This window comes from Psychrobacter immobilis, from assembly GCF_904846225.1.
Taxonomy (GTDB): domain Bacteria; phylum Pseudomonadota; class Gammaproteobacteria; order Pseudomonadales; family Moraxellaceae; genus Psychrobacter; species Psychrobacter immobilis_F.
Genome location: NZ_CAJGZJ010000010.1, coordinates 1 through 97,042, shown reverse-complemented (window position 1 = coordinate 97,042; position 97,042 = coordinate 1). Strand labels below are relative to the sequence as shown.

General features: G+C 43.0%; 86 protein-coding genes and 2 tRNA genes. 46 read left to right on the top strand and 42 right to left on the bottom strand.

Translation table 11 applies throughout. The features are described 5' to 3' along the window. On the top strand, nt 1-1,194 hold a 1,194-nt coding region (locus JMX48_RS08635), incomplete at its 5' end, for an autotransporter outer membrane beta-barrel domain-containing protein (protein ID WP_201536717.1). Between the two features lie 99 nt (nt 1,195-1,293). Here JMX48_RS08635 and JMX48_RS08630 read toward each other — a convergent pair. Next, the gene (locus JMX48_RS08630; protein ID WP_201536715.1) at nt 1,294-2,184 is read right to left on the bottom strand and encodes a fructose bisphosphate aldolase; all 891 of its coding nucleotides are present in this window, start codon (nt 2,182-2,184) and stop codon (nt 1,294-1,296) included. Nucleotides 2,185-2,337: 153 nt separating this feature from the next. After that, nucleotides 2,338-3,186 (bottom strand): EamA/RhaT family transporter, encoded by an 849-nt coding sequence (locus JMX48_RS08625; protein ID WP_201536713.1) that lies wholly within the window; start codon nt 3,184-3,186, stop codon nt 2,338-2,340. 394 nt (nt 3,187-3,580) lie between these two features. Here JMX48_RS08625 and JMX48_RS08620 point away from each other — a divergent pair, with 394 nt between their 5' ends. Together JMX48_RS08620 and JMX48_RS08615 are read left to right on the top strand one after the other, a co-directional pair. After that, on the top strand, nt 3,581-5,497 hold the full coding sequence (locus JMX48_RS08620) for an ABC transporter ATP-binding protein (protein WP_201536727.1): 1,917 nt from the start codon (nt 3,581-3,583) through the stop codon (nt 5,495-5,497). A 27-nt stretch (nt 5,498-5,524) separates the two neighbouring features. Continuing rightward, the gene (locus JMX48_RS08615) at nt 5,525-6,142 is read left to right on the top strand and encodes an alpha-ketoglutarate-dependent dioxygenase AlkB family protein (protein WP_201536711.1); all 618 of its coding nucleotides are present in this window, start codon (nt 5,525-5,527) and stop codon (nt 6,140-6,142) included. Here JMX48_RS08615 and JMX48_RS08610 read toward each other — a convergent pair. The 3 genes from JMX48_RS08610 to JMX48_RS08600 form a co-directional block, all read right to left on the bottom strand. Continuing rightward, nucleotides 6,139-7,143: an NADP-dependent oxidoreductase gene (locus JMX48_RS08610; RefSeq protein WP_201536709.1), complete on the bottom strand. Its 1,005-nt coding sequence runs from the start codon at nt 7,141-7,143 to the stop codon at nt 6,139-6,141. The two genes, JMX48_RS08615 and JMX48_RS08610, sit on opposite strands and share 4 nt — an antisense overlap. Before the next feature lie 121 nt (nt 7,144-7,264). After that, the gene (locus tag JMX48_RS08605) at nt 7,265-8,020 is read right to left on the bottom strand and encodes an endonuclease/exonuclease/phosphatase family protein (protein ID WP_413786355.1); all 756 of its coding nucleotides are present in this window, start codon (nt 8,018-8,020) and stop codon (nt 7,265-7,267) included. 207 nt (nt 8,021-8,227) lie between these two features. Next, the gene (locus JMX48_RS08600; protein WP_201536704.1) at nt 8,228-9,340 is read right to left on the bottom strand and encodes a hypothetical protein; all 1,113 of its coding nucleotides are present in this window, start codon (nt 9,338-9,340) and stop codon (nt 8,228-8,230) included. Between the two features lie 637 nt (nt 9,341-9,977). Between JMX48_RS08600 and JMX48_RS08595 the strand changes: the two genes are divergently transcribed. The 4 genes from JMX48_RS08595 to JMX48_RS08580 all read left to right on the top strand — a co-directional run bounded on the left by JMX48_RS08595 (nt 9,978) and on the right by JMX48_RS08580 (nt 13,700). Next, on the top strand, nt 9,978-12,167 hold the full coding sequence (locus tag JMX48_RS08595; RefSeq protein WP_201536702.1) for a M3 family metallopeptidase: 2,190 nt from the start codon (nt 9,978-9,980) through the stop codon (nt 12,165-12,167). Next, complete coding sequence (locus JMX48_RS08590) at nt 12,168-12,425, top strand: YheV family putative metal-binding protein (protein ID WP_201536700.1); 258 nt, start codon at nt 12,168-12,170, stop codon at nt 12,423-12,425. Between the two features lie 142 nt (nt 12,426-12,567). Further along, nucleotides 12,568-13,107, top strand: a complete 540-nt coding sequence (locus JMX48_RS08585) for a hypothetical protein (RefSeq protein WP_201536698.1) — start codon at nt 12,568-12,570, stop codon at nt 13,105-13,107. A gap of 29 nt (nt 13,108-13,136) precedes the next feature. Beyond that, nucleotides 13,137-13,700 (top strand): hypothetical protein, encoded by a 564-nt coding sequence (locus JMX48_RS08580; protein WP_201536696.1) that lies wholly within the window; start codon nt 13,137-13,139, stop codon nt 13,698-13,700. 271 nt (nt 13,701-13,971) lie between these two features. On the opposite strand, the gene pnp is transcribed toward JMX48_RS08580, so the two are convergent. The 14 genes from pnp to tpiA form a co-directional block, all read right to left on the bottom strand. After that, entirely contained in the window at nt 13,972-16,074 is a 2,103-nt protein-coding gene (gene pnp, locus JMX48_RS08575; RefSeq protein WP_201536693.1) for a polyribonucleotide nucleotidyltransferase, read from the bottom strand. A gap of 706 nt (nt 16,075-16,780) precedes the next feature. Then, nucleotides 16,781-17,047, bottom strand: coding sequence for a 30S ribosomal protein S15 (rpsO, locus tag JMX48_RS08570; RefSeq protein WP_025652581.1), 267 nt, complete (start codon nt 17,045-17,047; stop codon nt 16,781-16,783). A gap of 341 nt (nt 17,048-17,388) precedes the next feature. Continuing rightward, nucleotides 17,389-17,556, bottom strand: a complete 168-nt coding sequence (locus JMX48_RS08565; protein ID WP_201536691.1) for a hypothetical protein — start codon at nt 17,554-17,556, stop codon at nt 17,389-17,391. Between the two features lie 49 nt (nt 17,557-17,605). Further along, nucleotides 17,606-17,767, bottom strand: a complete 162-nt coding sequence (locus JMX48_RS08560; protein ID WP_201536688.1) for a hypothetical protein — start codon at nt 17,765-17,767, stop codon at nt 17,606-17,608. A gap of 56 nt (nt 17,768-17,823) precedes the next feature. Next, nucleotides 17,824-18,348 (bottom strand): type 1 glutamine amidotransferase domain-containing protein, encoded by a 525-nt coding sequence (locus tag JMX48_RS08555; RefSeq protein WP_201536685.1) that lies wholly within the window; start codon nt 18,346-18,348, stop codon nt 17,824-17,826. A 369-nt stretch (nt 18,349-18,717) separates the two neighbouring features. Then, entirely contained in the window at nt 18,718-19,794 is a 1,077-nt protein-coding gene (gene truB, locus JMX48_RS08550) for a tRNA pseudouridine(55) synthase TruB (RefSeq protein WP_201536682.1), read from the bottom strand. 9 nt (nt 19,795-19,803) lie between these two features. After that, nucleotides 19,804-20,193, bottom strand: a complete 390-nt coding sequence (locus tag JMX48_RS08545) for a ribosome-binding factor A (RefSeq protein WP_201536679.1) — start codon at nt 20,191-20,193, stop codon at nt 19,804-19,806. Nucleotides 20,194-20,396: 203 nt separating this feature from the next. Next, a complete protein-coding gene (gene infB / locus JMX48_RS08540) occupies nt 20,397-23,126 on the bottom strand; it encodes a translation initiation factor IF-2 (RefSeq protein WP_201536676.1) in 2,730 nt (909 codons plus the stop codon). Between the two features lie 161 nt (nt 23,127-23,287). Further along, complete coding sequence (gene nusA / locus JMX48_RS08535; protein ID WP_201536673.1) at nt 23,288-24,772, bottom strand: transcription termination factor NusA; 1,485 nt, start codon at nt 24,770-24,772, stop codon at nt 23,288-23,290. 150 nt (nt 24,773-24,922) lie between these two features. Next, on the bottom strand, nt 24,923-25,423 hold the full coding sequence (gene rimP, locus JMX48_RS08530) for a ribosome maturation factor RimP (RefSeq protein WP_201536670.1): 501 nt from the start codon (nt 25,421-25,423) through the stop codon (nt 24,923-24,925). Nucleotides 25,424-25,877: 454 nt separating this feature from the next. Beyond that, a tRNA-Met gene (locus JMX48_RS08525) sits at nt 25,878-25,954 on the bottom strand. A gap of 124 nt (nt 25,955-26,078) precedes the next feature. Further along, nucleotides 26,079-26,162 (bottom strand) — tRNA-Leu (locus JMX48_RS08520). 141 nt (nt 26,163-26,303) lie between these two features. Further along, entirely contained in the window at nt 26,304-26,612 is a 309-nt protein-coding gene (gene secG, locus JMX48_RS08515) for a preprotein translocase subunit SecG (protein ID WP_201536667.1), read from the bottom strand. A gap of 215 nt (nt 26,613-26,827) precedes the next feature. Next, nucleotides 26,828-27,640, bottom strand: a complete 813-nt coding sequence (tpiA, locus tag JMX48_RS08510; RefSeq protein ID WP_201536665.1) for a triose-phosphate isomerase — start codon at nt 27,638-27,640, stop codon at nt 26,828-26,830. 457 nt (nt 27,641-28,097) lie between these two features. On the opposite strand from tpiA, the gene pilB reads away from it, so the two are divergent. From pilB to coaE, 4 genes are all read left to right on the top strand, one after another. After that, nucleotides 28,098-29,807: a type IV-A pilus assembly ATPase PilB gene (gene pilB / locus JMX48_RS08505; RefSeq protein WP_201536663.1), complete on the top strand. Its 1,710-nt coding sequence runs from the start codon at nt 28,098-28,100 to the stop codon at nt 29,805-29,807. Between the two features lie 210 nt (nt 29,808-30,017). Then, complete coding sequence (locus tag JMX48_RS08500; protein ID WP_201536661.1) at nt 30,018-31,241, top strand: type II secretion system F family protein; 1,224 nt, start codon at nt 30,018-30,020, stop codon at nt 31,239-31,241. Between the two features lie 7 nt (nt 31,242-31,248). Next, on the top strand, nt 31,249-32,148 hold the full coding sequence (locus JMX48_RS08495; protein WP_201536660.1) for a prepilin peptidase: 900 nt from the start codon (nt 31,249-31,251) through the stop codon (nt 32,146-32,148). A gap of 134 nt (nt 32,149-32,282) precedes the next feature. After that, nucleotides 32,283-32,975: a dephospho-CoA kinase gene (gene coaE / locus JMX48_RS08490; RefSeq protein WP_201536658.1), complete on the top strand. Its 693-nt coding sequence runs from the start codon at nt 32,283-32,285 to the stop codon at nt 32,973-32,975. Here coaE and rlmB read toward each other — a convergent pair. Both rlmB and JMX48_RS08480 read right to left on the bottom strand, forming a co-directional pair. Further along, nucleotides 32,938-33,708: a 23S rRNA (guanosine(2251)-2'-O)-methyltransferase RlmB gene (rlmB, locus tag JMX48_RS08485; protein ID WP_201536656.1), complete on the bottom strand. Its 771-nt coding sequence runs from the start codon at nt 33,706-33,708 to the stop codon at nt 32,938-32,940. The two genes, coaE and rlmB, sit on opposite strands and share 38 nt — an antisense overlap. A gap of 244 nt (nt 33,709-33,952) precedes the next feature. Then, nucleotides 33,953-34,288 carry a pyrimidine/purine nucleoside phosphorylase gene (locus JMX48_RS08480; RefSeq protein ID WP_192523406.1) on the bottom strand — a complete coding sequence of 112 codons (336 nt, stop codon included), beginning with the start codon at nt 34,286-34,288 and terminating at the stop codon, nt 33,953-33,955. 845 nt (nt 34,289-35,133) lie between these two features. On the opposite strand from JMX48_RS08480, the gene recN reads away from it, so the two are divergent. The 6 genes from recN (at nt 35,134) to xerD (ending at nt 40,237) form a co-directional block, all read left to right on the top strand. Next, nucleotides 35,134-36,813: a DNA repair protein RecN gene (gene recN, locus JMX48_RS08475; RefSeq protein WP_201536653.1), complete on the top strand. Its 1,680-nt coding sequence runs from the start codon at nt 35,134-35,136 to the stop codon at nt 36,811-36,813. A gap of 266 nt (nt 36,814-37,079) precedes the next feature. Then, nucleotides 37,080-37,643 (top strand): YqgE/AlgH family protein, encoded by a 564-nt coding sequence (locus JMX48_RS08470; RefSeq protein ID WP_201536650.1) that lies wholly within the window; start codon nt 37,080-37,082, stop codon nt 37,641-37,643. A gap of 50 nt (nt 37,644-37,693) precedes the next feature. Next, nucleotides 37,694-38,224, top strand: a complete 531-nt coding sequence (gene ruvX / locus JMX48_RS08465) for a Holliday junction resolvase RuvX (RefSeq protein WP_201536647.1) — start codon at nt 37,694-37,696, stop codon at nt 38,222-38,224. Nucleotides 38,225-38,332: 108 nt separating this feature from the next. Then, on the top strand, nt 38,333-38,803 hold the full coding sequence (locus JMX48_RS08460; RefSeq protein WP_201536644.1) for a hypothetical protein: 471 nt from the start codon (nt 38,333-38,335) through the stop codon (nt 38,801-38,803). A 97-nt stretch (nt 38,804-38,900) separates the two neighbouring features. Next, on the top strand, nt 38,901-39,227 hold the full coding sequence (tusA, locus tag JMX48_RS08455) for a sulfurtransferase TusA (RefSeq protein WP_201536641.1): 327 nt from the start codon (nt 38,901-38,903) through the stop codon (nt 39,225-39,227). A 71-nt stretch (nt 39,228-39,298) separates the two neighbouring features. After that, nucleotides 39,299-40,237 (top strand): site-specific tyrosine recombinase XerD, encoded by a 939-nt coding sequence (gene xerD, locus JMX48_RS08450; protein WP_201536638.1) that lies wholly within the window; start codon nt 39,299-39,301, stop codon nt 40,235-40,237. Nucleotides 40,238-40,242: 5 nt separating this feature from the next. On the opposite strand, the gene JMX48_RS08445 is transcribed toward xerD, so the two are convergent. After that, the gene (locus tag JMX48_RS08445) at nt 40,243-41,493 is read right to left on the bottom strand and encodes an ImmA/IrrE family metallo-endopeptidase (protein WP_201536635.1); all 1,251 of its coding nucleotides are present in this window, start codon (nt 41,491-41,493) and stop codon (nt 40,243-40,245) included. A gap of 169 nt (nt 41,494-41,662) precedes the next feature. Here JMX48_RS08445 and JMX48_RS08440 point away from each other — a divergent pair, with 169 nt between their 5' ends. Further along, nucleotides 41,663-42,271: a class I SAM-dependent methyltransferase gene (locus JMX48_RS08440; RefSeq protein ID WP_201536632.1), complete on the top strand. Its 609-nt coding sequence runs from the start codon at nt 41,663-41,665 to the stop codon at nt 42,269-42,271. A 94-nt stretch (nt 42,272-42,365) separates the two neighbouring features. Here the strand turns inward: JMX48_RS08440 and lptG are convergent, their stop codons facing one another. Beyond that, nucleotides 42,366-43,574, bottom strand: a complete 1,209-nt coding sequence (lptG, locus tag JMX48_RS08435; RefSeq protein WP_201536629.1) for an LPS export ABC transporter permease LptG — start codon at nt 43,572-43,574, stop codon at nt 42,366-42,368. Next, nucleotides 43,574-44,830, bottom strand: coding sequence for an LPS export ABC transporter permease LptF (locus JMX48_RS08430; RefSeq protein ID WP_201536626.1), 1,257 nt, complete (start codon nt 44,828-44,830; stop codon nt 43,574-43,576). The genes lptG and JMX48_RS08430 overlap by 1 nt, the downstream gene beginning before the upstream one ends. Before the next feature lie 564 nt (nt 44,831-45,394). Between JMX48_RS08430 and JMX48_RS08425 the strand changes: the two genes are divergently transcribed. The 5 genes from JMX48_RS08425 (at nt 45,395) to JMX48_RS08405 (ending at nt 51,646) form a co-directional block, all read left to right on the top strand. Next, the gene (locus tag JMX48_RS08425) at nt 45,395-46,012 is read left to right on the top strand and encodes a cysteine hydrolase family protein (protein WP_201536623.1); all 618 of its coding nucleotides are present in this window, start codon (nt 45,395-45,397) and stop codon (nt 46,010-46,012) included. A gap of 256 nt (nt 46,013-46,268) precedes the next feature. Beyond that, nucleotides 46,269-47,927 carry a leucyl aminopeptidase gene (locus tag JMX48_RS08420; RefSeq protein WP_201536620.1) on the top strand — a complete coding sequence of 553 codons (1,659 nt, stop codon included), beginning with the start codon at nt 46,269-46,271 and terminating at the stop codon, nt 47,925-47,927. 54 nt (nt 47,928-47,981) lie between these two features. Further along, entirely contained in the window at nt 47,982-48,452 is a 471-nt protein-coding gene (locus tag JMX48_RS08415; RefSeq protein WP_201536617.1) for a DNA polymerase III subunit chi, read from the top strand. Nucleotides 48,453-48,661: 209 nt separating this feature from the next. After that, nucleotides 48,662-49,864 carry a serine/threonine transporter SstT gene (gene sstT, locus JMX48_RS08410; RefSeq protein ID WP_201536614.1) on the top strand — a complete coding sequence of 401 codons (1,203 nt, stop codon included), beginning with the start codon at nt 48,662-48,664 and terminating at the stop codon, nt 49,862-49,864. Between the two features lie 594 nt (nt 49,865-50,458). Next, nucleotides 50,459-51,646, top strand: coding sequence for an MFS transporter (locus JMX48_RS08405; RefSeq protein ID WP_201536612.1), 1,188 nt, complete (start codon nt 50,459-50,461; stop codon nt 51,644-51,646). Between the two features lie 275 nt (nt 51,647-51,921). On the opposite strand, the gene JMX48_RS08400 is transcribed toward JMX48_RS08405, so the two are convergent. The 4 genes from JMX48_RS08400 to JMX48_RS08385 form a co-directional block, all read right to left on the bottom strand. Continuing rightward, the gene (locus JMX48_RS08400) at nt 51,922-52,242 is read right to left on the bottom strand and encodes a chaperone modulator CbpM (protein ID WP_201536610.1); all 321 of its coding nucleotides are present in this window, start codon (nt 52,240-52,242) and stop codon (nt 51,922-51,924) included. Between the two features lie 114 nt (nt 52,243-52,356). Continuing rightward, nucleotides 52,357-53,376, bottom strand: a complete 1,020-nt coding sequence (locus JMX48_RS08395) for a DnaJ C-terminal domain-containing protein (RefSeq protein ID WP_201536607.1) — start codon at nt 53,374-53,376, stop codon at nt 52,357-52,359. Nucleotides 53,377-53,665: 289 nt separating this feature from the next. Then, entirely contained in the window at nt 53,666-53,959 is a 294-nt protein-coding gene (locus tag JMX48_RS08390; protein ID WP_201536605.1) for a Bor family protein, read from the bottom strand. Nucleotides 53,960-53,971: 12 nt separating this feature from the next. Next, complete coding sequence (locus tag JMX48_RS08385) at nt 53,972-54,271, bottom strand: Bor family protein (protein WP_201536603.1); 300 nt, start codon at nt 54,269-54,271, stop codon at nt 53,972-53,974. 497 nt (nt 54,272-54,768) lie between these two features. Between JMX48_RS08385 and JMX48_RS08380 the strand changes: the two genes are divergently transcribed. Continuing rightward, nucleotides 54,769-55,131: a septal ring lytic transglycosylase RlpA family protein gene (locus JMX48_RS08380; RefSeq protein WP_201536601.1), complete on the top strand. Its 363-nt coding sequence runs from the start codon at nt 54,769-54,771 to the stop codon at nt 55,129-55,131. Between the two features lie 103 nt (nt 55,132-55,234). On the opposite strand, the gene JMX48_RS08375 is transcribed toward JMX48_RS08380, so the two are convergent. Continuing rightward, nucleotides 55,235-57,256, bottom strand: coding sequence for an ABC-F family ATP-binding cassette domain-containing protein (locus tag JMX48_RS08375; RefSeq protein WP_201536599.1), 2,022 nt, complete (start codon nt 57,254-57,256; stop codon nt 55,235-55,237). A gap of 460 nt (nt 57,257-57,716) precedes the next feature. Here JMX48_RS08375 and erpA point away from each other — a divergent pair, with 460 nt between their 5' ends. The 8 genes from erpA (at nt 57,717) to JMX48_RS08335 (ending at nt 66,694) form a co-directional block, all read left to right on the top strand. Next, on the top strand, nt 57,717-58,097 hold the full coding sequence (gene erpA / locus JMX48_RS08370) for an iron-sulfur cluster insertion protein ErpA (protein WP_227687955.1): 381 nt from the start codon (nt 57,717-57,719) through the stop codon (nt 58,095-58,097). Between the two features lie 356 nt (nt 58,098-58,453). Continuing rightward, nucleotides 58,454-60,028, top strand: coding sequence for a glutamate--cysteine ligase (gene gshA / locus JMX48_RS08365; RefSeq protein ID WP_201536596.1), 1,575 nt, complete (start codon nt 58,454-58,456; stop codon nt 60,026-60,028). A gap of 56 nt (nt 60,029-60,084) precedes the next feature. Further along, nucleotides 60,085-60,612 (top strand): disulfide bond formation protein B, encoded by a 528-nt coding sequence (locus tag JMX48_RS08360; RefSeq protein WP_201536593.1) that lies wholly within the window; start codon nt 60,085-60,087, stop codon nt 60,610-60,612. A gap of 490 nt (nt 60,613-61,102) precedes the next feature. Further along, entirely contained in the window at nt 61,103-61,741 is a 639-nt protein-coding gene (locus JMX48_RS08355) for a copper resistance protein NlpE N-terminal domain-containing protein (protein WP_201536590.1), read from the top strand. Nucleotides 61,742-62,237: 496 nt separating this feature from the next. Next, nucleotides 62,238-63,746, top strand: coding sequence for a UDP-N-acetylmuramate:L-alanyl-gamma-D-glutamyl-meso-diaminopimelate ligase (gene mpl / locus JMX48_RS08350; protein ID WP_201536587.1), 1,509 nt, complete (start codon nt 62,238-62,240; stop codon nt 63,744-63,746). 563 nt (nt 63,747-64,309) lie between these two features. Continuing rightward, on the top strand, nt 64,310-64,564 hold the full coding sequence (locus tag JMX48_RS08345; RefSeq protein WP_201536584.1) for a GlsB/YeaQ/YmgE family stress response membrane protein: 255 nt from the start codon (nt 64,310-64,312) through the stop codon (nt 64,562-64,564). Nucleotides 64,565-64,766: 202 nt separating this feature from the next. Continuing rightward, nucleotides 64,767-65,321, top strand: a complete 555-nt coding sequence (gene def / locus JMX48_RS08340; protein WP_201536582.1) for a peptide deformylase — start codon at nt 64,767-64,769, stop codon at nt 65,319-65,321. A 197-nt stretch (nt 65,322-65,518) separates the two neighbouring features. After that, on the top strand, nt 65,519-66,694 hold the full coding sequence (locus tag JMX48_RS08335) for a type III PLP-dependent enzyme (protein WP_201536725.1): 1,176 nt from the start codon (nt 65,519-65,521) through the stop codon (nt 66,692-66,694). A gap of 105 nt (nt 66,695-66,799) precedes the next feature. Here JMX48_RS08335 and JMX48_RS08330 read toward each other — a convergent pair whose 3' ends face one another. The 3 genes from JMX48_RS08330 to dnaJ all read right to left on the bottom strand — a co-directional run bounded on the left by JMX48_RS08330 (nt 66,800) and on the right by dnaJ (nt 70,130). Next, complete coding sequence (locus JMX48_RS08330; protein WP_201536579.1) at nt 66,800-67,726, bottom strand: hypothetical protein; 927 nt, start codon at nt 67,724-67,726, stop codon at nt 66,800-66,802. A 49-nt stretch (nt 67,727-67,775) separates the two neighbouring features. Continuing rightward, nucleotides 67,776-68,630: a 4-hydroxy-tetrahydrodipicolinate reductase gene (gene dapB, locus JMX48_RS08325; protein WP_201536576.1), complete on the bottom strand. Its 855-nt coding sequence runs from the start codon at nt 68,628-68,630 to the stop codon at nt 67,776-67,778. A gap of 363 nt (nt 68,631-68,993) precedes the next feature. Beyond that, nucleotides 68,994-70,130: a molecular chaperone DnaJ gene (dnaJ, locus tag JMX48_RS08320; protein WP_201536573.1), complete on the bottom strand. Its 1,137-nt coding sequence runs from the start codon at nt 70,128-70,130 to the stop codon at nt 68,994-68,996. A 441-nt stretch (nt 70,131-70,571) separates the two neighbouring features. Between dnaJ and JMX48_RS08315 the strand changes: the two genes are divergently transcribed. Continuing rightward, nucleotides 70,572-71,222, top strand: coding sequence for a DUF2939 domain-containing protein (locus tag JMX48_RS08315; RefSeq protein ID WP_201536570.1), 651 nt, complete (start codon nt 70,572-70,574; stop codon nt 71,220-71,222). Between the two features lie 332 nt (nt 71,223-71,554). On the opposite strand, the gene JMX48_RS08310 is transcribed toward JMX48_RS08315, so the two are convergent. Then, the gene (locus tag JMX48_RS08310) at nt 71,555-72,628 is read right to left on the bottom strand and encodes a disulfide isomerase DsbC N-terminal domain-containing protein (RefSeq protein ID WP_201536567.1); all 1,074 of its coding nucleotides are present in this window, start codon (nt 72,626-72,628) and stop codon (nt 71,555-71,557) included. A gap of 429 nt (nt 72,629-73,057) precedes the next feature. Next, on the bottom strand, nt 73,058-73,762 hold the full coding sequence (locus tag JMX48_RS08305) for a pseudouridine synthase (protein ID WP_201536564.1): 705 nt from the start codon (nt 73,760-73,762) through the stop codon (nt 73,058-73,060). A gap of 197 nt (nt 73,763-73,959) precedes the next feature. Here JMX48_RS08305 and JMX48_RS08300 point away from each other — a divergent pair, with 197 nt between their 5' ends. The 6 genes from JMX48_RS08300 to JMX48_RS08275 all read left to right on the top strand — a co-directional run bounded on the left by JMX48_RS08300 (nt 73,960) and on the right by JMX48_RS08275 (nt 79,163). After that, the gene (locus JMX48_RS08300; RefSeq protein WP_201536561.1) at nt 73,960-74,556 is read left to right on the top strand and encodes a YigZ family protein; all 597 of its coding nucleotides are present in this window, start codon (nt 73,960-73,962) and stop codon (nt 74,554-74,556) included. Nucleotides 74,557-74,674: 118 nt separating this feature from the next. Beyond that, nucleotides 74,675-75,733: a YheT family hydrolase gene (locus JMX48_RS08295; protein ID WP_201536558.1), complete on the top strand. Its 1,059-nt coding sequence runs from the start codon at nt 74,675-74,677 to the stop codon at nt 75,731-75,733. A 43-nt stretch (nt 75,734-75,776) separates the two neighbouring features. Continuing rightward, a complete protein-coding gene (locus JMX48_RS08290) occupies nt 75,777-76,319 on the top strand; it encodes an acyl-CoA thioesterase (RefSeq protein ID WP_201536555.1) in 543 nt (180 codons plus the stop codon). A 168-nt stretch (nt 76,320-76,487) separates the two neighbouring features. After that, nucleotides 76,488-76,835 (top strand): hypothetical protein, encoded by a 348-nt coding sequence (locus JMX48_RS08285; protein WP_201536552.1) that lies wholly within the window; start codon nt 76,488-76,490, stop codon nt 76,833-76,835. A gap of 14 nt (nt 76,836-76,849) precedes the next feature. After that, complete coding sequence (locus JMX48_RS08280; protein ID WP_201536550.1) at nt 76,850-77,944, top strand: hypothetical protein; 1,095 nt, start codon at nt 76,850-76,852, stop codon at nt 77,942-77,944. A 178-nt stretch (nt 77,945-78,122) separates the two neighbouring features. Further along, a complete protein-coding gene (locus tag JMX48_RS08275) occupies nt 78,123-79,163 on the top strand; it encodes an NAD(P)H-dependent flavin oxidoreductase (RefSeq protein WP_201536547.1) in 1,041 nt (346 codons plus the stop codon). A gap of 4 nt (nt 79,164-79,167) precedes the next feature. Here JMX48_RS08275 and JMX48_RS08270 read toward each other — a convergent pair whose 3' ends face one another. Next, nucleotides 79,168-80,118 carry an alpha/beta hydrolase gene (locus tag JMX48_RS08270; RefSeq protein ID WP_201536544.1) on the bottom strand — a complete coding sequence of 317 codons (951 nt, stop codon included), beginning with the start codon at nt 80,116-80,118 and terminating at the stop codon, nt 79,168-79,170. A 398-nt stretch (nt 80,119-80,516) separates the two neighbouring features. Between JMX48_RS08270 and JMX48_RS08265 the strand changes: the two genes are divergently transcribed. Continuing rightward, nucleotides 80,517-82,079 carry an MATE family efflux transporter gene (locus JMX48_RS08265; RefSeq protein WP_201536541.1) on the top strand — a complete coding sequence of 521 codons (1,563 nt, stop codon included), beginning with the start codon at nt 80,517-80,519 and terminating at the stop codon, nt 82,077-82,079. A 379-nt stretch (nt 82,080-82,458) separates the two neighbouring features. On the opposite strand, the gene JMX48_RS08260 is transcribed toward JMX48_RS08265, so the two are convergent. Next, on the bottom strand, nt 82,459-83,208 hold the full coding sequence (locus JMX48_RS08260; protein WP_320158145.1) for an aspartate/glutamate racemase family protein: 750 nt from the start codon (nt 83,206-83,208) through the stop codon (nt 82,459-82,461). Nucleotides 83,209-83,653: 445 nt separating this feature from the next. Between JMX48_RS08260 and JMX48_RS08255 the strand changes: the two genes are divergently transcribed. Then, nucleotides 83,654-83,908, top strand: coding sequence for a DUF2798 domain-containing protein (locus JMX48_RS08255; RefSeq protein ID WP_201536538.1), 255 nt, complete (start codon nt 83,654-83,656; stop codon nt 83,906-83,908). A 160-nt stretch (nt 83,909-84,068) separates the two neighbouring features. Here the strand turns inward: JMX48_RS08255 and oppF are convergent, their stop codons facing one another. The 5 genes from oppF to JMX48_RS08230 all read right to left on the bottom strand — a co-directional run bounded on the left by oppF (nt 84,069) and on the right by JMX48_RS08230 (nt 89,917). Continuing rightward, entirely contained in the window at nt 84,069-85,091 is a 1,023-nt protein-coding gene (gene oppF, locus JMX48_RS08250; protein WP_201536535.1) for a murein tripeptide/oligopeptide ABC transporter ATP binding protein OppF, read from the bottom strand. A gap of 3 nt (nt 85,092-85,094) precedes the next feature. After that, nucleotides 85,095-86,120 carry an oligopeptide ABC transporter ATP-binding protein OppD gene (gene oppD, locus JMX48_RS08245; protein WP_201536721.1) on the bottom strand — a complete coding sequence of 342 codons (1,026 nt, stop codon included), beginning with the start codon at nt 86,118-86,120 and terminating at the stop codon, nt 85,095-85,097. Between the two features lie 57 nt (nt 86,121-86,177). After that, nucleotides 86,178-87,083 carry an oligopeptide ABC transporter permease OppC gene (oppC, locus tag JMX48_RS08240; protein WP_201536532.1) on the bottom strand — a complete coding sequence of 302 codons (906 nt, stop codon included), beginning with the start codon at nt 87,081-87,083 and terminating at the stop codon, nt 86,178-86,180. An 82-nt stretch (nt 87,084-87,165) separates the two neighbouring features. Continuing rightward, nucleotides 87,166-88,086: an oligopeptide ABC transporter permease OppB gene (gene oppB / locus JMX48_RS08235; protein ID WP_201536529.1), complete on the bottom strand. Its 921-nt coding sequence runs from the start codon at nt 88,084-88,086 to the stop codon at nt 87,166-87,168. 157 nt (nt 88,087-88,243) lie between these two features. Beyond that, nucleotides 88,244-89,917 (bottom strand): ABC transporter substrate-binding protein, encoded by a 1,674-nt coding sequence (locus JMX48_RS08230; RefSeq protein WP_265088775.1) that lies wholly within the window; start codon nt 89,915-89,917, stop codon nt 88,244-88,246. Between the two features lie 874 nt (nt 89,918-90,791). On the opposite strand from JMX48_RS08230, the gene JMX48_RS08225 reads away from it, so the two are divergent. From JMX48_RS08225 to JMX48_RS08205, 5 genes are all read left to right on the top strand, one after another. After that, on the top strand, nt 90,792-91,958 hold the full coding sequence (locus JMX48_RS08225; protein WP_201536526.1) for a DUF2157 domain-containing protein: 1,167 nt from the start codon (nt 90,792-90,794) through the stop codon (nt 91,956-91,958). Beyond that, nucleotides 91,948-93,129, top strand: a complete 1,182-nt coding sequence (locus tag JMX48_RS08220) for a DUF4401 domain-containing protein (protein WP_201536524.1) — start codon at nt 91,948-91,950, stop codon at nt 93,127-93,129. Before JMX48_RS08225 ends, JMX48_RS08220 begins: the two co-directional genes overlap by 11 nt. Beyond that, nucleotides 93,126-93,740 (top strand): GDYXXLXY domain-containing protein, encoded by a 615-nt coding sequence (locus JMX48_RS08215; RefSeq protein WP_201536521.1) that lies wholly within the window; start codon nt 93,126-93,128, stop codon nt 93,738-93,740. Before JMX48_RS08220 ends, JMX48_RS08215 begins: the two co-directional genes overlap by 4 nt. 218 nt (nt 93,741-93,958) lie before the next feature. After that, complete coding sequence (locus JMX48_RS08210) at nt 93,959-94,936, top strand: zinc-binding dehydrogenase (protein WP_201536518.1); 978 nt, start codon at nt 93,959-93,961, stop codon at nt 94,934-94,936. A 300-nt stretch (nt 94,937-95,236) separates the two neighbouring features. Further along, entirely contained in the window at nt 95,237-96,241 is a 1,005-nt protein-coding gene (locus JMX48_RS08205) for a YhdH/YhfP family quinone oxidoreductase (protein ID WP_201536515.1), read from the top strand. Between the two features lie 79 nt (nt 96,242-96,320). Here the strand turns inward: JMX48_RS08205 and JMX48_RS08200 are convergent, their stop codons facing one another. After that, on the bottom strand, nt 96,321-96,923 hold the full coding sequence (locus JMX48_RS08200; protein ID WP_201536512.1) for a hypothetical protein: 603 nt from the start codon (nt 96,921-96,923) through the stop codon (nt 96,321-96,323). Nucleotides 96,924-97,042: the final 119 nt, after the last annotated feature.

Here is a 97,042-nt window from a genome sequence, read left to right as displayed (position 1 = left end):
CCAACGCCAACGCCAACGCCAACGCCAACGCCAACGCCAACGCCAACGCCAACGCCAACGCCAACGCCAACGCCAACGCCAACGGATGATTACACAGTCTTCGTAGATGCTGTCAATAGCCAATTTAACCGAAATGATTTAGGTATTGCTTATGCCCTAGACAACGCCATCCAAGACCGGCTAGCAAATGGTAGTAATAAATTGGCAGATAGCCTAATCAGCGATACCACTAACTTTACTCAAGCGCAGCTCTCTGGCGCAGCGAACGAACTGCAACCCTTGTTCATGGGTGCAACCAACCGTATTATTACAGATACCAACTATGCAGCGAGTGAGGCCATTTCTGAGCATCGTCCAACTACAACAGAGCGAAATGTTTGGGCAAAACTTATCGGTAATACAGGCAGTCATGATGCAGAAAACGGCGTTACAGGCTATGAAGCGGACAGCTATGGCGCTATTGTTGGCCTAGATACGCCGATAAACAGCGACCTTAACTTAGGCGTAGCGGTATCTTATATTGATACTGATGCCGATACTGATGGCAGCCGCCTCGATCATAAATTGACTGCCAAAAACTGGCAAGTCTTGGGTTACGGCAATTATGCGGCGAGTGATGCCACGGACGTGAATTTCCATGTTGGTGCTGGTAGAAGCTCAGTCAAAGGCGAGCGAAAATTATCTATCTTAACGGATGCTATAGCTCGTTCTGACTACGACGTTGATACCTTGCAAGCCGGTTTGGGTGTTGGTCATCGTATTGGTAACGAGCAACGCCATGTGACACCTTTTGCACAAGTAAGTTACGCTCAAGCAGAGAGCGATAGCTATCGTGAAACAGGTGCGGGCGTTTATAATTTAGCTGTCGATGAAAACAAATACGAATCTATGCGCTGGACAGCAGGTCTAAAAATGTCACAGAATCTTACGCCGCAATTTGCTATTACAGGACAATTAGCAGCTGCTATTGAAAATGGCGATCAACGATCCGACGTTACCGCAAGCTTTATTGGTATGCCTGATAATGACTTCACGACTATTGGCCAAGAGGTCGGACGCGAAATTGGTATCGCAGGTATTGGCGTCAGCTATATGCCCACTGCTAAGACCACTCTATCCGCAGGCTATCGCGGTGAATGGCGCGAGAACTATGATGATCAAGGCGCTAGTATTTCGCTTCAAATCACCTTCTAATAGTTAATCTGCTCATAAACAAAAAAGCTTGAACTCAGTTATTCTGGGTTCAAGCTTTTTTTTGAGTACTGCTTTTACTTTTATTTAAAATCAATCAAACTAAACTTTCGACGCCTCATAAATCTCTTGGATAGAGGTATCAATAGTAGCAGCAAATTCTTCATCGCTTTGTTGCTTACTCAAGCCTTCTGTAAAGGCACGTGAGAAGCTGGCAATCATACCGGGGTTTTGCTTCAGCTTAGCGCATGCATCACTACGGCTATAACCACCTGATAAAGCAACTACTTTGAGTACTTTTGGATGGTCAATCAGTTCTTGATAAAACCCTGCTTCTTCAGGCAACGTCAGTTTCAACATGACTTGCTGATCATCACTTAAACGCTCAAGATTACGCAAGAGATTGGTTTTGAGTATTAGCTCTGACTCATGCTTTTTATCACTATTGATATCGACTTCTGGCTCGACTATTGGCATCAAACCTTTTGAGATAATTTGTTTTGCGACATCAAACTGCTGCTGTACGACCAGCTCAATACCATCGACGTTTGGCTCATAAATCACAGAGCGCATTTTGGTGCCAAATACTGGATAGTTCTTTGCTTTATCCAATAGCGCATCTAAATCAGGCATCGGACGCATGACTTGCACGCCGCTCATATGCTCCGCCAAACCCTTATCCACTTTTAAGAACGGAACGATATTTTTTTCTTCCCATAGATAATTCGCCGTTGGCTTACCATCGACTTCACGCTCCATGGTGTCTTCAAATAAAATCGCCCCAAGCACACGCTCGTTATCGAAAGTATCGCACGTAATGATACGGGCACGCATTTCGTGCACTACGTCAAACATAGACTCATCACTGTCATAATCATCACTACTCACCCCATAAGTTTCCAACGCTTTTGGCGTGCTGCCACCGCTTTGGTCGAGTGCCGCAATGAATCCTAATCCATTTTTTACACGTTTTAATTGTTTTTCGTATTCCATTGACGTTATATCCCATCTAAATTAATAATATTTGATTGCGCCTAACCTTACCATATGACGGCCTGCGTGCCTATATAGAATAAGTGAACAAAACATATGATATGGTCACTCTTAAATGAAAATGTCCATAGCATCAGGCGCTATTAGGCGCTATTAGGCAAGAAACAACACCCCTACACAGCAAATAGCTAGCAATAAACCTATGATATTAATGCGGTTAAGCGTCTCTTTAAACACGCCGACACCAATCAGTGTAGCGACAGCGATGACACCGACATTCATACCAGTAAAGACGATACTAGGTGACTCGGACAATACTTGATGCGCACGCACATACGCATAAATATTTCCCACGTTAAGCGCTCCTAATAATAATCCCGCTACGAGGGCGTTTCCTTGCCAGCGTACGCGAGTGACCAGCAGGTAAATAAATAACAATAATCCTGCCAAGCCAAAACTGACAAATAACGTGAGCGGAAAGGCCGTACCCTGCTTGGCAACTTGCTTAAATAAGATATCGATAAAGCCATATCCTGCCCACACACCAAATAACCAAAGCGGTGTACGTTTGGCTTTTTCGCTAATATCAGCATGCTGTGGACGATAAACCAAAGCGCCTAGTGCCAAAAATCCTAATAATAATCCGAAGATACGTGTACCCGTTAACACTTCACCAAACAATAGGAAAGCGGCCACGATTGGAATAATTAACGACAGGCGTTGTGCTGCATCGGTTGCCACCATACCGACCGCCTCAATGGTGCGTCCAAGAATGATAAACACGGCTGGCAGCAATATACCAAGAGCGATAATAATACCCCACGCGCCGCCAAGCGTATTGATCGCACTGACATCAGGCTTTAATAAAAGCCATGTCAACAGAAAAGCCACTGGATAACCAGCGACGATAGTCTGGCGAATATCTATATTTTTTTGACGTAATATTTTTAAGAGCACTGAGACGGCGACACTACAAAGCACCGCTATCGTTAAATACATCATTCGCTGCTACCTTTTAAAATCGAAATTTTTGCGTGATTACTATATGACCGCTAAGAATAAGTCGTGACGTAAATTCACTTAGATTTTATATACGTTAATGATTATAAAAATAAAACCAAGACCACCAAACAGATTAAAACCATAGAATGTAACAAAATATTTCTTATACAGCAATTTATTTATGACTATTTTTTATCCGTATTGTGCTAAGTAATGATATCTATCGACACCTTGTGATTGGCAAATTACAATTAGCATGCAAGGCTATTACGAAGTTTTGCTAAAATGGTCTGCCTGTTTATTAACATACCTATTATCCACCGATATAAAAGCTCAAGATAACGCTTGTAAGCGTTTTTCTTGGCGTATTGCTATTGATGTTCTACTATTGCCTATGAATGCTCTATTTCGTTTTTTTGAAAATCGCCTACCCGCCTTTCCTAGCACTCCTATGCCGCTGCCTTCACCTAATGATGGCATGCTGAAATTTATGTGGGCGTGTACCCAAGGTCTGCGCGGCTGGTTACTTTTATTTATGATTTTATCCGCTGGTATTGGTATCTATGAAGCCATGCTATTTGCTTGGGTGGGTAATATCGTCGATTGGCTCGGTACTTATACTCCGCAAGCCTTTTGGACCGAAAAGGGCGATATGTTACTGCTGATGCTAGCAGTCATGATACTAAGTCCATTTTGGATTGCGTTGTCATCGTTTGTTCATTTTCAAACTTTGCAAGGCGTATTTCCAATGCAAATGCGCTGGCGTTTTCATCAGCGTATGCTTGGGCAGTCAATGCAGTTTTATCAGGATGAGTTTTCGGGGCGCGTCTCAGCAAAAGTGATGCAAACCGCGCTGGCAGTGCGTGATACCGTCATGACGGTCACCGACATGTTTATGTATGTCGCCGTCTATTTTATCACCTCAGGTGTCATTTTATTCAATCTAGACAGTCTATTATTGATCCCATTTATCATTTGGCTCGTCTTGGTCGCGTTAACTATTTGGTATTTTATTCCCAAACTCAAACAAACCGCCGTTGTACAAGCTGATGCTCGTGCGTTAATGACGGGGCGCATTACGGATGCTTATGCCAATATTATGACGGTCAAGCTCTTCAGCCATTCACGCCGTGAGCTGGGATATGCGCAAAATGCCATGGGGCAATTTTTAGGAACCGTCCATGCGCAAATGCGCTGGGTTAGCTTTTTAGAAGTATCGACCCATCTTATTAGTATCATTTTGGTCAGTAGTACGGCTGCTATTGGTTTATATTTATGGCAACAAGGCGCCGTTGGTGTCGGCGCAATTGCTGCTGCGACCGCGATGGCCCTGCGTCTGAACGGTTTGACTCACTGGATTATGTGGCAAACTGCCAGTCTTTTTGAAAGTATCGGTACTGTACAAGACGGTATGCGCACCCTATCCGCACCGCAAGCCATCTTAGATCAATCAAATGCGCCACGCATCGAAGTCACTGACGGGCGTATTGTTTTTGACCATGTTGATTTTAGTTATGAAGGCAAAGACAGTGGCGACATCGAGGGGGAACACCTTGATGAAATCAATACGATGCAAAGCGCCCTCGTAGCCTCAAACAATAAGCTGCTAGATAACTTTTATTTGGACATAAAAGCGGGTGAAAAAATCGGTCTAGTTGGCCGTTCAGGGGCAGGAAAATCAACCTTAGTAAATCTACTGCTGCGATTTTTTGATGTCGATACGGGCAAGATTTTTATTGATGGGCAAGCGATTGATGAGGTGACTCAAGACTCCTTACGACAGCAGATTGGGATGGTAACCCAAGACACTTCATTGCTACACCGTACTATCCGCGAAAACATCGCTTACGGTCGTCCTGATGCTACCGATGAAGATATTGTCATTGCCGCCAAGCAAGCGCAAGCATGGGAATTCATCAAGGATTTATATGATGATAAAGGCCATCATGGACTTGATACCCAAGTGGGTGAACGCGGGGTCAAACTATCTGGTGGTCAGCGTCAACGTATCGCCATCTCACGTGTCATGCTAAAAAACGCGCCGATTCTATTATTAGATGAAGCGACCAGCGCCTTGGATTCTGAGATTGAGTTTGCCATTACTGAAAGCCTAAATGACATTATGACAGGCAAAACAGTCATTGCCATCGCCCATCGTCTGTCTACTATCGCCGCACTTGATAGACTGGTGGTTATGGATAAAGGTCGTATTATCGAACAAGGCAGCCATGATGAACTACTCGAATTAAATGGCGTTTATGCTCGGTTATGGCATCGCCAAAGTGGTGGCTTCTTGGGTGAAGACAGTTAAAATAATGATTAAAAAAATACTCAAGCGATGACTGATCTTTTTGCGCCCGAACCAACCGACAATGTGCTGCCCTATGATGGCAACGTCAATGATTTGGGTATTGTCATTGATAAGTCTAATGCTCTTTATGAAACCCTTTTAAACGAGTTACCGTGGCAGGCTGACGTCGTAACGTTGTTTGGTAAAACGCATGTCACGACTCGCCAAATCGTCTGGATGGGTGAGGAAGATGCTAACTACCATTATTCTGGGCATGCGCGTCAAGCCATTCCATGGTCAGATACCGTGTTTCACGTGAAACGATTGGTCGAAAAATCACTAATTGATATCGATATTAAGGTGGATTTTAATTCGTGTCTCCTTAATTACTATCCGTCTGGGTCAGATGGCATGGGCTATCATGCTGACGACGAAAAGGAGCTGGGTTATCAGCCAATTATCGCGTCTTTATCACTGGGTGCCACACGAAAATTTGTCTTGAAGCATAAAAAAACTCAAGATAAAGTCGAGCTTCATCTTGAGTCTGGTCAGCTAGTCGTCATGCATGGCGATACACAAAACTTTTGGAAGCATACGATCACCAAAACCAAATCTGTCTCAGATGGACGCATTAGCCTGACGTTTCGAAAAATACTGACGGTTTAGCGAGCTTCTAAAACAATCTTACCGAAAGCATCGCCTTTTTGTAGTTCATGATGAGCAGCAACGACTTCTGACAACGGATATGTCTGTTGAATCTGCAAGGTCAGCTCACCATCTGCCACCAGCTGTAGAACTCGCGCCATGTCTTCGCCACTACGTTGCGCTTTATAACCCGCTACCTCTAAGCTTTTTTGCTTGCCCGCTTCTTTGAGCTTATCGACCCAAATAGTCGGTAGCACATTCACGCGTCCGCCAGACTTGAGTACACTCAACGCACGCACGCCTGCCTCATCACCGACCAGATCTAAAAGCACATCGGCTTGCAAATCAGGAAATTCTGTCTCTTTGGTATAATCAATCCAACCAGTCAACTTGCTCGTATCTATCAATTCATCAAGCTTGGCATACTTCTCAGGTGAGCAAATAACCGTGACTTTAATGTCATCTTCTGCCATCTTTTTCATCAATAATTGAATCAATAGATGACCAACACCGCCCGCTGGTGCATTCATCACCACATGCTCGCCTGCCTTGATATCGGCAAATTCTATAAACTGTATCGCCGTCTGTCCAATGCAAGGCAACGCACCTGCCTGCTCTAAGCTAACGGACTCTGGCACGTTTGCCAGCAGCTTGGCATCGACTGCTACATATTCAGCATAGCAGCCACCATTAAAGGTAAGCGCTGCAACTTTATCACCGACCGCAAACTGCTTGCTATTACTGCTGATAACTTCCCCTGAAACATCAAAGCCTAAAATCGTTGGCTCATTATTCACAAATTTCGCTTGTCGAATCATCTCTGCACCCCAGCCTTTGCCTTGGCGCGTTTTATAGTCGACTGGGTTAATGCCCGCATAAGCAACTTTTACCAAGACTTGATCGTCCTGCAACTCAGGAATATCAACCCCATCTTGATATTTCATGACATCGGGTTCGCCAAATTCGCGAATAAGAACGGAATGTTGGGTCGTTGGTATTTGATTATTAGAAAGAGTAGACATGGTTATATATCCTTATATTTATTCATTTATTTTTGTGTGCCATTTTTTAATTGACACCTTATGGTATCAAACTTCTATGATGCGTTTGTGGCGGATTATTTTATAGCGAATTAAGACGCCATTATAAAGGGACAATCTCCGCACTGATTGGCAGATGATCGGACAATGATGACCAAGGTTTTCCCGTGTGTACCCAAGCGTCTTTCACCCTTAAGTTGCGTACATAAATACGGTCTAAACTGAGTACAGGCAACTTGGCTGGAAACGTTGGTAATAGCTTGCCATGACAGTGCCTAAATGCCTCGGTCATACCCAAGCTGGTCGCAAGCTTATCGCAAGACATTTTCTTCCAATCATTAAAATCACCTGCCAAGATCAATGGTTGATCGTGATCAATCTCATTGCGCACATAGTTGGCGATGGCCTCATATTGCTTGACACGATCACGTTCCAATAGATTCAGATGAGCGCACAGTACGACAACAGGTCTCTCCCAACCAAGAGGCTGCACCTCACAATGTAAGACACCACGCTGCTCAAGCTTGTTAACGGTGATATTAACGTTATGTTTTGGATCTAAAGGGAAGCGGCTGAGTACTGCATTGCCATGATGACCGTTTTCATATTCTGAGTTTTTGCCGTAGCTATTTTGCAGCTGTAGATACTCACCAAACCACTCGTGCTGTGACTGGTCGGGATATTCGTTATATTGCATGTTGCGCTTGAGGTTTTGACCTTGCACTTCTTGCAGACACAGCACATCAGAGCCAATAATTTCAAGGGCTTTAGCGATACCCTGTATTTTGACTTGGCGATTCATCGGCGACATGCCTTTATGAATGTTATAGCTGGTTAGGACAAAAGAGGTTGTAGTCATCATTTTATTAATCATACACTCAGTATCTATAGGATAAGAATTGATATAGCTGGTTTATCAAAATTGCTATTAAAAGAAATCAAAATATAACAATGCGTTGATGTAAAAAGAGCATTGATTCTTATCGAAACAATGCCCTCATGTTATACCTATATTCTATTGATGGCTAATTTATCAACGACTGTCATCAATAGACGGCATACGTGATTAATAACGAGTCACAAGCGCAATGGGTTGATCTTCACCCATGATATCTTGTGGCATAAATACCGCTTTACCACCATTATGAATCACATGCTCAATGATCTCGCCAATAGCATCATCAGTAACGCCTTCTGTGGTGACATCATCTGCAACACTCAACGTTTGCGCCTCTTCATCAATAGTGGCTGATTGCATATAGCCGCGACGAACATAAAGCGTTTCACCTACCCCTTGGAAAGCACTACGATAGACTTCTTGTAGATCCGTCTGCAACATGTTTGCGCCGCGAGCTTTATCAATTTCACCCATAGCCGCTTGATGTAGCGAGGTACGATATCCCTCTACCGCTTCTTGAACGCTGTCAATAATATGCTGCGCGCTCCCATCTTCTAAATTGGTCGCATTTGATACCGTCGCAATGATGTTATCTGGACGATCACAGACTTCTTTATAGTAGCCAATGTTTTTGGCATCACCAACGACAACCAAAGGCATTTTATGTTCGCCCCATAGCTCTTGAACGCTTTTGTCGACTTGGTTAAAGAACTCTTTTAGATAACCGCTTTCATTGTTTGATGAGCGATCCGAACCACCGTCGCCAGTCGTATAAAGACCGTTGTTTTCGACAGGGAATGGGATATTTTCCATATTATTTTGCGCACTATCGTCTTTATCGAACTCTTTAACGAAACGATCATTAGAAGCTTCGATCAAGCGAGCATTATCACGAGTCAGTACCACGGTGTAATAATGAACGGCACTTGCCATATCACGCACTAGATCACGGGTCACAAAACGGTTTGAGATGACAACGCGTTCTTTGGTATCAATAGGCATACGGATGATTTGTACATCATCTGTACTGGCAAATATCGCTAGAGTATCAAGGTTATAATTATGATTTAACTCATTGGTTTTTGCGTGGATATTTTCTAGTATGGTGGTCGCTGTACGCTTATCATATTCTTTGGTAAGCCGTTCTTCGACTACTTTTAATTGGTTTTTTAGGGCAATTGGGTCTTGATCGTTAGCGGGATGGGCGCGATGCGTCTTAACGAAAATACTGACTGCTGGGTTGGCTTTGGTTTGACGTAAACTTTTGAGAGTCGCTTTCATATACTGCTCCTTGTTTTTTTATCATTTATTTTATCGTTGTGGTTTTTTATATACATTGTCTTTTATATACATTGTCGTTTTTTACATGCACTTGCTTATATACATTAATCAGATTGTTTAACCACTGCTATGTTCTTCATTTTTAGATATTTTTCGTTTTTAGCACTAATGAACGTTAGATTATAAGTAGTTGATATTCACACTCCATTACACTGATGCTAACAGCTGAACTTGACACGCTGTAGGGTTAATTTGCAAGCAAATGATAGCGGTTTGTAAGTAGAGCACTCTATATTGTTAGAAAACAAACTGATTTGTTTTGGAGCGATTTTTTATCGATGCCATAATGCCTCTATTCTGAGATTGTAACCACGTAGGTTGTATTTTTATCAAATGAACCCATCTTTTATATATCCTATATACAAAACAGTAAGCGACCAGATAATGCGCTATAGTCGATCCACTATAAAACAAGCACAGTGCGACTAGTATCAATTTTGCTTGCTAATAACACAGAGACTGTGAACCTATTATTCTAAAAATATGCATTCGCTGTCGCACTGTATCGGCTTTAAGATAAATCCACTACCACTCTACTCAATAATAATCTATTCATTCATGACAAGCGGATACCTTTATGACCTCTATTTCTCCAGATTTACACCTTGTTGACTTTGCTCATGCTACGCCAAGCGCCTTGCAAAACAAAGTTATCAACGCTATCGATGACGCCAATCTATTTCTAGATAAAATGACAGACGGCGGCGATAATATTGATATTAGTGCCAAACAAGCCTTAGCCGATGTGATGGCCTTTGATCATCTTAATGTAGCATTGGATCGCAGCTGGGGTATTTTGTCGCACTTAAATAGCGTGATGAGTGACGATAAGACTCGCCATGTACACCATGAACTGCTGCCTAAGCTCTCTGCTTATGGCACGCGTGTGGGACAGCATCAGCTGCTATTTAGCCGTTATCAAGCTATCGTTGAGGATAAAACGTTTTTTGACGCCCTTGACCCTGCACGTGCCCGTGCAATTGAGCTGGCACTACGGAGTTTTGAATTATCAGGGGTGGCGTTACCTAAAACTGAGCAAGAAAAATTTGCGGCGATTCAAAGTGAACTCTCAACTTTATCAGCCACTTTTTCTGATCATGTTTTGGATGCCACTCAAGCCTATGCCCTACCAGTTCATGAGCAGCAGTTGGCAGGTTTGACAGATAGCGGTCTCGCTCTACTGGCAGATGCAGGCGAACAATACAAAGCACACGCGCTTGCCAGCGGCGTACTCACGCAACAAGCAATTGATGCCTTACCGACGCCTTACTATGTCGCGAATTTGAACATTCCTGTTTACTTGGCTGTTATGACCCACGCTAATGATCGCAGCTTGCGTGAGACACTGTACCGCGCTTATGTCACCCGTGCCTCAGAATTTGATGAACATACCAATAGCAAAGGTGAGTCACTGAACAACGCCGATATCATGAGTCAAATCCTGCAATTACGTGAACAAAAAGCCAAGCTATTAGGGTTTGCCAATTATGCAGAAGTCTCGTTATCGACCAAAATGGCAGACAGCGTAATGGAAGTTGAAACGTTCTTACGTGATTTGGCAGTACAAGCGACTCCGGCGGCCGAACAAGATTTAGCCCAACTGCAAAAGGTTGCAAACGATTATGGCATTGATGAATTGCAGCCATGGGATAGCGCTTATATCGCTGAAAAAGTAAAACAAAGTGAATTTAGCTTGTCGCAAGAAGAGATTCGTCCCTACTTCCCCTTACCAAAAGTCGTCAGTGGCTTATTTGCAATTGTAGAACGTCTATACGGTATCAAGGCGAAACCGCAGAACAGTGAAAGTGCAGATATTCAAGCGGTATCGCGCTGGCATGACGATGCAAGCTTTTATGAATTATTTGATGCTGACGACAACTTGCTTGGCGGTTTTTACTTTGACTTATTTGCCCGTAGTGGTAAGCGTGGCGGCGCATGGATGAGTGGTTTTCAATCTCGTTATATTTATGAAGAGCAAGACCATCAACAGCTGCCTGTTTGCTTTATGGTTGGCAACTTCACGCCAGCACTTGATGGTAAACCAAGTTTATTGACGCATGATGAGGTACTGACCTTGTTCCATGAGTTCGGTCATGGTCTACATCATTTATTAACGCAAGTGAGCGTTGGTGATGTCGCTGGTGTCAATGGTGTGGAATGGGATGCCGTCGAGTTACCCAGTCAGTTTATGGAAAACTGGGCATGGGATGCTGAGGGTATTGCGCTTATCAGCAGTCATGTCGAGACAGGTGATGCGTTACCCAAAGACAAGCTGGACGCGTTATTAGCGGTTAAAAACTTCCAAAGCGGATTACAAACGCTGCGTCAAATCGAGTTTGCTCTTTTTGATTTGTTGATTCACGCGCATACGCCAGCGCTTGATTACCAAGGCATTTTAGCGACACTAAATTCAGTGCGCAGCGATATCGCCATTATGCAGACGCCTGACTATAACCGTTTTGCCAATGGGTTTAGCCATATCTTTGCCGGTGGCTATGCCGCAGGTTATTATTCCTATAAATGGGCAGAGCTACTTTCTGCTGATGCCTTTAGTAAGTTCGAAGAAGATGGCATTTTTAACCCAGCAACGGGCAAAGCGTTCCGTGACACTATCCTCTCCGTTGGCGGGAGTTTCCCAGCCAAGACCAATTTTGAGAACTTCCGGGGTCGTAGTGCCAGTATCGATGCTCTATTGCGTCACAACGGTTTTGCTAACGCTAAAAATAGCAATGCCGCAAATGCGCAAACGACTCATGAGGTGATTTAAATGCGGTATCAGTCGTCACGCCCCAAGCGTCAGTTTTTGGCAGGCGTTCGTTGTCCTAAATGTCAGACGATGGATGCGATAGTGCAAGTGAATATCGTCACACCAGTGCCTGATGAATATATCGAATGCACTCAGTGTGATCATACAGAGCATCGTCCTGACCCTGATGCTATCAGCGCCAAAAACCATCTTGAAGATCAGCTGGCACGTGATGCGATGGTGACTGGCACCAGTGGTACGGTCAAATTTAAATCCTAAAATTTAGTAGCAATATTCAAAATTTCATTAACGGCGTTGTCATTTAATAGTACTTAAAGCCTATCTATACAATAGATAGGCTTTTTATTTTGAGTTTGTTATAGTATGTCTACTTACATTTTTGCCATAAATTGACTTTCGTATGAATCGTAAAAAAGTGCGGCCTCTAGCTACTGAATTATCAGAAAAAACTTCTGCTAAATTTCATCAAAAATGGTGGCTAATCGCTTTATTGGCAGCGCTATTGATTGGTTACTTAATCTGGAAAAGTATCTCGCCTGATACTGATACCCTTCCTATCAAAACCTCACCATCGATCACGGCACAAACCGATGTAGCAACCTCTGATTCTATGCCGTTAGAGAATATGACAAATGATACGACGTCAAATGAAAGTACGCCAAATGAAAGCACCATCTCTTCTGACACTTCAAATAATCAGATACTTGACCCCGATACTGTCTTAAACGCTCCCTTACCAGAAACAGACAGTCTCGCCAAAGAAGAGATTGATCGTTTAGAAGATGAGCGTCAACGCTTGGCTGAGCAAGAAAAATTGGCTGCTGAACAACTGGCTATGAATAAACAGTTGACTGAAATGAAAGCAAAACAGATTGCCCTACTTGAACAACAAATTGCTGAGCTAGAAGCGAATAACACTCAGCAGAATTCTGTAGAGTAATCATATAATTTTTTATAAAGGGGCTGGTGATGGCTATTTTACAACTAACACATGCCCCTATTTTAAATAGTCGTGCGCAGCTGCTTATTTTACCAGTCAATACGGCAGGAGTTCTTTTAGATCCTGTGCTTATACGTGCTAAGACCTTATTTCCTGATAATTACCAATCTTACTATCGTGCTTGCCGTGATGGCAGTCTCAATGTGGGTAGTTGTTTGCTGCATAAACGCTCACTTGAACAAGCTGGACTTGGCATCAGTAGCAATAGTAACCAGCCAAGTCATATCGCCAATCTTGTGGTATCAGCTCACCCTTATCATCCACTACGATTACGCTGGCTTAATATTGCTTTAATAGATTTGCAACAGCAGCTTTTCGCTCTCATTCACTATCAAGGTATTCGTAGGATCGCGTTACTTGCCCGCCCTCTTGTCTTTAATAATGCGCGAGATTATGCAATTGGTGCACTTGATACTGAAAAGCCAGCTCCTTTGGATTGGTATGCGGATACTTTACCCTTATTGACCCAGCGGCTACAGGATTTGCCAAAGCTTCGTATCGATATCCATCTTCCTAAAGATATCAACATATAGTCTGTGAAAAGTTAAATCGATACATCAATCGTCAGATACTACTGATATAAATTTTTCTCACTTGCTGTGCCGTTACAGACAGAGGCTTCGAAAAATTCATTCTAGCAATACTGTCGCGCTTTTATCATTTTTTGACTATATAAACTCATTGCGAATTTCAGCGCTCTTTTTTCCGCCCATAAAAAAACCGCCTTGAGTACTCATTACAAGCCTCTCAAAACGGTTTTTAAATAGCTAAACTAAATAACTAGAACAAACCAATTGTCAAAAATTAGTTTTGCTCGATACCTTTCATCGTCAGTTTAATGCGACCACGGTTATCGACGTCTTGAACGAAGACTTTAACGATCTGACCTTCTTTTAAATAGTCTGATACGTTTTCTACGCGCTCTTCTGCGATTTGTGAGATATGAACCAAACCATCAGTGTTCGGTAAAACGTTCACAAAAGCGCCGAAGTCAACGATACGAGCAACCGTACCTTCATAAGTTTTGCCGACTTCAACTTCAGCAGTTAACGCTTCGATTCTACCGATAGCTGCTTTGGTTGCCGCTTTGTTTTCACCAAAGATACGAATCGTGCCACCGTCATCGATATCGATAACCGCACCCGTTTCTTCGGTTAGCTGACGAATCATCGCGCCGCCTTTACCGATTACGTCGCGAATCTTATCTGGGTTGATTTCGATAACCGCATAGTTAGGGGCGTGAGCATTGATTTCAGTACGGCTTTCTGGCAATACTTGGTTCATCGCGTCTAGGATATGGATACGACCAGCATGAGCTTGCTTAAGCGCTTGCTCCATGATATCAGGCGTAATTCCTTCGATTTTGATATCCATCTGAAGCGCTGTGATACCGTCTTTAGAGCCAGCCACTTTAAAGTCCATATCGCCAAGATGATCTTCATCACCTAAGATGTCTGATAAAACAGCGAAACGCTCGCCTTCTTTAACCAGACCCATCGCGATACCAGCAACTGGTGCTTTAATTGGTACGCCAGCATCCATCAATGCCAAACTTGCACCACAAACAGACGCCATAGAAGACGAGCCATTTGATTCAGTAATCTCTGATACCACACGGATAACATACGGGAAGCGTTCGCTATCTGGCAACATCGCTTGTACACCGCGGCGCGCTAGGCGACCATGGCCAATTTCACGACGTTTTGGAATACCTTCACGACCGGTTTCACCAACAGAGAAATGCGGGAAATTATAATGCAGCATGAAATGATCACGAATCGTACCACCTAGCGAGTCAATCATATTGACGTCACGGCTGTTACCAAGCGTAGTCGTAACCAATGCTTGCGTCTCACCGCGAGTAAATAACGCTGAACCATGCGTATATGGCAACACACCAACTTGTACATCAAGGGCACGAACGGTCTCAAGATCGCGACCATCAATACGTGGCTTACCTGACAAAATATTGTCACGAACCGTACGATACTTAAGGTCGTTGTAGATTTCTTTAAGCTCAGATACGGTATCAGCATAGTTTTCTGATTCAGCATCACCAGCCAGCGCATCGATAATCGATTGCTTAATCTCATCAAGCTTCGTGTAACGTGCTTGCTTATCAGTAATGGTGTACGCATCAGCCACTTGCTCGCCGAACTGCGCTTTCATGCTGGTCTCTAACGCCTGATCACGTACAGGTGCAGTGTACTGCTGCTTAGCCGTACCAATCTCTTCTGCCATTGAAGCAATGTTATCGATGACAATTTGTTGTTGCTGATGGCCATATAATACCGCACCTAGCATCTGATCTTCTGAAAGCTCTGCCGCTTCAGATTCAACCATTAATACCGCAGATTTGGTACCAGCAACGACTAAATCAAGATCACTTTCTTTGAGCTGTTCAATCGTTGGGTTAAGTACATACTCACCGTTAATGAAACCAACACGGGCAGCAGCAACAGGACCATTGAATGGCGCGTCAGAGATTGCCAAGGCAGCTGAGGCACCGATCAGTGCAGCGATATCTGCAGACTGAGTCTTATCTGATGAAACAACGGTGGCAGTAATTTGGATCTCGTTCACATATCCTTCAGGAAATAGCGGACGAATCGGACGGTCAATCAAGCGTGACGTTAATGTTTCAAATTCGCTCGCACGGCCTTCACGTTTGCCATAGGCACCAGGAATTTTACCTGCTGCATACATTTTTTCTTGATAGTTCACAGTGAGTGGAAAGAAGTTTTGGCCTTCTTTAGCATCAGACTTTACAACGGCTGCTACTAGCACCGTCACGCCGCCCATATGAACTAAAATTGAGTTTGCTTGACGTGCAATGCGACCAGTTTCAATAACAACCTGTTGGTTGCCATACTGGAATTCACGCTTAATAGTGTTGAACATTGTCATATAATATTCCTAATGTTGACTGACTAAAGTAATACCAGCGTCATGAAAAGCTGATATCTGTCATTAAAATTCTTTGTACAAAACGGCTAATTGCTAAATTTCTTATTAAAAAATCTATCAATTGCGCTCAATATCTTTACTTAGTTATCTGTCTATATCCGTCATAGACATTGTACTATTCTGTGTATTTATTCGTTCATTGTAGATTGTATTATACAATCTATCAAAAAGGACTTTCTTGGCACACACTACACATGTGTATGGTAATTTAACCTCTAAACGCACTTAGATTTGTGTTGGTTATTCTATAAATAATTATTGTAGCTAGCTACTGTACGAACCGTAATTTTACTATACAACTCACAATCCATTATTTTACAGGGATTTATAGGCGTTGACCAATCAATTACAAAACAGCGTGCCTGTTACTTATTGGTCATTAGCATGAAGATAAATGAGTATCGGCTTCTTCACTATTTTATAAGTTGCTACCAGGTAGTTACAGCGGCTCAAGCTATTTAAGCGTAACTATCAATATTAATAAGCATAAAAAAACGGCGTGAAACTATTCCACACCGTTTTTAGAAAAATCTATTTTATCAATATCAGCAAGCAAGTTCCAAGCGGCGTAGCAAACAATCTAAAACAACAATGCCATATAATGGCGTCCTTCATCTTAGAAACCACTCGTACCATTGTCGCTAAATTAACGACGTAGACCTAACTGGCTAATAAGAGTGGTATAGCGACCTAAATCTTTACCTTTTAGGTAATCAAGCAATTTACGACGGGTGTTAACCATACGGATAAGACCGCGACGGCTATGATGATCAGCTTTGTGCGCTTTGAAATGGTTCTGCAAATCGTTAATACGTGCACTCAACAAAGCTACTTGAACTTCTGGAGAACCAGTGTCATTTTCGCCGCGCTGGTACTGAGAAATGATTTGTTCACGATCGGTATTAGTTAGCATAAATATCTCCGGCAATGCTAAAAGCTCCAAGATGTACTCAAATTTAAGCCATCTTAAAAGCCATAGAATAGTAAATAAAGTAACTTGTACGCCATTCAGGACAACCCTGCATTACTAGAGTTGACCTAGTGTACGACAAGCTCAATGTATGATAAAACCATTTAAAAATAAGCCAGATAGTGGCTCAACTCATTCATCTGCTTCAAGCAGTGGGCTAAGTAACCAGCGCACTCTAAAGACCTAATTTAAATGTGACGGCAATTATAACAAAAAACTGCTGAACTAGCAGCAGTTTTTCATAATAGTTTTACAGTGATATGACATTAAAAGATTCTGTTAAGTTACTTTTTCACATCATCTTCATTAGCATTACCGCCCAATTCATCATCAGCAAGAGGCGCAGTAGTGGCTTCGGCCAAACTATCAGGAGTGGTATCTTCACTAGGATTGATATCATCTGCAAGATTCTGAATCTGTTGTTCTTGCTCGTCTTTGGATACAGTACTCATAAAGCTACCTCTTAATTAATGACAGGTAATTTGCAATTTGTGTGAAGTATTATTTATCTTCTTTCGCGTTTTTTAGGTTATCAGCGATACGATCTGCTGCCGCTTCAGAATCTTCTGTATGGTTACCTTCAGTTTGGCTCTTTAGTGCCGCTTCAGCTGATTCAGCGCGTTGTTGTTCAATTTTAGTATCATTTGGATTAGAGTTTGACATAATATTATCCTTAGTTTTAATTATAAATGAAGTGAATCTATGGACGATAAAGCCAATTAAGAAAGGGCTTTATCAATCGCTTCGACGAAATTTTTGATATCGTCTGGATTGCGTGAAGTAATCAAGTTACCGTCTACTTGCACCGTTTTGTCTACGAAATTGGCACCAGCATTTTCTAGATCAGTTTGCAAAGACTGATAAGCAGTCAGTGTTTTACCTTTAGCAATACCAGTATTAATAAGTGCCCAAGGAGCATGACAGATAGCGGCCAACGTTTTGCCCGCATCGTTGATGGCATTAATAATACTGTGAGCTTCTTCATTGCCACGTATAGTGTCTGCATTGACAGTACCACCTGGCAATACTAACGCATCATAGTCATCAACGTTTGCTTCTGTTGCAAAAATATCAGCAGTAAAGGTATCGCCTTTGTCAACGTCCTGCTGCATTGCTTGCACTTGTTTTTCTTTATTGGTAGTAATAAGAATAGTCTTATAACCCTTCTCTTTTAATTGGTTATTGACGTCTTCATATTCGGCTTGTTCAAAATTATTGTGCAGTAAAAATACAATCGTTTTCATAATATTCCTTTTTCTTATTAGACATCATTTGTCAGATATTTTTTATAAAAGCATAGTTTTTTATTATGTATTTATGATTATAGTTTGACGGTACGTTTTTTAATTTTTTTTATTATTAATAGACTTCTTTTTGTTATTGATAGCGGCTTTATTATTGTTGATAGTTCCTTTCGACAGACATCCTTATTTTTTAATTTCCCATTCTAATTATTATTTTATTCAGCTCTCCTTGGCTGGTGAATCTAATATACAAAAAAAGCATGTTTCACTATAGGCGAAACCTGCAATAAAATGTGATGATATGTGATTAGTGTAAACTCTTAGTAAGTTAACTAAAGGATAAATATTAGTGTTTTTAGAAAGAGCATACTAACGCTGGATCAGTTTTTTGGGCTGTAATCGACCATTGAGACTGACCGCCCCCAAACCAAGAAACTCCCCATCTTCATCAACCAGCCGTATATCTACAGGTATCTCATGCCTCAAAGGCTGGGTGTCATGGGAAAGATTTTCGACATCAGAATCATCATCAATACTGATATCAGAACGAGTACTTTGATCACTATTATTAATAAATGATTGGCTATCAACTCTGTCTGACATATAACCTTTCAAATATTCTGTTAACTGTTCAAACACATTTAAGCGTTGACCCATATGTATACGAGTACAATGTTCAGTCGTCAATGTCAGCTCAGCTTCAATATTAATGCAAGCATCTACTGGCATCAACTGTACTTGTCGGTCATCAAATGCTAATTTTTCTAATTCTGACAGCGCAATGGCAGCATCAATATTGAAGTTGCCGACTTGTGTACGTCGCAACGCGATCAAATGCCCTAATGTGCCCATTTCTTTGGCGATATCTTCGCCCAATACGCGCACGTAAGTACCTTTGGTGCACGTGACCGTCAATTGAATTTGCTCAGCATCAAGCGCTTTTAATTCAATCGCCTTGATAACAATATCTCGTGGTGAGCGTTCTACTTCAATACCAGCACGGGCATATTCGTATAATTTTTTACCGTCTTTTTTTAAAGCGGAATACATCGGTGGTATCTGCTGCTGAGCACCTAAAAATTGATGAGCAACTTTATCTAAAAGTGCATTATCAAATGTTGGAATGGGCGCTTGCGCTACGATTTGACCCTCTGCATCACCTGTATCTGTCTGACCACCGAGCAAAATAGTGGCTTGATAGGATTTATCAGCATCCAATTGATAGTGACTAAATTTAGTTGCTTCGCCCATACAAATAGGCAGTAGGCCCGTTGCCATTGGATCAAGCGTACCCGTATGACCCGCCTTTTTACTGTCATGGTTTGGTGATTTAAAAAGATATTTCACCTTTGACACCACTTGCTGAGAGGTCATACCTTTTGGCTTATCTACTAAGATAACCCCAGATACTTTTATTTTATCGGCTTGTTTGGGTGATATAGACATAGTGATTGCTTACTCGTCATTCTCATTTTGTTCCGTCTTAGTGACAGCTTGGCTAATCAAATCCATCATATAATTACCGCGAGCAGTGACTTCATCATAATGAAAACGTAAGCGCGGCGTGGTGCGTGTTTTTAGACTGTGGCTTAGCTCAGTACGTAAAAACCCTGCTGCTTTGTTCAATACTTTGACACTTTCTTCATGATTGGTCTTAGTCATAGCATCATTAAGCTCTGGCTCCATGATGGTGACATACACATCAGCATAACCTAAGTCTGGACTCACTTTGACACTAGAAATAGTGACAAAACCAGTCAGACGAGGGTCATTCACTTCATCGCGAATAAGAACAGCAAGCTCACGCTGAATCTGATCGGCTAAGCGTTGTAAACGTTGGTTCATGTGATTACCTTGTATTTAATATGGCTTATGTGGTTTATTAATATGTTTGCTTGTGAATAAATTTAAGAATAAATATTTATTAAAAAAGGCCTAGCAGGGTGTACCTGTTAGGCCTAAGTACAGCTTGATACTAAAAGGATATCTAACATACTCAGCAGATTAAGCGTATTGTATGATTAGATTTCCTGCATCGAACAGTAACTTTAGATAGTACGTGCGAACTCTTGAATTTCAAAGACTTCGATCTTATCGCCAGCTTCGACATCATAGCCACGAACGGCTAGACCACATTCCATACCAGTGCGTACTTCATTAACGTCTTCTTTATAGCGACGTAATGATTGTAATTGACCAGTAAAGATAACTTGGTCATTACGCAATACACGAATAGGTTTGTTGCGATAGATTGTACCTTCAACCACCATACAACCGGCAGCAGCACCAAACTTACTAGAACGGAATACTTCACGAACGTCTGCAACACCCAAAATCTTCTCGCGATGTTCAGGAGCCAACATACCACTCATTGCTGCTTTTACATCGTCAATCAAACCATAGATAACACTATAATAGCGAATATCCATATTGGCAGAATCTGCTTTACGACGTGCAGTAGCATCTGCGCGGACGTTAAAGCCTAACAATACGGCTTCACTAGACTCTGCTAGTGTGACATCAGACTCAGAAATAGGGCCGACACCTGAACTAATCACTCTGACTTTAACTTCATCAGTTGATAGCTCATTCAACGCTGCAAGTAATGCTTCAAGTGAACCACGAACGTCTGTTTTCAATACAATATTCAAGAATGAGACGTTGCCTTGTTCCATCTGATCGAACATGCTCTCTAGACGCATCGCATTTTGACGTTCAAGTTGACGCTCACGTTCACGGTTGGTTCTAAAGTCAGCCACTTCACGCGCTTTTTTCTCATCAGTTACGACTAAGAACTCGCTACCAGCAGCAGGTGTTTCAGGCAAACCTAAGATCTCTACAGGAATAGAAGGGCCAGCTGATTGAATACGTTGACCATGTTCATCCGTCATCGCACGCACTTTACCGTAATACTCGCCCGCTAAGACCAAATCACCTTGCTTCAATGTACCTTTTTTGACGAGGACACTAACCACTGGACCACGACCTTTATCAAGTCTTGACTCAATAACCACACCTTGCGCAGCGCCGTCTAATGGTGCTTCTAGCTCCATCAACTCAGCTTGTAGGCTAATAAACTCTAACAGCTCGTCAATACCTTCGCCAGTTTTGGCTGAGATACGTGCCATTGGTGTGTCACCGCCCCACTCTTCTGATATCACTTCTTTTGAAGTCAACTCATTAAGGACACGATCAGGATCAGCGCCAGGCTTATCCATTTTGTTAATCGCAACAATAATTGGCGTACCCGCAGCACGTGCATGGTCAATCGCTTCTACTGTTTGCGGCATCATACCGTCATCAGCAGCAACGACCAATACAACGATATCAGTCGCTTGCGCACCACGTGAACGCATGGCACTAAAGGCGGCGTGACCTGGAGTATCAAGGAAAGTAATAACACCACGATCCGTTTCTACATGGTAAGCACCGATATGTTGAGTAATACCGCCCGCTTCGCCTGTTGCCACTTTCGTTGCACGAATTTTATCTAGTAATGATGTCTTACCATGGTCAACGTGACCCATGATAGTCACGACTGGTGGACGCGTTTGCACGTTACTACTGCGCTCGTTAACTGCGTCTTGTAGATCGTCCTCAACCTTGGTATCACTGACTGGTACAGGATTGTGACCCATTTCTTCAACAAGCAAGCTCGCTGTCGCTTGATCAATAGTGTCTGACTCTCGAGCCATTTCACCCATTTTCATAAGCAATTTGGTTACTTCACGAGCTTTAACTGCCATACGCTGAGCAAGATCTGCAACAGTAATATGCTCACTAATCTCAACATCATAAACAATTTTTTCGACAGGTTTTTCAAATTTGTGCTGTGACGCTTGCGTTGAACGTAAACCGTTTTTGCGGTTTTTCATTTCACGCTCATCTTGATTCTTACGACGACCGCGACCACGGGCACTAGTGGTACTTGTACCGCGCTTGATTTCACGACGTTCTTTTTCAAACGATTCTTCTAGTGCATCACCAACCAAACCTTCGGCTAGTGGCTCGTCTTTACGAACTTCAGCAACAGGCTCACGATCAGTATACTGACCTGCCATTTTACGCATTTGCTCAAGCGTACGCTTTTGAGCTTCTTCAGCCTGAGTACGGCGTGTTTCTGTTTCGATTTCACGTAGACGCGTTTCTTCTTTCTCACGTGTTTCGCGAGCTTTACGCTCAGCGGCCGTTTCGACTTTTGGTTTTGTCGCAGCGACTTTTTTCTTAGGTTGTTCTTTCGGCTTAACTTCAACTGTCGTTTTACCGCCTTTCTTCACAACCACTGAAGTTGAGATATCGTCGTTCTTATCGTCTGATTTTTTGCTAGAGCCTAAGCTTGCACGCATAGCGGCTAAGGTAGCTGCCTGACGCTCTTCAGATTTTTTCTTAACAGCAGCGCGCTCTTCAGCATCTTTGGCAGCGCGTTCTTGCGACTCAATCATCGCTTGTTCACGCGCAGCCAGATCTTCAGCCATCTTTTCTGGATCAGGCTTCTCGAATACTTTCTTTTTACGCACTTCAACATTTACGCTCTTAGATTTCCCTGAAGAGCCAGTCACGCGCGCAGTGCTGGTCGTTTTAGATTTAAGACTAATACGACGCTTATCTTGCTGACCATGACTTTGCTTTAAATACGTCACTAACTTCTCTTGCTCAAGCTCGGTGACTAAGTCACCCTCTGCACGAGCAGGCAGTCCAGCATCCACCAGTTGCTGTTTTACAGCGCTTGCGGTTTTGCCTACCATATCTGCTAGTTCTTTGACGGTCTTATCTGCCATTTATTATCACCTACTGTCTATTATTTGCTATATGTTCAATTCAGTTGTTGGCTACAAATGATTGGGGTAAGGCTGATATGGGTTGCATTTACTACTACAATCATACCAGCACTTTATTATCGATAGCATATCACCAAAAGACAGCGATATGCAGTCACCGCTTATTCATTGAACCAAGATTCCCGAGCTTTCATGATGAGTTTTCCTGCGGTTTCAGAGTCTAAACCTTCGATATCTTCTAAATCGAAGACGGCTTGTTCTGCCAAATCATCAACGGTAATAATGTCTTTTTGTGCCATTTTATAGGCCCAATTAACGGTCATACCTTCAAGCTCTTGAAGCTCTTGACTTGGCTCTTTCATGTTCTGTTGCTTGACCAGCTCATCAGCGATGACCACTTCTTTAGCACGCTCTTGAATCATCTCAATCGCTTCGTCGTCTAGACCTTCAATATCATAAAAAGTTTCAACGGGTACATAAGCCACTTCTTCGATACTGGTAAAACCGATATCTACAAGTGCTTGAGCTAGGTCTTTGTCTACTTCTAAACGTTCATAGAATAATTCAATGAACGCTTTGGATTCATTTTCTTGACGCTGTTGATACTCTTCTTCTAACATCATATTTAGCTTATAACCCGTTAGTTCAGAAGCCAAACGTACATTTTGACCTTGTGAGCCAATCGCACGCGCCAACTGATCATTGGTGCTAAAGATAATATCAGCGGTTTGAGCGTCTTCATCTAAAATAATACTACTAACATCAGCAGGCTCTAAAGAGCTGATGATAAATTGGGCTGGATCATCTGACCAAACAACCACATCGATACGCTCACCATCAAGCTCTTGCTGAACTGCTTGGATACGTGTACCACGCATACCAATACAAGCGCCTACTGGATCGATACGATGATCATTCGTTTTCACCGCTATTTTAGCACGAGTGCCTGGTAAGCGAGCGACATTACGAATTTCAATGATTTGCTCTGCAATCTCAGGCACTTCTTTCTGCATCAACGCTGAAAGCATTTCAGGGTGAGTACGAGAGAGTAATAACTGGGCACCGCGATTTTCGCGGTTGACATGATATAAAATAGCATTGATACGTGATTTTGCGCGTAATTGCTCACGTGGCAGCATCTGATCACGTGACAAATAACCTTCTGCATTGTCACCTAAATCAATAATATAGCCATCACGTGTCTGTTTTTTGACTTCGCCATACATCATCTCACCAACACGTGGCTCAAAAGCATCTGCGACTAAATTACGCTCAGCTTCACGAATCTTTTGGATGATAACCTGTTTGGCTTGAGTAGCAGCAATACGACCAAATTCAATCGATTCAATCTGCTCTTCTTTGATATCGCCAATTGACCATTCTTCTTGGTCAAGGTCTGTGATTGCAAGCTGACAAGCAGGCATCTCATGGTCTTCGTCTGCAACGACTGTCCAGTAACGATAGGTATCATAATCGCCAGTTGCTCGATCAATCGCAACCCGTACGGCCACTTCTGGCTGTTCGGTGTATACTTTTTTCTTGGTCGATACCACTAGCGCATCTTCGATGGCTTCAAAGATATCTTCAGGATTTAAGCCCTTTTCATTACTGACAGTTTCTACTACCGTTAAGATTTCACGACTCATACTATACCTGTCCTATCATTTTTTAATTGACTTAAATTTTATAATTTGTGTGCTGGTATTTTGTTTTACTCTATGTTTTTTGCTTTAAGCCACATAAGCTATTTTTAGATAAAATTACTTATCTATAATCAGTTACCCAATCATATAAAATTAGGCATCTTCATAAATCAAATTGGCTTTATCGATATTACTTAATGCAATCTCAAACTGCTCACCATCACTTGATGTTAGTTTCAAAGAAGTGGCATCAATGCTGTCTAAAGTGCCTGTTGCTTTACGGCGTTTTTGATCACCTTCACCAATGGCTTGTATCAAACGCAAACTGACTGTTTGACCCACATAACCATGCATTTGCTCATCTGAGAAAAACGCACGGTCAAAACCTGGTGATGACACTTCTAAGATATATTCGCCAGCAATAGGATCATGAACCTCAAGGATACCGCTTACTTGATGATTCACTGCCGCGCAGTTTTCAATAGTCACTTGCTTATCTTGGGCTTGCTCTTCTGGCAACGCCTCAATATAAATGCGCAACAAAGAACGACGGCCTTGTGGCGCGAATTCTATACCCCATAATGCCACATCACAAGCGGCTACGGCAGGAGCAATAATATTAGTCAGTTCTGCAACTTTGGTCGAAAGCTTCATAATCTATTTATATCTTCCTATTCACTTATCTATCATACTTGGTTAATCGTCACAAAAACTTTGTTTATCATTCACTTGTAATATTCAATTACTCGTAAAAGGTACGATCACTATTGTATTTTAAATCATAATTATAAATTTTAAATCATAATGTGTTGTGCATTTATATAGGGATGAGCAAAGAAAACATCAAGCTCAGTCCCACCATGCTTTTATTATTCACAAAGCAATACTATCGATAAAAGAGAAAGAAATAATAGATAGTGTCGCTTGAGATACATCGCGTTGATAGCGGTAAGTGACGAAGAGTATTGTACTCTATAGACCTAGAGCTTAGCACAAGTAGGATAGATACCGCGATAACACTGACTATCAGATACAAAAAAACCCACAAACATAATGGTGGGTTAATTGCTACTGACAAATTTAGTGTACAAAACATCAGTATAAAAAGTGGTAGCGGGGGCTGGATTTGAACCAACGACCTTCGGGTTATGAGCCCGACGAGCTACCAGACTGCTCCACCCCGCATCAATCTAGAACGCATATTATAGGGAGGTTTTGTAGAAGTGTCAACGTTTATTTTAATTAATATTTAAATTAAACGCTTGCTACCAAAAAATCCAACCTGACGCTATGCAGCGTCTATAAAACTTGGTGCGATTGGGGGGACTTGAACCCCCACAGCTTGCGCCACCACCCCCTCAAGATGGCGTGTCTACCATTCCACCACAATCGCATTTTACTGCTCTATTCTCTAACGTCCAATCTACTATCGTGATGCTTAAGGTTGGCATCAATAGAATAGGAGTTGCGAAAACAGGAAGGCATTGTAAATCTAACGTAGCAAAATAGCAAGGCCTGCCTGCTTAAAAGGTGCTTACTCAGGATTTTGCGTCAATGGACGGGGCGTTTGCGGTGCGGAGACAGGTGCATCTAAACGAAACTGATCTTCAGCCTGTTTACGAGAATGAACAGCAAGGGTCATACTGGTAATAAAAAATATTAACGTCAACACGGCTGTCGCACGCGTCAAAAAGTTAGCAGTTCCTGCTGCACCAAATACGGTACCTGATGAGCCAGCACCAAAAGAAGCTCCAGCGTCTGCCCCTTTACCATGCTGTATCAAAATCAAGCCGATCATGGCAATTGCCACGATAATGTGCAGGGCTAATATAAACGTAAACATGGTGGCCTCTTTTGCCGCGTAATGACGACTGATAACGGAAAATAAATCTTAACTTTAATAAGGATAACAATCAGCGTGTAGTGACGCCAAATCGATTATATAAATAAGGCGCATTGTACACGATTGCAAGGGCACTGTTAAACCTACTTTTTTCAACTGATAAAGACATTTTTATATCAATGAGAATTTATATAGCTGAGTGTGGTTTATGGGAACTAAGCGCTAGTACGATTAAAGGCATGCGCAATCGCCAAAAAACTCTGCGCCTTTAGTGACGCGCCACCAACCAATGCGCCATCAATCATAGAGTCTGCGGCAAAGCTATCAGCATTGTCGGTATTCACGCTACCACCATATAAGACGGTCATGTTGTCTACTGTCTTAGCAAAGCCTGCAACCGTTTGTTTGATATGCTGATGAGTGTGACTGACTTCTTCCACCGTTGGCACTTTGCCAGTGCCAATTGCCCATACAGGCTCATATGCAATGATTAAGCGCTCAGATAACGAAGATATGAGCGCTGGCTGCTGAACCAGTAAGTCTTTAACAACTGATAACTGCTCATTGATAACATTAAGGGTCTGCTGCTCATCGTATTGTGTTTGCGTTTCGCCAATACAAAATACCACGCCTAAGTCTTGTGTGAGTGCGTGCGTCATTTTTTGCAATAACGTATCATGAGACTCTCTATGATACTGACGGCGCTCAGAATGACCAAGTAGCGTCCAAGTAGCCCCAGCGTCCGCCACTTGTTGCGCTGAGCAATCACCTGTATACGCGCCAGTACTCGCACTATGACCGCTGATGTCTTGCGCCGCACACAGCATTGAACTATCCTTGAGACGCGCAGTAACAGCAGCCAAATGGATACAGCTTGGTGCCACCATTAACTTGCAACGACTATTTGAAGGTTCTGTATCCACTTGCTTCTCAGCATTGATCGCAGTCAATAGGTCGTCCAACAGTGCGTTGACATCGTGGCTCGTTGCCGGATTCTGTTTCCAATTGCCAATTACCCAAGCTTGCATACTCATCTACCTTGTCTCATGTATTCATGCCAATTCGGCTAATATGCGCGCCAGTATAACAAATAATTGACAAGTGCTATAGTATAGTGCTGCTAGAAACAGCACTGCCTCTTAACGCTACTATTTAGCCGACACTATATAAGCGGTGATTTTTTGCGGGCGCACTGTTTAATCGTTCATATAAAAGTCTTTAAACTAAAGTAAAATAACGCGTCATCGTACTACATCAATAAGTAACAGAATATTATCAACAACCTAATGAATTGAGCCCCTAACGGCACACGCTATTATAAATAGCTGTCTATTAAGCCTTTCACAAAAGCATCGTTTGGCTGACTTCTACTATTGAAGATTGAAGCGTTAGCGATGACTTGAGTTATAAGTCTATTAATAGCTATAAATAGCATGTGAATTTCAGATTAATATGTAGCGTACTTGGTATCAAGGAGAGATCGTAATGTCTATCACAACGAATAAATATGGTGGTTTAGCGCAGCAATTGATCAGCGAAGGTGTCGTTAGCGAAGCGAATATGAAAACGGCGCAGACGGAATCACAGCAGCAACAAGTCGGGCTAGTGTCGTACTTAGTAGACAATAAATTGGCCGATGCTTATCATCTTGCGCAAATGCTATCACAAGCCTTTGGTGATCCTTTATTCGACCTTGACGCACTGAACCTCGATTTCATTCCAAAAGACTTAGTGGACGAAAAAATCGTTCGTAAGTTTAATGCCTTGCCTCTATTCAAAAGAGGTCAGCGTTTGTTTGTGGCGTTAAGTGATCCAACGCGTGTCGATGCCATTGATGCCATTGCTTTTAATTCTCGCCTGTCTATTGAAACCGTTGTCGTCGAAGAAGATAAGCTAAAAAGGCGTATTGAAAGTGTTTACGCTGATACCATGCAAAATTTTGACAGCTTCTCTACTAGCGATTTGAACGTTGGGTTTGAAGAAGGAGAGGAAGAAGAAGGTGAAACCAAACTTACGGACAGCGTTGATGAAGCACCCGTTGTAAAATTTGTCAATAAAATGCTGGTCGAGGCCATTCGTATGGGTGCCTCTGACTTACATTTTGAGCCGTATGAAAAAACATATCGTGTGCGCTTTCGTGTCGATGGCGTGATGCAAAAAATGGCCAATCCGCCTGTACAGTTGGCTGGGAAAATCGCTGCACGCTTAAAAGTAATGTCACAAATGGACATATCAGAGCGCCGTGTGCCACAAGATGGCCGGATCAAACTTAAGCTTTCTAAAAATAAAGCCATTGATTTTCGGGTCAACTCTTTACCGACCTTATTTGGTGAAAAAGTTGTTCTGCGTATTTTGGATCCCTCATCCGCCATGCTCGGTATTGAAGCACTGGGTTATGAGCCTGATCAAAAAGAGATGTTTTTGGAAGCACTTCATAAACCTCAAGGTATGCTACTCATTACGGGGCCTACCGGTTCTGGTAAAACAGTGTCACTTTATACAGGTATCAATATTTTAAACACTGGGGCGACCAACATTTCAACGGCCGAAGATCCAGTCGAGATTAATTTAGAAGGTATTAATCAGGTCAACGTCAATCCCAAGGTCGGCCTAACCTTTGCCAATGCTCTCAAATCCTTTTTACGTCAAGATCCTGATATTGTGATGGTTGGTGAGATTCGTGATCTTGAAACCGCTGAGATTGCGATCAAAGCGGCGCAAACAGGGCACATGGTACTCTCAACCTTGCATACCAACTCAGCGCCTGAGACGTTGACGCGTTTGCGTAATATGGGTGTGGCTTCCTTTAACATCGCGACCTCAGTCAATTTAGTCATCGCCCAGCGCTTGGCACGACGCTTGTGTAAAAATTGCAAAAAACCGATTAATATTCCTCGGCAAAGCTTGCTTGAGCTCGGTTTTAAGGATGTTGACTTGGACAATCCAGACAATGTGATTTATGAGCCTGTAGGCTGTAATGAATGCCGTGAGGGTTACAAAGGGCGTGTGGGTATTTATGAGGTGATGAAAGTCAGCCCTGATATTTCACGGATTATCATGGAAGACGGTAACGCGATAGATATCAAGGACGCTGCACTCAAAAATGGTTTTCGAGACTTGCGCCGCTCTGGTATTTTAAAAGTACTGCAAGGCGTGACCAGTATTCAGGAAATGATGCGCGTGACCTCTGAATAAAAACAATGACTGAACTAAATACCCTTATTTTTTAAGCGTTAAAGTGCGTACTTTTATTAGCCAGCAATAATTTCTACTATATGTCCTTAAAAATAAAACAGATGGACACTGGTTTTTTGCGCTAAAATAAAGTAAATGAGATAACTATTATGGCTTGGACATCGTTCCTACTTTGTAACAGCTAATTGGACAATTTTTGAGGGTAGTGACATGGCAAAAGCTAAGACCGATATGCTGTTAGACTTTGTCTATGATGGGGTGAACCGGCGTGGACAAAAAGTAAAGGGAGAAACCACCAGTCGTAGCTTAGAGCTGGCCAAAGCGACGTTGCGCAAACAAGGTATCACGGTCAAAGGCATTAAGAAAAAGCCAAAACCTCTTTATACTTTCAAAAAATCCATCAAACCTATTGATATTGCCATTTTTGCTCGTCAATTGGCCACTATGATGAAAGCGGGTGTACCACTGACGCAGTCTTTTGAGATTGTCTCTGACTCACTTGATAATCCTAGTATGAAAGAGTTGGTATTGCAGATAAAAGCGGATATCGAGGCAGGTGGGACTTTTGCTTCTGCACTACGCAAGCATCCACGCTACTTTGATGACCTTTTTTGTTCGCTAGTCGATTCTGGTGAGCAATCAGGGGCGCTCGAAACCATGCTCGAACGGGTTGCTACCTACAAAGAAAAAAGCGAATTACTCAAAGCCAAAATTAAAAAAGCCATGAAGTACCCTATTGCAGTTGTCGTGGTGGCCATCATTGTTACCATGATTTTGTTAATTAAAGTAGTACCAGTATTCTCAGACTTATTTGAATCCTTTGGGGCAGAGTTGCCAGCGTTCACGCAAATGGTCGTTGGGATGTCTGAATGGATGCAAGCGTGGTGGTTTATTTTAATCATCATTATTGGCGGTAGTATTGTTGGTTTTTCAGAAGCCAAAAAGCGTTCTAAAAAGTTTCGAGATTTTCTAGACCGTGCAGCATTAAAAGCGCCTATATTTGGCAATATCGCTTATCAAGCCGTTATTGCTCGTTTTGCTCGCACACTGTCCACTACTTTTGCCGCTGGTGTGCCGCTCATCGATGCGCTGGATTCTACGGCGGGTGCAGCAAACAATGTCGTATTTTATAATGCCATTCAGCAAATCAAAAACGATGTCGCTACTGGCCAACAGTTACAATTTTCGATACGCTCAACCAATTTATTTCCAAGTCTAGCCATTCAAATGGTTGGTATTGGCGAAGAGTCTGGTAGCTTAGAGGAGATGCTAGATAAAGTGGCCGTCTATTATGAGAACGAAGTCGATAACGCGGTTGACGGCTTAACCAGCTTAATGGAACCACTCATTATGGCGGTGTTAGGCGTGTTGGTTGGTGGCTTAGTGATTGCGATGTATTTGCCAATCTTCCAAATGGGTTCAGTGGTAGGATAACGATTTGATGCAATTTATACAGTTATTACAAGAAAACATGGTACTCGCTTTAGTCGTATTTGGTGTATTGGGTCTTTGTGTTGGCAGCTTTTTGAATGTAGTGATTCACCGTATCCCACTGATGATGGTCTATAGCTGGCGACAAGAATGTAGTCAGTTTATGTCCGAACAAGCAGATATGCCGCGCGAACACACGCAGCCTCTGACAAATATCGTGGCAAACGATCAGCCGATTACGTTGAGCCGACCGGCCTCGCGCTGTCCTCATTGCGCTCATAAAATCAAATGGTATGAAAACATTCCTTTAATAAGCTGGTTGGTACTGCGCGGACGTTGCTCAGGTTGCAAGGCTTCGATTGGTCTACGCTATCCTGTGGTTGAGCTTGTCACTGCTCTGCTCTCGGTGTTGGTGATTTATCAATTTGGGGTCAGCGCAGCCGGATTATCAGCGTTAATTTTAGTATGGACACTCGTGGCTTTGACAGGGATTGATTTTGATACGCAGCTACTACCCGATCGCCTAACGTTTCCATTAGCAGGTTTGGGATTAGCGGTAAATTCACAAAGTTGGTTTGTTTCCCCCACTCAGTCGATTTGGGGGTTATTATTTGGATTTTTGTCGTTGTGGATAGTGGTTAAGGTATTTTATTTAATCACTAAAAAGCACGGTATGGGACAAGGCGATTTCAAACTATTGGCAGTACTGGGCGCGTGGCTCGGACCAATGATGTTACCGTTGATTATTTTGCTGTCGTCACTACTAGGGTCTATTGTTGGGCTTATTTTGATGAAGAAACAGGGCGAGAGTCGTCCTTTTGCTTTTGGCCCTTATATCGCTATCGCTGGTATCGTTGCGTTATTATATGGCTCAGATATCGTTAGCTGGTATCTTGGCATGTATACTTAGTAAATTATATTAGGGCGTGTCCTAGCAAACTTTCGGCAGTTACCTTTAGCCTTCGAAAATCATTCAATTTTCGAAATTCGTTTTTTTAATAGGTGATTGCCACCATTATTATATCAGTCAGATAAGTTGCCATTATGTCAAAACACACTGCTTCAACTTCTCCTTATTTACATCAATCACAAAGCCCGCAACCGAAAAACACGACGTTGGTCGTCGGTTTAACGGGTGGTATCGGTAGTGGTAAATCTGCTGCTAGTGCTTGGTTTGCTGAGCAAGGAGTTGATATTATCGATGCGGATGTGATTGCTCATGAAATCGTCACAAAAGGCAGCTCAACTTTGCGAAAAATTCAAAAAAAATTTGGTGACTGGGTATTGAATGGTGATGGAACAATGGATCGAGCGGCGGTCAGAACGCATGTATTTACTTATCCTGAGGCCCTGATTGAATTGGAAGCGATCACTCATCCAGCGATACGCGAAGCGGCTAAGATACAATTGGCAGCCAGCACATCCTCTTATGTGGTGTTGTCAGCGCCCCTACTCATTGAAGGAGCAGAGGCAGGACTGGCCAATTTGTGCCAACGTATTTTGGTGATGGACGCTACTGAGGACACGCAGCTTGCACGTGCCAGCCAGCGTGATGAACAAAGTGTGCAAAAAATTAAAGCAATTATGACCAATCAGCTGAACCGTGAAGAGCGCAATCGTCATGCAGATAACGTCATACTAAATGAGAGCGATCTTCCCTCTCTTTATGCAAAGCTGACGCCACTACACCAAGAATATCTTACGCTTGCCCAGCAGCTAAAGTACGCTGGCGATTGACTTCGTATAGCGCCATACCAGTAGCAACACTTACATTTAGGCTTTGTAAGTTGCCATGCTCATTTCCTGACATCGGAATATAAACCAGCTCATCACAGCTCTCTGTGGTCAAGCGGCGCATTCCCTCTCCTTCTGAGCCCATGATAATCGCCGTCTTGCCAGTCAAATCAGCAGCATGTATCGGTTTGGCATCTGCATCAAGCGCCGTCCCAAAGACAAATACGCCTGCGCTTTTGATTTGTGAGAGCGCACGTGCCAAATTGGTGACGCTGATAATTGGCATCATTTCTGCCGCGCCAACTGAGACTTTGGCAACGGTTGGTGTGAGGCTGGCTGCATGATGTTTTGGACAAACCACCGCATCAACGCCCATCGCCACTGCCGTACGCAAACAAGCACCAAAATTATGCGCATCGGTGATTTGATCGAGTACCAATAATAAGCACTGCTCACGCCCAGCAATCGTATCAAGCAATCCTTCATCAGCGAAGCCTAACGGTCGAGCATGTAGCACAACACCTTGATGTTGCGGGCTACCACACAGTTGCGTTAGCTTATCTTTTTGCGCCGCTTGAATGCTGATACCATTGGCGTCCGCTTGCGCCATGATGGTTTTTACGTGACCATCGCTCTCGCGTCCTTGCTGTACAAATAAGCTAAGCCCATCAAGAGGACGATGTTCAAGTAAGGCATCAATCGCATGAATGCCATAAAAATAAATGGGTTTTGCCATAATAGGCCTATTGAATATAAGTGGTATCGCGTAATGCGATAGAATAAAAAAGAGGTGTTGGTGTAATTGTAGCAACTAATCGATGACTGGTTGTCAATAATCTAGATCAAAAAAAGAAATAAACAATACCACTTTGATATTGTTTATTTTTTTGAGTCATTCACGTTTGATGTGGTAGCGCACTACGTTATGATTTTAACTTTTCGTGCCGGCCATCAAGTTAGCATTCTAAGTGGCAATCAAACTAACCTTCTAAGTGGCAAACATACTGCACGATTTCTTCAGTACGTAGATTAAATCCGCTATTACCTTCGACCACGAATGATTGACCAGCACGATAATAGCTGAACTCTTCATCGCCATTTATTTTGACTTCACATTCTCCACTAATAATTTCAATACGCTCAGAGGTATTGGTACTAAAGTGATAATGCTCGACCAAATTATCACAGGGCAAAATAACGCCTAGTGTTTTATGGCGACCATCCTCGAACATAATGGTATGGCTTGAACAACGACCATCATAAGATACTGTCGCTTGGGCGTTGACTGTTACATTGGTAAATTGCGCCGCTGTCATAGTGGCTTCCTTATCAAATAATTATTGCAAAACTAAAAAATAAGTAACTGATTTAAGTCAGCTAGAGTGTGCGTTTCTGAAGAAGCACTCTACGATAGAGATGCATTCTTTTAGGTTAGATGCCTGCGCTCTAAATATAGGGACAGGTTCTATAAAAATGTTCTGACATCATAACTGATTTGCATACGCTTCCTACTCTATATCTCTAATTTTACGAGATGATGACTCGTTGTCATGTAGGAGGATGTGTAAAACTAATGGTAAGAGTTTATCATTATGTGAGATTATGCTACCACATTATATCTATAAAATTTGTTACAGCGACCAGTAAACGCTATCTGATATGACGCTTGCCACTTTTTACTTATAAATGTTTAAGGTCGTTTTTTATCGTGACTTGAGTGCGCCCTGATCGGTTTTATTTTAGCTGACTGACTCACTTTTATCATTGATATTGATGTCATGATATAGTCGATACTGAATAAAATGGATACACGATACTACCCTGCGTGACTGGGGTAAATTTTTCTTGCTTGCTGTGCCTGCGCAGACAGAGGCAACAAAAAATTCATCCCAGCCCCGTTGTCTCTTTTCTATATTGACCTGACTATAGTATCCATTAACCGTCAGTTTTTAATGGTTTTATTTGGGACGTGTTGAATCAATTTATAGGATTCATTGTCTTTACTATTTGTATTTAAACGTATTTAACACCATAATATTTGCCAACCTCATTTATTTATTAGTACGAGTAACTGAACCGTTTCATTTCTTTATACATCCTATTTTAGATATGACCTCCTAGCCTAATAGGTGAGGTTCATTGTCTGTCATGAGAGGCGTTGATGCTAGTATCACTCACTTTACATCAGTTTGCGTTGATCGCTCAGCACGAGCTGAACGTTGCGGCTGGCTTTAATGTCATCACTGGTGAAACGGGCGCAGGAAAGTCGTTATTACTTGATGCGCTATCCTTATGTGTGGGCGAACGCGCGGACAGTGCGATGGTCAGACACGGGGCGGCGCATGCAGATATTTATGCGCAGTTTGAGGTAGAAAATAACCCCGTCGTCGCTGATTGGTTCGCAAGAAATGAGCGGCCGCTAGAAGAACCAGAAGTGCTGATTCGTCGTCAATTGAGCAATACTGGTCGCTCTAAAGCGTGGTTAAATGGAACGCCTGTCAGTTTGGCTGAACTAAAAGGCTTAGGGGCATTGCTGGTCAATATTCATAGCCAACATGCTCAGCAAGCACTGCTTAAACCACAGTTTGTGGTGCAATGGCTTGATGAGATGGCGCAGATAACCCCACTTGCCACACAAACAGCCAGTAGCTATCAGCAGTATCAACAGCTAAAACGCCGGGCTGATGACATTGCCAGCCGTGAAGCGCAGCGTCAAGATCGTATCCTACTGTTGCAAAATCAACTGGCAGACATTACGCCACTGCTCGCCGTCAACTATGCAGATGTCGAATCAGAACACGAAGAGCTGTCGAACATCGAAGCGCTGATGACGGAGGCCAGTCATGGTTTGCATCTGCTCGACAATGATACCGATGAGCCAGATGTCATGACGCTACTAGGACAAGCAATCAAGCTCTGTGATCATCAAGTAGGTGTCAGCCAAACCTTTGAGCAAGCCTCTGAACAACTGCATTTAGCGCAACAGCAAATCACTGAGGTGACCGGATTACTGTCAGATTATGCAGAGCAGCAACTGCCCGATCCTGAGCGTCTGCAATCATTAGACAGCTTAATCAGCCTAGGCCATCGATTATCACGCAAGCATAACTTGCCAGCTGGTGATTTGGTGACCGAAGCAAAAGGCTGGCAAGAACAACTAGAGCAGTTAGAGAACGAGCCAAGCAGTGACGCGATGGCGGTACAAATCGAGCAAGCGTGGCAAGAGTATGTAGCATTTGCCACACAATTGAATAAGGCGCGCTCAAAAGCGGCGCCAGTAGTCACCGAACAGCTCATCAAACAATTACAACCTCTTGCCTTGCCCAATGCGCGCTGTGAATTCGTCTTTACCAAAAAAGCAGAAACGAGCCTGTATAATGCGCAAGGTTGCTTTGATATTGACTTATTGTTTAGTGCCAATGTGGGCATGCCGATGCAGCCACTACATAAAATCGCATCAGGTGGCGAGTTGTCACGCATGGCGCTGGTGATGCAAGTACTACAAGCAACCAATGCTGATAATAATGCGGCCAAACCTATGCTAGTATTTGATGAGGTGGATGTCGGTATCAGTGGCGGTACTGCGCAAGTGGTCGGTGAGCTGTTACGCGAGCTTGGACAAACGCAGCAATTACTGGCCATTACGCACCAAGCACAAGTAGCGGCACAAGCACATCAGCATATCTTGGTACAGAAGCACCATCAGGAGCAGACCGAAAGCGAGCTGTTGATATTGACCGATACGGCGCAAGTCGATGAGCTGGCACGTATGTCAGGCGGCGTGACTATTACTGACGTTACTCGTGACCATGCCCGTAGTTTGTTAACCGATGTTAAATAAAAATCGGTTGAGCATATCGTTATCGAGGACACATTTAGTCAGTCCTAAATGAAAGAAGGTCAAATATTGTCACGCGCTATTGAGATAAATTTTCCTTGCTGGCTGTGCCTGCGCAGATAGAGGCGGCGCAACATTTATCTCAGTAGCAGTAAGAAACTCCCTAATCGCTGATAGATATTTGCTTTAGTTGATTTTCTACTCATTATCGCCATATAGTGGTACTTATCGCCTTAATTCACCTTGATTATCAGGTTGTATTTTTCTCTATGTCTAAAGCCAATTTGACCCATCACTTCTTAATCGCAGCGCCAGAGCTATCAGACCCAAGGTTTGAACAGGCTTTGATCTATATTTGTCGTCATGATAAACATGGGGCATTAGGTCTCATGGTCAATCGTCCGCTAGGGCAAGCTCGCGTCGGTAAACTCCTAGAAGATTTGGATATTGAGGTGACTGACTCACAGGTAATGGAGGACTTGGCACTAGAGGGCGGCCCGATGTATCCTGAGGTTGGCTTTGTATTGCACACAGGCCAGCCAGAATGGGCCTCTTCTTTTGCCATTTCAGAAAACGTCTGTATTACGACGAGCCAAGATATCCTCAAACGTATCGCGGCCGGTCAAGGTGTGGGTCATTATCAGCTCTGCTTGGGACATGCCAGTTGGAATAAAAAACAGCTAGAGCAAGAACTTAATAATGGCGACTGGTTGGTGTGTCCAGCCGATTTAAATTTATTGTTTGATACGCCCTTCGAAGAACGCTGGCAAATTGCGGCTGACAAGATTGGGGTTAATTTTGACTATCTTAGCAGCGATATCGGGCACGCATGATATCGTACGCGCTACAAATACAGAAACCCTTATAGAGGATAGTCATTACAATGGTAGATCACACGCTTACAACAGAGAGCGAGGATGCGGTGGACAATGGCATCGCTGAGCTTGTCGTTAAACCACATCTGATCTTGGCGCTAGATTATGGCGTCAAAAAGATGGGCATGGCGCTGGGTAATACCATTACCGAAACAGCGCGGGCTTTTGACATCTTAGCGATGGATAATGGCCAACCTGATTGGGACAACCTACTGGGCATTATCAAAGTTTGGGGTGTCACAAAAGTGGTCGTCGGTTTACCCCTGAATATGGATGGTAGCAGCTCCATGCTCTCTAAGCGTGCGCACAAATTTGCCCGTCGCCTAGCGCATAGAGTCATGGAACAGCATTTGCCAGTGACTGTTTGTTTATGTGACGAGCGTTTAACCTCAGTCGCCGCACGAGAAATCGCGTGGGAAAACGGCTGGATTAAACATGAGCGCGCCCCGATTGATGACATCTCTGCCTGCATCTTGATGTCGACCTATTTTGCAGATCCTACTAGCAGTCTCGCCATTGATGCTATCAAAGCAGACTAGTTGAGTGCTTAGGTCGTTTTAAAGCAATGCTATAGTCGATGCACTATAAAAAGAACACAGCGGCTCTCTGATATATCGTAACTCTAAACGGATACATGATTGATTACTATGACCACTGTCTCAGATCAAGTTTTGCAACATAATTCGCAGCATGGTTTTGCGCCGCTTGCCATCGCTCGTATCAAAGGCGCTCAGCGTGCAAATCAAATAGCAATTTATCTGATTTATGCTGCTATCCTCGCCTTTGTGGTCTTTGGCACGATTGCCAGTATTAAAGCATTTCATGACAATCAGCTGCTTTATCAATTGTTTTATAATTTGCCTTATGCCTTAGTTACCCTTACGATTCCCATTACCCTCTATGATGCTTTGGTTATTTATCGCTATCGTTTAAACCAACCATCGATGATTGCCATGAGTATTGGCGTATCGACCATCATATTGATTGGTGGCTTATTATTTGCCGATACCGCATGGTTAGGGTTGTCCTGTTGGCTTGGCGTGGCGTTTTTATTCAAAGTTACTTTTAAGCGATTTTTTGACTATTTAGAAATAGAAGAAGAACCTGAGATTGCCTGAGAGGCATAAACGACGCGAAGAACATTTATACCAGCAGAACGCTTTTTAGACTTCATCCTTTTATTTTACACTTACTTTATTGATGCAAACTACTCATATGACCACTTCTATCACGCAAACGGCTATCAATCATCATTTAGACACCCAAGGATTAATCTGTCCTGAGCCATTGATGATGCTACATCGCACCATTCGTCAAGCGGATGGCGGTGATGTGATTGAAATACTCGCGACTGATCCCGCCACTACTCGTGACATTCCTAATTTTTGTCGTCATTTGGGTCACGAGCTATTGGGTCAAGAAACACTGGCTGAAAGTGTGAGCTTAGATATCGACCCTGATGAAATCACCATCGATAGCGATGATGCCACGGCTACTAGCGTGACGCTTTATCGTTATTTGGTAAAAAAGAAAAGCGCGTAAACTTTCGGACATTGGTTTATTATAAATCTTAGAGGTATGCTTTACTTTAATCACTTACTGAGTCTTGTCTTATGAGCCGTGATCGTGCCGTGCAGCAAAGGCAGCCTAAAGCATTGGCAGTCGATGATGAGCCAACTTATATGACTGAGTTTCGTCAAGCAATGCTGGCTCGTGGTTTGGCAACGCGCACTCGCAATGCTTATGTCCGTGATCTGCGTTCTTGTGAGTTGACCAATCCTATCGCCCTGACACGCTGGCAGCCTGACGATGTGCAGCACTGTCTCTCTCTCCTCTCCCAAGATGAAAAAACACCGCGCACTCAAGCACGTATGCTCTCCAGCCTGCGCCAGTTCTATCTATGGATGATCGCCAGTAATCTGCGTGAGGACAATCCCTGTGAGCGTATCAAAAGCCCAAAACTTGGTCGTCCACTACCAAAGGATTTGGCCGAGGCGGATGTTGATAAATTACTTACCGCGCCTGATACCAGCACGTCGCTTGGACTGCGTGATAAAGCCATGCTCGAGGTACTCTATGCCTGCGGTCTGCGTGTGAGCGAGTTGATTAATCTGTCACTTGAGCAAGTGAATCTGAATTCTGGCTGGTTACAAATCACGGGTAAAGGTAATAAAACGCGATTGGTGCCACTAGGGGAATATGCGTCAGAGGCGCTGGAAGATTATCTAACGCATGCGCGTGGCGATTTGATTGCGCATCTAAAATCAGGTAATTGCCAAGCGGTGTTTTTGACCGCGCAAGGCGGCTATATGACGCGGCAGAACTTTTGGTATTTGCTGAAGAAATATGCTCAAATTGCCAGTATTGATAAAGAGTTATCACCGCACACGCTACGTCATGCTTTTGCCACGCATTTGCTCAATCATGGCGCAGACTTGCGTAGCGTACAGCTCTTGCTTGGACATAGCGACTTATCAACGACGCAAATCTATACGCATGTGGCGACGGCAAGATTGCAGAAATTGCATGCTGAGCATCATCCGAGAGGTTAGGGTTTTTATTTTGTAAAGTTGGATTCATCAAACAGTATGTCTAAGTCTTTTAGCCTGATTTCAACTGCTGTTTTTGATACATTAAAATATCTAGAGAGTCCTACCAGTACGTTATTCACCATAATTTTATTACATTCTTGCTTATCATTGTATAGAAATACTTTTCCCCTAGGCGTTAGACTTAATTTGTTATAAATCTCTAGAAAACGTTCTAAAAAATACGTCTTAGGCATAAGAATACAAGCCGCCAAATAATTTGCTTGAAACTCTAACTGTTTAATAAATTCGTTTTTATTTCTACTTTCTCCATTCAGGTCTTCAGTCAAAAAAACATCTTTTATCAAGTATTTACCATGATCTAACAATATATGAGAAAGCTCGTGCGCTAATGTAAACCTATTTCTATGCAAGTTATCATCGCTCTGTTTATACAAATAAATTTCTTGCTGAATAAAATCTATTTTTCCAAGTAATCGGTGGTCGTGATCTGTTATATCTTTGATAATCTTTATATGAGATAAAGCATCAAGTAGCGCTATTTCATCTAAATTGACTGAACCATCCGAATAGTCAATCTCAATCAATAAGCTTTCAGCTAAATTTTCTAGGCCCACTTTAGGAATGAAATCTACTTTTTGATTAGAGTTATTAAATGGTTGTCCTATCAAGAATTTAATGTAGTCTTCTATACCAAAAAACCATTGATTTTGTGCATACATCATATAAGAGAGATTACTTAAATTAGGAAGCTCTCCTTTAACAAAGATACCTTCCACATCGTATTTATTATCCACATCTTGATATCTATATTTACGATTTAGTATATGTGTCAGCGTTTTTTCACTGTTTAACTTTACGAGTCCCACACCTCTATTTTTTGCTTTATTGAAAGCTCCTTCAGCAAGACTAGAGCTAATTGCCATTATTGGGCGGATTTTATAAGTCAGCTCGCCTTCTGAAATATCTCTAATATCATCTAGAAACTTACCTAGTTGATCTATACCTACTGCACCTTTGTAGTCTTTACATTCTATTAGTAATAAATTGGACATATTAGGTAGCTCAACGTCTTGATACACCTCTATAGCTATATCAAACTCGATATATTTTTCTCTGTACCTCGAGTAATATTTTTTCTTTCTGAATGCTTTGATATGGGATCTAGAGTTTATTGTAGTTTTATTATCCTTAATATCTTTTAGAAATAATTCATATATCACTTCCTCAAACTTATCGCCTTTTTCCGTTGTATTCATGATGATCTCATAGGCTATGCTTTTATAAACTAATCTTACACTACAAAATTAGCATGTAGCCTAGGTTTTTTGCCTATCGAATTAATACGATGCTGCAAACTCACTCTTTTCTCGTTACAATACCCATCATCAATTATTACTCCTTACCTATCCATTATCCGAGAATCCCATGAGCCATAAACCGCCTGCTGACTTATTAAAAAATGCCCGACATTGGCGCGAAGACATTAATTTCCGCCAAGACGTGTTGGGCAAGCCATTTGATTTTGCGACGACGTGGGGCATCTTTTCACCACAAAAACTTGATGATGGTAGCTTGATGCTGCTCGATTACGTGGATTTTCAAGCCGATGATGACTCGATAGATTTGGGCTGTGGCTACGGGGTGCTTGGCATGACCGCAGCGCGTGAATGTCCAAATGGTTTGCATACCTTGATTGATAAAGACTTTATGGCAGTAGAATATGCGCGCCTGAACTGTGAAAAAAACGGTCTGAAAAATGTCGATGTGCATTTATCGAATGGCTTTAATCACGTGGCAAAAGACAAAGACTTTAGCTTGGTAATGTCGAACTTGCCCGCCAAAGTCGGCAAAGAGCAGCATTATCTGTACTTCCTTGATGCTTATGCACGCATGCGTCAAGGTGGACGTTTTTATGTGGTGACCATCAATGGTTTACGCCAATTTGTGAAACGCTCATTTACCGAAGTTTTTGGCAATAGCGATAAAGTCAAACAAGGTAAGACGTATACGATTACCATGGCGACCAAAGACTAAGTTTTTAAAGGCTTAAGTTTTAAACGTTGCATAATCAAAAGCCCGCCAAAACGTCACTGTTTTGGCGGGCTTTTTTAACATTGAATATTCTGACTTACATTTGCCGCTTGAGTAGATACCCGCCCAATGCTGCACTGGCGATAATCGGTAATAACACCATAAGTAACGGCGAAAATCCAGTGGCAAGCGAGACGAAACCTACCAAATCCTGAACGTAACTGAACAGCAAACCAAATAATAATGCCACGACAATACGTAAGCCCAAACTATGCGTCCGCAGCGAGCCAAAAACGAATGAGCAAGCCACAATCACCAACGATAAAATAGACAATGGCGACAGCAATTTTTGCCAAAATGCCAACTCATGACTCAAAGAGCGCTGACCCTGTTTGCGCATAAATTGGCGATGCTCATACAACTGAGTCAATGACAAGTCTTCTGCCTTACGGGTAAGCAAATACACGGATTCAGGAGCAAATGGTAAGCTTAACGTATCAGACGGTGAGATGGCTTGGCTACTCTCAAAACCTTGGCTGATATTCAATTTGGTCATATTGTTCAGCTGCCACTCGTAACGATACTGCTCGCTCGGTTGATCCTCATTCGCATCGAGAGGCTCACGGCCGATATACTGTCCACCTTCAGCATGAATCGCGGTTTGCAAATTTCCGTTATTATCCAAATGCCAACGCTTTACCTCACCAATATTACCTTTGACATCCGCATAATCGATATACAAAATATCGCTACCATCAGGTTTGGTCTTACCATCTTCTGAACTCTCAAAACGCGGTTGTAATGTCCAATACCCACGCACCGAGGTGACCAATGAAGTGCTGTCTTCTGCGTTAATCTCTTTCGCTAATTGATTAGAATAGGGTAAGACAAACTGATTGATAGCTAAGGCTAATAGCACAAAGATTAAGGCGGGCTGTAATACCCAGCCGACGATGCGATAAACGCTCACTCCAGCAGCACGCATCACCACCAGCTCGCTTTTATTAGCCAGCAAGCCCAAACCTACTACCGCGCCAAGTAGCGCACCCGTTGGCACAAATTGCTCTAAAAAATAAGGTGAACGATAAAAAATATACTTGAGCGCCTGACCCACCGTATAATTGTCATCTAACGAATCAAGCTCTGACAAATAAGAGAAAACCAGCTGTAACGCCCACAGACCTATAACCGCCCCAATGATAGCCAGCAGCGCATTAAGTTTGACATAACGACTGAGCACTTTTAAATTACTCGGCTTTTGCGCCAGTTGCTCAGTGGCTGAAAATTTTGAGAATAAGGAACGCATTAAGACTGCCCTCCTTGTGAACCAGTACCTTGACTATCAGCTGTTAAAAGCTCATTTTCTTGTTTGCGAAAGCGCAGTCGATGTTGCACACGGCTACCCCAATTCATATAAAGCGCCAATGCCATAAATCCTAAAATAAACCACGCATATGACCACACGCTAACACTGCCTTTACTCACCGCACTTTTGAGCGAGATAATACCCAGCGCACAGCTAACGAATAATAAAATAGAGGGAAACAGACGCAGCCAACGACCTTGGCGAGGTCCCACTTGCGCGAGCGGCACCGCCAGCATAGGCGCGATAATCATTAACCAAGGTAATGCCAAACGATAACCCAGCTCACCTTGTGCGGCACGCAACGCATTGCCGCTACCAGTAGCGGCTTGCCATAGCGGGCCAATCGCTTGGGTTTCGATATTGTCTTCGGTAATAATTTCTTTGGAGGATTCAGTCAACGTAATACGGTAGCGATCAAAGCCCACTTGATTGTATTTTAGACTACCCGCACCGACTTCATAACGACGACCTTGAAATAAATCCAATTGGGTCACGCCGCTATTGCCGGTGTCTACTTGTTCAGCGCGTTTGGCTAAGGTAATGGTGTCTTTACTGATATCGCTATTCTTGACGAGTGCGTTTGGCAGATTTGGAATGTTCAATTGCTCAGCAGTTTTTGCATCAATATTATTATCGACATCAGTCGCCGCATTTTTGGCAGCGCTGCCTTTTGCTTGAGGTTCAGACTGGATGAGTATCACATCTTGTAATTGTTTTTTATCATCACTCAAGCTACCCACGTACAAATGATAATTGCCGCTACTGATAAATTGATTGGGCCGAATTAAATCAAACGCACTGGTCAATGCTTGCTGTTCCCAAACACGCTCGGATGAACGCACACCCCAAGGTTTGCCGACAACTGACAATGCAGCTTCGCCCACAAACAATGCCAATATTAATGGAATCGTCAACCGCGCCAGCCTACCTCGCGATATACCACTGGCATTGATTACTGCCATCTCTTGATCGACATATAAACGTCCGAACACGAGCATCAATGCAATAAAAAAAGCTAATGGCAGAATGAGCTCTAAAAAATACGGCAAGTTATAACCAATGATGGTAAACAACAAGCTGATGTCTAGATTGCCTTCGGCCGCAATGCCAAAGTAACGGATCAAACGACCGCCCAGCATCATCACCACTAAAAACCCCAATACCAAAGCGGTGGTTGAGGCAACTTGTTGGGTCATATAGCGGCGTAATATCACAATAGGCACTCTTAAAAAAAGGTTGGTATTCGCACAATTTATCGCATGCTTATAAATAGGCTATGCACAGATTCAAGCACGACAGATTCAGGCATAACGGATAAGTATTAGAGACACAGCACAGTTCAAATAAACACTCAAAGAGGCATAAAGACAACCGTGTCACTTATTAGCTACACTCTATAAATATTGGCGATAAAGATAACCGCTAATCCTAGCATATTTTGGTCAAAAATAGCTGTGGAATGTGTTTGAAAAAATTGTTTTAACCTTACGCATAGCGCAGTATTATTGGGTGTTACAGATACAATAAAAAACGTATAAAGTGCCAATTACCCGTACAACTGCATCAAGTTTAGCGTATTTCTTTCATTACGTTTTTGAGTTATATCATTTAGAAAGGTTTGTTTGTCATTCGTATCATGAGCCATGTATCTTAAGTATTAATTGCTAGACTAAAGCATATCAAAAATTCAAAAGCATCATTCAAAAGTATGTTTATAACATTATATTTATAACTCTATCCCTCAACGGAGAATACGATTGATGAATACACTCACGTCTACGCCCTCTACCCTACTCGAACTCGCTGGTGGCGAATTCGATGCGCTTGATTGGTCAAACTGCGCCATCGTTTTTATTGACTATCAAAATGAATACGTCAACGGTGCGATGCCTTTAGGACAAGCAGGTGCTAAAGCGATTGAAAATGCGCGCCTACTACTGAACAAGGCTCGTCAGCAAAAAATTCCTATTTTTCATATGGCGCATCATGGCGCAGAGAATGGCAATGTTTTCGATCCTTTATCTCCCAATGTTGAGATTGTCGAGCAGTTAAAGCCGAATAATGGTGAAACCGTCATCGTCAAACAGCATCCCAACGCCTTTTATGATACCGAGCTTCAAGCGCTTATTTCAAAAACACAAAAGCAGCAGATTATTTTTGCAGGCTTTATGAGCCATATGTGTGTCAGCTCAAGTGTTCGAGCTGCCTTTGACTTGGGCTTTGAGAGTTTTGTCTGCCATGACGCGTGTGCTACTCGCGATTTACCAAATGCTAATAAAGAAGCGATAAGCGCTGAAGTTATGCATGATACAGCGATGGCAGCGCTACAAGACAGATTTGCCGCCTTGGTATCCACCGATGCATTAGTTAATGGCTAATTTATTAGCCTCATCATTCTTTGCATCCATGAACGATATAATAAAAAACTAACACTTAATCACGCCGTTAAACGTAAACTGGCTTAGCAAACTTGTTCGAACACATTACCTAAGCCTTGCTCACTGCGCACTCATCTCGCAATATGCTACACTATTGCGGTGGCGTAATAGTCCAAAGGATTTAATGGGCATAATTAATTAAATAAACGCTGCATTTTTTATGACCTGATTTCATAACTCTAATAAGGATAATTATATGAATATTAAATTAACACAAAATTTACCAGAGACGCATACGAAAAAAATACTCAAAAAAGAAGCCAAAAGCAAAGATGCGGCATGCCTTGTCGTTTTGATCGATGATAAGAAAAACATCGTAGCCGAGTCGGCCTTGAGCGATTACCAAACGCGCATCGAACAATTGATCGAAGTGTCACATTTTAAAGGCAGTGCTTGTGAAACTGTGGCTGATTATGCTTTGGCAGGCGATAAAAAAACCACCAAGCAAAACCCAGTACAATTGCTGTTAGTGGGTGTTGGTAACCTTGATAAGCTTAGCCATAGCGTCTTACAGAAAATTGCTAATACCATTTATCAAAGCACGCAAAAACGTGTCGATTCTATTACCGTTGCTTTGAGTGATGCGTTAGAAGAGAGTCAATTTAGTCAGTTTGCCCTTAATCTATTGGCGGCAAGTTATCGTTTTGATAAATATAAGTCTGAACAAAAAACGCCGGTATTAACCGATATTTACTTACTTGCTGACGAATCGTTGCAAGAGTCATTAGTATTTGCTCAAGCAGTATTTTCTGGTCAAAGCCTCACTCGTGATGTCGCTAACGAGCCGGGTAATATTTGTTTCCCAGCTTATATGGCAGAACAAGCGCAGACGCTGGCAAAAGCCTATCCTGACCTATTGAAAGTTACCGTATTGGGCGAAGACGAGATGTCAGCGCTGGGTATGGGTTGTTTCTTGTCTGTCTCGCAAGGCTCTACCAAAGAAGGTAAGCTGGTGCTAATGGAATATCAAGGCAAATCAGCATTCAGTGCCAATACGGACGCTAATAAAGCGACTACCAATAGCGCAAAAGTAACGGGTGGTCTAAAAGCGCTGGCTGATAAGCTACCGAATAAAAAATCGGCTAAAAAGAATAGCAAAAATAGCGATGCCACTAGCCAAGTTGCTAATGCTGACGCGCCTATCGTCTTAGTGGGTAAAGGTGTGACCTTTGACTCAGGCGGTATCTCAATCAAGCCCGGTGCGGCGATGGATGAGATGAAGTTTGATATGGGCGGTTCAGCCTCAGTATTGGGTACGATTAAAGCATTATGTGAATCGCGTCTGCCGATCAACGTCGTTGGTGCGCTTGCTTGCGCCGAAAACATGCCATCAGGTGATGCCACTCGTCCTGGCGATATCGTCAAAGCCATGAACGGCATGTCAGTTGAAATCTTGAACACGGATGCTGAAGGTCGTTTAGTATTGGCAGATACCCTATGCTACGTGAAGCGTTATCAGCCAAAAGCCATTATTGATGTGGCAACATTGACGGGTGCTTGTGTGGTTGCTTTGGGTCATATACGTTCAGCCGTTTATAGTAATGACGAAGATGTATTGTTTGATCTTGAAAATGCCAGCAATCTATCAGGCGATCTCATCTGGCATATGCCGATGGATGACGAGTACCAATCGCAGATAGAATCGCCTATCGCTGATCTGCAAAACATTGGTGGTAAAGCGGGAGGATCTATAACGGCCGCATGCTTCTTGTCTCGCTTCATCGAAGAAGGTCAAGCTTGGGCGCATCTAGACATCGCTGGCACAGCATGGAGTTCAGGTTCAGACAAAGCAGCAACTGGTCGTCCGGTACCGCTATTTATGCAATATCTAAAAAACAGCGCAGATATGACATAGAGCGCAGATATGACATAGTTTGTTGATAAAAAACCCATTTATGAATATCAATTTATGAATATTAGCTTTTATGTTTTAAGCGAAAGTAAAGCCCAAGATTTCTTGGGCTTTATTTGTCAGCTGACCCAAACGGCGCTCAACAAAAGCACACAGTCAGTGCTGATTCTCATTGAAGATGAGGCATTGCTGTCGACGTTTGATGAGGCACTATGGGCACAAGAGGCCGTCAGCTTTATACCGCATCAACGCCTTTTGGGCGCTGGCACTGACGTTGCCACTCATCCTATTAATAATGAAGTGGCGGCACCTGTCTTGCTCGGCAGTTATATGCCAGCCGATTTTAAAGGTATTGTTATTAATACTACCTCACATCCTGTTACTCACTTTATGGCAGCGACCAATAACGCACAACCTACTCGGATTCTTGAGCCAATCAAACCTGACTCTAACAGCGTGCAACAAGGTCGTCATAAGTATAAAAGCTATCAACAATTGGGCTATGAGTTAACCCACTTTAACGTCTAATCCATAAACATTCTTGATTTCTAGCGATAAAAAACCTGCTAACCTTCCTAATCTTGTTTTTTTTAATATTGCGCATTTCTCTTCGCCCTATGAGCCCATATAGAGGTGGTTTAAAGGTAGGCGCTCATCCTAAAAAATGCTACTATCCTTCGATTGTTTTTTTGTTTTCATTACAAATGTCATTTACTAACTAAGTCGAAGGTGTATAGATGCGTTCATTGATTGCGATGTATCAGCGTATAGGACTGGTGCCACTAATTATTATCGGTTTAATATTGGGCGTGTTGATTGGTTGGCTCGCACCAAGCATCGGTATTGCATTGGGTTTATTAGGGACGCTATTTGTGGGTGCCTTAAAAGCAGTTGCCCCAGTATTGGTCTTTGTTTTGGTCATGGCAGCCATTAGTCAACACCGCAGTGGCAATGAAGTTTATGTCAAACCAGTGCTGATTATGTATATGTTCGGCACTTTTTTGGCCGCACTCACCGCAGTCATGGCAAGCTCTTTGTTCCCAACCGAGTTGGTGCTAGTAAACGCTACGATTGAGCAAGTACCACCAGCAGGCCTAAAAGAAGTGTTGACCAACTTACTGATGAATCTGGTCGCAAACCCTGTCAATGCAATCGCTGAAGCCAACTATATTGGTATTTTGGCGTGGGCAATCATCATCGGTTTTGCCCTGCGTCAGGCCAGCGACACGGCGCGTACGGTGGTCAGTGACTTTTCTGATGCGATCTCACAAGTAGTGAAATGGGTTATTGCCTTAGCGCCTTTCGGTATCTTGGGGTTGGTCGCCAATACGGTGGCTGAGACAGGCTTTGCGTCTTTAGCTGGTTATGCGCGGATTTTGATGGTACTGATCGGTTGTATGCTGTTTATCGCTTTAGTCGCCAATCCTATCATTGTCCTTGTCAAAACAGGCAAAAACCCTTATCCATTGGTATTCAGATGTTTGCGTGAATCAGGGATTACGGCATTTTTTACCCGTAGTTCGGCAGCCAACATTCCCGTCAACATGAACCTTGCTCGCAAACTGGGTCTACATGAAGACACATATTCGGTAACGATTCCACTGGGTGCGACGATTAATATGGCGGGCGCGGCAATCACTATTAACGTGTTGACGCTTGCCGCAGCACATACGCTTGGTATCGAAGTGACCTTTGCGTCAGCACTGTTATTGAGTCTGGTTGCAACAATTAGTGCGTGCGGTGCCTCTGGTGTTGCTGGCGGTTCATTGCTGCTAATCCCTCTTGCCGCTAGTCTGTTTAATATTCCAAACGACATCGCCATGCAAGTGGTCGCAATTGGCTTTATCATCGGTGTGATTCAAGACTCAGCAGAAACTGCTCTGAACTCATCGACGGATGTGTTATTCACGGCAGCAGCGGATCCCAAGTATTCGCGTTAATGGTTAAAAAAACTTCATAAACAAAAAGGGCAATCGTTGCCCTTTTTATGTGTCCAAAATTTGCCCGTCTATTCTTGAAATATGATTGAGTCAATGACCATTTGATAATATAGTCAGTGAAAAGTTAAATCGATACATCAATAATCAGATAGCACTGGTGTAAATTGCGGTTTCATTAAAAATTTTGAGCTTAACAAAACGGTACATAGCATCATAAGCATGCTTTAAAAACACAGTTATACTGCACATCTCTTTTAGAATCTAGGGCGTGTCATCATTTAGATTGTGAGGCTTAGAATGAGATAAATTGCCGTCAAACAAGGAAAATAACGCAGATAATATCGAGATATTAACCAATTATTTGACGATGTTTGGCAAAATTTAGCCATTTTAAGACCACTAAATGATTAAGTGTGCTAATTGATGACAGAGCCTAGTTGCACCACTCGATCTATTTCACAGTCACCTTTGTAGCCTTAACTTTTTCACCATCAGTTTTGGTGCTTAACCGCATCTATCGATAAATACTCAAAATACAAGAATACCCTAGCCATTTATGGACAGGGGTTTTACCTATTATTAAAAGAAATTAATATGAACATCGACGAATCTAAAAAATCTGAGCTTAATACCTCAAGTCTACCTATTTGGCAGCTGCTGGCATTCACATTAGCAGGCTTCCTCGCTATCATGACCGAAACCATGCCAGCTGGTTTGCTACCACAAATTAGCGAGGCCTTAGGCGTTTCTAAAGCGCTAGCAGGCCAGTTGATCACTTTTTATGCGCTAGGCGCTGTATTAGCCGTTATCCCAATTATTGCTTCCACTCGTAGTTGGAATCGCCGCCGATTATTCTTATTGGCAGTCGGTAGCCTATTGGTGTTCAATGTTATTACCGCCTTGTCGAGCAGCTACGAAATCATTATAGTGGCACGCTTTGCGGCAGGAATGGCAGCTGGCGTGATATGGGGATTACTACCCGGCTATACCTTGCGCATGGTGGCAGACAATATGCGGGGACGCGCATTAGCAATAACGGGCGTGGGTCAGCCGATTGCGCTGGCCGTTGGCGTCCCTTTAGGCACATGGTTAGGTCTATTATTTGACTGGCGCGGGGTATTTTGGATCATATCAGCGTTAACATTGCTATTGTTAATCTGGGTGCGTCTGGCGGTACCGGACTTTAGCGGTCAGTCCGAAAAACAGCGCCTGTCACTCCGGCACATTTTTTTGATACCAGGTATTCGCCCCGTATTGCTAACCTTATTCGTTTGGATAACTGCTCACAACCTTCTTTATACTTACATCGAGCCCTTTTTGGCATCGGTCGGGCTGGCACAGCGAGTGGATGCTGTATTACTGTTGTTCGGCATTGCTGCCATAGTAGGAATTTGGCTGACGGGGCTGTTAGTAGACAACTGGCTACGATTAATGGCTTTGATAAGTCTGAGTGCGTTTGCGATAGCCGCGTTAGTATTGGGTTTCTCTGGTGGTTCCACAGCTATCGTTCTAGTGGGCATAGCCATATGGGGACTTACCTTTGGCGGTGCACCAATACTGCTACAAACGGCGCTTGCAGGAGCCGCCGGCGATAACACTGATGTTGCACAGTCTATGTTTGTGACCATATTTAACCTAGCGATAGCCGGTGGTGGGGTGGCAGGTGCGATACTATTGCACCGCATTGGAGCGGTATCATTTCCGTGGGCAGTACTTGCGCTTGCATTATTAGGGCTGTCAATAGTGTGGTCAGCTAAAAAAAATGGGTTTGTTTCGAGCTAAGAATCGAAACGCTACGACCTAAAGGCGAATACACTCGCTTAAGTATCAACGTAGATCAGTTATTTTTGGTCATTTATCAACATAAAAAAGAGCCACTTGGCTCTTTTTTATTGTCTGTCCTCTGTCATTATTTGGCTATAGTCAAAAACTCTTAAAAGCACTACAGTAATGCTGAAATCAATTTTTGCCGCCTCTGTCTGCGCAGACACAACAGCCAGCAAGAAAATTGATTTCAGCAGTGCGTGATGTATCGATACTACTTTTCACTGACTACATTACAAACTGTGAATATCTACTTCAATCACTGGTGTTTTTTGGTCGAGCTGGCGTTTAAGTTGGCGTAACTGTTCGAGCTCATCTAATAACTCAAGTATCAAACCAATCGCTGGGACGCTGGCATCAAAGTCGCGACTGAGTCGTGAAGCACGGCGCACGGTCGTCAGCTGATAGCCAGTGAACTGCTCACGCTCTGGTACATCGTATTCAATAATATTTTCTTCAATTAATTCGATGACCCATTGACGCTCTTGGCCACAGGTAGATACTAGCTCATCTAAGCTCATGATAATGTCGGTAAATTCTGGCGAGTGTTTCATAACTATTATCCTCGTTTGCGCTTTATTTCATCGTTATCGTATGGTCTTCATCTCTATTACAGTGGTTTCTGGCTGTGCTTAATAGCTATTGCGGTGATTAAGTAAGGATAGCCATTAACGATCAATATTAGTATCAGCAAAAGCTTGTTTGAGCTGCTCATATGCTTGGGTAGCCGCCTCGGTACTGATATCAGGGTTAACAATGTTCAAGGTTAAATACAAATCACCCGCTTGCTTGGCAGGGATTCCCTTACCTTTTAAGCGTAAGTTGCTACCAGATTTACTGTTTTTAGGAATAGTCACACCAAGCGTACCTGCTGGCGTACTCAGATTAATTTTTTCACCCAGTGCCGCTTCCCATGGTGCTATATTCACCGTTTGATAAACATCAGCACCTTCGATACGGATGTTATTGGCGTGGCTGATTTTTACCTTTAAGAATAAATCGCCGTTTTTACCACCGCCACTGCCCGCCGCACCTTGTCCAGTCAAGCGTATTTGTTTACCGTCAGTGATACCTTTAGGAATTTTAATTTTAAGTGTTTTGTTGTCATATTCTACGCCGCCATTAATCTGACGAACTGGCACATTTAGTTTAATACTATAGTCATCGCCATTATAGACTGAGGCCAAATCAACCGTAATCTCTGCATGTTGATCTTGACCTTTGCTGTCTTGCGTGCCAAAACCACCACCAAATTGATCAAAGCCGCCACGCTGTGATTGTCCACCTGCTTGCCCATTGGTTGATCCTCGGGCACCGCGACCAAACGCTGAAAAAATATCATCGAAACGGAAACCACCTTCACCAAATGCCTCACCATCACCGAACTGATCTTTCATATCTTCCCAGCGAAAACCGCTTTGTCCGGCGCCAGCCTGTCCACCAAAACCACCCGCACCACTTTGTCCTGCAAACGGATTATTTAATAGGGCATCATATTCAGCACGCTTGTCTTTATCTCTGATGGTCTCATAAGCGTTGTTAATTTCGGCAATCTTATTATCCGCGTCTGGATGATCGCTAACATCAGGGTGATACTGACGAACGAGCTTACGGTATTTCTTTTTGATATCAGCGTCTGAGGCGTCTTTTTTAACCCCTAAAATGTCATAGTAGTTTTTCTCTGCCATGGTATTTTTCCTCAAAATAAAAACATATTAGTGATATCGGTTTGCCAATTCTAAACGATATGGTATGGAGACATGATGGTCCGCGACTTAACCAGTGATGACTATACGCTACTCATCATGATAGCAATAAAAAAACCAATACAGTGATATAAATATTACCGTCATATCTTGGGGCGGATGCTAATAAATGGGTCGTGCTTTTAATACAGGCACAAAAAAAGAGCAAACAGTCGCTGTTTACTCTTTTTGGTCAAATAGTTTTAATACCTTTAAGGTATAAAGTACTTTATTATTTACAGAAAACTTTGGCGGTACGAGGCGTATAAATGCCAAAAGTAACCACACTTAAGGCCACGTCTGTAGGGGCTTGGATGGTTTGTACTTTAGCGACATTTGCCGCGCCGCCACAAACTTCAGCTGCATTAACAGACTGCGTCTGTCCAATACCTGATATGAAGAAAGTCTGTGATTTAGAATACGTTGGAGTGACTTGTTGAGTTGGCTGAATAAGAGCCGTCTGCGTGGCACAACCTGATGCTAATAATACCGAACCTATCAATGCTGCTGTTATTAGTTTTTTCATAATATTAGCCCTTTATTTGCAATAAACACTTATTTGACGAGGAGTATAAATGCCATATGAAACAAGGCCCAATACAACGTTTACAAAGTTGCTTTTAGTTTGAATACTGGCAACGTTGTCTTTGCCTTCACACACTTGGGCAGCATCGATTTCTTGCTCTTGACCCAATCCACTCACAAAAAACGTCTGCATTTTGCTTGCATCGGCTTCAATAGTAGTACTTGGCGCAACTTGTGACGAAACCAAATAGTTTTGCGTCGCGCATCCTGATGTCAGAATAGCCAGTAATGCCACCGCAATAACTTTCTTCATATGTGACTCCATTAGTTAATATTTGTTCGGAGAAGGATAGTAATCTTAAAGCTTTCCTAATGCAACAATTTTGTAACTAAATTTATAAAAATATTTCTATATTGTAAATATAAATCAATATTTCTCATTTATTACCTAGAATTAGTAGTCTGAACTTGTCTTATACGTTGAAAAATGAGATTGCTAAACTCTTTAAATTAATAAAAATAGATAGGTTTTGATAATTTTTACTGAATCATTTAAGCACAAAAATGGAGAAATAATGAGTTGATGATGTGGGGAGCGCGCCGAACGGCCGAACTCTGAGCTCATAAATACGCCATCTTTATAATCCTAAATTCATAAAAGAGTTATTTGAACGCGAGAGTTTTTTACACGTCTGTAAGAATTCGACAAGCTCTTTATTGTAAAATATCTCGATTATTCATACTCATAGGGAATATGGATAGCATAGGCAAGCGTATCTGTCTATTTCATTAATCGTCAACAGGTATTAAATGTCTTATTTTATCAAGTCTTTGGTTGTCGCGTTATCACTGCTATTAAGTACCACCGTTTTTGCTGCAAATACCAGTTATTACGGTAGTAAGTTCCATGGTAAGCGCACAGCAAGTGGCAGTATTTTTAATATGAATGCCATGACCGCTGCTCATAAAACCCTGCCGTTTGGTTCGAGGGTGAAAGTGACCAATAACAAGACCAATGAAAGCGTAATCGTAAAAATTACGGATAGAGGCCCCTATATTGGCGGTCGAATTCTGGATCTATCGAAAGCTGCTGCGAGTAAAATAAGCTGTGAGCTTTGCACGACTACGATGAATGTACTCTCTTACGGTGATGGTAAATACCGGAGAAAATAATATAATAAAAAGGGAGGGCATAAGCCCTCCCTTTTGTCATTTAAGGTAGATAAAATAAGCCATTGCGACATTAATAAACACTCAAGACCTGATTGAGTTTTCCCTATCCAATTTTTGCTTCCATTTCTTCTAACGTCGTCATCGATTGCAATAACCCTTCTTCATTCTCGCTATGCTGCTGCTGTAATGCTGTCTGCTCATTCAGTAGGACCATCAAGTCAGATTTACGACTTTCTTCGTATAGACTCGTATTAGCAAGCTTTTCTTCAAGTGCGGTCAGTTTCTCCGCAATCTTAGCCAAGGTTTTTTCTGTATTCTCGATGTCACGGCGAACAGGTGCCGTTAATTTGCGTTGTTCTGCTGCCTGTTTACGCTGATCTTCTTTGCTCAGAGTAGACTCAGTGGTGTTTTTTTTCGATGATGCAGTAGACGCTTGGTTGCTCGCATGAGTGTCCGTTGTTTCACGTGAAACAAACTTCTTACTCTCTTTTTTGTTCTTTTTCTTACTGCTACTTTTATCTGTCGAATTCTCTTGTTTGCGCTTTTCTGCCAGCCACTTACCATAGTCGCTAATGTCACCATCAAACTCATCGATTTGACCATCATGCACCAAAAACAGCTCGTCACAGACATTGGCAATCAGCTCGCGATCATGCGAAACCAATACCACCGCCCCTTGAAATCCTTGCAAGGCGATGGTCAATGCTTGGCGCATCTGTAAGTCTAAATGGTTGGTTGGCTCATCGAGCACCAAAACGTTTGGACGTTGCCAAACAATCAAGGCCAAGGTCAAACGCGCGCGTTCGCCACCAGAAAACAACTCACTGGGCGTATCAATTCGATCACCGCGAAAGTCAAAACTGCCCAAGAATGAACGCAGCTCGGCATCTGAGGTTTTTCCAGCCAAGCGGCGCATCATTTGTAAGGGCGTCGCAGCAGCATCCAGTACGTCCATTTGATGCTGGTTGAAGTAACCCAGTTTAATGGTATCAGAAACTCGGTACGTCCCTGATAACACCCCAAGCTCACCAACCAAGGCTTTGATCAGCGTTGATTTACCTGCGCCATTCATGCCCAGTAAACCAAGACGTGTATCAGGGGTCACTTGCACATTGGCATTATATAAAAGCGGGGTATCGCTATAGCCAATATCTGCTTTTGTCAGCTCAATCAGCGGTGAGCTCATATTTGCTGGCTCGTAAAAGCGGAAAGAAAAAGGATTGTCCGCCATCATTGGTGACAGCTCAGCCATACGCTCAAGCTGCTTGATGCGGCTTTGGGCTTGTTTGGCCTTACTGGCTTTGGCACGGAAACGGCGAATAAAGTCGTCCAAATGTGCCTTAGTCGCTTCTTGTTTTTCAAACGCTTGCTGCTGCTGCGCCATGCGCTCATGACGGGTGCGAATAAACTGCTGATAATTACCCGTATAAAGGGTGATTTTTTGTTGTTCGACATGCAAGATATGACCAACGGTTGCATCTAAGAATGCTTGGTCATGCGAGATGACGATGACCAAACCAGTAAAAGCATTGATCCAAGTCTCAAGCCACAAGATAGCATCCAAATCCAAATGGTTGGTTGGCTCATCGAGTAACATTAAATCAGCGCGGCTCATCAACGTTTTGGCAAGATTCAAACGCATGCGCCAACCACCCGAAAACCCTTCTACTGGCAGCTCATGCTGACTGGTCTTAAAACCAAGACCTGCCATAATTTGTGCCGCTTTGGTGGGCGTACGGTAGCCATCAATCTCATCGAACTGCTGATGCAATACGCCAATCTGCTCGTCGCTCACGCTACTCAAATCATTCAAAGAAGCATTGATCTCATACCACTGCTCATCCCCGCTGAGAACATAATCAATCGCCGTCTGTGTCGTAGCGCCGACTTCCTGTGCCATATGCGCCACATGCCAGCTATCAGGAATACTGACTTCACCTTTATCAAGCGTGACCTCGGTATCGCCTGTTCCCATTCGAGTCAATAGTAAGGCAAACAAGGTAGATTTGCCCGTGCCGTTATTGCCCGTTAAGCCAACTTTGTGGCCCGGATGGAGCTGGAAGCTTGCACCTGCAAACAATTCACGACCATCACGGCGAACACCAACGTCTTTAAATTCGATCATATAATTTCTTCATCTCAACAGTAATATAAAGTATAAGGCAATAAGAAAAACACACATAGGGCGTGTTAATTGGCGGCTATTATTTCAAACGCTTGACCCATAGGCAAACGATTAAATAACTATTTCAAAACTAAGTATTTATTGGGGTAAAAAATGCTCAGCGTTATAGGCATTTATCAGCACAATAAAAGCCAAATTCAGCACGCTAAACTTGGTTGGTCATCACACGCTTGACAAACGAATCGCCATCCCCATTATGATATACTGCTACAAGATATGTGTCCTTAATCAACGAAACCGTTGTGATGGCTTTCATATCATATTTATAATGTCCTGACAGCATTGCCATAATGACAGCACCCAATCGAATCAAACGCCGTGCGTATCTTTATTTGCAACCTATTCGTTGCAAACCCAAACAGGATGACGACCGCTTTTGATCCTAGCCACTGAGGTAGATATGAACGAATCAGCCAACCAATTTAACCCAAGCTCAAGCCAACCAGTAGACCCAACGATCTTAAGCCTCACTGACAGTGCAGCACAAAAGGTGCGCCGCTTACGTGAAGAAGAAGGTGACAGTGACCTTATGCTACGCGTATACGTGACTGGCGGCGGCTGTTCAGGTTTTTCTTATGGCTTTAACTTTGCCAATGACTTAAATGAAGATGATGCCAACTTTGATAATGGCGATGTGACGCTGGTCGTAGATTCGCTAAGCTATCAATACTTGCAAGGCTCTACCGTAGATTATACGGAAGGATTGGAAGGCGCGCGCTTTATCGTGACCAACCCAAATGCCACGACTACTTGCGGTTGTGGCTCTTCTTTCTCTATTTAACTTATTTCTCTATTTAATAAGTGGAGCGGTGCTTTTTTAGCCTAATCCTTTAATAGTTAGCTGATGCTATGATCTTTGGCTTTATGTAGCGCGTTCAGAGCATCTATCTAATAGGTAGATGCTTTTTATTTTATAGAGCAATCATAAAGCACTATTTACAAAATTTTTAATCTAAATATCCGCAGAAGTCTAGGCAGTTGAACCCTTGTTAAGCTTATCGTATTTGTAATTGTTCGTGGTTTTCAAGGCAGCTTTGAGCTAAACTGACGGAATTCTAAATCCAATATCTACCTCTTTTATGGTCAAACGCCAATCGTGTTTTGAGCCACCATAATAAATAACAATAGATGACTATTATGAGTAATTTTACGAGTAGCTTTGTCAATTTTGAAATCCCTAACTGGTTTGACACCAAACTCTTAACGGGTATGCTACGTGGTATCGAAAAGGAAGGCCTGCGCGTAAAGCCTGATGGTTACTTGGCGCAAACACCGCATCCAACCAAGCTTGGGTCAAAACTTACCCATCCTTTTATTACCACGGATTATTCAGAAAGTTTGCTTGAGCTGATTACTGATCCAAAAACCTCGCCAAAAGAAACCCTCAATATGCTGCGTCAGTTGCACGTATTAGTGTATCAAGGGATACCTGAGGGTGAGCTGATGTGGCCGCTATCTATGCCTTGTATGTTGTCGTCTAAGGATGAAGATATTCCTTTGGCTGATTATGGCAGCTCTAATACTGGCAAACTAAAAACCTTATATCGTAGTGGGCTTGGTATTCGTTATGGCCGCCGCATGCAGACCATTGCGGGTTTACACTACAATTTATCTTTTGGTGATGGATTGTTTGAAGCGTGGCAAGCACAAACACCAGCATCACAGAGCCAAACGCCGACAGAATTTAAAAACGAAAAGTATCTGGCGCTTATCCGTAATTTTAAACGTTTGACCAGCCTCATCCTTTATTTACTTGGTGCCAGTCCAAGCGTTTGTCCTTGTTTCATAGCAGGTCGTGAGCATGATTTAGAGCTGCTAAATGACTCAACTTACTACAAGCCTACCGCAACCAGCCTACGTATGGGCAAGCTTGGTTATACCAATAGCGTACAAGAGCATCTTGATATTCGCTATAATTATTTGCCAGAGTATGTCGATGGTCTGCGCCGTGCGATTCAAACGCCGCATGAAAGCTTTACAAAGCTTGGCTTAGATGACGCCGATGGTAACCCTATTCAGATCAATAATCATATTCTACAAATAGAAAATGAATACTATAGCCCTATTCGCCCAAAACAAATCGCGATGAGTGGCGAGACGCCAACGGAAGCGCTTGAGCGCCGTGGTATCGCCTACGTTGAGTTTCGTGCGATTGATCTCGACCCTTATAGTGATGTTGGTATCCGCCTCTCTAGTGCCTGTTTCTTGGAAGTTATGGCACTGTACTGCCTGCTAAGCGACTCACCTGATTTGCTACCTGAAGAAGAAGAAATGCTGGCCATCAATCTTGAGCGTGTGGTAAACGAAGGTCGCCGCGACGGCTTGCATATCTTAGACAATGGGGAAGAAAAATTACTTGAGAGCTGGATGCTCATGCATTTAGAGCGTATGCGACCGCTTGCAGCATTACTTGACGCGCATTATGGCGGCAATGACTATCGTGCGGCAGTTGCGTTAATGCAAGGCAAAGCAGGACATCCTGAATCGACGATTTCAGCACAAGTCAACTCTGACAGTAAGCGTTTGGGCAGCTTATGGCAGCTTGGTTTTACGTTAGCCGAGCAGCATCGTGCGTCTTTGTTACAGCAAACGCTTAGTCCAAATACCCAAGCCAAGTATGAAGTACTGGCAGAAAAATCAATACTACAACAAGCTGAGATTGAAACAGCCGAAACAGAAGACTTCATGGAATTTTTGCAGCAATATCGCTAAGCCTTATGGACTATCTTATGTTTATAGGTCACTAACTTTACAAGAGTAACCAACCGATGCTACAGCTGACGACTTACCGCAATCTACAAGTATTTTTAGTAATAATGGCAGTGATAGGTATGAGTTTTGCGTTGTTTTTTTTGCAGCGCTATTTGGGCCTTACTCCTTGCCCGCTTTGTATTTTTCAACGTGTTGGTTTAATTACAATGGGTGGCTTCGCTTTGACAGCAGCGCTGTTCAATCCCAAATCCAAGGCGATGAGATTGATATTGTGGCTTGGTAGCTTAGCAGGTATTGGCTGGGCAGCTGTGGTAGCGGCTCGCCAAGTTTGGATACAGCATTTGCCTGCCGATCAAGTACCGTCATGTGGTCCTGGTTTGGACTATTGGTTAGATACCTTGCCCATTTTGCAAGTTTTCAAAGAGGTGTTTACAGGTTCTGGTGAATGTGCCGTTGTCGATTGGACATTTATGGGAATGAGTATTGCTGAGCAGGCTCTGATTTTATCTAGCGTACTATTGGTGGTGCATGCATTGATATTATTGCGTATCGTGCGACCTACCGTGCATAATCGTCTTGCTTAGTAAAATTTTCAAATCTTTATTACACTCCATTATAATTTCTCATCTAAAAAGGCATAAATACTCTGCTATTTATGCCTTTCTAGAAAATGGTTTAATGTCTGTTTAGAAATATGCCATATTAGAACCCCTCCAATAGTCTTTAACAGTCACGTTTATGCTGACTTAACTGGCCTCCATTAACTTTTAGAAATGATCGTCATAACAAAAAGTCCACAGAAATAATTTTAACTTTTGATATCTTGACACGATTGATTGTATTTCTTAATCGAACAATATGTGTAGATATCTGTCATTTTTATTTAAAAAAAGACACGTTACAGATAATGTATTCTTGGTGCTAAAACCTAAATAATATTATTAGGTTTACACTCTTTTGTTTTTAAAATAACCATACTTCCTATTGTCTTTCATTTTTGACAACCGTATTAAGTTGCCGATAGCATAGGCAATCTTTAGAAACACTGTTTGATAAACCGTTTTTGGAGTGATCATGATATATTTTGCGCCTGTTTGCTCTACCGTATTTCCTATGGTTAGGCGCTTTGGTCGCTCTCTACTACTATTGCCACTGTGTGTGCTGCTCATCGGTTGTGACAGTGCCTCCTCCAATGATGACCAAGGCGTGACGACTCAATTCGCACCTGCTAGTGATGCAGGCGATTCTGACGGGCAAAATACCTCAAAAAGTGCGCAAAACAACAGTCAGCAGCAGTCAGATAGTGATAATTTGGATAAAGAAGCCGGAGGGCAATCACTAATTGCAGCCGCTCAATCAGACAATGATATGAAGCCAGCGATGCTAAGTTCAGGGCCTGAGGGTAGCAGCACGTTACAAGCCACATTAATGGGCGATTATGGTGGCATGGTGCCATGTGATTTTTGTGACTGTACCAATGTCACTTTAAACTTATTTGCTGATGGCTCAGTCTCAAAAACCAGTATTTATCATAACCCTAAAAAACCTCAGGCACCGCTACGTGAGTCGGGCGTTTATCGTCAAGACAATAATACGATTACGATTGTCTACACAGACAAAAATATTGAGACGTATCATATTCAAGACAATCATCTTATTTTGATAGATGAGGAAAAAAATCTTAATAACGACTATGTTTTGTCGCGTCAATAATAAAACATGCAAATAAGAAAGCGCGCAACTAGTCAGCATATAAATAACTAGTCATCATATAAATAACAATAAATGTTACCAAACTGATTCTATGATAAACCATCGAAAAATATTGTGAATACTGATCATTTAATGATAATGACTCAATAACATTACATATTTAATAATGTTCGATAATCCAAATAAAGATGCTAAATAGCGCCTACTTGATAGGCGTTTTTTATTGGTCATCTAATGACGTTTACTTTACAATGAACGGCTATGAGTCACGCAGATATCGTCAGTCCTCAGTAAAAGAGAGACAAATATAGCAATACAGGCGTATATGTTCCTTGCTTGCTGTGCCTGCGCAGACAGAGGCTACGTAAAATTTACGCCTGTATTGCTATATATATTTTATAGTGGATTGACTATATAACCAGCAGCCATTGAACGCCGCTGACCTTATGGTAGCTCCACCATTTATTCCTTTCATTTAAATTTGTACGGAACGTCTATGCACATTCATATTCTTGGTATTTGTGGTACTTTTATGGGTTCGCTGGCGCTACTGGCGCGGGCGCTTGGGCATACCGTCACAGGTTCAGATGCCAATGTTTATCCTCCTATGTCCACCCAACTTGAGGAGGCGGGCGTCACTATCCAAGCGGGCTATCTGATAGAACATTTGCAGCCAGCGCCAGATTTGGTCGTCGTTGGTAATGCGATGAAACGTGGCATGGATGTCATCGAATATATGCTGGATACGGGTCTTCGCTATACCTCAGGACCGCAGTTTTTATCTGAACAAGTGCTGCAATCGCGCCATGTAATAGCCGTTGCCGGTACACACGGTAAAACGACGACGACCACGATGCTCGCTTGGATACTGCATTACGCTGGCATCGATACTGGGTTTTTGATCGGCGGCGTACCCTTGGTGGATACTACTGATGAGCATTTGCAGCAAGTATTTGCCCATAGCAGCTATTTGGGTGTAGAAGTAAACAGCTTGGGCGCAGAAAAAAACAGCAGCGAGCGCTCAAAAACCGGTTATTTTGTTATTGAGGCGGATGAATACGACTCTGCATTTTTTGATAAACGTTCAAAGTTCGTTCATTACCGCCCGCGTACCGCTATCTTAAACAATCTTGAATTCGATCACGCGGATATTTTCGCTGATCTCAATGCTATTCAGACTCAGTTTCATCACATGGTACGCATGATTCCAAGTACTGGTAGGATCATCATGCCAGCCGCGACCGCAAGCTTAGAAGATACGTTAGCGAAAGGCGTTTGGACCCCTATTTGGCGTACCAGTGTCATCGATTCTGCGGTAGCTAAGGCTGATACAGAAGATAGCGTTCCAAAAGATAGCAGCGATTGGCAAGCGGAGCTTATTCGTAAAGACGGTGGTCAGTTTAAAGTAACTTTCACTGCTGGTGATAATGAAACAGCCATCGTAGATTGGTCGATGAGCGGTATGCACAATGTGAATAACGCCTTGGTGGCGGTAGCGGCAGCCTATGACGTTGGGGTCAGCGTTTCTACTGCTTGCGCAGCGTTATCTGCTTTTGCTGGCATAAAGCGCCGCATGGAGCTAATCGGTGATATCAATGATATTTTAGTGTTTGATGATTTTGCTCATCATCCCACTGCCATTAGCACGACATTAGATGGTGCCAAAAAGAAGCTAAGTAACCGACGCATTTGGGCAATCATTGAACCTCGTAGTAACACCATGAAAATGGGTATTCACCAAGACAGCTTAGCCGAGTCTGCCGCCCTCGCTGACGACACTTTATGGTATGAGCCTACTGGTCTAGAATGGGGTTTAAGAGAAGTCATTGATAATGCCAATGCTACCAACTCTAATATCGACAACCAACAAGTCCTCTCTAGTGTCGATGCGATTATTGAACATATCAGCATCCATGCACAAGCAGGTGATGCGATTGTCATTATGTCTAATGGCGGATTTGAAGGGATTCATCAGCGTTTATTGACGACCTTACGTAGCAAATAGCCGATAATTTAGTCAAATAAAAGCCAAACATTTTTAAATAATAGCGTCGCCTTGTTAAAGTCGATCCACTATAAAGTAGATACAGTGCTACTGGGATAATTTTTGCGCCGCCTCTGTCTGCGAAGGCACAGCAAGCAAGGAAAATTTATCTCAGTAGCGCGTGGTAATAGTGGTATCTCTTTTATCTAGGACTGACTATATCAATGAGCGACGCTTTTTATTTCCAAATTTTCGCAGTCGATTGCTATTTAAAAAGGCTATAGTCAGTGAAAATTAATATCAGCATTACCATAGGGTTTTTAGGATATTTTGACTATATCCATCAAGACATTAATCACGACTTTATTTGCGACTTTATTTGCGACTTTGCTACCTTTGTAACCTTTCATTTACCTATCCTCTCTCCATATTAGCAAATCCCTGCTTTTTCTCACATAGCTCATACACTGGTAACATTTCGTGCTTACCTTTACTTCTATGCAATGCATACAATGAAGTTATAAAAATTAGTACATGATTAAATGACTAAACCATTATAAATGACAGTAAATTTGGAGAATGAAATGAGCTTTATTTGGATGATTATCGTAGGTTTGGTTGCTGGTCTACTAGCTCGTGCTATTAAGCCTGGCAGTGACCCTATGGGCTGGATTATGACGATTGTATTGGGTATCGTTGGTGCGATGCTTGGTGGCTTTATTGCTAGTATTGTCGGTATCAACGCTGATGGCGGCTTTACCGGTCTGATATTCTCAGTGATCGGTGCCATCATATTGCTCTTCTTATATGAGATGATTATGAGCAAACGTCGCGTATAATTGCTTATGAGCCATATCTGATTCAAAAGAGAGGAAGCCTTGCAAATAGCAGGGCTTTTTTGTTTTTTGGCCAAAACTGATAATCGCAATATTTCAAAGTCATCAACTGATATAGAGGGGAAAGTATTGATAAGCATTACTTTTGTCCCCATTTATCTTATAATACCAACCCTATTTTATCCTTATCATTGAGGTGAGCATTATGGCATTACTCCCTATTTTAAATTATCCAGACCCGCGCCTGCGCACCATTGCAAGGCCTGTCAAGGAAGTGACTGCTGAAATCAAAACCTTAATCGCTGATATGATTGAGACCATGTATGATGCACAAGGCATCGGTTTGGCTGCCAGTCAGGTTGACCGTCACATTCAGCTCATTGTCATGGATTTATCTGAAGATAAAGACAGTCCAAGGGTTTTTATTAACCCAAAAGTGACACCGTTGGTAGAAGAAAAACAGGCTTACGAAGAAGGCTGTTTATCGGTACCTGATGTCTACGATAAGGTTGAACGTCCTAATAAAGTGCGTATCGAGGCGTTAGATGAGAATGGTGAAAAAATTGATGAAGTCGTTGAAGGCTTACTAGCAGTATGTATTCAGCATGAGATGGATCATCTAAATGGGGTTATATTCGTCGATTATTTATCACATTTGAAACAAACTCGTGCTCGCGACAAAGTGCGTAAAGTCATCAAAATACGTGAAAAACAAGGCGAACAATCTGCTGATAAGCAGCCGCAGCCAACCAATTCTTAATGTGCTTAGCTTTTAATCCGAGCGTTACATAAACCGATTGTCACATGAGCCGATCATTGCATAAGCCGATCATCGCATAAACTTAGTTTCCATAGCTTTATGACGCACTATGGTAACGATCTGACGCTAAAATAGGGCTATGACGCAAGCTTGTATTCTCTAACATATATTTTTATTAAAGGTTTACTACCATGTCCATGATCAAAATCGACCAATATTTTGACCCTGCCGGCTGGCAGAAATTCACCAAAGCAGCTGAAGGCCGCGAGACACCACTTTTGGTGGTAGACCTAAGCCGTATTAAAACGAAATATCATGAAATGGTTGGTTTTTTTCCGAATGCCAAAATTCATTATGCGATGAAGGCCAGTCCTGCTGTCGAAGTCATCGATCTATTGGCTGATCTTGGCTCAAACTTTGATTGCGCCTCGATTTATGAGCTTGATCGCGTACTAGACTGCGGCGTTGAGCCATCTCGTATTTCTTATGGCAACACCATCAAAAAAGCCGAACACGTCAAATATGCGTTTGAGAAAGGCATTGATCTGTATGCGACCGATTCAGAAGCAGATTTAAAAAACATCGCAAAATACGCGCCCGGTTCAAAAATATTTGTACGTATCTTGGTACAAGGGTCAGATACTGCTGAATGGCCATTGTCTCGCAAATTTGGTTGCCATCCTGATATGGCGATTGAGCTATTGATTCAAGCCCGTGATTTGGGCTTGGTGCCTTACGGCATCTCGTTCCATGTGGGCAGTCAGCAAAAAGACGTTGCCGCGTGGGATGATGCGTTAGCCAAGGTCAAATATATGTTTGACTGGATGAAAAATGAAGAAAACCTTAAGCTACAAATGATTAACTTGGGTGGCGGTTTTCCAGCCAACTATATCAGTGAAGTGAACCCCATAAAAGTCTATGCAGAAGAAATCAATCGTTATCTGACGGATGACTATCATGCCGAAGACATGCCTGAGATTATTCTTGAGCCGGGTCGGTCGTTGGTCGGTGGTTCAGGCGTGCTAGTCAGTGACGTGGTATTGATTTCTCGTAAATCAAATACGGATTTGACGCGCTGGGTATATACCGATGTGGGATTGTTCCAAGGCTTAATAGAAACCTTGGGTGAGGCCATCAAGTATCCTGTTTATACACCAAAAATGGAAACCTCAACCAGCGAAGGTACGGTAGTATTGGCAGGTCCAACATGTGACTCGACCGATATCATGTATGAAGAAGCGGGTTATCAGCTACCACAAGAGCTGGAGATTGGTGATAAAATCTTTTGGCTGACCACTGGCGCTTATACCAACTCTTATTCGTCAATTGAGTTCAATGGTTTTCCGCCATTAGAAGTGGTTTACGTTGACTAGTTTTCAATCATTGATTGATTTTTAATAACTGGTTATAAATAAAAAAGCGCGACACTGGTATCATCAGTGTCGCGCTTTTTTATGCTTAACTGATTGATTGTTTGATTACTGAATCAACAATGAAATAGGCACATAGCGATTACTATTAACAGCCCTATTGCCACTACTGGCTGAGTCTTGAGAGATTTGTCCGATAGTTGTCCACTGCCCTCGTGGCACAATGAGTGTGCTACTCAGTCTTTGACCTTGGATGCTATTGTTACCAAAGCTATTTTCATTGTAGGACGAATTGGATCGCACCAGTCTCTCTTCAACTTGTGATAATTGCACTTCGATTTGACCATTCGCCAATAGTCTTGGCGTCACGCTAATGCCTTGAGTCGTTGGCAGCAATACCTGCTGTTGAATAATAATTTGTCCTGATGGACGATTATAATTTGGATAATTGGTGCGATTATAATTTGGATAATTGGTGCCATTATAAGTTTGCGTTAAAGAGTAAAGCGTCCCTGTACTAATGCTGGCGGCGCTACCGGACAAGGTTTGCACTTGATATGAGCTATTGCTCTGCTGCTGGCTATTACTCTGATTGATAATGCCCGACCCTTTAATGCCTCGATTATTGATAATAATCTGGCCTTGCTGAATATTGCTTTGGCTGCTGCTATTATTACCCACTTGCACAGTGACGATTAGCGCTTGCGGCTGACGATCAATTTGCGCCAATAGCTGTTGTACTGTCTGATAATTAGCGGCAGTCGTCTGCAATATCAGTTTGCCTTGATAAGTGCCAACCGTGCCACCGTCACGACTAGTATTCAGTTGCTGACGCACCGCTGGTAGTAGTGCCTCACCACCGTAGGTATCGATGACATAGGTTTTGTAATGGCTCTGAGCACTATCAGCGTGCACCATGATTGGCAAGACAACCAAACCTAGCATAAACGCTGTTTGGCACGCATAACTCGCACTCTTGATAGCGCTAATCGTACTACCAAGCGTTGCTATCAGGTTATCTCTAAACTTATCCACGTTCCACTCCTAATGGTGAGCAAGCCAACCGAGTAACAATCAAAAAATACTACTCATTTAAACCCAAGACATCTTGCATATTATATTGTCCAGCTGACTGCTGCATGACCCAAGTCGCTGCGCGTACCGCACCAGCAGCAAAGGTCATGCGGGCGCGGGCACGATGGGTAATCTCGACGACTTCACCATCAGCAATGAACATGACCGTATGATCGCCAATGATTTCACCACCGCGAATGGCATGAATACCAATAGTTCCCGCCTCGCGCTCGCCCGTTTGACCTTCACGGCCATAGACAGCAACGTCTTTTAGATTCTGTCCGCGTGCTTCGGCCACTGCTTCTGCCATCATATACGCCGTACCTGATGGTGCATCGATTTTATGTTTGTGATGGGCTTCGATGACTTCGACATCTGCATCATTGCCAAATGCTTTAGCCGCCATTGCTAACAATTTCAATGATAAGTTGACGCCTGTAGAATAGTTACCAGCATAAACGATCGCAACTTGCTCACTCACTTTGGCCAATACTTGCTCTTGCTGCTCATTAAATCCTGTGGTGCCGATGACCATGGCGACATTGTGCGCGGCACAGATTTTCATGTTTTGTTCAGTCGCATCCGGCAAGCTAAAGTCAATCAAGACATCGATATCATTGATTACGGATATTAGATCATCAACAATCGCTATATCCAAGCGACCGATAGCCGCAACTTCGCCCGCATCTGCGCCAACAAGGCTCGATCCTTGACGCTCGATTGCTGCATTGAGCGTCGTCTGCGAATTGTCTTTGACTGCTTCGATGAGCATACGACCCATCCGCCCGCCTGCCCCAATCACACCGACAGCGATGGTTGCTTTATTTGTCTGTTCGTTGGTTTGGTCGTTTGTTGATTGACTCATATCTTTATCCTAGAGGTCTTATTTTTAATGGAGCTACTTTTAGTAAAACTGATTTTTGAGTTCTATTTGTCCTAAGTTTAGCAAATATCATCGAGCAATGGTTTTTTATACAGCCAATAAAAAGCCCAAAGGTTTCATGTGAAACTTTTGGGCTAAATTTAGATATAGTCAGTCCTAGATAAAAGAGATACCACTATTATCACGCGCTACTGAGATAAATTTTCCTTGCTTGCTGTGCCTTCGCAGACAGAGGCGGCGCAAAAATTACCCCAGTAGCACTTTATCTACTTTATAGTGGATCGACTTTAAACATAAATAACTTGACGCATAAACGACTTTTTTAAACGCTATTAGTCAAAGCTATTAGTCAAACAAGTCGCCAATCTTTTTGAAGAAAGATTTTTTATGCGGCGACTGCTGATGCTTACTATCACCATCCAAGGTATCTTGGAATTCACGCAGCAGATCTTTTTGCTCGCGCGTCAAATTCACTGGCGTCTCGATGACCACACGGCAGATTAAATCACCTTTCATGGTCGTGCGTACTGGCGTCACACCTTTGCCGCGTACACGTAGCAGTTTGCCACTTTGCGTGCCTTCAGCCACCTTGATTTTTACTTTGCCATCTAAGGTTGGGATTTCGACTTCTTTACCAAGTGCTGCATCAGTTATGCTGACTGGCACATCCATATAAAGATCGGCACCTTGACGGGTGAAAACGTTGTGTGATTTGACACGCACTTCTACGTATAGATCGCCGTTTTGCACGCCAGCACCGCCCGCTTCACCCTCGCCTGCTAGACGGACGCGATCACCATCATCGACACCCGCTGGGATAGAAACCTCTAGCGTGCGTGACTTGTCTTTAACGCCATTACCGTGACAATCAGGACAAGGATTTTTGATTTGTTTACCAGAGCCGCCACACTGCGGGCAAGCTTGCTGCACGGCAAAAAACCCTTGCTGCATACGCACTTGGCCTTGACCATGACACATCTGGCAAGTCACGACATCAGAGGCGTCTTTTGCGCCTTTCCCATGGCACGTATCGCAAGGTGCAGGAGCCGTAAAGCTGATTTCTTTTTTGCAGCCACGTACCGCTTCTTCTAAAGTCAACTCAATCACGTAACGCAGATCTGAACCACGGCGCGAACGACCACCGCCGCCACCGCGTGACTGACCAAAGATATCGCCAAAGTTACCAAAGATATCGCCAAAGATGTCCTGGAAATTACCATTACCGCCGCCACCAAAACCGCCACCGCCCATACCATTCTCAAAGGCAGAGTGGCCCATACGGTCATAAGCTGAACGCTTTTCTGCATCGCTCAATACTTCATAAGCCATTGACGCTTCTTTAAATTTATCTTCGGCATCAGGGTCATCGGAGTTACGATCTGGATGGTATTTCATCGCCAGCTTGCGGTAAGCTCGCTTCACTTCCTTGTTGTCAGCGGTCTTACTGACACCTAATACTTCATAAAAATCGCGCTTACTCATGGGCTCTCCTATCGTCTTTACAGTCTACCGGCCAGTCGATTCATTAACTTGAGCCAATTATCTTCTAAATTCCGACCATCATCGCACTCAAAGGTTTCACATGAAACATAGTAGATGACAAACGGAACGAGCAGATAATTATATGAATCTTATAAGCGAATACGGCAGGATGCTGCTTAGCCAAATTAATTATTAAAAGTTTGCGCTGTTTATGGAGATGGTGTGATGATTTATCAAGCGCTTAGGAAGTGAAAGTATGAGTCCGGAGGGTTTCTTCTGCACAAAAAGGTTTGATTAAGAAATACACAAAGGTTTTCATACCGTAATAATCATCAGCCATGCTAGTATTTATCGCCATATTTGTGTTTATTTAAACACTTAGATTAAAATATGGTTATTTATATTCAAAGCCATTAATTTTGTGATAAGGGATCGATTGTTATGAAGAAGCTGATTGTTTTATTGATTGTCATTGCCGTGGCAGTCTTTGCAGGTTCGCCTTATTACAGCGCTTATCAGCTCAAAAATGCTTATGATGCCAAAGATGGTGCCACTATCGCAGCAGCTATCGACTATGACCAAGTAAGGCCTAGCATTCAAAACCAATTGACCAGCCAGTTTACGGCGACGATGGGTAAATATCCTTTAGTTGCTGAGCTGGGCGGCGAGCCATTGACCCAAGCGGCCAATGACTTTATCGTAAAAGCCGTCGATGGCGCCATTACGCCACAAAACATCGAAAAAGTAATCAATACCCAAGGTCAAGCCAATACAGCCACCAAAGAGCTGGCCGCCGCATGGGCAATCGCGAGCAATCAAGTTGACTTAAAAAACCTCATTCAAAGTTTAATCATCCAGCGCGGTGACGTGAATGCCGTGGTTCAAAGCCAAATGAAGCAAATCATGAAAAAACAAGCGGCTGAACTTGAGCAACAAGCCGCGCAAGGCTCGGACAGTGACAAACCAAAGCTGAGCTATTGCGGGATGAATTGCTTTAACATCAGCGGTCAAGTTAAAGGCTATCCTCTTACCATAGAGATGCAGCGCGAGGGTTTGATTGGCTGGAAAATCGTTAACATCGTTCTGCCTTAACCTCTACTTCTAATAGTCAAAGCCTTGCTATTAATCTTTATTAACCTGAATAAAAAACCGTTTTATGAGCCATGTTCATAAAGCGGTTTTTTTTGCTGAATCTATAACGGATCCTCTATAAAAAGGTACAGTGCTACTGGAATAAATTTTGCGAAGCCTCTGTCTGCAACGGCACAGCAAGCAAGAAAAATTTATCACAGTAGTACGCGATAATATTTGACCCTTTCTTATTTAGGCTAGGGCGTGTTCTCATTTTAAAAATGGTAATAAAAATGAGGACACGCCCTAGTAATCTGCCCAATAAATAACAACACTGGGCTGCGTTAATTTGACTATTCGATACCTAAAAACTCTAAAAATTCAGGACTCTCAAAACTGGCTTGATACAGTACACCATCTTCACGATAAATAGCGGGTGTCGCAATCACCGCGAGGCCAGCAGCCTTGTCGCGATTAGGCGTGATGGGATCGACCTTACAACTGGCTGGCGCAGGTGTCATCTCACCTTTTAGCATGGCTTTATCAAAAGCCTTGCGGCGACTGGCATCGGAGCCTTGACACCAGATACCCCGCATTTGCTCGGGTGACTGCTCATATATCGGATAGGCAATAACCTTGACCGTCACGCCTTTTGCATTCAGCATCGGTAGTTGTTGATGAAGTCTACGGCAATAGGGACAGTTCACATCGTCAGCCACGTATATAACGGCTTTTTCAGGCGTGGTGGCTGGATAATTAATCAGCTGATTATCATCTAAAGTAGCAAATACCGACTGATTTTTGCGGCTTTCAAATGCTGTGTCGAGACCCATAAATTGACCATTTTCGATAACTGAGATCTCGCCATCAGTTATATACTGGGCATCATCTGATAATAAGAAAGGCACGCCTTCTAATGTTGCACCCCAAATAACGCCCGGTACTGCGGTGTAAAAAAGCGGTGTTTTGGCACTCATGTTTTTGAGCGCGCCCATATTGGCAAGCATAGCCGATTTAACCGCCGCACTAACGGGTTGACCTATTTGCTCACTATTACTACGTTGCAGCGTTTTAGTCACTACCCGCTTGCTTGGGTTTTTTTGTAGCTCGCCTTGAATGACGTATTTACCGTCTTCAGTCATATGTAGTGGCAACTGCCCAGCCAAATTAACCTGATACATATTGGGTAAGTTTGATGCCACGATAGAGGTGATTTGTGTTTTGATGCCTGCTTGCGCTAAAACTTGGCGCAACCGCTTGTCGACAGACGCGCTGACCGTGTCAACCACTTGCGTATTTTCGGCGCTATGAGCACTTTGACCCGCGTTTTTACTGATAACGTCAGTGGCGTTAGGCTGAGCACAGGCCGTCGTTGCCAGTACCAAGATGCCAATCGAGCTAGCCGATTTCAATAAAGGGAGTTTCACAGAGACAGTCCTATCTGATTTTAATAATGATCATTTCTGATCATAAAAATTATTATAAAAATAAATGTATTAGTTAAAAATATAGCCTGAGCAAAGTAATGCCGATACATCATGCACTACTGATATCAGTTTTTCTTGCTTGCTGTGCCGTTGCAGACAGAGGCTGCAAAAAACTGATATCATTAGTACCATAATTTTTTTAAGATAATTTGAGTATATATATTTAAAAGACAAACAGACTTTAGCATGCAAAGGAATCTTGCAAAGGCGTAAAGCCTGAATTTTGCAAAACTGCTACTCAGCTTTAAGAGACAGGCAACACAGACAGCTAACAAAAATAGCGAGCAGCAAAAAGCAGCGAACTTTTGGTGCGCTGCTAATGGTATTCAATAGACTATTTTTAAACCATAATCTTAATAAGATGAGTACTTAGAATTTGGCAACTTCATCGGCAGTTAAGAAACGACTATCGCCTTTTTCTAAACCTTCTAAGCTAATATGACCAATGCTAGCGCGGTGCAGCTCAGTCACTCTATTACCAAAATATCCCATCATACGTTTTACTTGATGATACTTACCTTGCTCCAACGTCAAACGGGCATGCGTGTCATCGATGAACTCAAGAATCGCTGGCTTGGTTTCTTCGTGATCGCCTTCTAATAAGATGCCTTCAGCCACTTCTTTTACCGCATTTGCCTGCGCATCGCTATCCATCGCATCGGCTAAAGTCAGCTCATAAATTTTTGCATGTTCATGCTTGGGGCTGGTGACACGGTGTAGCCAGCCGCCATCATCACTGATAAGGAGCGCCCCAGTCGTATCGACATCAAGGCGTCCTGCAATACGTAAGCTACCGAGCTCTGGTACTGCAATCAGCTCAGTGACGATTGGGTATTCTTTGGCTTTTAAGGTACATTCAAACCCTTCAGGCTTATGCAATAAGATATAGCGATTGCCAGCCGCGACTGACAGTGGCTCACCTGCCCACATCACCTCGTCATTGACGATATCGACATGTAGACCTGGATCTTTGACGACTTGCTCGTTCACTGTGATTTCACCTGCGTGCATAATCTTTTTCGATTCTTTGCGCGACAGCTCAGTGGCTTTACTAATAAATTTGTCTAGACGCATACTATTAACTACCATCCGTTTTATGATACCAACTCTACCTCAAAGTCCAACGTCACAAGCAATCACACCTAGCTTGTACGTTATATTCAATGGTGAGAAGTGGTATTATAATAAAAAATAAAATAAACACTGCGCCAAATACGGACAACAGTGAAAGTGAGACAAGTTTACCATATTCAACCTAGACCTGATGAAATATGAGCTATCAAACGCTAAAACGTACGGTCACTGCGCGCTTAACGATTAAGAAATCTGAGTTTATTGCTTACTCGTATCCAGTCGCCTCACGTGAAGAGGCAATGTTTCACGTGGAACAGCTGCGCGAACAATATGCCGATGCCCGTCATCACTGCTGGGCATACATCATTGGCGATCCCAATAACACCACCAGTGCGGGCTTCGATGACGATGGCGAGCCAAATGGAACGGCAGGCAAGCCCATACTCAATGTCTTGCAGCACAAATCTATCGGCAATGTCATTATCATCGTGGTGCGTTACTTTGGCGGTATCAAACTGGGCGCTGGTGGTCTGACCCGTGCTTATGCAGGCTCGGCACAAGCAGCGGTTGATGAAATGACATTAAGTCCTTATGTACCGATGGCGCAAGTGCAGATACTCGCTGAGTTTGCCACTGAAGCGCAATGCCGCTATGTGGTCGAGAGTCTACACGGCAAGATTGATGACGTTACTTATAGTAAGCAAGTTACGCTTACCGCAACGCTTGCTGAGGCAGATGTCGACAGCTTAAAAGAACGCCTTGCGATGGATGGACGGGTGTTAGATGAATCTTAACTTTACCCTTAAATCATCAAAAATTCTGAGCAACCAGTCGTTCACTGAAAGTCTTTGGCTTTCCCTATATCTATCGGTATCATAATCTCATTCTTAAAACTAACGATAAGAACACGCCATGCAAACCTACAATCTGCCGAACCATTTCGAACCTAAACCTTTTAAACCGCCTTTTTGGCTGACCAATCCGCATCTACAAAGCATCTTGCCTAAGTTTTTTGCACCAATCGCACCCACCTATCGTCGTATGGTGAGGCAAGACTCATTGGGTGAGACTGATATTGCTTATGACTTTTATGATGCGCATCCTATCAAATCAGAAGGAAATGATGAGCTTGAACAGACGCCCTTAATCGTATTGTTTCATGGTATGGAAGGCAGTAGCGACAGTCATTATGCGCGGGTGTTGGCTTATCAAATGCACGCTCAGGGCTGGCACTTTGTGGTGGCGCATTTTCGCAGTTGTGGCGGCATTCCTGCTAATGGTCGAGTTTTTTATAACGCGGGTGATACCGATGAAGTGCATCACGCGTTACAGAATCTAAGTCAGCAATACGCCAATATATATGCAGTTGGGGTGTCGCTGGGTGGCAATGCGTTGGCAAAATATATGGGCGAATATGGGGACAAAGCCATTTGCAAAGGCGCTGCGGTGATCTCTGCGCCCGTCGATATGTCATCGGCCGCGCTCAATATGCATGGTTTTTTAAGTCATCGCATCTACACGCCGTACTTGCTCAATCCTATTATCAAAAAAGCACTGGCCAATGACATTACCAAAGAAGAAATCGCTGCTATCAAAGCGGTCAATCGTATTAGCGATTTTGATGATATCTTTACCGCGCCGCGCCATGGCTACCGCTCTAACAATCACTATTATCAATCTTCCTCTGCCCTCCCTTATTTGATTAAAGTGACCAAGCCTTTATTATTAATCAGTGCCAAAGATGACCCTTTTATCGGCTTTACCGCAACGCCAAATGATGTGTCCACTAGCGTTACCATCATCGACACAGAACACGGCGGGCATATCGGTTATCTGCGCTACTCTTCAACGAAAAGACCAATTAACACAAATAAAAATAACGGTAAAAAATCAAGATTTGATATCAATTGGATACCCGAAACCGTCAGTGCGTATTTTGAAGCTATTGGTGTTGGTTTTAATCATGAATAATCTGGCAAGCCAAACTCTACTTTTCAACTTTTGAGACGACTCTATGTATCCATTTATTCGTTATGCCAGCACCATCGCTCATGCCGCGCTGCAAGTAAAAAAGGGCAATACCTTAACGCTGAAAGAGACCAGTGAGATTCGGTTTCGCTGTCGCCTGACGGATATCGATAACTTCTTGGAGATGAATAATGGTCGCGTCTTCACACTGTATGATTTGGGGCGTATGGATTTTGCAGTACGTACGGGGCTTGGCAAGCAGCTTTTAAAACAGCGTTGGGGGTTGGTCGTCGCTGGCAGTACTATCCAATACCGCAAGCGTATTCGCGCTTTTGAAAAGCTCACGCTAAAGACCAAAATCGTCGGCATTGATGCGCGTTGGATGTATATCGAGCAATCGATGTGGGTCAAGGGTGAGCCGTGCTCTTCTGCCATCCTGCGCACTGGCGTTACCGAAGGTGGCAGAGTCATCGATACGTCACGCGTGCTGGCGGCTTTGGATCAGTCTGAGTGGGCGTTGCCACCGACTGGTTATGTGGCAGAATGGATTGAGAGTGATGCTGGTCGTCCGTGGCCGCCGGAGGGTTAATATTAGTTTTTTTCAAGATTAGATGAATGGGTTGGTTTTCTTAATTATCTTTTTGAACATTTGGAAAACCGACTTTTTTATTTCATGCAAAGCAATACAAACTTAAATATATAAACTTTAGTATGCTAATGTTATATTAACTTATATGCTTCAATAAGCGTGAATTTTATGACTAATAGAAATAGTGAATATGAAAGCTTCTTGAATGAGTGGCAAGAGTTAGTAAATAAAATTTGCGATGTGCCTATAGTAGATACCGATAATGAATCAACTGATCCTACTCAAGAATTTGCCCGATTATTAAAAGTTATAACTTATATAGATGAGACTATAAAGAGTATTGATAGTGAACTTGTTCCTTTAACCTTATGGAGCGAATGTAAAAATCATTGTATAAGCTGCAAAGCCAGTGTCGAAGAAGCTATCAATAACCAAACTGAAGCGACTGTTCTAACAGCTAATAACTCAGTAGATGTATTACTTTCTAAACTGGTCCCTACTTTCAAGATTCTTTAGCTAAAATTAAAGCGATGAAGCCCGCTTTCAATCAATATACTAAATATATCACAAATCAGATCGAGACTTATAAAGAGAAAAACAATGATTTAGTAAAGCACCTTAAAGGAAAGGTAAGTACTGCTTCAAAGATTAATGATGAATTGCTTGAGTATAAAAATAGTATTTCGAAGTTACATAATGAGTTTTTAGTAGGCACAGACGAAGAACCTTCACTGCAGGCAAAGATGAAAGGTCTGGAAGAATCTATCGACGAACAACGCTCTAAGATAGACGCCTTTTATAGTTCTCTTTTGATAGATGAAGGCTCAATACAGTCTAAAATAGAAGAAGCTCAAGAGCTAATAACTACTGCAAATATAGAAGTCCAAAAAATTCGAGATGATTTATCCATAAAGCTTAATGAATTAGACGACTTTCATAACAAAGTTTTTGGGGAACCTAATGCAGAGGGTGACATAGAAGATGGTCTCAAATTTGAAATTAATGAAAGAAAAAATAACTTAGATTCTTTAATCACCACTCAGACAGATCAATACAAAGTTATAAAATCTAATATTGAAAGTCTGTTGCCTGGCGCTACAAGTGCTGGATTAGCAAGTGCTTATCATGAATTAAGTATATCTTTCAACGAACCTATAGAAAAATATTCCAAATATTTTACTGTCTCTCTTTTTCTTCTTTTACTTGTATCAGGTTCCTTGACCATACATAGTTTACTTTTGACTGATTTTTCATCAAATGCTGATGGTCGTAATTTTTTCAATGATATAGGCGTGTTTTTACTTCAACGCTTACCTATTGTTCTACCTATTATCTGGTTTGCGATATTTGCTTCTAAAAGAAGAAGTGAGGCGGAGAGACTAAAACAAGAATACGCACATAAGGAAGCTTTGGCTAAGTCCTATCAGAGCTTTAAGCTTCAGATAGAAGAACTTGATAGTGAAAACAAAGAACCTTTACTAGAAAAACTTTTAGCTGCTGCTATTGAAACTATATCTATGAACGCTTCAAATACGTTAGATAAAAAGCATGGTGATAATGCTCCTCTAATTGGTATCTTCGATAAAACTGCTAATAAACTCCCTTTTACTGACCCTAAAGAGTAGTCTTTTCATAAACTATACCTACTTAGCTACAAAACCGTAGTCAAATATTTTAACTACAACTTCGTAGTCAAAACCCACCTCTCCTATTCAGCAACTAAATAAACACTATCCAACACGCGCACCGCCTACCTCTGTTAAAGTAAGTCATGCAAATATCCTAATAAACAGGAAGCTCGTTATGACATTACTTAACACTCTCAACTTAACCTACCCCATTATCCAAGCGCCAATGGCAGGAGCCACCACCCCTGAGCTGGCGGCGACGGTGAGTAATTTTGGTGGACTCGGTTCATTAGGTTCTGGTATGACCACGCCAAACGTATTGGATAGCCAAATCAATACGATTAAAACCCTGACTGATCGACCCTTTATGATCAATCTAATGGTGTTGTCTGAGTATGACTCTAGTACCTTTGATACCGACATACCCAATTGGCTAACTGAGTATTATGACGAGCAAAATATAAAATTTTCGCTACCCGAGCGCCCTGCACAGAGCTTCGTAGATCAGCTACAAATGCTCTATGACAATCCTGTTCCTGTCGCTAGTTTTACCTTTGGCATTATCAGTGCCGAGCACGTTCAGCATCTGCAAAGTGTAGGCACACGCGTCATCGGTACGGCCAATCATCCGTTGGAAGCGAAAGCATGGAGCGATATTGGCGCAGATGCCGTCTGTGTACAAGGGGTTGAAGCGGGCGGTCATCGCGGTGGCTGGTTGTCACAAAGTGAAAGCGATCCATTGGGATTGTTAACGCTGATTAGCCAAACACGCGCTTGCACTGACATTCCTTTGATTGCCGCTGGTGGCATCATGACGGCACAGGACATCAAGGCCGTGCAGACCGCTGGTGCTGAGCTGGCGCAAATGGGGACAGCGTTTTTGACCACCGACCAATGCGGTATCAATGACACTTATAAACAGGCGTTACTTGATGCCAGTCAAGGCAAACGCAGTAGCGAGACGCGCTTAACGCGACTGTTTTCAGGCAAGCTTGCGCGTGGTTTATTAAATGGATATTTGCATGACTTTGCGCAATTTGAAAGCGCGCATGAATTACCGCCCTACCCGCAGTTAAACGCTATGACTACGTTTATGCGCGCCCACGCTGCGAAAAATGACGATGCGGAGCATTTATCCTTGTGGGTAGGACAAGGCGTCGCTTTAGTGAGAAACGAGGATACACTTGCATTACTAAAGCGTCTTGTAAAAGAATAGTCACTTACTTATTTTTAAGCGTTGCCCGAAACTTTTTATAATCTTTCGCCGTCTGATCTACCGCTTCTATCATCGGTACGTGACCGACGTCATCCATCATGATAACTTGTGCTTGCGGGATGATTTCTTTGATCAGCTCAGTCGTTTCAGGCTTGATAACTTGATCCTTATCTCCCCACACTACTAGCGTTGGAATCTTGTATTCAGCAATAACGTTGGCACGTTCCTCGACATTATCAGTGACGATTTGTTCCAAAACTTTGGCGTCTAATACTTTATTATTGAGTCTCTCTTGTGCAAACACCGCTTTTACTGACTTAGGGGCATAAGGCGGCTTGTACATGACAAAATCGTACAAGTTATAAAAGTCTTCTTTATTATTAATAAGTAGCGGATTATTCTCTAGCGTTGCGCCTTCTAATGACTTAGGAAGACCCGCTGACCAAAATCCAGCACTATCGACTAGCCACAAGCTTTTGACATCTTGCGGATATTTTGCCGCATAAGCCACACCAATAGCGCCACCCATCGAGTTACCACCGACATGAACGCTTGCTGCCAACCCTTTAGCTTGCATTAACTCATGTAAGCGCGTGGCTTGCGCATCCGCACGATAATCTGCCTCCATTGGCTTACTAGAATTACCGAAGCCAAGCAAATCAGGGATGATCAAATGGTAGTCTTTTAATTGATTGGCAATGCGGGTGAAGTTATCCTTATCACCGCCAAAACCATGAATCAATAATAAAGGCTCGCCTGTTATATTAGCATTTTCGGTATAAACCAATGTATCGCCTGAAGCTAACATAAGTGCTTTGGTCTCAAGGTCTGCTTTATTGCGCTCGTACTGCACGAGCTTTTGAGTGGTATTCACCGCAAGCTTATTGGGCGCGGTGGTACAGCCTACGACAGAAAGACTTAGCAGAGTAGCTAAGCCTAAGCGTTTTAATAGCATCAAACGTTCCTCAATAATATCTGGCGGAATAAATTCAAAATCATAATCCTAGTACCCGCTCATTTCAAGCGTAAACCATGACCGCCACGATGTGAAAAAATACTGGAAAAAATGACGTTGTGGCGTCTCTATCACCATGAGCGGAACAAGATATTGCATGAGTAAAGCCATGATAGGCAAGTGAGTGATCAGCGCACTTAGTAACGACAACAGATTATGTCGGTACTTTATTTGATTACCACTCTAATAAAGATGGCACGAGCATTCTGATTTATAATAGGTATTTTTATCTCATTAAACATTACTGCATTAATCCTAAGTTAGTTATCTACCCTCTTTCGTAGGACGCATTTCTACCATCAACCGAAGCCCATTTGAATGGCGTAGAAGGAAAGACATTGAGCGACACCACTACTTCCACTGATAAACGGCGCGACCTCACCGAAGGGTCGATTGCCAAAACGATGCTGCTGTTTGCATTGCCAACACTTGGATCATCGGCACTACAGTCGTTAAACGGGTCGATCAATGCCGTTTGGGTAGGCCGGTTTTTGGGTGAAGAAGCGCTGGCAGCGACGGCGAACGGTAACATCTTGATGTTTATACTGATCTCCTTCGTTTTCGGTTTCGGTATGGCGTCTACTATTTTGATTGGTCAGGCCATGGGCCGCCGTGACGACGCCATGGTTAAGAAAACCATGGGAACGGCGCTCGGTAGCATTATTCCGATCAGTATACTGGTGTCGGCAGCTGGGTGGATATGTGGTCCGATGCTACTTGATCTGCTGGGCACACCGCCAAGTGCAGTAGACCTTGCCCTGACCTATCTGCGGATGATTTTTGTTGCGATGCCTGTCACACTGACGTTTACGCTGATAATGATGGCACTACGCGGAACGGGCGATTCTACGACGCCGCTTTGGTTTATCATTATATCGGTGGCTCTTGATCTGATTTTGACACCGACGCTGATTTTGGGTTTGGGACCCTTTCCCGAATGGGGTATATTTGGTGCAGCCTTTGCAACCGCCATTGCCAATACGCTAGCGCTTATTGGCATGGTCGTCACTATGTACCTGCGTGGCTCGGTGCTGACACTCAGGTTGCCAGAGCTTCACTTCTTACGCGCAGATCGAGAAATCCTAAAGTCGATGTTCTCAAAAGGCTTGCCGATGGGCCTGCAGATGATCGTCATCTCTTCGGCGGCGTTGACGATGCTGTCACTGATCAACCGCGAGGGTGTACAGACGACAGCCGCTTATAGCGCAACTCAGCAGCTTTGGACATACGTGCAGATGCCTGCAATGGCGCTAAGTGCCGCAGCCAGTGCGATGGTCGCACAAAATATCGGTGCCGATCAATGGAGCAGGGTCGCGGGTATCACACGATGGGGACTCATTTTTAACGTGATACTGACAGGGTTTATTATCGCGATACTAACCATTTTTGATGGAACCATTCTGAGCCTTTTTCTGGGTAGTGATAGTAAAGCGGTACCAATCGGACAACATATTCAGTCAATGGCGACATGGGGCTTTGTCTTTTTTGGGATCGCGCAAGTGCTGTTTGGCACCATGCGTGCAAACGGCTATGTGATTTGGCCGCTAATCGTCATGGTGATTTCGATGTATCCAGTGCGCCTTGGATTTGCTTTTGGGCTTTATCCATTGCTGGGAGAAGATGCGCTTTGGTTGTCATTTCCAGCAGGCATGGTAGCCACTGCGCTGATGGGAGCAGGATTGTATCTGCATGGCGGATGGCGCAAGGGTAAAAAATTGGTCGCAGAAGAGGCTGCGCAAGGGAGTGAGGGCTATCGCGTGCACGGCGGCACCTCTGCATCGTGTCGTGATATTGCACCGACGACTGTGTGGAAACTATTACCTTTACGCCGTATCACAATATTACATCGACGACTTCAAAGACGACTTTATAGACGCCGTCTAATAAAGACCAATAAATGACAATCGCGTGGTTCATATATACACGCTTGGCTTGACGGCTTTGTTCATTGATATGGCAAGTAAACTGTTCGTAAGACCTGCTTATTACCGCATATCTAAATTCGATGATATAGTCGATTCACTTTAAATCCGGTACAGTGCTGCTGGTATAGATTTTTTGCAGCCTCTGTCACGCTTGCGAACAGCACGCTAGAAAAATCTATATCAGTAGTACGTAGCTATTAACGTATCGATTTTATTTCGAACTGACTATATAGTCAAAATATCTGAAAAGCGCGTGATAATATTTGACCGTATTTTATTTAAAATTGACTATATCAGAAAGATTGGTGTATCGAAGCATTCACTAAGCTAAGGGTGTACTGTCAAAACAGTCAAACTATGCATTATCTAATAAAAAATCAACCGCTGCCGCGGCATGAATAGCAGTGGTATCGAATACTGGAATTGGACTATCGGCTTGGCTTATCAATAATCCGATTTCGGTACAGCCTAATATCACGCCTTCTGCCCCTTTATCGGCCAAATCTTTAATCACTTGGCTATAATAATGCCGTGAGCTGTCTTTAAATTGACCGACACAAAGCTCTTTTTTAATAATACGATGCACCTCTGTACGCGCCTCTTCTTCTGGTATCACTACCTGTAAACCTGCATCCATAAGACGCTGCTTATAAAAATCCTGCGTCATCGTAAACTGAGTGCCCAGTAAAGCAATTTTAGATATATTTTGTTTTTTGATAGCGTCAATAGTGGCATCAGCGATATGAATCAAAGGTAAATCGGTCACCTCTTTTACTGCATCAAACAGCTTGTGCATCGTATTGGAGGCGATCATTAGTCCTTGTGCGTCAGCGGCTTGTAAACGTTTGGCACTATTCGCCATGAGAACACCCAACGCTTCCCAGTCACCTTTCTCTTGTAATTCATTAATCAAACCAAATTCTACGCTATGAATCAGCAAATCTGCTGAATGTAACTCACCAAGCTTACCTTTTATACCTTCGTTGATCAGACGATAATAGCTCTCGGTACTCTCCCAGCTCATGCCACCGATGATACCTAAGGTTCTTTGCTTAGAGATTTTTTGCTCTGAAGATTGTGATGGTGTTTCTTTTTCCATGCTCATCGTTTTGCCTTTTTAATAGTTATCTTTATAGGTATGCATATACTTATCTTAGCGCGTTAAACTATAATCAGATCCCTATAAATCCGCTACATCGTCACCCACGCTTGATGTACCACTTGTACTATCTGTGCATGGCTTCCTTGTATCGAAATTATTTGGCTTCGACTATATAACAACCCCGATAATTAATAATAAACAATTTACCAATGCGATGCTAAACTATAGTCAAAGAACAATAGATTAGCTACAGTACTGCTGGGATGAATTTTTTGAAGCCTCTGTCTGCTTAGGCACAGCAAGCGAGGAAGCTTTATACCAGCAGTATCTGATGTATCAATTTAACTTTTCGATCACTATATGATAACCAGCGCTAATCAACACTAATACTTATTCCTTCTTCATCACTCAATTTCTGTATCTAAAAAGACTACCTAAGTAGAAAATTATGGCAACCCTCCCTACGCTCAGAATTCGCACACGCCGCAAATACTATCGACTCATATTTACGGGTCTGATGGCAATGATGATGTCACTCATTATCTCAGCGGCATTGATCACCGTAAAAACAGGCATCCATGATGGATTTTTGATGACTTTGCTACAGTCGTGGGGATTGGCATTTATGTTTGCGTGGCCAAGCGCTTATATCTGTGCCTATTTAATCCAAGAGCACGTGCTGAGTCGCATTGAGTTTTATTAAAGCGATCATCACAATACATACCCTTATCCATAAAAATACCAAAGACGATTTTTAATCACCTTTGGTATTTTTTAGTTTGGTATTGCTGAATACAACCACCCACTTTTAAACAATCATCTGCTTATAGGTGAATGACCGTCTTGTCCCAAAGCCCGCCTTACTACGCTACTTTGTTTTTTAGACACGCCACTTGATGATTGGCGTTACCTTCTAGCACCGGTTTAATCTGTGCGCATTCCTCATCCGCTAGCGGACAGCGGGTTCGAAACACGCAACCTGATGGCGGATTGATTGGGCTTGGCAAATCGCCTTCTAATAGCTGAATGACTTTATTGCGCTCCGCAATCGGATCCGGTATGGGCACGGCAGACATCAATGCTTGGGTATAAGGATGAGTTGGATTGTCATATACGGCTTTGTTGACCCCAAGCTCAGCGGCATTACCCAAATACATGACCAGTACCCGATCGGCAATATGCTTAATCACAGACAGATCATGAGCGATGAAGATAAGCGCCAGTCCCATCTCTTCTTGGACATCTTGCAATAAGTTAATGACCTGCGCCTGAATGGAGACATCAAGAGCAGAGACTGGCTCATCACAGATAATGATTTTAGGTTTTAGAATCAAGGCTCGAGCAATACCGATGCGCTGACACTGACCGCCCGAAAATTCGTGCGGATATCTATTAATCTGATTGGGTAGTAACCCAACCTTTTTCATGATCTCGCGTACCTCGGTTTGCACCTCAGTCTTTTTCATTTTTGGATAGTAAGTACGAAACGGTTCGGCAATAATATCTCCCACTGTCATACGTGGGTTAAGGGACGCTAGCGGGTCTTGAAAAATCATTTGAATGTCTTTGCGCTTCATTCTCATGGTTTTTTTGGACGCGCCCACCAGTTCTTCATCATTGAACATGATGCTACCAGAATTGGCTTCTATCAAGCCCACGATAGTACGAGCTAACGTCGATTTACCGCAGCCTGACTCACCCACCACACCCAAAGTCTCGCCAGCAAATATCTCAAACGAGACGCCATTGACTGCCTTTAAAGTGGCTGGTTTTTGCCAAAAGTACCCGCCTTTTCGTTTGATATTAAAAGTGGTGTGAATGTCACGCACTTTCAGTAACGGTATTTTATTATCGTTATCGCTGCTATAAGAATTCTGTGTCATCATAGTTTACCCTTCTATCCCTGATTGATTATTGGCATCGATATCTGCCGAGGTATCAGTGTCTGTTTCAGGGTGCCAATGACATGCGCGCTGACGATTGTGCGGCAAAAACTCAAGTGGCGGCGGTGTATCACGGCAGATATCCATCGCATGAGAGCAGCGCTCATAAAAAGGACAACCCGCAGGCAAGTCCAATAAATTTGGTGGGCTGCCCGGAATCGTCTCAAGCTTGCCCATCTCGTTGTCGAGACGCGGAATGGCTTTTAATAGTCCGATAGTATACGGATGACTTGGGGTATAAAAAATCTCTTCAGTCTCTCCATATGCCATCGTGCGACCCGCATACATCACTAGGACACGATCACAGATACCTGCCACCACGCCTAGATCATGAGTAATCATGATGATCGTCGTCCCGAAGTCGCGCTTTAGCTCATTCAATAGCACCATGATTTGTGCCTGAACCGTCACATCAAGTGCCGTGGTAGGCTCATCAGCGATCAACAGCTTAGGTCGGCACAGTAATGCCATCGCAATCATAACCCGTTGACGCATACCGCCTGAGAACTCATGGGGATACATGCCAATACGGTTTTTGGCCTCTGGGATTTTGACCGCATCTAGCATGCGTACCGACTCTGCCCACGCCTCTTTTTTACCCATACCTTTATGCAAGGTCAATACTTCGGCGAGCTGATCGCCTATCTTCATATAAGGATTGAGCGAGGTCATGGGATCTTGGAAGATCATCGCCACTTCTTCGGCGCGGATTTTATTCAGCGCCTTTTGCGATAAACCTAATAGCTCCTTACCTTGAAAGCGCACCGAGCCTTTGGTGTGACCGTTTTTTGCCAGCAGTCCCATAATGGCAAAAGCCGTCTGCGACTTGCCAGATCCTGATTCGCCAACGATGCCTAATGTCTCACCTTCATGGAGATCAAAATTCAAGCCATTGACTGCGGTCACCAGACCATCCTCAGTCTTGAACTGAACGGATAAATCTTTGACTTCCAACAAACTGGTCGGAGGCATAATGAGACTGTCATTCGTACTGTTACTGAAATTCTTAGTTACCACGGTGTCACTCTCCTAGCGGTCTTTAGGGTCAAACGCATCACGTAGACCATCGCCAATAAAGTTAAAGCAAAATAAAGTAATGACCAAAAAGGCGGACGGAATCAAAATCTGCCAAGGCGCTACTTGCATGGTACGAGAGCCTTCTTGCAGTAGTGCACCCCAGCTGGTCATCGGTTCTTGCACACCCAGTCCCAAAAAGCTCAAAAACGACTCAAACAAAATCATCGTCGGCACCAATAGCGACGCATATATCACGACCACGCCCAGCACGTTAGGGACGATATGGCGCAGGATAATATTAAATCCTGAGACGCCGCCCACATGTGCCGCTTCGATAAACTCTCGGCTCTTAAGACTGAGCGTTTGACCACGGACGATTCGAGCAACATCCAACCAAGAAACCAGTCCAATTGCGACGAAGATTAAGATTAGGTTGCGCCCAAATATCGTGACCAATAAAATCACAAAAAACATAAACGGAAAGGCGCTCAAGATCTCTAAAAAACGCATCATAATCATATCGACTTTGCCGCCAAGATAACCTGACGTCGCGCCGTATACCGTACCGAAAAGCACGGCAACCGTTGCACCAGCGATTCCAACCATCAAGGAGATACGGCCACCAACGGCGGTGCGAACCAATAAATCTCGGCCAAGTGAATCGGTACCAAAGTAATGCTTGTTTTCGATGGAGGGTGCCGCTTGCATAAAGTTCCAGTCAGTTTCGGCATAACCAAAAGGGGCAAACAAAGGAACAAATATGACAAAAGCGCCAATGAGCAATAAGATAAAAAAGCTAGCAACGGCCGCTTTGTTTTGATAAAAACGTCGCCATGCATCTTGCCAAAGACTTCGGCCTTTAATCTCTTTAGCGGGCGACACGATAAAGTCGGTCGGCTGGTCTACAATAAGGCTCATAGTGGTCCTTGTAATGATCTACTTAAATAATTCATTCTATTTAATACTGAATAGTTAATGCTGAATGATTAGTACTGAATAATTAGTACTGGATTTTTGGGTCAATCATGGCGTATAAAATATCGACAATGGCATTAAAAGCGATAGTCAGTACACCCACCAAAATGGTCAAACTCAGCACCACACCATAATCACGATTGAGTGCACCATTGACAAATAACTGTCCGATACCGGGCAAACCAAAAATGGTCTCAATCACGATAGAGCCAGTAATGATACCGACGAAGGCTGGGCCTAAATAGGAAATAACGGGCAACAAAGCCGGTCTGAGCGCGTGCTTCATGACGATCTGGCGCATCGGCAAGCCTTTGGCTCTAGCCGTTCGAATATATTGGCTATTCATCACCTCAATCATCGAACCACGCATAATCCTCGCGATACTGGCCGTATAGGCCAACGCTAAGGCCGTGACGGGTAGCACCAGATTTCGTAACGCGCCATCATTCCAACCACCGGCCGGTAGCCAGTGCAAAATAATCGCAAAGATGAGTACTAGTAACGGTGCTTTGACAAAGCTTGGAATTACCACCCCAGTCATCGCAAACGCCATCAGCACATAATCCAACCATGAGTTTTGCTTAAGCGCCGCCAATACTCCAAAAATCAGCCCCAAGCTCAATGCTAAGATAAACGCATAAACCCCAAGCTCCATGGACACTGGAAACGACTGTGACAATAATTCATTGACCGTGTAGTCTTTATATTTAAAGGACGGTCCAAGGTCGCCGACAGCAAGCTGCCCTAGATAATGGATATACTGTAACCACAATGGATCGTTAAGATTGTACTTGGCTTCAATATTGGCCAATACCGCTGGTGATAAAGTACGCTCGCCGGAGAAAGGATTGCCGGGCGCTAAGCGCATCATAAAAAAGGAGACAGTTATCAAAACAAATAAGGTCGGGATGGCCTCTAAAATACGCCGAAAAATCAGTTTTAACATAATACCTCTTGATGGAAGTGCCCCCTCCTAAGCTTGATTCAAGCGGGAAGGATACAACAGATGTAACACGCAGTAATAGCTTACTCGCAATAGCAGCGAGTGCGATGAATCAGCCGAAGCCTCCTGCACCGCACTCGCTTGTCAAAAACTTGATCTATCAGTGTTTGGCAATGGACAAATCTTTTGCCTGCCAGTTGTTCAAGGCATCTTTCATTGGGAAGCCAATGACATAAGGCTTGATTAAACGAGGGCTAACATAGTGATATACATTTAACAAAGGCATGTCTTGATCAAGCTGAGCCTCGGCTTTGTTGTATAAATCGACACGCTGCTCAGGCGTCGTACCTGCTTTTAGTGTTTGTGCCATTAGGCTGTCAAAGTTGGCATTGGTGTATTTGCCGTGGTTGTTACTATTGCCTGTTTTTAAGATGTTCAAGAAGGTTGATGCTTCGTTGTAATCACCACACCAGCCAGCGCGCGCGATTTGATAGTTACCATTACGGCGAGTATCGAGGTAGGTTTTCCATTCTTTATTGATCAAGCTGACATCGACGAAGCCAAGCGCTTGTTTCCATAACGAGGCAACGGCGAGTGCTGTTTTCTTATGGCTGTCATTGGTGTTGTATAGCAGCTCAAAGGTCAGTGGATTTTGCTCGTTATAGCCTGCTTCATTCAGCAGCTTTTTGGCTTCTTTGATACGTTTTTCTTTGTCCCACGTTGACCATTCTGGCGTATTTTTGACACCGCCATTAGTCGCGACTGGCGTCAGCTGATAAGCGGCGGTTTGCCCTTGACCGATGACTTTATCTACTACAGTGTCACGATCTAATGCCAAGGCGAGCGCACGACGTACTTTGACATCATTAAATGGCGGTTTGACGTTGTTAAACTCATAATAATACGTACACAGATAAGGAGAAACGGTTAGCTCATCACCAAGCTGCTCTTTGAGAGACGCAAATTGCTCAGTCGGGATTTCATTGTAGGTCATGTCAATCTCGCCTGCCTGATAGCGTGCCACATCCGTGGTGCTAGAAGGAATGGCGAGCATCGTAACGGTATCGATTTTGGTATTGGCATCATCATAGTATTCAGGATTGCGGGTCAAGACGATTTGGTCATTGACTTGCCATTTGCTGACTTTGTAAGGGCCATTGACCACGATATTGGCAGGATCAGTCCATTTGTCACCAAATTCTTCGACGTTCTTTTTATTGACGGGTTTGACCGAGTTATGAATCATCATGTCTGGAAAATAAGGCACCGGCTCTGATAAGGTCACTTGCAGCGTCTTGTCATCGATTGCTTTGACGCCAAGGGTGTCGATACCCGCTTTACCTTCTACGATTTGCTCAGCGCCTACGATTTTGGCATCGACTAGATAGCTCGAATAAGGGGACGCGGTCTCTGGATCGACCAGACGGCGGAGGCTATAAGCGAAATCTTCTGCTGTCACAGGATCGCCATTTGACCACTTGGCATCACGCAGTTTAAACGTCCAGACTTTATTGTCTGGACTTTCCCAACTGGTCGCCATACCCGGAATGGTTTTGCCATCCGCATCAGTATTGGTCAAACCCTCAAACATCTGACGGTCGATACCCGCTTCCGGCACGCCTGATACTTTGTGCGGATCCAGCGATTCTGGCTCGGCAGCGTTATTAACAACCAATTCTTGTTTGTCAGCCAATACCGTTGGATCAATATCAGAGGATTTGCTGGTAGGGCTATCCGTTGCAGACTTATCACTACAGCCTGTCATAAACATAGCAAGTACTAGAGAGGTGGGCAAAAAAACAGACGTCAAAAGGTGATTAGGAGTGCGCATCATATAATATCTATCCTGACTGGTAAGTGGCTGATCGGATCAACTAATGGCTAGCGATTCGATTTAATATATCCGTATATTGACACTATCGATTACTTATCCGATTACTCATCATGGAAATCGTTGATAAGGCATCGAGGCACTACTGAAGTTATTTTCTTGAATACGCTTCAAGTCGCTTACTCTGATTGCAAATCGAAATTCAATTTTTATATCGTTGATAGTTAATAGTCTATTATTGACTTATAACCATCGAGTTGCAAACTCACAATCAAGATTCAGTAGTGTTAGCTCCAATAGCTTTACATAACTATTAGTAACATTTTGGACAACCATTAGTAATAAAAATTGATACCAATGTCAATAATTTTTTATTACTAACAGGTGAGGGAAAGGAACATACAAAGCCATTTTGGCCGATAAAAACCAAATACAATCTTGATGACTTTATAATTTTTATACCTATTTATTGCCTTTCATCAGCAATATAATACCGCTGATTAAAAAACTGTATGCTGACTATTAATCGCTGCTTTTTAGTTGTTAGTTATCATTGCCGAGTAAGTCAATTCAAGGCTTTCAAGAAAATCGGTCTAAAAAAATCATAACTTGCACTTATAAAACTGTGGTTGACAACTTATCATTTGGTGTCAGTTTTAAGCCGATTTTGAGATGCAATATTGTTGTAAATACTTTGCTCTCGATCAAAAACTTTAGCTGTCTTACAGCGCTCCAATTATTTTATTTTTCAGCTGATTTATTTTTGTAAGACGGTGCGTTAAGTTTATGAAGCGCTCACAGGTAATTGATAATAGATATCACTGCCTCATGAAAACAGCTAAGATAGTCTTCACACTGTTTTTAATGAGAGCGTGCTATGAGCCAGTCAAGACGCACTATTGAGCATTTGCTGAAACGCGGTATTCTCCCCATTACCCGCGCCGGTGCAGCAGCCACTCATCTAGAAGTTTACCCTAGCAGACGTACGTGGCTGAGCTTTTTTGATAAAGCGCTGCTCATTATCGGCGTGGTCGCATTGGTATTATCACTGGTGTTTTTTATTGCCTATAACTGGCAAAGCATGGGGAAAATGGGTAAGTTCGCGTTGGTAGAAGGGGCGCTGGTCATTACTATCGCGCTTTATGTGGCATTGTCTTTCAGACGACGGTTTCAGCTCATTCGCCAGTTATTATTGCTCATCGCTAGTGTGATTACTGGCAGTTTACTGGCTTTACTTGGGCAAATTTATCAGACGGGTGCGGACACGTGGCAGCTGTTTTTTGCATGGGCGTTATTGATTACACCTTGGGTCATCATCGCACGCTTCCCTGCGCTTTGGTTATTGTGGTTGGGTCTACTAAATACGGTAACTTTGTTTTATGTCAATACCTCAAGTTTTTCGAACTTTGGATATCAAGACTTTTGGCAATTTACGGCAATCACTGTCATTAATTTTGTCGCTTTTTACTTATGGCTGCTCTGCTTTGAAGACAAACGTGATTCAGGGCTTTCTGATTTAAGATTCTCTAATTTAACCCTCTCTGATTTAAGCCTTTCTAGCGTCACTGCTGATATTGCTACCAATCGCCAATCCAACACCTTCAATCTCACCAGCACTGCCGCCAAATCCAGTCTGCATTGGAGTACTTACGTTGTCGCTCTCCTCAGTACCTATACCGTCACTTATCTAACGATCAGCACTTTTTTTGATAATAAAAACATGCTGCTGTTCTTAGTCGCCGCGTTATTGTGGCTAGGTTGGTGTGTGTTTATGCATTGGCGTTTTCGCAAGCGTACGACTGATTTGCTGATGTTGACTTACCTATCAGGCTCGGTGATTGCGGTTGTTGTCTTTATTTTAGGAAAATCACTGCTGAGCAATTTTGACGCTGGCGGTTTCTTATTGTTAGGGCTGATAGTGATTGGCATGAGTTCAGCGGCGGTTGTGTGGCTACGCAAAGTCGCCCGTATGAAAAACGAGAACAATGTGCCCCATGCTAATGTGCCCCATACTATAGTCAAGGGGAGCGATAATGAGTCATAACCTTAATAGCCCCAACAATCATGAGCAAGATGATAGTCTTTTGCTATTACAACAGCACGGGTTAATCGACGAGCAATATGTGAACAGCGGTCTGTTAAAAGAGACCGAATCTGTAGAATATACGCCTTGGTTTATCAATGCACTTTTTGGTTTTAGCGGGATATTTGCCAGTCTATTATTCATTGGGTTTTTGACGTTAATATTATTTGAGACTGAGATTTTTGACAGTGCCGCTGGACTATTAATCACTGGCGGCATATTGAGCGTCATTGGCTGGTATTTATTTTATAACGCGCATCTACGTCATAGCCCATTTTGGAACAGCTTAGCCTTTGCGATTACTGTTGCGGGTCAAGGTTATATTGCCTTTGCTTTATTGGCTGATGAGATTGAACAGCCTGTGAATATCATCATCTTGCTACTGATACAGTTATTTATGACGATCGTCATGCCCAATTTTATCTACCGTCTAGTAAGCAGTATGACAGCACTGATCTGTGTGGTTTATTTACTCAGTTATTATCAGCTGTCCGAGATTAGTTTGGGATTACTGGCATTCATCACCATTGTGGCCAATTTGCAACGTTATTCGATATTGCAACGCGTCAACGTTAAATGGCGGGCAGGCGCTTTTGATATCAGCCAAGCGCTCTCCTATGCCAGTGCTCTGATACTGCTTGTCTTCTCAGTTTATGTGGTTGCGGGCGAATATGGTCATGATTTTTTTAATAGCGACGAGGCGTTTCGTTATAATTATATCGTCGCGCAGGGGCTGTTAATATTGGCGAGCCTATATGCGCTCTATCTGATTCTGAGGCGCTACGATGTTAAATTGCTCTCAAAGTATGGCGCTATCATGGTCTGTGCCACCCTCGTTCTTGGTATAACGTCGATTTATGTCTCAGGATTACTCGTGACCAGTTTGATTATTATCATCGCCATGTCTAATAGCCAGCGCACCCTATTGGGCGTCGGTATATTCGCTTTAGTGAGCTATATCTTTTGGTATTATTATCAGCTTGATACGTCATTGCTACTGAAGTCCGCTTCGATGCTCCTCATCGGTATCGTCATGCTGTTGATGCGCTGGATGCTGATTAAACGTTATTTTGGGATTAGTAAAAGGAATGAAAAAGCACTGGTAGATAATGATAAGGAGCGCTTGTCATGAGTAATATAAACGACCCACTGCTAGCGCAAAAACCCTTAGCCAAACCGCTACCATGGTGGCAAAAACGGATGGTCACTATCAGCGTTGCGCTATTGGCTTTGATAATAATCATCGCCATAATGACCATCAATGTCGCAAAATACGAAACGCATCTTGCCAGTGGTGAACCCGTGTTATTGCAACTTGCCCCTGTCGACCCGCGCGGTTTTATGCAAGGGGATTATATGACGCTCAGTTACGCGTTAGAGCGTGATATTTTATACACGCTTGAAAAAGCGAGCGACTTTGATAAAGCAGCGGATGGCTATGTGATCGTTGCATTAGATAAGCATGACGTTGGGCGTTTTGTGCGCTTGGCTGACCGTTATCAGCCTGACACTTTAGCCGCTGATGAGATGGCTATTCATTACCGTGTGCGTAGCGGCTCGGTCAAGCTTGCGACCAATGCTTTTTTCTTTCAAGAAGGTCATGCTGAGGCATTCGAAAATGCACAATACGGCTTATTCCGTGTCAATGATAAAGGTGATCCGCTCTTGACCAATCTCGTTAACGAGACGTTTGCAGTGATTGATCCGTCAAATCTAAGTGAAGCACAGATTAATAATAATTAAAACCAGATGAGTGATACTTCACGATTGTAAGCAACCGCTAACCTTATTTAACCAAATAAGTACTGATAATAGGGAGGCTGACTTGTTACTGTGGTGACCTGATTGTGCGCTTTTATACAAAACATCTATTCATAATAACCGACTCATAATAACTGATTAATAATAGTCGACCTGTTAAGTACGATCATTCCATCAAAAAATAAATAAAGGAAATTCATATGCGTAGTGCTATTCATAAAAGCTTTGGTAAACCTGCTGATGTATTGAGCATTGGCGACAGTCCTATGCCGCAGCCTGCTGCCAATGAAGTGCGTATCAAAACCATTCTCTCCCCCATTCACAACCATGATTTATTGACGATCAGTGGTCAATATGGCTACAAGCCTGAGTTGCCAGCCATCGGTGGTAGTGAGGCGCTAGGCATTATCGATGCTGTGGGCGATGACGTCACAGACCTGAGTGTCGGACAGCGCGTGGCTTGCGCCAGTGTACACGAAACGTGGGCAGAGTATTTTGTCGCCCCTGCCAGCATGGTATTTGTCATCCCTGATGCCATCGAAGATGAGCTGGCGGCGCAGCTGATTGCGATGCCGCTATCTGCCTTAATGCTGCTAGAATTCTTAGAAGTGGATAGTGGACAATGGATCATTCACAATGCGGCAAACGGCGCAGTGGGTAAAACGCTTGCCATGCTCGCATCGGCACGCGGCGTGAAAACCATTAACCTAGTGCGTAGCAAAGACTCAGTAGAAGAGCTGACCGCGCTCGGCATCAAAAACAACGTCGTCACCGCTGATGACGATTGGAAAGACCAAGTCCGCGCTATCATCGGCGATGACAAGATAACAGCTGCCGTTGACTCGGTCGGTGGTGAGTCGAGTAATGAGCTGCTATCGCTACTGGGTAGCAATGGCACGCTGGTCTCATTTGGTATCATGTCAGGCAAACCCATGTCATTGGACGCGGGCAGCCTCATCTTTAAGCAAGCTGTTGTCAAAGGTTTCTGGGGCAGTAAAACCAGCCAAGAAATGGATGTTGAAAACAAACAGCGTCTGATTGATGAATTGCTAGAACGCGCGACCAACGGCGATTTAAAACTACCGATTGAAGCCATTTATAGTTTGGATGACATCACCACCGCGGTCTCTGGACAAGTACAGTCAGCCAAAAAAGGCAAAGTATTGCTTAAGCCTTAACGTTTTAAGCAATCTTTAGTGTTTCGATATTGCATAAAAGAAGCTCATGATTTCATGGGCTTTTTTTGGTTTAGCCGCAAGAGTCAATGTTTTTATATAGCCAAAACACCTTAAAAATGTGACGGTACTGCTGTTATCAATTTTTTGCCGCCTCTGTCTGCGCAGGCACAGCAAGCAAGAAAAATTGATAATAGCAGTGCGTAAGGTATCAATACTACTTTGCACTGACTATAGTAAAAATAATTATAAGAATCACTCATTATTGCCCACACAACAATAAAGCAAACAAGGAAAATAATCATGTCGAATAACACAACGTTTAATGCCCTCGTGGTTGAAGAAAATACTAATGGCACCTTTAGCAAAAGTATTCAAAAAAGACACGTAAATGATCTTCCTGACAATGAGCTGTTAATCGAGGTGCATTACTCCTCCCTCAACTATAAAGACGCGATGTCAGCCGCTGGTAATAAGATGATTACCAAAAACTATCCCCATACTCCTGGAATTGATGCGGCTGGTATCGTGATTAGCGACAAATCAGGGACTTTTACGGTAGGGCAAGAAATACTGGTATTTGGTTATGATTTGGGTATGGAAACGCCGGGCGGTTTGGGTCAAATGATTTCAATTCCAGCAAATTGGGCGCTCCCCTGCCCGTCATCGCTTACCTTAAAAGAAGCCATGTGCTACGGCACCGGTGGTTTGACGGCGGCGTTGTGTATTCAAAAACTAGAAAAAATAGGCGCAAAACCAAGCGATGGCCCAGTCGCTGTCACGGGCGCGACTGGCGGCGTGGGCAGTATCAGCATCGCGATTTTGAAGCAGTTGGGCTATGAGGTCATTGCCTTCTCTGGCAAACCAGAACAAAGCGAGCATCTAAAAAACTTGGGTGCAAGTGATGTGCGTCATCGCGATACGATCAATGAAGTGGGCAGTAAACCTGTCGGTCGCGAATTATGGGCAAACGCCATTGATACCTTGGGCGGCGACTACTTGGCAAACTTACTCAAACAAACCAAGTCAGGCGGCGCAGTATCTGCTTGCGGCTTAGCCTCATCAACAGAGCTTGAGATGACCGTATTGCCGTTTATCATTCGCGGCATCTCTTTATTGGGCATCGATTCGGTGACGATACCATTGGCTGAAAAGCAGGAAATTTGGACACGTGTTGCGACCGATATGAAGCTGCCTGATATTGAGCAATACTGTGAAGAAATCACCTTAGAGCAAACGCTAGAATATCTGGAGCGCTTCATTGCCAATAAAGTTGTGGGTCGTTATGTGGTGAATGTGCGGGGTTAAGGTTTTTGGTTTAGAAGTTAGGTTTTTGGATGATGGCAGCGCTCCTTTTGGGGTGCTGCTTTTTTTAGTTTTTAAAAGATTATTGTTTGATATCGAATACTATGTTTTTAACGTCAAATTCGTTACAGTTAATTCTTGGTGTCTCCAATCCTTCAACATTATAGAAATTGGACATTAGCTTTACTGCACTGTCAAAATTATCTTGAGTCGGATCTAGTATTTCAGAGTAAATGGATAGTTTGTCTAATTTAAGGGTGGTACTCAATGTTCTAACAACTAAGTCTTGAACATTCGAATGTAAATACTCAATATTATAATCAATGGTCACTGCTATATAACCGTTTTGTATCTTTCCAAAAGTTATCTTTGATACAGATACAGGATGATGTGTATATAGTATATAAACCGAAGAATCGATATAGCCTGTATCAGGATACACTGGAAAATCGAAGGTTTGATTCTCAAGTTTATGTACATCATCAATCTTGAAATTAATGAATTCTAGAATAAAAGAAGTATTTATAATTTCATCATCTACTTCAAACTCCTCTAGCTCAACTTCGATGCTATAGAATAGTGTCGTAGGAATGTCAACATGCTCATTCTCAAATATTAGACCATCAATCTTTCCACCTTTAGGAACAATCAAGTCATAGTTTAATAGCTTATTTTCATCAGTCATTAGATAGTCCGTTGTCTAGTAAGAATATCGGGATTTGCGTTCATTTGCGTTCATTTGCGTTCATTTGCGTTCATTTGCGTTCATTTGCGTTCATTTGCGTTCATTTGCGTTCATTTGCG

Coding starts and splice junctions, on each gene's coding strand:
- JMX48_RS08630 (WP_201536715.1), bottom strand. CDS start 2,184: ATGGAATACGAAAAACAATTAAAACGTGTAAAAAATGGATTAGGATTC.
- JMX48_RS08625 (WP_201536713.1), bottom strand. CDS start 3,186: ATGATGTATTTAACGATAGCGGTGCTTTGTAGTGTCGCCGTCTCAGTG.
- JMX48_RS08620 (WP_201536727.1), top strand. CDS start 3,581: ATGAATGCTCTATTTCGTTTTTTTGAAAATCGCCTACCCGCCTTTCCT.
- JMX48_RS08615 (WP_201536711.1), top strand. CDS start 5,525: ATGACTGATCTTTTTGCGCCCGAACCAACCGACAATGTGCTGCCCTAT.
- JMX48_RS08610 (WP_201536709.1), bottom strand. CDS start 7,143: ATGTCTACTCTTTCTAATAATCAAATACCAACGACCCAACATTCCGTT.
- JMX48_RS08605 (WP_413786355.1), bottom strand. CDS start 8,020: ATGACTACAACCTCTTTTGTCCTAACCAGCTATAACATTCATAAAGGC.
- JMX48_RS08600 (WP_201536704.1), bottom strand. CDS start 9,340: ATGAAAGCGACTCTCAAAAGTTTACGTCAAACCAAAGCCAACCCAGCA.
- JMX48_RS08595 (WP_201536702.1), top strand. CDS start 9,978: ATGACCTCTATTTCTCCAGATTTACACCTTGTTGACTTTGCTCATGCT.
- JMX48_RS08590 (WP_201536700.1), top strand. CDS start 12,168: ATGCGGTATCAGTCGTCACGCCCCAAGCGTCAGTTTTTGGCAGGCGTT.
- JMX48_RS08585 (WP_201536698.1), top strand. CDS start 12,568: ATGAATCGTAAAAAAGTGCGGCCTCTAGCTACTGAATTATCAGAAAAA.
- JMX48_RS08580 (WP_201536696.1), top strand. CDS start 13,137: ATGGCTATTTTACAACTAACACATGCCCCTATTTTAAATAGTCGTGCG.
- pnp (WP_201536693.1), bottom strand. CDS start 16,074: ATGACAATGTTCAACACTATTAAGCGTGAATTCCAGTATGGCAACCAA.
- rpsO (WP_025652581.1), bottom strand. CDS start 17,047: ATGCTAACTAATACCGATCGTGAACAAATCATTTCTCAGTACCAGCGC.
- JMX48_RS08565 (WP_201536691.1), bottom strand. CDS start 17,556: ATGAGTACTGTATCCAAAGACGAGCAAGAACAACAGATTCAGAATCTT.
- JMX48_RS08560 (WP_201536688.1), bottom strand. CDS start 17,767: ATGTCAAACTCTAATCCAAATGATACTAAAATTGAACAACAACGCGCT.
- JMX48_RS08555 (WP_201536685.1), bottom strand. CDS start 18,348: ATGAAAACGATTGTATTTTTACTGCACAATAATTTTGAACAAGCCGAA.
- truB (WP_201536682.1), bottom strand. CDS start 19,794: ATGTCTATATCACCCAAACAAGCCGATAAAATAAAAGTATCTGGGGTT.
- JMX48_RS08545 (WP_201536679.1), bottom strand. CDS start 20,193: ATGAACCAACGTTTACAACGCTTAGCCGATCAGATTCAGCGTGAGCTT.
- infB (WP_201536676.1), bottom strand. CDS start 23,126: ATGGCAGATAAGACCGTCAAAGAACTAGCAGATATGGTAGGCAAAACC.
- nusA (WP_201536673.1), bottom strand. CDS start 24,772: ATGAGTCGTGAAATCTTAACGGTAGTAGAAACTGTCAGTAATGAAAAG.
- rimP (WP_201536670.1), bottom strand. CDS start 25,423: ATGAAGCTTTCGACCAAAGTTGCAGAACTGACTAATATTATTGCTCCT.
- secG (WP_201536667.1), bottom strand. CDS start 26,612: ATGTTTACGTTTATATTAGCCCTGCACATTATCGTGGCAATTGCCATG.
- tpiA (WP_201536665.1), bottom strand. CDS start 27,640: ATGCAAGCTTGGGTAATTGGCAATTGGAAACAGAATCCGGCAACGAGC.
- pilB (WP_201536663.1), top strand. CDS start 28,098: ATGTCTATCACAACGAATAAATATGGTGGTTTAGCGCAGCAATTGATC.
- JMX48_RS08500 (WP_201536661.1), top strand. CDS start 30,018: ATGGCAAAAGCTAAGACCGATATGCTGTTAGACTTTGTCTATGATGGG.
- JMX48_RS08495 (WP_201536660.1), top strand. CDS start 31,249: ATGCAATTTATACAGTTATTACAAGAAAACATGGTACTCGCTTTAGTC.
- coaE (WP_201536658.1), top strand. CDS start 32,283: ATGTCAAAACACACTGCTTCAACTTCTCCTTATTTACATCAATCACAA.
- rlmB (WP_201536656.1), bottom strand. CDS start 33,708: ATGGCAAAACCCATTTATTTTTATGGCATTCATGCGATTGATGCCTTA.
- JMX48_RS08480 (WP_192523406.1), bottom strand. CDS start 34,288: ATGACAGCGGCGCAATTTACCAATGTAACAGTCAACGCCCAAGCGACA.
- recN (WP_201536653.1), top strand. CDS start 35,134: ATGCTAGTATCACTCACTTTACATCAGTTTGCGTTGATCGCTCAGCAC.
- JMX48_RS08470 (WP_201536650.1), top strand. CDS start 37,080: ATGTCTAAAGCCAATTTGACCCATCACTTCTTAATCGCAGCGCCAGAG.
- ruvX (WP_201536647.1), top strand. CDS start 37,694: ATGGTAGATCACACGCTTACAACAGAGAGCGAGGATGCGGTGGACAAT.
- JMX48_RS08460 (WP_201536644.1), top strand. CDS start 38,333: ATGACCACTGTCTCAGATCAAGTTTTGCAACATAATTCGCAGCATGGT.
- tusA (WP_201536641.1), top strand. CDS start 38,901: ATGACCACTTCTATCACGCAAACGGCTATCAATCATCATTTAGACACC.
- xerD (WP_201536638.1), top strand. CDS start 39,299: ATGAGCCGTGATCGTGCCGTGCAGCAAAGGCAGCCTAAAGCATTGGCA.
- JMX48_RS08445 (WP_201536635.1), bottom strand. CDS start 41,493: ATGAATACAACGGAAAAAGGCGATAAGTTTGAGGAAGTGATATATGAA.
- JMX48_RS08440 (WP_201536632.1), top strand. CDS start 41,663: ATGAGCCATAAACCGCCTGCTGACTTATTAAAAAATGCCCGACATTGG.
- lptG (WP_201536629.1), bottom strand. CDS start 43,574: ATGCGTTCCTTATTCTCAAAATTTTCAGCCACTGAGCAACTGGCGCAA.
- JMX48_RS08430 (WP_201536626.1), bottom strand. CDS start 44,830: ATGACCCAACAAGTTGCCTCAACCACCGCTTTGGTATTGGGGTTTTTA.
- JMX48_RS08425 (WP_201536623.1), top strand. CDS start 45,395: ATGAATACACTCACGTCTACGCCCTCTACCCTACTCGAACTCGCTGGT.
- JMX48_RS08420 (WP_201536620.1), top strand. CDS start 46,269: ATGAATATTAAATTAACACAAAATTTACCAGAGACGCATACGAAAAAA.
- JMX48_RS08415 (WP_201536617.1), top strand. CDS start 47,982: ATGAATATTAGCTTTTATGTTTTAAGCGAAAGTAAAGCCCAAGATTTC.
- sstT (WP_201536614.1), top strand. CDS start 48,662: ATGCGTTCATTGATTGCGATGTATCAGCGTATAGGACTGGTGCCACTA.
- JMX48_RS08405 (WP_201536612.1), top strand. CDS start 50,459: ATGAACATCGACGAATCTAAAAAATCTGAGCTTAATACCTCAAGTCTA.
- JMX48_RS08400 (WP_201536610.1), bottom strand. CDS start 52,242: ATGAAACACTCGCCAGAATTTACCGACATTATCATGAGCTTAGATGAG.
- JMX48_RS08395 (WP_201536607.1), bottom strand. CDS start 53,376: ATGGCAGAGAAAAACTACTATGACATTTTAGGGGTTAAAAAAGACGCC.
- JMX48_RS08390 (WP_201536605.1), bottom strand. CDS start 53,959: ATGAAAAAACTAATAACAGCAGCATTGATAGGTTCGGTATTATTAGCA.
- JMX48_RS08385 (WP_201536603.1), bottom strand. CDS start 54,271: ATGAAGAAAGTTATTGCGGTGGCATTACTGGCTATTCTGACATCAGGA.
- JMX48_RS08380 (WP_201536601.1), top strand. CDS start 54,769: ATGTCTTATTTTATCAAGTCTTTGGTTGTCGCGTTATCACTGCTATTA.
- JMX48_RS08375 (WP_201536599.1), bottom strand. CDS start 57,256: ATGATCGAATTTAAAGACGTTGGTGTTCGCCGTGATGGTCGTGAATTG.
- erpA (WP_227687955.1), top strand. CDS start 57,717: ATGAACGAATCAGCCAACCAATTTAACCCAAGCTCAAGCCAACCAGTA.
- gshA (WP_201536596.1), top strand. CDS start 58,454: ATGAGTAATTTTACGAGTAGCTTTGTCAATTTTGAAATCCCTAACTGG.
- JMX48_RS08360 (WP_201536593.1), top strand. CDS start 60,085: ATGCTACAGCTGACGACTTACCGCAATCTACAAGTATTTTTAGTAATA.
- JMX48_RS08355 (WP_201536590.1), top strand. CDS start 61,103: ATGATATATTTTGCGCCTGTTTGCTCTACCGTATTTCCTATGGTTAGG.
- mpl (WP_201536587.1), top strand. CDS start 62,238: ATGCACATTCATATTCTTGGTATTTGTGGTACTTTTATGGGTTCGCTG.
- JMX48_RS08345 (WP_201536584.1), top strand. CDS start 64,310: ATGAGCTTTATTTGGATGATTATCGTAGGTTTGGTTGCTGGTCTACTA.
- def (WP_201536582.1), top strand. CDS start 64,767: ATGGCATTACTCCCTATTTTAAATTATCCAGACCCGCGCCTGCGCACC.
- JMX48_RS08335 (WP_201536725.1), top strand. CDS start 65,519: ATGATCAAAATCGACCAATATTTTGACCCTGCCGGCTGGCAGAAATTC.
- dapB (WP_201536576.1), bottom strand. CDS start 68,630: ATGAGTCAATCAACAAACGACCAAACCAACGAACAGACAAATAAAGCA.
- dnaJ (WP_201536573.1), bottom strand. CDS start 70,130: ATGAGTAAGCGCGATTTTTATGAAGTATTAGGTGTCAGTAAGACCGCT.
- JMX48_RS08315 (WP_201536570.1), top strand. CDS start 70,572: ATGAAGAAGCTGATTGTTTTATTGATTGTCATTGCCGTGGCAGTCTTT.
- JMX48_RS08305 (WP_201536564.1), bottom strand. CDS start 73,762: ATGCGTCTAGACAAATTTATTAGTAAAGCCACTGAGCTGTCGCGCAAA.
- JMX48_RS08300 (WP_201536561.1), top strand. CDS start 73,960: ATGAGCTATCAAACGCTAAAACGTACGGTCACTGCGCGCTTAACGATT.
- JMX48_RS08295 (WP_201536558.1), top strand. CDS start 74,675: ATGCAAACCTACAATCTGCCGAACCATTTCGAACCTAAACCTTTTAAA.
- JMX48_RS08290 (WP_201536555.1), top strand. CDS start 75,777: ATGTATCCATTTATTCGTTATGCCAGCACCATCGCTCATGCCGCGCTG.
- JMX48_RS08285 (WP_201536552.1), top strand. CDS start 76,488: ATGACTAATAGAAATAGTGAATATGAAAGCTTCTTGAATGAGTGGCAA.
- JMX48_RS08280 (WP_201536550.1), top strand. CDS start 76,850: ATGAAGCCCGCTTTCAATCAATATACTAAATATATCACAAATCAGATC.
- JMX48_RS08275 (WP_201536547.1), top strand. CDS start 78,123: ATGACATTACTTAACACTCTCAACTTAACCTACCCCATTATCCAAGCG.
- JMX48_RS08270 (WP_201536544.1), bottom strand. CDS start 80,118: ATGCTATTAAAACGCTTAGGCTTAGCTACTCTGCTAAGTCTTTCTGTC.
- JMX48_RS08260 (WP_320158145.1), bottom strand. CDS start 83,208: ATGAGCATGGAAAAAGAAACACCATCACAATCTTCAGAGCAAAAAATC.
- JMX48_RS08255 (WP_201536538.1), top strand. CDS start 83,654: ATGGCAACCCTCCCTACGCTCAGAATTCGCACACGCCGCAAATACTAT.
- oppF (WP_201536535.1), bottom strand. CDS start 85,091: ATGATGACACAGAATTCTTATAGCAGCGATAACGATAATAAAATACCG.
- oppD (WP_201536721.1), bottom strand. CDS start 86,120: ATGCCTCCGACCAGTTTGTTGGAAGTCAAAGATTTATCCGTTCAGTTC.
- oppC (WP_201536532.1), bottom strand. CDS start 87,083: ATGAGCCTTATTGTAGACCAGCCGACCGACTTTATCGTGTCGCCCGCT.
- oppB (WP_201536529.1), bottom strand. CDS start 88,086: ATGTTAAAACTGATTTTTCGGCGTATTTTAGAGGCCATCCCGACCTTA.
- JMX48_RS08230 (WP_265088775.1), bottom strand. CDS start 89,917: ATGATGCGCACTCCTAATCACCTTTTGACGTCTGTTTTTTTGCCCACC.
- JMX48_RS08225 (WP_201536526.1), top strand. CDS start 90,792: ATGAGCCAGTCAAGACGCACTATTGAGCATTTGCTGAAACGCGGTATT.
- JMX48_RS08220 (WP_201536524.1), top strand. CDS start 91,948: ATGAGTCATAACCTTAATAGCCCCAACAATCATGAGCAAGATGATAGT.
- JMX48_RS08215 (WP_201536521.1), top strand. CDS start 93,126: ATGAGTAATATAAACGACCCACTGCTAGCGCAAAAACCCTTAGCCAAA.
- JMX48_RS08210 (WP_201536518.1), top strand. CDS start 93,959: ATGCGTAGTGCTATTCATAAAAGCTTTGGTAAACCTGCTGATGTATTG.
- JMX48_RS08205 (WP_201536515.1), top strand. CDS start 95,237: ATGTCGAATAACACAACGTTTAATGCCCTCGTGGTTGAAGAAAATACT.
- JMX48_RS08200 (WP_201536512.1), bottom strand. CDS start 96,923: ATGACTGATGAAAATAAGCTATTAAACTATGACTTGATTGTTCCTAAA.